At 68.3% G+C, this 115,343-nt stretch carries 86 protein-coding genes and 13 pseudogenes (1 of these 99 running past the window's edge); 45 read left to right on the forward strand and 54 right to left on the reverse strand.

What is annotated here, in order from left to right:
• Positions 1-143 precede the first annotated feature (143 nt).
• From ACSHXC_RS40565 to ACSHXC_RS40590, 6 genes are all read right to left on the reverse strand, one after another.
• The gene (locus ACSHXC_RS40565) at positions 144-575 is read right to left on the reverse strand and encodes a hypothetical protein (RefSeq protein WP_438296357.1); all 432 of its coding nucleotides are present in this window, start codon (positions 573-575) and stop codon (positions 144-146) included.
• Between the two features lie 237 nt (positions 576-812).
• Entirely contained in the window at positions 813-1,499 is a 687-nt protein-coding gene (locus tag ACSHXC_RS40570) for a helix-turn-helix domain-containing protein (protein WP_438289506.1), read from the reverse strand.
• Position 1,500: 1 nt separating this feature from the next.
• A complete protein-coding gene (locus tag ACSHXC_RS40575) occupies positions 1,501-1,839 on the reverse strand; it encodes a hypothetical protein (RefSeq protein WP_438289507.1) in 339 nt (112 codons plus the stop codon).
• Between the two features lie 981 nt (positions 1,840-2,820).
• A complete protein-coding gene (locus ACSHXC_RS40580) occupies positions 2,821-3,840 on the reverse strand; it encodes a hypothetical protein (protein ID WP_438289508.1) in 1,020 nt (339 codons plus the stop codon).
• Positions 3,837-4,622, reverse strand: coding sequence for an AAA family ATPase (locus ACSHXC_RS40585; RefSeq protein ID WP_438289509.1), 786 nt, complete (start codon positions 4,620-4,622; stop codon positions 3,837-3,839). The genes ACSHXC_RS40580 and ACSHXC_RS40585 overlap by 4 nt, the downstream gene beginning before the upstream one ends.
• Positions 4,619-6,367: a transposase gene (locus tag ACSHXC_RS40590; protein WP_438289510.1), complete on the reverse strand. Its 1,749-nt coding sequence runs from the start codon at positions 6,365-6,367 to the stop codon at positions 4,619-4,621. Before ACSHXC_RS40590 ends, ACSHXC_RS40585 begins: the two co-directional genes overlap by 4 nt.
• Before the next feature lie 323 nt (positions 6,368-6,690).
• Between ACSHXC_RS40590 and ACSHXC_RS40595 the strand changes: the two genes are divergently transcribed.
• On the forward strand, positions 6,691-7,809 hold the full coding sequence (locus ACSHXC_RS40595; protein WP_438289511.1) for a pentapeptide repeat-containing protein: 1,119 nt from the start codon (positions 6,691-6,693) through the stop codon (positions 7,807-7,809).
• Positions 7,810-7,964: 155 nt separating this feature from the next.
• Here ACSHXC_RS40595 and ACSHXC_RS40600 read toward each other — a convergent pair whose 3' ends face one another.
• Genes ACSHXC_RS40600 through ACSHXC_RS40610 form a run of 3 tightly spaced genes read right to left on the reverse strand, consistent with a single transcriptional unit; the run spans position 7,965 to position 11,355 of the window.
• The gene (locus tag ACSHXC_RS40600) at positions 7,965-9,017 is read right to left on the reverse strand and encodes an SGNH/GDSL hydrolase family protein (RefSeq protein ID WP_438297136.1); all 1,053 of its coding nucleotides are present in this window, start codon (positions 9,015-9,017) and stop codon (positions 7,965-7,967) included.
• Positions 9,018-9,046: 29 nt separating this feature from the next.
• Positions 9,047-9,733, reverse strand: coding sequence for a response regulator transcription factor (locus ACSHXC_RS40605; protein WP_438297137.1), 687 nt, complete (start codon positions 9,731-9,733; stop codon positions 9,047-9,049).
• The gene (locus ACSHXC_RS40610) at positions 9,724-11,355 is read right to left on the reverse strand and encodes a sensor histidine kinase (protein ID WP_438297138.1); all 1,632 of its coding nucleotides are present in this window, start codon (positions 11,353-11,355) and stop codon (positions 9,724-9,726) included. Before ACSHXC_RS40610 ends, ACSHXC_RS40605 begins: the two co-directional genes overlap by 10 nt.
• A 118-nt stretch (positions 11,356-11,473) precedes the next feature.
• Here ACSHXC_RS40610 and ACSHXC_RS40615 point away from each other — a divergent pair.
• Positions 11,474-11,869 (forward strand): annotated as a pseudogene (locus ACSHXC_RS40615) (DUF4277 domain-containing protein); the annotation flags it as partial.
• Between the two features lie 136 nt (positions 11,870-12,005).
• Positions 12,006-12,296: a hypothetical protein gene (locus ACSHXC_RS40620; RefSeq protein ID WP_438297660.1), complete on the forward strand. Its 291-nt coding sequence runs from the start codon at positions 12,006-12,008 to the stop codon at positions 12,294-12,296.
• A 377-nt stretch (positions 12,297-12,673) separates the two neighbouring features.
• Here the strand turns inward: ACSHXC_RS40620 and ACSHXC_RS40625 are convergent, their stop codons facing one another.
• The 5 genes from ACSHXC_RS40625 to ACSHXC_RS40645 all read right to left on the reverse strand — a co-directional run bounded on the left by ACSHXC_RS40625 (position 12,674) and on the right by ACSHXC_RS40645 (position 17,836).
• Positions 12,674-13,489 (reverse strand): ExeA family protein, encoded by an 816-nt coding sequence (locus tag ACSHXC_RS40625; RefSeq protein WP_438297139.1) that lies wholly within the window; start codon positions 13,487-13,489, stop codon positions 12,674-12,676.
• Entirely contained in the window at positions 13,486-13,764 is a 279-nt protein-coding gene (locus ACSHXC_RS40630) for a hypothetical protein (protein ID WP_438297140.1), read from the reverse strand. The genes ACSHXC_RS40625 and ACSHXC_RS40630 overlap by 4 nt, the downstream gene beginning before the upstream one ends.
• Positions 13,761-15,116 carry a DDE-type integrase/transposase/recombinase gene (locus ACSHXC_RS40635; RefSeq protein WP_438297141.1) on the reverse strand — a complete coding sequence of 452 codons (1,356 nt, stop codon included), beginning with the start codon at positions 15,114-15,116 and terminating at the stop codon, positions 13,761-13,763. Before ACSHXC_RS40635 ends, ACSHXC_RS40630 begins: the two co-directional genes overlap by 4 nt.
• A 105-nt stretch (positions 15,117-15,221) precedes the next feature.
• Entirely contained in the window at positions 15,222-15,806 is a 585-nt protein-coding gene (locus ACSHXC_RS40640) for a DUF6431 domain-containing protein (protein WP_438297143.1), read from the reverse strand.
• A 281-nt stretch (positions 15,807-16,087) separates the two neighbouring features.
• Positions 16,088-17,836 (reverse strand): DUF2637 domain-containing protein, encoded by a 1,749-nt coding sequence (locus ACSHXC_RS40645; RefSeq protein ID WP_438297145.1) that lies wholly within the window; start codon positions 17,834-17,836, stop codon positions 16,088-16,090.
• 331 nt (positions 17,837-18,167) lie between these two features.
• On the opposite strand from ACSHXC_RS40645, the gene ACSHXC_RS40650 reads away from it, so the two are divergent.
• From ACSHXC_RS40650 to ACSHXC_RS40660, 3 genes are read left to right on the forward strand one after another with little or no spacing between them, the layout of a single operon-like run.
• Positions 18,168-18,623 carry a hypothetical protein gene (locus ACSHXC_RS40650; RefSeq protein WP_438297146.1) on the forward strand — a complete coding sequence of 152 codons (456 nt, stop codon included), beginning with the start codon at positions 18,168-18,170 and terminating at the stop codon, positions 18,621-18,623.
• 30 nt (positions 18,624-18,653) lie between these two features.
• Complete coding sequence (locus tag ACSHXC_RS40655) at positions 18,654-19,868, forward strand: hypothetical protein (protein ID WP_438297147.1); 1,215 nt, start codon at positions 18,654-18,656, stop codon at positions 19,866-19,868.
• Positions 19,865-20,074 (forward strand): hypothetical protein, encoded by a 210-nt coding sequence (locus tag ACSHXC_RS40660; protein WP_438297148.1) that lies wholly within the window; start codon positions 19,865-19,867, stop codon positions 20,072-20,074. The genes ACSHXC_RS40655 and ACSHXC_RS40660 overlap by 4 nt, the downstream gene beginning before the upstream one ends.
• Before the next feature lie 21 nt (positions 20,075-20,095).
• Here the strand turns inward: ACSHXC_RS40660 and ACSHXC_RS40665 are convergent, their stop codons facing one another.
• A complete protein-coding gene (locus ACSHXC_RS40665) occupies positions 20,096-20,941 on the reverse strand; it encodes an IS5 family transposase (RefSeq protein ID WP_438290635.1) in 846 nt (281 codons plus the stop codon).
• 65 nt (positions 20,942-21,006) lie between these two features.
• A complete protein-coding gene (locus ACSHXC_RS40670) occupies positions 21,007-22,251 on the reverse strand; it encodes an MFS transporter (RefSeq protein WP_438297150.1) in 1,245 nt (414 codons plus the stop codon).
• A 26-nt stretch (positions 22,252-22,277) separates the two neighbouring features.
• On the opposite strand from ACSHXC_RS40670, the gene ACSHXC_RS40675 reads away from it, so the two are divergent.
• Complete coding sequence (locus ACSHXC_RS40675; RefSeq protein ID WP_438297151.1) at positions 22,278-22,802, forward strand: CGNR zinc finger domain-containing protein; 525 nt, start codon at positions 22,278-22,280, stop codon at positions 22,800-22,802.
• Positions 22,803-23,164: 362 nt separating this feature from the next.
• Here the strand turns inward: ACSHXC_RS40675 and ACSHXC_RS40680 are convergent.
• Positions 23,165-23,473: pseudogene (locus ACSHXC_RS40680) on the reverse strand (MMPL family transporter); the annotation flags it as partial.
• A 204-nt stretch (positions 23,474-23,677) separates the two neighbouring features.
• Here ACSHXC_RS40680 and ACSHXC_RS40685 point away from each other — a divergent pair.
• Both ACSHXC_RS40685 and ACSHXC_RS40690 read left to right on the forward strand, forming a co-directional pair.
• The gene (locus ACSHXC_RS40685) at positions 23,678-24,220 is read left to right on the forward strand and encodes a TetR/AcrR family transcriptional regulator (protein ID WP_438297153.1); all 543 of its coding nucleotides are present in this window, start codon (positions 23,678-23,680) and stop codon (positions 24,218-24,220) included.
• A 167-nt stretch (positions 24,221-24,387) separates the two neighbouring features.
• Positions 24,388-24,711: pseudogene (locus tag ACSHXC_RS40690) on the forward strand (DUF6463 family protein); the annotation flags it as partial.
• Here the strand turns inward: ACSHXC_RS40690 and ACSHXC_RS40695 are convergent.
• Both ACSHXC_RS40695 and ACSHXC_RS40700 read right to left on the reverse strand, forming a co-directional pair.
• A pseudogene (locus ACSHXC_RS40695) lies at positions 24,677-24,970 on the reverse strand (hypothetical protein); the annotation flags it as partial. The pseudogenes ACSHXC_RS40690 and ACSHXC_RS40695 overlap by 35 nt on opposite strands.
• Before the next feature lie 605 nt (positions 24,971-25,575).
• Positions 25,576-26,355 (reverse strand): PxKF domain-containing protein, encoded by a 780-nt coding sequence (locus ACSHXC_RS40700; protein ID WP_438297155.1) that lies wholly within the window; start codon positions 26,353-26,355, stop codon positions 25,576-25,578.
• A 423-nt stretch (positions 26,356-26,778) separates the two neighbouring features.
• Here ACSHXC_RS40700 and ACSHXC_RS40705 point away from each other — a divergent pair, with 423 nt between their 5' ends.
• Together ACSHXC_RS40705 and ACSHXC_RS40710 are read left to right on the forward strand one after the other, a co-directional pair.
• Positions 26,779-28,224, forward strand: coding sequence for an IS701 family transposase (locus ACSHXC_RS40705; protein ID WP_438297156.1), 1,446 nt, complete (start codon positions 26,779-26,781; stop codon positions 28,222-28,224).
• Between the two features lie 647 nt (positions 28,225-28,871).
• On the forward strand, positions 28,872-29,405 hold the full coding sequence (locus tag ACSHXC_RS40710) for a hypothetical protein (RefSeq protein ID WP_438297158.1): 534 nt from the start codon (positions 28,872-28,874) through the stop codon (positions 29,403-29,405).
• Between the two features lie 605 nt (positions 29,406-30,010).
• Here ACSHXC_RS40710 and ACSHXC_RS40715 read toward each other — a convergent pair.
• The 4 genes from ACSHXC_RS40715 to ACSHXC_RS40730 form a co-directional block, all read right to left on the reverse strand.
• Positions 30,011-31,105, reverse strand: a complete 1,095-nt coding sequence (locus ACSHXC_RS40715; RefSeq protein WP_438297160.1) for a phage tail sheath family protein — start codon at positions 31,103-31,105, stop codon at positions 30,011-30,013.
• 352 nt (positions 31,106-31,457) lie between these two features.
• Positions 31,458-32,720, reverse strand: coding sequence for a hypothetical protein (locus ACSHXC_RS40720; RefSeq protein ID WP_438297161.1), 1,263 nt, complete (start codon positions 32,718-32,720; stop codon positions 31,458-31,460).
• A gap of 250 nt (positions 32,721-32,970) precedes the next feature.
• Positions 32,971-33,969, reverse strand: a complete 999-nt coding sequence (locus tag ACSHXC_RS40725; RefSeq protein WP_438297163.1) for a glycerophosphodiester phosphodiesterase family protein — start codon at positions 33,967-33,969, stop codon at positions 32,971-32,973.
• 884 nt (positions 33,970-34,853) lie between these two features.
• Positions 34,854-35,501 (reverse strand): hypothetical protein, encoded by a 648-nt coding sequence (locus ACSHXC_RS40730; RefSeq protein WP_438297164.1) that lies wholly within the window; start codon positions 35,499-35,501, stop codon positions 34,854-34,856.
• A gap of 1,005 nt (positions 35,502-36,506) precedes the next feature.
• On the opposite strand from ACSHXC_RS40730, the gene ACSHXC_RS40735 reads away from it, so the two are divergent.
• Positions 36,507-38,813 carry an NHL repeat-containing protein gene (locus ACSHXC_RS40735; RefSeq protein ID WP_438297165.1) on the forward strand — a complete coding sequence of 769 codons (2,307 nt, stop codon included), beginning with the start codon at positions 36,507-36,509 and terminating at the stop codon, positions 38,811-38,813.
• 545 nt (positions 38,814-39,358) lie between these two features.
• Here the strand turns inward: ACSHXC_RS40735 and ACSHXC_RS40740 are convergent.
• The 6 genes from ACSHXC_RS40740 to ACSHXC_RS40765 all read right to left on the reverse strand — a co-directional run bounded on the left by ACSHXC_RS40740 (position 39,359) and on the right by ACSHXC_RS40765 (position 46,586).
• Positions 39,359-40,453 (reverse strand): glycosyltransferase family 4 protein, encoded by a 1,095-nt coding sequence (locus tag ACSHXC_RS40740; protein ID WP_438297166.1) that lies wholly within the window; start codon positions 40,451-40,453, stop codon positions 39,359-39,361.
• Positions 40,454-40,676: 223 nt separating this feature from the next.
• Positions 40,677-42,008 carry a hypothetical protein gene (locus ACSHXC_RS40745; protein WP_438297167.1) on the reverse strand — a complete coding sequence of 444 codons (1,332 nt, stop codon included), beginning with the start codon at positions 42,006-42,008 and terminating at the stop codon, positions 40,677-40,679.
• Between the two features lie 166 nt (positions 42,009-42,174).
• Positions 42,175-44,085, reverse strand: coding sequence for an NHL repeat-containing protein (locus ACSHXC_RS40750; RefSeq protein WP_438297169.1), 1,911 nt, complete (start codon positions 44,083-44,085; stop codon positions 42,175-42,177).
• Between the two features lie 594 nt (positions 44,086-44,679).
• Positions 44,680-45,102: an MMPL family transporter gene (locus tag ACSHXC_RS40755; RefSeq protein ID WP_438297171.1), complete on the reverse strand. Its 423-nt coding sequence runs from the start codon at positions 45,100-45,102 to the stop codon at positions 44,680-44,682.
• Between the two features lie 741 nt (positions 45,103-45,843).
• Positions 45,844-46,317, reverse strand: a complete 474-nt coding sequence (locus ACSHXC_RS40760; RefSeq protein WP_438297173.1) for an SCO4402 family protein — start codon at positions 46,315-46,317, stop codon at positions 45,844-45,846.
• Positions 46,314-46,586, reverse strand: a complete 273-nt coding sequence (locus ACSHXC_RS40765; protein ID WP_438297175.1) for a hypothetical protein — start codon at positions 46,584-46,586, stop codon at positions 46,314-46,316. Before ACSHXC_RS40765 ends, ACSHXC_RS40760 begins: the two co-directional genes overlap by 4 nt.
• Before the next feature lie 73 nt (positions 46,587-46,659).
• On the opposite strand from ACSHXC_RS40765, the gene ACSHXC_RS40770 reads away from it, so the two are divergent.
• Together ACSHXC_RS40770 and ACSHXC_RS40775 are read left to right on the forward strand one after the other, a co-directional pair.
• Positions 46,660-47,304 carry a hypothetical protein gene (locus ACSHXC_RS40770; protein ID WP_438296152.1) on the forward strand — a complete coding sequence of 215 codons (645 nt, stop codon included), beginning with the start codon at positions 46,660-46,662 and terminating at the stop codon, positions 47,302-47,304.
• A 43-nt stretch (positions 47,305-47,347) separates the two neighbouring features.
• Positions 47,348-48,883: an ISKra4 family transposase gene (locus tag ACSHXC_RS40775; RefSeq protein ID WP_438296153.1), complete on the forward strand. Its 1,536-nt coding sequence runs from the start codon at positions 47,348-47,350 to the stop codon at positions 48,881-48,883.
• Between the two features lie 29 nt (positions 48,884-48,912).
• Here the strand turns inward: ACSHXC_RS40775 and ACSHXC_RS40780 are convergent.
• The 4 genes and pseudogenes from ACSHXC_RS40780 to ACSHXC_RS40795 form a co-directional block, all read right to left on the reverse strand.
• A pseudogene (locus ACSHXC_RS40780) lies at positions 48,913-49,986 on the reverse strand (IS701 family transposase); the annotation flags it as partial.
• 164 nt (positions 49,987-50,150) lie between these two features.
• Positions 50,151-50,468: a hypothetical protein gene (locus ACSHXC_RS40785; RefSeq protein ID WP_438297176.1), complete on the reverse strand. Its 318-nt coding sequence runs from the start codon at positions 50,466-50,468 to the stop codon at positions 50,151-50,153.
• Between the two features lie 92 nt (positions 50,469-50,560).
• A complete protein-coding gene (locus ACSHXC_RS40790; RefSeq protein WP_438297178.1) occupies positions 50,561-51,634 on the reverse strand; it encodes a hypothetical protein in 1,074 nt (357 codons plus the stop codon).
• A 168-nt stretch (positions 51,635-51,802) separates the two neighbouring features.
• Entirely contained in the window at positions 51,803-56,140 is a 4,338-nt protein-coding gene (locus tag ACSHXC_RS40795; RefSeq protein WP_438297180.1) for a ricin-type beta-trefoil lectin domain protein, read from the reverse strand.
• Positions 56,141-56,924: 784 nt separating this feature from the next.
• Here ACSHXC_RS40795 and ACSHXC_RS40800 point away from each other — a divergent pair.
• The 5 genes from ACSHXC_RS40800 to ACSHXC_RS40820 all read left to right on the forward strand — a co-directional run bounded on the left by ACSHXC_RS40800 (position 56,925) and on the right by ACSHXC_RS40820 (position 60,405).
• Positions 56,925-57,062 (forward strand): hypothetical protein, encoded by a 138-nt coding sequence (locus ACSHXC_RS40800; protein WP_438297181.1) that lies wholly within the window; start codon positions 56,925-56,927, stop codon positions 57,060-57,062.
• Entirely contained in the window at positions 57,059-58,081 is a 1,023-nt protein-coding gene (locus ACSHXC_RS40805; RefSeq protein WP_438297183.1) for an FAD-dependent oxidoreductase, read from the forward strand. Before ACSHXC_RS40800 ends, ACSHXC_RS40805 begins: the two co-directional genes overlap by 4 nt.
• 9 nt (positions 58,082-58,090) lie before the next feature.
• Positions 58,091-58,351 carry a hypothetical protein gene (locus ACSHXC_RS40810; RefSeq protein ID WP_438297185.1) on the forward strand — a complete coding sequence of 87 codons (261 nt, stop codon included), beginning with the start codon at positions 58,091-58,093 and terminating at the stop codon, positions 58,349-58,351.
• A gap of 162 nt (positions 58,352-58,513) precedes the next feature.
• The gene (locus ACSHXC_RS40815; protein WP_438297187.1) at positions 58,514-59,149 is read left to right on the forward strand and encodes a GNAT family N-acetyltransferase; all 636 of its coding nucleotides are present in this window, start codon (positions 58,514-58,516) and stop codon (positions 59,147-59,149) included.
• Positions 59,150-59,238: 89 nt separating this feature from the next.
• On the forward strand, positions 59,239-60,405 hold the full coding sequence (locus tag ACSHXC_RS40820; protein ID WP_438297189.1) for an IS630 family transposase: 1,167 nt from the start codon (positions 59,239-59,241) through the stop codon (positions 60,403-60,405).
• 120 nt (positions 60,406-60,525) lie between these two features.
• Here the strand turns inward: ACSHXC_RS40820 and ACSHXC_RS40825 are convergent, their stop codons facing one another.
• Positions 60,526-61,389: a hypothetical protein gene (locus ACSHXC_RS40825; protein WP_438297191.1), complete on the reverse strand. Its 864-nt coding sequence runs from the start codon at positions 61,387-61,389 to the stop codon at positions 60,526-60,528.
• Positions 61,390-61,690: 301 nt separating this feature from the next.
• Between ACSHXC_RS40825 and ACSHXC_RS40830 the strand changes: the two are divergent.
• Positions 61,691-62,289: pseudogene (locus ACSHXC_RS40830) on the forward strand (IS5 family transposase); the annotation flags it as partial.
• A gap of 20 nt (positions 62,290-62,309) precedes the next feature.
• On the opposite strand, the pseudogene ACSHXC_RS40835 reads toward ACSHXC_RS40830, so the two are convergent.
• A pseudogene (locus ACSHXC_RS40835) lies at positions 62,310-63,574 on the reverse strand (IS110 family transposase).
• Positions 63,575-64,029: 455 nt separating this feature from the next.
• On the opposite strand from ACSHXC_RS40835, the pseudogene ACSHXC_RS40840 reads away from it, so the two are divergent.
• Positions 64,030-64,311 (forward strand): annotated as a pseudogene (locus ACSHXC_RS40840) (IS5/IS1182 family transposase); the annotation flags it as partial.
• 14 nt (positions 64,312-64,325) lie between these two features.
• On the opposite strand, the gene ACSHXC_RS40845 reads toward ACSHXC_RS40840, so the two are convergent.
• On the reverse strand, positions 64,326-64,841 hold the full coding sequence (locus ACSHXC_RS40845) for a DinB family protein (protein ID WP_438297193.1): 516 nt from the start codon (positions 64,839-64,841) through the stop codon (positions 64,326-64,328).
• 92 nt (positions 64,842-64,933) lie between these two features.
• A complete protein-coding gene (locus ACSHXC_RS40850) occupies positions 64,934-65,359 on the reverse strand; it encodes a hypothetical protein (RefSeq protein WP_438297195.1) in 426 nt (141 codons plus the stop codon).
• Positions 65,360-65,523: 164 nt separating this feature from the next.
• Here ACSHXC_RS40850 and ACSHXC_RS40855 point away from each other — a divergent pair, with 164 nt between their 5' ends.
• The 3 genes from ACSHXC_RS40855 (at position 65,524) to ACSHXC_RS40865 (ending at position 66,704) form a co-directional block, all read left to right on the forward strand.
• Entirely contained in the window at positions 65,524-65,643 is a 120-nt protein-coding gene (locus tag ACSHXC_RS40855; protein WP_438297197.1) for a helicase associated domain-containing protein, read from the forward strand.
• Between the two features lie 564 nt (positions 65,644-66,207).
• Positions 66,208-66,456: a hypothetical protein gene (locus ACSHXC_RS40860; RefSeq protein WP_438297198.1), complete on the forward strand. Its 249-nt coding sequence runs from the start codon at positions 66,208-66,210 to the stop codon at positions 66,454-66,456.
• A 32-nt stretch (positions 66,457-66,488) separates the two neighbouring features.
• The gene (locus tag ACSHXC_RS40865) at positions 66,489-66,704 is read left to right on the forward strand and encodes a hypothetical protein (RefSeq protein ID WP_438297200.1); all 216 of its coding nucleotides are present in this window, start codon (positions 66,489-66,491) and stop codon (positions 66,702-66,704) included.
• A 3-nt stretch (positions 66,705-66,707) separates the two neighbouring features.
• Here ACSHXC_RS40865 and ACSHXC_RS40870 read toward each other — a convergent pair whose 3' ends face one another.
• The gene (locus ACSHXC_RS40870; RefSeq protein ID WP_438297201.1) at positions 66,708-67,184 is read right to left on the reverse strand and encodes a DUF5990 family protein; all 477 of its coding nucleotides are present in this window, start codon (positions 67,182-67,184) and stop codon (positions 66,708-66,710) included.
• A gap of 62 nt (positions 67,185-67,246) precedes the next feature.
• Entirely contained in the window at positions 67,247-68,215 is a 969-nt protein-coding gene (gene merB / locus ACSHXC_RS40875) for an organomercurial lyase (RefSeq protein ID WP_438297203.1), read from the reverse strand.
• An 82-nt stretch (positions 68,216-68,297) separates the two neighbouring features.
• Here merB and ACSHXC_RS40880 point away from each other — a divergent pair, with 82 nt between their 5' ends.
• On the forward strand, positions 68,298-68,711 hold the full coding sequence (locus ACSHXC_RS40880; protein WP_438297205.1) for a heavy metal-responsive transcriptional regulator: 414 nt from the start codon (positions 68,298-68,300) through the stop codon (positions 68,709-68,711).
• 191 nt (positions 68,712-68,902) lie between these two features.
• On the opposite strand, the gene ACSHXC_RS40885 is transcribed toward ACSHXC_RS40880, so the two are convergent.
• The 3 genes and pseudogenes from ACSHXC_RS40885 to ACSHXC_RS40895 all read right to left on the reverse strand — a co-directional run bounded on the left by ACSHXC_RS40885 (position 68,903) and on the right by ACSHXC_RS40895 (position 72,075).
• Positions 68,903-69,445 (reverse strand): DinB family protein, encoded by a 543-nt coding sequence (locus tag ACSHXC_RS40885; protein WP_438297207.1) that lies wholly within the window; start codon positions 69,443-69,445, stop codon positions 68,903-68,905.
• 102 nt (positions 69,446-69,547) lie between these two features.
• Positions 69,548-69,661, reverse strand: a pseudogene (locus ACSHXC_RS40890) (ArsR family transcriptional regulator); the annotation flags it as partial.
• Between the two features lie 221 nt (positions 69,662-69,882).
• A complete protein-coding gene (locus ACSHXC_RS40895; protein WP_438297209.1) occupies positions 69,883-72,075 on the reverse strand; it encodes an MMPL family transporter in 2,193 nt (730 codons plus the stop codon).
• 257 nt (positions 72,076-72,332) lie between these two features.
• On the opposite strand from ACSHXC_RS40895, the gene ACSHXC_RS40900 reads away from it, so the two are divergent.
• The 6 genes and pseudogenes from ACSHXC_RS40900 (at position 72,333) to ACSHXC_RS40925 (ending at position 86,116) form a co-directional block, all read left to right on the forward strand.
• Positions 72,333-79,730 (forward strand): SDR family NAD(P)-dependent oxidoreductase, encoded by a 7,398-nt coding sequence (locus tag ACSHXC_RS40900; RefSeq protein ID WP_438297638.1) that lies wholly within the window; start codon positions 72,333-72,335, stop codon positions 79,728-79,730.
• Positions 79,727-81,133 (forward strand): hypothetical protein, encoded by a 1,407-nt coding sequence (locus ACSHXC_RS40905; protein WP_438297210.1) that lies wholly within the window; start codon positions 79,727-79,729, stop codon positions 81,131-81,133. The genes ACSHXC_RS40900 and ACSHXC_RS40905 overlap by 4 nt, the downstream gene beginning before the upstream one ends.
• Before the next feature lie 2 nt (positions 81,134-81,135).
• On the forward strand, positions 81,136-81,972 hold the full coding sequence (locus tag ACSHXC_RS40910) for an SDR family NAD(P)-dependent oxidoreductase (RefSeq protein WP_438297211.1): 837 nt from the start codon (positions 81,136-81,138) through the stop codon (positions 81,970-81,972).
• Between the two features lie 113 nt (positions 81,973-82,085).
• A complete protein-coding gene (locus tag ACSHXC_RS40915) occupies positions 82,086-83,030 on the forward strand; it encodes a helicase associated domain-containing protein (RefSeq protein ID WP_438297213.1) in 945 nt (314 codons plus the stop codon).
• A 331-nt stretch (positions 83,031-83,361) separates the two neighbouring features.
• A pseudogene (locus tag ACSHXC_RS40920) lies at positions 83,362-84,109 on the forward strand (transposase).
• A 1,377-nt stretch (positions 84,110-85,486) separates the two neighbouring features.
• Positions 85,487-86,116, forward strand: a complete 630-nt coding sequence (locus ACSHXC_RS40925) for a hypothetical protein (protein ID WP_438297214.1) — start codon at positions 85,487-85,489, stop codon at positions 86,114-86,116.
• A gap of 878 nt (positions 86,117-86,994) precedes the next feature.
• Here the strand turns inward: ACSHXC_RS40925 and ACSHXC_RS40930 are convergent.
• Entirely contained in the window at positions 86,995-87,153 is a 159-nt protein-coding gene (locus ACSHXC_RS40930) for a hypothetical protein (RefSeq protein ID WP_438297216.1), read from the reverse strand.
• Between the two features lie 76 nt (positions 87,154-87,229).
• Between ACSHXC_RS40930 and ACSHXC_RS40935 the strand changes: the two genes are divergently transcribed.
• Positions 87,230-87,883, forward strand: coding sequence for an MBL fold metallo-hydrolase (locus tag ACSHXC_RS40935; RefSeq protein ID WP_438297640.1), 654 nt, complete (start codon positions 87,230-87,232; stop codon positions 87,881-87,883).
• Positions 87,884-87,930: 47 nt separating this feature from the next.
• On the opposite strand, the gene ACSHXC_RS40940 is transcribed toward ACSHXC_RS40935, so the two are convergent.
• Positions 87,931-88,140, reverse strand: coding sequence for a hypothetical protein (locus tag ACSHXC_RS40940; protein ID WP_438297218.1), 210 nt, complete (start codon positions 88,138-88,140; stop codon positions 87,931-87,933).
• 640 nt (positions 88,141-88,780) lie between these two features.
• Here ACSHXC_RS40940 and ACSHXC_RS40945 point away from each other — a divergent pair.
• Entirely contained in the window at positions 88,781-89,626 is an 846-nt protein-coding gene (locus tag ACSHXC_RS40945) for a methyltransferase domain-containing protein (RefSeq protein WP_438297642.1), read from the forward strand.
• A 475-nt stretch (positions 89,627-90,101) separates the two neighbouring features.
• Here the strand turns inward: ACSHXC_RS40945 and ACSHXC_RS40950 are convergent, their stop codons facing one another.
• The gene (locus tag ACSHXC_RS40950; RefSeq protein ID WP_438297219.1) at positions 90,102-90,380 is read right to left on the reverse strand and encodes a hypothetical protein; all 279 of its coding nucleotides are present in this window, start codon (positions 90,378-90,380) and stop codon (positions 90,102-90,104) included.
• Between the two features lie 454 nt (positions 90,381-90,834).
• Between ACSHXC_RS40950 and ACSHXC_RS40955 the strand changes: the two genes are divergently transcribed.
• On the forward strand, positions 90,835-90,966 hold the full coding sequence (locus tag ACSHXC_RS40955) for a hypothetical protein (RefSeq protein ID WP_438297221.1): 132 nt from the start codon (positions 90,835-90,837) through the stop codon (positions 90,964-90,966).
• A 200-nt stretch (positions 90,967-91,166) separates the two neighbouring features.
• On the opposite strand, the gene ACSHXC_RS40960 is transcribed toward ACSHXC_RS40955, so the two are convergent.
• A complete protein-coding gene (locus tag ACSHXC_RS40960) occupies positions 91,167-92,699 on the reverse strand; it encodes a trypsin-like serine protease (protein ID WP_438297223.1) in 1,533 nt (510 codons plus the stop codon).
• Between the two features lie 86 nt (positions 92,700-92,785).
• Positions 92,786-93,256 carry a hypothetical protein gene (locus tag ACSHXC_RS40965; RefSeq protein WP_438297224.1) on the reverse strand — a complete coding sequence of 157 codons (471 nt, stop codon included), beginning with the start codon at positions 93,254-93,256 and terminating at the stop codon, positions 92,786-92,788.
• 432 nt (positions 93,257-93,688) lie between these two features.
• Here ACSHXC_RS40965 and ACSHXC_RS40970 point away from each other — a divergent pair, with 432 nt between their 5' ends.
• Complete coding sequence (locus ACSHXC_RS40970) at positions 93,689-97,003, forward strand: ALF repeat-containing protein (RefSeq protein WP_438297226.1); 3,315 nt, start codon at positions 93,689-93,691, stop codon at positions 97,001-97,003.
• 692 nt (positions 97,004-97,695) lie between these two features.
• Positions 97,696-97,947 carry a hypothetical protein gene (locus tag ACSHXC_RS40975; RefSeq protein ID WP_438297228.1) on the forward strand — a complete coding sequence of 84 codons (252 nt, stop codon included), beginning with the start codon at positions 97,696-97,698 and terminating at the stop codon, positions 97,945-97,947.
• A gap of 119 nt (positions 97,948-98,066) precedes the next feature.
• On the opposite strand, the gene ACSHXC_RS40980 is transcribed toward ACSHXC_RS40975, so the two are convergent.
• The 6 genes and pseudogenes from ACSHXC_RS40980 to ACSHXC_RS41005 all read right to left on the reverse strand — a co-directional run.
• Complete coding sequence (locus ACSHXC_RS40980; RefSeq protein ID WP_438297230.1) at positions 98,067-99,188, reverse strand: ISAs1 family transposase; 1,122 nt, start codon at positions 99,186-99,188, stop codon at positions 98,067-98,069.
• A 247-nt stretch (positions 99,189-99,435) separates the two neighbouring features.
• On the reverse strand, positions 99,436-100,062 hold the full coding sequence (locus tag ACSHXC_RS40985) for a hypothetical protein (protein ID WP_438297231.1): 627 nt from the start codon (positions 100,060-100,062) through the stop codon (positions 99,436-99,438).
• 48 nt (positions 100,063-100,110) lie between these two features.
• A complete protein-coding gene (locus tag ACSHXC_RS40990) occupies positions 100,111-101,355 on the reverse strand; it encodes an eCIS core domain-containing protein (RefSeq protein WP_438297233.1) in 1,245 nt (414 codons plus the stop codon).
• A gap of 390 nt (positions 101,356-101,745) precedes the next feature.
• Positions 101,746-102,843: an integrase core domain-containing protein gene (locus ACSHXC_RS40995; protein WP_438297234.1), complete on the reverse strand. Its 1,098-nt coding sequence runs from the start codon at positions 102,841-102,843 to the stop codon at positions 101,746-101,748.
• 326 nt (positions 102,844-103,169) lie between these two features.
• A complete protein-coding gene (locus tag ACSHXC_RS41000; RefSeq protein WP_438297236.1) occupies positions 103,170-103,316 on the reverse strand; it encodes a hypothetical protein in 147 nt (48 codons plus the stop codon).
• A 96-nt stretch (positions 103,317-103,412) separates the two neighbouring features.
• A pseudogene (locus ACSHXC_RS41005) lies at positions 103,413-103,983 on the reverse strand (IS6 family transposase); the annotation flags it as partial.
• Positions 103,984-104,963: 980 nt separating this feature from the next.
• Here ACSHXC_RS41005 and ACSHXC_RS41010 point away from each other — a divergent pair.
• From ACSHXC_RS41010 to ACSHXC_RS41050, 9 genes and pseudogenes are all read left to right on the forward strand, one after another.
• Positions 104,964-109,361, forward strand: coding sequence for an amino acid adenylation domain-containing protein (locus ACSHXC_RS41010; RefSeq protein ID WP_438297237.1), 4,398 nt, complete (start codon positions 104,964-104,966; stop codon positions 109,359-109,361).
• A gap of 5 nt (positions 109,362-109,366) precedes the next feature.
• Positions 109,367-109,645 (forward strand): acyl carrier protein, encoded by a 279-nt coding sequence (locus tag ACSHXC_RS41015; RefSeq protein ID WP_438297238.1) that lies wholly within the window; start codon positions 109,367-109,369, stop codon positions 109,643-109,645.
• Between the two features lie 5 nt (positions 109,646-109,650).
• Complete coding sequence (locus ACSHXC_RS41020) at positions 109,651-110,406, forward strand: thioesterase II family protein (RefSeq protein ID WP_438297239.1); 756 nt, start codon at positions 109,651-109,653, stop codon at positions 110,404-110,406.
• The gene (locus ACSHXC_RS41025; protein ID WP_438297240.1) at positions 110,400-111,032 is read left to right on the forward strand and encodes a LysE family translocator; all 633 of its coding nucleotides are present in this window, start codon (positions 110,400-110,402) and stop codon (positions 111,030-111,032) included. The genes ACSHXC_RS41020 and ACSHXC_RS41025 overlap by 7 nt, the downstream gene beginning before the upstream one ends.
• Positions 111,033-111,404: 372 nt before the next feature.
• Positions 111,405-111,506 (forward strand): annotated as a pseudogene (locus ACSHXC_RS41030) (IS6 family transposase); the annotation flags it as partial.
• Between the two features lie 85 nt (positions 111,507-111,591).
• Positions 111,592-111,867 (forward strand): hypothetical protein, encoded by a 276-nt coding sequence (locus ACSHXC_RS41035; RefSeq protein WP_438297242.1) that lies wholly within the window; start codon positions 111,592-111,594, stop codon positions 111,865-111,867.
• Between the two features lie 360 nt (positions 111,868-112,227).
• A complete protein-coding gene (locus ACSHXC_RS41040) occupies positions 112,228-113,289 on the forward strand; it encodes a protein kinase family protein (protein WP_438297644.1) in 1,062 nt (353 codons plus the stop codon).
• Positions 113,290-113,488: 199 nt separating this feature from the next.
• Positions 113,489-113,701: pseudogene (locus tag ACSHXC_RS41045) on the forward strand (hypothetical protein); the annotation flags it as partial.
• Between the two features lie 110 nt (positions 113,702-113,811).
• Positions 113,812-114,714: a DUF3626 domain-containing protein gene (locus ACSHXC_RS41050; protein ID WP_438297244.1), complete on the forward strand. Its 903-nt coding sequence runs from the start codon at positions 113,812-113,814 to the stop codon at positions 114,712-114,714.
• Positions 114,715-114,927: 213 nt separating this feature from the next.
• Here ACSHXC_RS41050 and ACSHXC_RS41055 read toward each other — a convergent pair whose 3' ends face one another.
• Positions 114,928-115,343 carry the 3' portion of a hypothetical protein gene (locus ACSHXC_RS41055; RefSeq protein ID WP_438297245.1) on the reverse strand. 151 nt of this gene lie beyond the right edge of the window, so 416 of the gene's 567 nt are visible here — the last part of the coding sequence; its start codon lies off the right edge, out of view; it ends in the stop codon at positions 114,928-114,930.

Here is a 115,343-nt window from a genome sequence, read left to right on the forward strand (position 1 = left end):
AGTCCTGCGCTTCGCTTAGGACTTGGCCTCGCTCTGCTCGGCCTGGCGGACTCGCTGCGCTCCCCCGCTGGCTTTCCGGCTCCGCCTCCAAGCCCAAGGCCCGCTCCGCGGGCCCAGCTGGCTACAAAGAGAGGGGCTCGGGGTCAGGCTTGTTCTCGTTTGCCTGGCGGAGCCCACGGCTTCACAAGAGGCGGCGGGCCCTCCAAGGCACCACGAACCTTGTCCTTCAGGTTTTTCGGTGGTGCCTCCTTCTCTGCCTGCGCATGCATGAGCCGGGCCGTGGTCACCCGGAAGTGGCACTCACGATGACGCTGCCTCACCAGCACCACCCACGTACCGTCCTGAGCAAGGAACACATGCCGGCCCGGCTCATCCCCCGGCCGCGCATGCCGGGCCAGAACACGTGGCGTGTAATGCAGCGCCGCGTCCTCAGCCGCCACAACCGCCTCCGCCTCATCCCGACCGATCCGGTGAGCACCCACCAGCATCCACCGATGCAACTTCAGATCCACACCGTCAGGACGCTCAGATATCCGGGTGTCCTCCTCAATGAGGACATACCACTCGTCAGTCATGGCCGACATCCACCTTCTTCCCGGAACTCACGCGCCCACTCTTCCTGTATCAGCATGCAGGCAACAGACACGGCCCCCTAATTCGAACCTTACACCGCAGAAGATGCAGCATGTATAGTCACGAAAAACAGGCAAGGTAGAGAAACACATTCAACTGTCCCCTGTCGCAGATCGGTGCTTTCTGAGACTTGTGGCCCTGAGCCTCTGGGATTCAGGGCCACAAAATCCTCTGGCTGACTACGCAACAGATTTCAGCTCTGACGGTTGGGTTGAGATTCGAGTCCAATACTCGGCTTCAATCCGCCACTCGTAACTCTTGGGGTCGTTATCACGAGTGAGGGCTTCGGCTCCAGCTTTGACCCATAGCTCCAGGTCGTCGTCCGCGACTTCGCAGGCCTTGAGGAACGCGATGGCTTGGCGGGGAGTGACCGGCAGGGTGCGGCCGTTGATGATGCGGCGGGCCGTGTTCTTCGGCAGCTCACCAGGTCCTGCCTCGCGCTCCATCTCTCCCGGCGTGGGGCAGCCGGCCCACACGTGCTGATCGCGGAGGGTCTGAAGAAGATGTCCCTTCCCGCCGATCAGAGTGGGATCGGGCGCCTTGTGCAGGTAGTAGGGGGCTCGTACCGCGCGGCGCGCGAGGATCAGCAGTTTCCGGCTGTGGCGCAGAGCGGTGTCGAGCGTGTCTGTGAAGTCTTCGTTCGTGGCGATGGTGACGAAGGCCTCGACGGTGCTCCAGGAGGGGAGAATCGTGCCGGAGGCCGCGCGTTCGAAGGTGGCCTTCGAGAACTTGCTTTCCTCGGAGTCGGCCATCTGCTGGTAGGTCAGTCCGGCTTCGGTCTTGCGGGCGCGCAGGAAGCTCGCGAGCTTCGCGCGTGCGGGGACGGTTTGATCGACGGGCTTTTCGGGCCTCCCTGCGGCGGACACGTCAGTTCTCCGCACTGGCGCGGTAGGCCTGCGCGAGGCGGTCGAGGCGACGGCGGGCGCGGCCTCCGCCGGTGACCACCAGGAGCACGATCATGGCGCCGATGCCTCCCGCCCCCGCGAGGAGCTCCAGGGCGTTCGCGACGTTCATTCCCACCTGGGTGAGGACGGCCGCGGTGACGATGCACGCGATGATGACCAGGGCGTGTGGCATCCCGAAGCGGGCGTGCGCAGGCATGTCGGGCGTGGAGGGCGCCTCAGCGGCGCTCCTGGTGATGGCGTTGATGCTGGACGCGGGTGTGGTGGCCACAGCGATTGCTGCGGCAGCGGGCATGTCGCCCATGTAGCGCTCCCTCTTCACCGTCCGGCGATCTTGAGATCGCCGGACGGTACTACTCGGCTCCAACCTTCGGTCCACCCGTTGTGTTCAAGGGAGTTGGCGCTCCACGCAAAGAGGGGACCCTGTTCCGAACAGAGTGGCAGCCCGTAAGCCATAGACGACACTCCAGCAAACCGTTGGCTCAGGACCGCCCCAACTCGTTCTCTCCGAACACCGGGTACACGTCGTCGTCGAGGGCTAAGACCGTCTGTCCCGATGTTGACCAACAAAGACGCAGGTCAGGGCCTCGTAGGAGGCTCTACCACGCGCCACTGACAGCGGCTCAGCACTGGAAAACCGCAGGTCAAGGCATCTTTTTGGGCTTCCAGGGGATGGTTGACGTAGTGATATTGCACCGACACTTACGTTCCGTAACCGCCGTCGCGCATGACTCCGACCTGCATTGATTCAGTATTGTGCCGGTTACCGAGAAATGATCTTGGAGATGGTGGTCCACCATAGTCATCACGGCACGCGGCCTGTAGCTCCCGCGGTAGCCGCCCTGATTGCTACTGGCTCCAACCGGCGCGCAGGGAAACCGAGCCAGGCGTTGGCGCGCCTGCTCAAGTGAAGCCGATCCCCGGCCCTTATGGCCAGGCATCGGCTTCGCTGCATCCTCGGTCAGGTTCGGGCCGTTCAGCGCGACGCCCTGGGCCGCCGCGCCACTCGAACCCCCGCCCCCTGTCCGCCCCGCAGACCACGCCCCCACCCTTCTTGATCATTGGGCGCAGAGAGTCGGGTAGAAGGGGATGCCTGACCTCCCCACCATGCCTCTCGATGGGATGGGGTCTCACCCAGTGCGCGCGGACAGGATCTTGAAACCGAGGTGTTCCTCCGGCGGTCAGGGCGTGGGGCTCTGGAGGCGGACGGCGAGCTCCGCGGGGAAGCCGGCCCCGCGCATGGGGGCGGTAGCCCTGATCACGCCGGTCAGGTCCTTGTGCGCACTCACGGCTGGATGAACCAGGGGTGAGGCGGGCGGAGTCGGCACTGTTCGGCGAACTCGGTCAGGGGTGTGGTGGCGAACGCCGGCGGGTGGAAGAGCCGCAGTCTCCCCGCGCCCGCGCGGGGCGCAGCGGCCAGGGCGAGGTGTGCTGTGGCGGTGATGAGGGGGCGGGCCCAGGGTGGAACGGTGTGGGTTGCGCAACGCCTTTGGTGGGTGACCCGGTTGGGGTCGTGGAGGGTGAGTTCGGAGCGGTCGGGGTCGTAGTCGTGGAGGCGGACGGTGGCGAGTTGGGACTCGGCGGCTGCGGTGAAGACGGCAGTGGCCAGTGCTCCGGCCAGGTAGGGGTGCGCGGTACGAGTTGCCAGCCGGTGGCTGATTTCCCTCAGTACGGCGGGAGTCAACGGTTTCAGGCGGGCGACGTGGGAGATCACGGCCGGCGGTGGATGACGGCAGGTGCAGTCGGGGAAGTAGCCGCCGTGGGGAAGGCGGTCCAGGGCCGGGAGAGTGATCCACCGGCCGGGCGTGCGGTAGCGGATCGGTGGGACGGGCGGAGCCGGCGGGTGGAGCAGACGTACCGTTTCCAGGTCGTCGATGAGGGCGTGCGGTACGTCGTCGAAGACTCGGGGAGCGGCGTATGGCTGTGGGCCGTGGAAGACGACCGTCAGCGGCACGGCGGTGGCCTCGCGCAGCCGGAGCAGGTACTTCCATGCCGGGAGCGGCAGGAGGTGGGCACGCAGGACGGTCAGGCGGGTGACGGGCAGTCCTGCGATCCAGGCGGCCGACACGGCCCAGGGCGGGGCTGCGCCCCAACGCTGTCTGTTCAGGGGGACGACAGGCTTGCCGAGGGCCTCGAGGATTTCGTAGGCCAGGTCGGTGGGGCTGGGCCTGGGGGGTGGCGGATGCACGGTGATGCGGCCCTGGGCGAGGTGGTGGGAGGCGAGCAGGGCTGCGGTGAAGGCCTGGTCGTCGCGGCGGTCCACGATCACGGTGACCGGTTCCGGGGTGCGGTCGAGGAGGATCACGGGGCGCGCCTGTGCTTGAGTTTGCTGTAGGCCCAGCGCAGGAGCTGTTCGTCGACCACCTTGTTGTCGGTGTCGCGCAGGCCCTGGAGCATGATGTGGGTGATCTTTGCCCAGGCCCGGAAGTTGCCGTGCGCCGCCTCGGTGTCCGCCATGGCGATCAGCTCGGCCGGAGCCGTGGCCCATAAGGGGTGGAACGCGGGGATCACCGACCGGACTTCCGCCAGGGACATCCGCGGGATTTCCTGCCAGACGTAAATCCTGGATTCCAGCATCGGCTCGCTCTGCAGGACCTCGAAACAGCCGTTTCCGCCGGTGAAGACAATGGCCATATCGGTGTCCACGTCATCCCAGAGGTAGCGCAGGTATTCGAAACAGTGCTTGGAAAGCCACTGGGCTTCGTCGCACACGACCACCCGGAACTCCTCTGCCAGCGCCCCGCGCAGCGTCCGGTCGAACTCGATCGGGCGCTGCGGCGGCCGGCCGGGCAGGCGCAGTGCGTAGAAGAGTTCATGGCGCAGGTCGCGGGTGGTGGGGCGGGCGCGGAACTGGATCCGGTAGGTCTGTTCGGGAGCGAGGTCGCGCAGGGAGGCGTTGACTGCCAGCGACTTGCCATGCCCGGTGTTGCCGTGGACACACATCATCGCTCTCGCCGTGATCGCGGCCCGGACGTTCTCCCGCACGGCGAGCAGTGCCTTGGTCGCTACGACCTGGGCGTCGGGCAGCCGCATGTAGTGGTCGTCGCGCACCGACGGCAGCAGGCCCCGGCGCACAGCCGCGCTCACCGCTCCCCCTGCGGGAGGTCAGGAGGAGGAGCGGGCGCTGCAACGGGTCCCCTGCCTTCGCCAGGCTCGGCAGGACCAGCGGAGTCGGCAGCCGTGGCCGTTGGTCGGCTGTGGGAGGGCCGGTTCACAGGGCGGGCCCAGGTATCAGGCGGCGCGCTCGGCGGAATCAGGTCCGGCAACGTCTTGGCAGTCAGGTCTGTCTCTGCCGCACGCGACAGCCGCTCGTGTGCCTCGGCCTCGGTCAGCGCGCCCAGCTGCTTCGGTACGACCGGCTCGGTGACCGCCTCGTAGCGCCGGTAACGCATGTGGTCCGCCGCCGCCAGCGCCTTCACCAGACGGCGCCGCTCCGCGTCCTTGGCCCGGCGCAGCGCCAGGCGCTGCTCATGGGTCGCGGCATCCGCCAGGAACGCCGGCCCCAGATGCGTGCCCGTAGCGGCGTCGAACACCTCGATCTCGTGGTCGTGGTGCGGAACGAACCGCACCCGCACCCGCAGGCGGCCCAGCCCGTGCATCCACTCCCCCACGTAATACCGGTTACGCCAGCGCACCCCGCTCGCGGTGAGCGTGCGCACCCGGCCGTCATCCTCCAGCGTGAACGCCCACAACAACCCCGCATCCACGTCCTCGACGGGCGTCGGATCGTCCTGCCACGCCTGAAGCGGCGTACGGCCGCCCAACGGCTGGGATATGTGAGCGGTGTTCCACTGATGCACCCAGTCCAGGAGCAACTCGACGAACACCGTGAACGGCAGCGCCTCACCCCCATCACGGTCCGCCCGCCGCGGCCTGGGCGTCGCACTCGGAGCGTGCCGGTAACGCGGCAGCGCAGCACAGAACATCCGCACCACACACCGGTTCAGGTTCTCCACCGTGCCCTTCAACTCCGGCCGGTACGGCGGGAGCCGCTGCACCGGCACGGCGAACGCGCCCAGGGCCGACCCGACCGTGTCCGACAGGAAATCCGCGCCCTGGTCGATCCTCACCAGTCCCGGCAGTCCCCCGATCGGCCCGTACGCCCCGCCCCGCGACAACGCGATCCGCAAGGCAGCCAGGATCGCGTCCCGCGACGGCTGATGCGGCGTCACCGCAGCCCCCGTGACCGCGTTCGTCGCGCAGTCGATGAACCACGTCACCCACGGACACACCAACACCCCGTCCAGGACCACCTCGACCGGCAGATGCTTGTGATCAGCCTCCCAACACGTATTCCGCCACTCCCGCGGCCGCCGCAGATGCACATCGTGCAGACGCCGCGCCCGCTCCCCGCCCACAAGAGCCGCACGCTGCCCCACACTCAGATCCCGCACCACCGCCCGCTGCAACGTCGCCAACGACGGCACCGGTACACACGGCGCGGAGCACGGTCCCACCCCCTTGCCCAGGCCTGCCTCTCCCCCATCACCGCCGTACGCGGCGCCATCTGGCGAGACCGCCCGGGACTCGGCCAGCAACTCCCGGTGGACCGCAGCCGCGTTCCCACCCCACAACGCCAACCGGGCATGCAACTCAGGCGTGATCGTGAAACGACCACGCCGTTTCCGCGCCACCCGGCCCTCGACACGCGCCACCTGCAGCCACCGCCACACCGTCCGCAGCGACACCCCCACACTCGTCGCGGCCAGACGGACATGCGCCGTCGTCAGCTCCCCACGCCCGTCCAGCGCCAGCAGACGCCCGACAGCCTGCTCACGCCCCAACGCAGGCGGCACCACACCACCACCCACCATGTCCGGCACCTGGGCCATGGACTATCACCACCTCGGGTCCACCCGCCCGGCAGCACCTCACCGTCAGAACCGGCAGGCCGACACCATCCATGACACCGCCAACCGCGCAAACCTCACACCGCAAACCGCATACAGCTGCCACCGATCTACGGGAGTGGTACAAGCCCAACTGGTGCGGCTGCGAGCCGATTCCGGCCTTCAACCTCTGCTCTCGCTCAGGTAGCCATGTTTCTCTGTCGGCTGTCGGCGGACAGCAAGCAACGTCAACACCAGAATCACGCCCCAGAACGCACGGCGGCGGCTAGGGTCATCGCTCTCGGCCCGACCTCCCCGGAGCTCTCATGCCCGATCCAGACCAGATTCCTTCGCTCCCAGACCACCAGCATTCATGGCGTCAATGGACCGTCATCGCCGTGACGATCGTGGTCGCCTTCGGCTTGGTCCTCACCGTGATGTGGCGCGCGCCGTGGTTCCTTGACCGGGTGGAACTCGGGCGGCTCCATGACCCAGGCCCGAAAGCCACCGTGGTATCCGGCTTCCGCACCGGCCTTGCCGCCCTCGCTGTCGCCTCAGCCGGAGCGATCGGCCTGATCTTCCAGCAGCGGAACCTAAAGATCACCCAGCAGACGCTGGAGCACAACCGACAGAAAGACCGACGGCAGTTGGAGCTCACGCTCGAAGCCCAGTTGACGGACTACTACATCAAGGCTGTCAGTCTCCTCGCTCACACAGACCGCACCGAGCGCCTGGGCGGAATCTACGCCCTGGAACGCATCATGCGGGACTCAGCCAAAGACCACGACACCGTAGTCCAGCTCCTCGCCGCTTACATACGCGAATACGCGAAAAGAGACCGCTCCCGTGCTCAGGTCATCGGCAGCAAACCAAACCCGCCCTCCGACGACATACGGGCCGCGCTGACTGTCCTCGGACGGCGCCCTGAACGTGCCGCAGAATCAGAAATCGACCTGAGCAACACCGACCTCCCCTGCGTCAATCTCCACCACGCCCGTCTGCCACGGACACTCTTCGTCGGATGCAACCTGGACGGCGCCGAGCTCACCGGTGCCAACCTCGCAGGCAGCAGCTTCTACAGAGCCTCGCTGCGCCACATCCAAGCCAACAACGTCAACCTGCGCGGAACTCAGCTCTCCGAAGCAGACATGCGGGACGCGGACGCACTGGGCGCCGACCTGCGCGACGCGCTGATGCACAAGGCAGACCTCCGAGGCGCACACCTGACGGCCGGGAACCTACACGGCGCCAGCCTCCACGAGGCACAGCTCGTCGACACCTCCACCGGAGGGAAAATCACCGTCGTCGACGTCGAACAACTCCTCACCGCCTCGGTCACCGACGACACCAAGCTCAGCAATGCCCACCGCCAGGCTGAAGGAATGGAAGCCCACATCAACAAGTGCACCAGGGCACGCATCATGGGCGAGTCGGGCCCAAACTGACCCACCCCTACCAGCTATCAACGCTCAGGAAACCGCATCCCGCTGTCACGGGAAACAACACGACACGTCACCACCAGAGCCACGCCGAACAGACACTCACTAGATCAACAAACCGAAACGAGCTGCTCAACCCCGGTGACAGAAAAACGCCCCCATCACCCCACCGCGACACCCACCAACAACTTCACAAGTGCGGCAAGTTGCAGCGCGTCAGCAAAAGCTTGCTGCCCCTGCTTGTTGGGGTGGAACGACTCTGGGGCGGAATCAAATCCCTTGATGTGCAGGCCGTTGAACCACACGCCGTGAGTGCTGCAGACTCCATGACCCTGACCGCCGGTGGTACTTGGGTTATCGAACAAGGGGCGTGGATCAACCGCTTCGATGTTCACGCCAGTCTGTCGGACTGCCGCGACCTCATCCTCGATCTTCTTGTCGGCCGTGTCGACCGTCTGGTTCAGCCAGTTGATGTTCGTCTGGCTGATGAAGGCGTGCATCTTCGCCGTGCCGTAGAGGTCGCAGCGGGCTTTGCCCGGGGTGAGGTTGAAGAGGTGGGGGTACAGCAGGACGTAGATCCTGGCGTGGGGGGCGCGGTCGTGGATGGCTTGGTAGAGGGTGTGCAGGCTGGGGCCACGGGGGGAATCCTCGGCAAGACCGTCGATGAGGGTCTGCTCTCGGTCGTGCAGGGTGATCCGGGCTCCGCCTGCTGGGTTCGCGACCAGGTTTTGCGGACAGTTGGCGCTGCCTCCGGGCACGATCGGTCCGTAGACGCATTGCCTGAGCGTGTTGGCGAAGTCGGCGTTGTTCCCTCCAGCGGTGAGTGTCACGATTGTTGTGGCCGCGTTCAGTCGGTCGAACTGTGATCCCTCGTGGTTGCCGGGGCTTCCGGAGAATATAGCGGTGGTATCGGCGCCACTGCATGCGTCGAAGGATTCTGTTCCCAAGGGCCAGCGGGGAGAATTGAGCAGGTGGGGATACGCTCGCGGCGATCGGTGGCACTTGTCGCCCCGCCTGTCGGTACCCGCGTCGTAGGGCGGGTTTCCCTCCCCGGAAGAGAACGAATCACCAAGGGCCACGTAGGTACCGCTATCGTCGGCCACCGCAGCGGTGGAGCCGGCTGGGGCGGTGAGCAGCGGGGAGAGGATGGCCAGGCCGATTGCGAGGGCGAGTCGTGGCTTCCTTGTGGTCGTTTTGTTGGGCTGGTTGTGCATGCTGGTGTGTTCCTTCTGTGGGTGTGGTGTCAGGGTTGGTCGGGTGGGAGGGAGCCGCAGCTGCGCCACCATGCCAGGACGGCTGTTACGCGTTTGTGGATGTCGGGTGATTCGGCGATGCCGAGTCTTTTGAAGACGGCGTTGAGGGTTGCCTCGACGGTGGGGACGGCCACGCCCATCTCGCGGGCGATCGACTGGTTGCTGTGGCCTTGCGCGAGGAGTTCCAGTGCTTGTCGCTGGCGTGTGCTGAGCGACCGCACGGGAGATCGCACTCTTCGGGTGTTGAGCATTTCCCGGGTGAGTGCCGGGTCGTAGTAGGCCTCCCCCGCGGTGACTCTGGTCAGTGCTTCGACCACGGTTCCTAGGTCGCTGATGCGGTCCTTGCCCATGTAGCCGATGTATTTGCCGTTGCCGATCGCGCTGACGCGTTCCAGGTAGGCGGGTGTCATGTAGACGGAGAAGATCACGATTCCCAGGTGGGGGTAGTGAGTGCGGAGGTCTTCGGCGGCTTGGAGGCCGGCTTCGTCCTGGCCGTGACCGCGGAAGCCTCCGAAGCTGATGTCGAGGAGGACGGCGTCGGGGTGGTGGCGGCGTACTTGCACGGGGATCTCGTCCGCTGTGGCGGCTTCGGCCACTACCTCTACGTCCAGGGCGCTCAGGCCGGCTCGGTAGGTGTCGCGTAGCAGGGGCGCGTCGTCGGCGATGATCACACGCATGGAATCCTCGCAGTGAGTTGTGTGCCGTGGCCTGTGGGGCTGTCCACGTTTAGGTGTCCGCCGTGGGCTTCGATGCGGTCGCGTAGGCGTGCCAGGCCCGGCCCGTGCTGGTTGGCGCCGCCGATGCCGTCGTCGTGGACGACGACGGTGATGCAGTCGCTGTTGCGGCTGACTGTGACTTCGATTTGTTCTGCGTGGGCGTATTTGCTGGTGTTGGTGAGGGCTTCGCAGATGAAGAAGTAGGCGCATTTCTCCACGGCTGTGGGCAGGCGTTCGGAGGGGATGCGGGTGCGTACGAGCATGTCGAGCTGGTCGGAGGCTTCTTGGACGGCTGGGGCGAGTCCGGCGTGGTTGAGGGTCTGGGGATAGACCCCGTGAGCCAGGTCGCGAAGGCTTTTTACGGCGTCGGCGGCGCGTGAGCCGGCTTCTTCGAGGAGTTCTTCGAACCGGGGGCCGTCGGCTTGGCGTAACTGGGACAGCGTCGCGAGGAGTCCGCACAGTTCTTTCTGTGCGCCGTCGTGGAGATTGGAGACGATGTTCTGGCGGGCTTCGTAGTCGGCGACGAGAAGTCTCCGCGAGAGCTGGAACTTCTCCAGGGTCAGCCGGATCATGACGACCGCGGCTTCGGTCAGGCCCTGGTCGTCAGTCGTCGAGGCGGAAGTCGACAGCAGCGCCAGTGGCCTTCCGTTCTGCCCCGTCACGACTTTCACGGTCCGGTCGTCCCGCGGTCCTGGGGGTGCTTCGGCCGCGCTTCCGTGGACGTTCAGGTAGCGCCGGTCGGGCTCCGACCAGATCAGCAGGTCGAGGTCCTCGTCTCGCAGGGTCAGTCGAAGAACGTCGCGCAGCAAGTAGGCGGTGGATGCTGTGCCGTCGAATCCGGATACCAGGCCGGACAAGTGCAGTAGCCGTTGCTGGCCGAGGGACACCAGGAAAGCGACGGGGATGCTGAGGTCCGCCATCCCTTCCAGGGCGAGCACTTCGTCGCTGTCGCCGAACACCGCTGTGCAGGTCACCACCGTCACTGATGCCAGCGCGGCGATGATGCCGGACGCGACGACCGGCAGGCGGACCGCTCGCTCGCGCCGGCTCCCGCCGGCGAGCCTGCGTACGAGGAGCAGCAGGCCTGCTGCCGCAAGGACGCCACACCCCACGGTGAAGGAGAGGAACAGATCATCGAACACGCGGCGGTTGGGCCACCCTGGTGGCCACCACCCGGAGGCAACCGTGCCATGGAGCAGCCACTGTGGCTTCGAGAAGAAGGCCATCAGCAGCGGCACGAGTGTCAGCCAGCAGGTGAGCGTCACCATGTACTGTCGGCGCCAGCCGGTCAGGCGCTGTTCCGGATAACGCAGCAGCGCCCACGCGGCGAAGATGTTGGTTGCGTAGCCGAACACTGCCGAGTACAGCGGCCACGGGCCGTATGGCCACTGATTGGAATATCCCAGCGGAAGTGTGAGCCCGGACAAAACGAGCAGCCTGCCCGTGCCCCGCTGATCACGTAATTCCGAGACCAGGAACCCGGCGCCGATCATGCCTGTCGTGAACAACAGGTTCACCACAGTCAGCAGCGGATGGCGCTCCCACAGCGAGTTCTCCGCGACAGCCCCCACAACAACTGTCACGACAAACAAGACCACCCGCACCGGAGACCGCATCGGAGAGCCAGGAGCCACAAACGGTGCCGGGCTCCTGTCCGCAGGCCGCCAGTGAGCCGCTGCCCACACGGATACTCCAACAGCCATGGCTCCCCCTTGCCTTGGTACACGCCGTGCGGCAGTGCGCTGTTCCCATGACAGCGCCATCAAGACAAACCCGATACCAAGCAAGCTTGGTAAACCCCGAAGAGCCCAACGGCGCCCAACAGACCCCGGCCCCAGCCGACTCAACACTTGCAGGCCGACCGCACCTAGTACCTGCGCCGGTGGACCTCAACAGGGCAGGCTTTGCGCACCGGTGGTGCAGAAGCGTCTGCTCGCTCTGCCTGCCTCTGCCGATTTTCTGCGTCAGCTGGACGTGGCCCAGATCATCGACGAGTTGTGCCCGGTGCGCGACGTCGCACACCTGACGCACGGGCAGGTCGTCGAGGTCCTGATCACCAACCGGCTGTCCGCGCCCGCCCCGCTGGTACGGGTCGACGACTGGGCCCGCGGCCGGATGGCTCACTCTGACTTGGCACTACAACCAAGAGGCCCTGGCCGCCGAGGCCCTCATCCGCTACAAGGGCCAGCCGGCGGTCGAGCGCCGCTACAGCGGCTTCAAGGGCCCGCCCGTCGTGGACCCGATCCTCTTGCACCACAACCGGCACATCGCCGCCCTGATCACCGTGATTTGCCTGGCCCTGCTGATGGTCTGCCTCATCGAACGCCAGGTCCGCCAGGCCATGGGCAGCGACCAGACCATACGAGGGCTCTACCCCAACGACCGGTCACTCCGCCCGACCGGACGCATGTTCCTCTACCACCTCGTCCACTTCAGGATCCGGGCCGGCACAGCCACCGACCCACCGACCATCATCGTGATCACACGCGCCACTCCTCGGCATCGACGGAACCCGCCCCACTGACTCGACACCTCAAACCCCATATGCGAAACGTGGGTCTAGAGCGTCAGGAGCACGGCGTTCGGGGTGTGTTCGAGACCTTTCGGCCTATGGCGGGGTCTAAACAGAGGGCGCCAGGCTGGTCGCTAGTCGACTGGCGACAGTGGAACAACAGTGGAGGAGGGCGTCATGGATCCGGTCACGCTGGCGGCCGCGACCGCTCTGGTGGGGGCGATCGCCACCGATAGTTGGCAGCAGACACGGGCCTCGCTCGTCGGATGGTGAGCGACGCTGAAGATGTGCATGAAGGCGACGTGCTGGTTGTTGACGGAGTGGTGTGAAGCGACCCCGGCGGCCGTCAGGCTGCCGGGGTCTTCGTGGTCACGGTGTCGCTTTCGTGGTCACTCTGTCGCGTGTGTCTCCGTGATGGCGAGGCGGGTGGAGGACTCGTCGACGATGCTCTTCTCGTCGGCGAACGCGGCGATGAGGGACTGCAGGGCGATGTTGTTGACCGAGCGGGGCAGGCCACGGCTGGTGAGGTGGATCAGGTCGACGGCGTCGTCGGAGAACAGCGGGTCCGACCGGCCGGCGATCGTCAGATGGTGCTTGATGTAGCTGGCGGTCTCCTCCTTCGTCATGGTGGGCATCTGGTAGCTGATCGAGATCCGCTGGTCCAGGGCGGCGAGGACGCCGTGTTTCATCCGTTTGCGCAGGGTGGGCTGGCCGATCAGCAACACCGCGAACGGCGTCGTGGAGTCCATGTCGTAGTTGGTGAGCATGCGGATCGCGTCGAGCTCCTGGTGGTCCAGCAGGTGCGACTCGTCGATCACGACCGCGGGGGTGCGGCCCCGCTCGTCGACCTCGGCGGCCAGCGCGGCGGACGCCTGAGCTGCGAGAGCGGCGGACTGGTATTTCGGGGTGCCGCCCAGGCTGGTGACGATGCGGTCATAGAGGCCGCGCATGCCGACCTCCGGGTTGGGCTGGTAGATCACGGTGAAGCGGGCCGGATCGAGCGAGGCGACGGCGCCCTTGAGGGCGACGGTCTTGCCCGCGCCGACCTCGCCGGTGACCACGCCGATCGCCTTGTTGTTGATGCACCAGGCGATGCGGGCCGCAGCCTCGCGGTGGGAGTTGTGCTGGTGGAGCATCGAGGGGGCCAGGTCCCTGCCGAAGGGAACACGGGTGAATCCGTAGTAGCCCTGGACGCGGTCGATCAAGGAATCCTCCTGGGGCAGGGGCAGAACTGGGCCTGAACGGCGGCGAGTTCGGCCGATTCGTCGGCTGAGGCCCGTGCCGCGAGCCGGACGGCGAGACGGACCGCGCGGAACGCGGTGCGGACGGCAGGGGCGTCGAGGGGGCCGGCGTCCTGTTCGGCCCGGCGGCAGCAGGCCTCCGCCAGGTGAAGGGCCCGGTTGGCCAGTTCGCGGGGCGTGAGCATGAACAGGTCGGGCTCGGGGTCGAAGTACAACTCCTCGGCCCGCGTCGGCTTCACTGCCGGCCCCGCGAATCGTCCATCAGGGAGGAGTAGTTGATGCCCTTCGCGGTGTTCGCGGTGTGGGCCTCGTCGAGGATCTTGAGGTAGTCGATCCCGGTCGGCGGCGCCGGCTCGGCCGGGGTCTCCGGGCTCGCCTTGGGGTGGGCATGGCGGCCGACGTGGTGCGGGAGGGCCTTGTCCACCGTCTTGCCGGAGGCCCTCACCTCGATGTCGGTCAGGTCGAACGGGTCGAAGACGAGCTCGATCCTCATCCCGGCCAGCGACGGGTCGACTCCGTAGGAGTTGCCGTGCAGGCTGACCGTCGCGGTCTTCGTCACCGTCCGCAGCTCCGACCACAAGAACGCCTCCCGCAGGTCCGCCGTGGACGGCAGCGGCAGCGGTTTGGGAATCGAAGAAAGCCAGCGTTCGATCGGCGGCTGTCCGGTCTCCGAGTGCACCGCGCGGTGATAGACCGTCTCCACCCAGGCGGTGAACAGCCTGTTCAGCTCGGTGAGATGCTCGATCTGGCCGACACGTTCCTCGTCGAGTTCGACGAGGAACTGATCCCTCACGGTCCGAAAGAAGCGTTCGATTTTGCCCCGGCCCTGCGGCCGTCCCGGGCGGGAATGGGTCAGCCGGATCGCCAACGACGCGCAGGCCCGCAGCAACCACGTGTCCACGAACGCGGACCCGTTGTCGACATAGATCGACTCCGGGACCCCGCGGGCCGACAGCGCCGGCCGCAGCGCGGCGGCGAGGCGGACGGTGTCCTCGGCGAACCCGAACCGGTGCCCCACGATGGCCCGGGAATGGTCGTCGATGAACGCGAACAAGTACGTCTTGCGGCCGCCGATCCTCGGCCCGTGCAGGGCATCCCCCGTCCACAACTCGTTGCCGCGGGTTGCCTCGAACCGGCCGAACATGCCCGTCCCGCCGCCGGTGCCGGTCAGCCCGGCGTTGACGAAGTGCCGCTGGAGCGTGCGCTCGGTCGGCGACCAGCCCTGCGTGGTCCGCAGGATCCGCTGGATCTGCGCGGCCGTCCGGCCAGGGTTCTCCCGCTTCAGCGCGGCCGCCAGCTCCAGCACCTCCGGCGGCGTCCTCGGGACCGCCTTGCGCGGCTCGGGCACCAGCGCGGCGAACCCGCCGCCGCGGTAGTCCCGCGTCCACCGGTCGATCGTGCCCCGCGACACCTTCACCTGCCGGCCGAACGGATCGGTGTGTTCCTTCTCCGCCATTTCCCGTGCCAGACGGCCGCGTTCACGGGTCGTCAGGTTCGCGTCCAGCAGGTCCTGGATCAGGGAATAGCGGAACAGACCGACCTGCCGGGCCTTCTCCGCCCGGCGGCGGTCCTCGTCCTCGCTCGATGCCATGCGCGGACTCTCCTCGCATCTCGATCATCGTCCGCCCCGGTCGCGGACGGACACCATCAAGACTCCCGGCGCCTCCGATCGCCGCCCAGGGGCGGCCCGTGTTGATCAACTAGCGGGAAGAGAGCAGGTCAGGACACGTCCTGTTATTGCGCGGCCCGCGAACTCCCACCGCGACACGGTGTTCATGTGGGACCACTTCGTCGTGGCCGCCCGATGGGCGGCCACGACCGCCGAGACGGCGTCCGCCAGCGCGGTGCCGGCCGGATCCGGCATCACAGGGTCGTCGGCGAGCGCGACCAGGGCGACGGTGAAGTACCGGCGGACGTCCTCGGACCGGCTCCTGAAGCGTCGGATCCAGCCGCGGACCGTGCCCTCGGCCAGGCCCAGACGGGCGGCGATCTGGCGGTGCCCCATGCCCAGGGCCGCTATCTCCAGCCCGGCCCCGATCACCTCGGCCGCATCCGCGCGGCGCGGCCAGACCACCTCCGGCAGCAGCACGTGCGTGACCTGGCAGCCCGAACACCTGGACCGGCGTGGCCGTACGAAGAAACGGGCGCCGAGTTCACCGCGTACTTCCCGTGGCCGGCCGTGCCCCCACGGCGCGAGGACCGCCCCGCACGACGGACAGGCCAACTCACCCGACCGCAGCTGGCGTTCCACGCGTACGACATCGGTGTCGACGATGAGCACTCGCTACCTCCACCTCGTGCACACCGTGTCGTCGTGCACGAAGCAAGATCAGACTGCCCACCAAGATCAGCACTCATGTCCACCACGAGTGTCGCCAACCCCCGCCTACGTGCTCATACAGAGAGTCGTCCAACAATACACCAGCCCTTTTGACCTGTGACTTCAGGTTGGCGGAGGCCCAGTACCCGGGTGCGCAGTTCGCCGATCACGCTGCGCGCTGCAGTGCGCAGCCGCACCGTCGCGTGATGCGCACCGGTGTGCGCAGTGACCCGATCGCCGGGTCAGGGGGTGGAGTTGCTCATGTCGAGCGAGAACACCTGGTAGCGGCGGTGGAAGTTGGCGACGAACTCCTCCACCGTCGCCGCTTCCAGGGGCCGGTTGTACTGGCCGGTGATTCCGCGCCGTGCGAGTTCCTCCAGCACCACGGGGACGGCGGGGTCAGCTTGGGTCTCGCGCTGTTCGGCCCACACGTTGTAGATCCGGAACTCCAGCAGGTAGCGGCGCAGCGTGGCCGGCGCAACGGGTGACCCGTTCCGGTTCAAGATGCCCAGTGCGGCGAGATGCTGGGAAAGCTGCGGCCCGGTGGGCTCCTGCCCGTGCTCCGCGATGTAGCCCTCCCAGGCAAGGAAGTACCGGTCCACGACGGTCAACGTTTGGTCCACAGCCTTGCGGTGCTGTCCGCCGCTCCCCTGCTCCGGTCCTATATCGCCCGCGGGCTCTTCCTCCGGGCTGGCCGACGGTCCGCTGGGAGCGGTCTCGTTGCCGGTCTCCTGCACCCCTCCCGGGTCGGAGTCCGATCCGGCCGAGGGACGCGGAGCAGGCACCATCCCGGACGGCGCGGCCGGTTCGACAGGCGGAACCTGGTCGACCGGGCCCGGCGTGTGCAGCGGTGTGCCGAAGAACGGATGCGTGCCAGCCGCCGGGGCTCCTTCCTCAGCAGCGGGTGCTGCGGGCCCCTCCGCCACCGGGGCCTGCTCCAGCGCCGGCAGGAAGGGAGTCAGCAAGGCGGCGGGAAGCGGGCCGCCAGTGGCAGGGTCCGTGATGCCGTAGACCTCGGCGAGGAACCAGCCGAGCTGACCCGGATCCGGCACATAGCCGAACCGCGCCGTGAAATCACGGACGGCTCCGGCGTAGTCCACCTGCTGCTCCGGCCCCTCCCACTCCCCCACCGGTGCCGTCTCGACAGGACTCACACCATCCGGCTGGACCATGCGCTCAGGTCCGGAAGCGGGTGCTTCGCCGGCCTCCAGGTGCAGGCCGGACTCGCCCTCCAACTCCGATGGAGCCGCAGGCACATCCGTACGTTCAAGGGTGACGGCTGGCGGGGGCGGCAGGAGGACGGGGTCCATGCCGGCGGCGGCGAGGCCAGCCGGGGCGGTCTCGGCGAGCGGGACGCCGAACTTGGCCAGGCGCAGTGGCATGAGGGATTCGACGGGGGCCTTGCGGCGCCAGGCGCGGCCGTAGACGGACTGGAGGCGGGCGCGGTAGACGAGGCGGTCCTGTTCGAGCTTGATGACCTGCTCGTAGCTGCGCAGCTCCCACAGCTTCATGCGGCGCCACAGCAGGAAGGTGGGGACGGGGGAGAGCAGCCAGCGGGTGAGGCGGACGCCTTCCATGTGCTTGTCGGCGGTGATGTCGGCGATCCGGCCGACCGCGTGCCGGGCCGCTTCCACGGCGACGACGAACAGGACCGGGATGACCGCGTGCATGCCCACGCCCAGCGGGTCCGGCCAGGCGGCGGCGCCGTTGAAGGCGATGGTGGCGGCGGTGAGCAGCCAGGCGGTCTGGCGCAGCAGCGGGAACGGGATGCGCATCCAGGTCAGGAGCAGGTCGAGGGCGAGCAGCACACAGATGCCCGCGTCGATGCCGACCGGGAAGACGTAGGCGAAGTTCCCGAAGCCCTTCTTGAGCGCGAGCTCGCGGACCGCCGCGTACGAACCCGCGAAACCGATCCCGGCGATCACCACGGCACCCGCGACCACCAACCCGATCAGAATGCGGTGCGTCCGAGTCAGCTGAATCGCGGCCACCCGCGCCCCCTCCCCTTTTATCTTGTCGCTTTTGCTTGTCCCTGGAGCCGGTCGGCGGCGAAGATCCGTCCACCTTGTCACGGCGGGGGCGCCTCTTCAGGCAGTTGGAACAGGGCACTGTGCCGCGAGGCTGAAGGACTGACAAGCGCCACCGCACACTGCGGCGTTGCTACCCATGGCTTCGAACGACGATCTGTCTCGCCGTCGAGGGTCAATCCGCGTGGCCAGGGGCGAGCGGGGAGGCAGTACCCCTTCCCTGGTCAGGCAGGGTCGCTTGGTAGTGTCGCCGCGTCGTTTCATTGGTCGTCCGCTACGGGGAGGTGCGCGGTTCATGGCAGGAACTGAGCCAGCAGCAACGGACAGCACGCCGACAGGCCGTCCCGTCGGTGTGGAGCTCAACCAGATGCCGGCCGACGCTGGCGGGGCGACATTTCCATCAGGCTCGGCCGGTGGCCGAAAGGACTTTGCGTCGAGTCCGGCTCAGAAGGCGGCGGCAGCCCGGGCAATCGAGCAGCACATCGAGCCGGACACCCGTGAATCAGGTGCCTGGGCCGACGAACAGACCTCGACAGTTGTCAGGGAGTTCGGCGCGAAGAACGGCCACAGCTGGCTGGCTTCAGCCGCCCTCGCCAAGGCGCACGAGGCCTGGGACGGACAGGTCAAAAACCTGATGAACAGGCTCGGTTCAGAAAAGGGCGCCCTGCGCAGCACCAACTCCCTGTGGCAGAGGACCGATGCAGGCGTGGGCAGGCAGGTCCGGGGACCGTCGCCGATCGACACGTACTGAACTCCGCTCCGCACTGCCCCAGGGGACCGTATGCCGACGTACCACGACATCATGACCACGGATCTAGCCACGCTCGCCGGTGCTGCCGAGCGCTGGGACGGTATGGCCAAGGAGTTCGAGAAGCGCGAGAAGGCCTACAAGCAGGATGTGCATGGCATCTCCATGGGCACCTCCTGGCAGGGCCTGACCGCCGATGCCGCCAGCCGGCGCTTCGACGTCACCCTTCGGGAGTTCCAGTACGCACAGACCGAGGCCAAAGCGGTCGCGTCGATCTTGCGGGAGGCGCACACGACCTTCGCCGGCCTCAAGAGCAAGCTGGTCGCCGCACGGCGAGAGGCCATCGAGGCGAAGATGAAGGTCTCGGACCAGGGAGTGGTCACCTACGACTACGCCCAGCTGTCGCCGGGCGAGAAGACCGCACTGGACCATGACCGGGACTATCAGGAGAGTCTGCGCAAGGCAGTGGCCTCCTGGCAGGATCACGTCGATCACCTCGTCGCGGCCATGGGGGACGCCGACCAAGACCTCGCCACCGCCCTTGGCGCGGTCGTCATCGACGCGAACCCGCTGGACGGGACGCTCCACGGCTTCAACGGGCAGGCAGTCGGCGACATCACGACCTACGAGAAAGCGGCCAAAAAAGCAGAGGCGGAACGCAAAGCCGACGCCGACCGCAAGGCGAAGGCCGACGCCCACAAGGCCGGGCTTCTGAGGACTCTCGTCCGTGGCGTCAACGGCGCGTCCCGCGGGTTTTCCCAGCCCGGCAATCTCGGCAGCAAGGTGATAAGCGCCACCGTTGAGGGACTGGCCGAGGCCACCGGGTTCAACAACACGCAAGGGATCAGCCTGAGCGGCTCCATCGGCCTCGGTGTCGGCATCGGCGGGGAGATCGCCCTCGTCAACACCCGTACCCCTGACGGCCGTTCCCAGATCAACTTCATGTACGCCCCGTCCGTCACCACAGCGGGGTGGGACCTCGGGGCGGCCGGAAACATCGGTATCGTCAAGAGCAACGCCGACGACATCAGCCAGCTCAAAGGCACGGGCTGGGACAAGAGCGGCTCCATCCACCCAGGTATCGGCCTCTGGGGCAGCCACCAGAACGCCATCGGAACCACCAACTCGAAGGGCGACGACGTCGCAACCTTCGAAGGCGGCCTGGGCCTCGGCCTGGGAGCCGAGATCTCCACAGGCTTCAGCCAGGCCGACGGATGGACCCTGTGGGAACAGAAAAAGGAGAAATGATGTTCTGCGCCGCCATTGGTGCCATCTTCCTCATCGTCGGCCTGCTCTTCGTGACCAACATCGCGAATGCCGCCGAACGCGCCTTCCACCTGTTCGCGCAGTTCACTCCACGCGTCGGAACCGCAACTCCCACAACACTCCGTATCGTCGGCGCCTTCTGGGTCCCCCTCGGCGCCTTCTTCCTCGCCGTCGGCATCCTCCGCTAGTGGGTGTCTGAGAAGTCCCGTTCAGGGCAGGGCTCTGGCGGCCCGGTGCAGCAGGAGCATGACGGTGGCCAGGTAGACCGCGTTCTCCTGACTGGCGGCCAGGTATTCGTAGTCCTTGGACAGGCGTCGGTAGCGTCCCAACCAGGCGAAACTCCTCTCGATCACCCAGCGCCGCGGAACTACCGCGAAGATCGGCACCTCGCGTGGAGGGGCGTCGGTCTTGGCCCAGGTGCCACGGAATCCGCCGTCCTTACGCTGGACGACCTGAATGGTGACTCCGGTCTCCTCACGGACCCAGTCCAGGAACTCACCGCCGCGATAGCCCTGGTCCGCCCACAGATGCCGCAGCCGCGGGAACTTGTGGGCGGAGCGGGCCAATAACACGGCAGCGCCGTCCCGGTCACTCACGTTGGCCGGGCTGACGCAGACCGCAAGGACGAGGCCGAGGGTGTCCACCAGGAGATGGCGCTTGATGCCCAGCACCTTCTTGCCGCCGTCGTAGCCGTGCCAGCCACCGCGCTCGGTGGCCTTGACGCTCTGGCTGTCGATCACACCGGCACTCGGAGTCGGTTCACGCCCCTGGCCTGTGCGTTCCCGCGCCCGCAGGGCCGCCAGGATCTCTTCCCAGCAGCCTTCGACGCCCCACTGGCGCCAGTAGTGGTAGACAGTCTGATACGGCGGGAAGTCGTGCGGGAGCAGGCGCCAGGCGCAGCCGGCCCGCACCCAGTACGCCAGAGCATTGATGATCTCCCGACGCTCATGCTTCGGCGGCCGCCCGCCCGGTCTCGGCGGCGGTACGAGCGGCGCCAATACCGCCCACTCTCCGTCAGACAGATCCGTTGGATACGCGCGTCGCCACTTGACCATCCCGGCCTCCACCAGCGCAGGAACCACCAACTCACCTGCCCTGAACGGGACTTCTCAGACACCCACTAGCGGGTGCGGAGTTCTGTCTTGGCCGTGACCGCCAGGGCGACGATGGTCAGCAGGGAAAGCAGTGCCCAGGCCGGGGTGAAGCTGCTGGTGAGGTCGACCAACAGGCCGAGCACGGGCGGCACGGTGACGATGGCGAGCTGATTGACGGACATGGCCAGACCCAGGGCAAAGCCGGTCTTGCCCGGTGGAGCCGCTTCGGTGACGTATGCGACCCACGGGCCGTACCAGCCGAATCCGAAGAAGCCGAGCCAGACGAAGACGCCGGAAGCGACGACCGGTGCCCGCCCGGCCGGTGTCATCAGCACGACCAGCCCGGCGATCACAGCGACCATGCAGACCAGCACGATGGCATATCGCCCGGAACCGCTCCGGTCGCTCCAGGCCGCCAGACATATCCGGCCCGCAACGCCCGCGCCCTGGGAGGCCACCAGGACCAGAGCAGCCGGTCCGGCGCCGACCGATGACGCCTGGTGGAGGTGGAGCACCGCCAGGACGGCCACGCCGCACTGCACCGAGATCAGACTGGTCCCCGACAACATGATCTTCACCGTGGACGGTTCACGGAGCATGCGCAGCCAGGCGCGGAGTTGCGATGCGAGCGGGTCCGACGGTCCCTTGTCCTGCTGGGCAGGCGCGGCGGGCGGCCGACGGTAGCAGCCCATGAAGAGGCCGGCTCCGAGGAGCGCGACGAAGCCGCCGGTCAACAGCGTCGCCCGCCAGCCGAACTCCTCGGCGACGAGCGGCAGTACCGCCGAGGCGAGCGCCGCTCCCAGCGGCAGCCCGGCCTGCCGGATGCCCATCGCTAAGCCGCGCTGTGACGCGTCGAACCAGGAGGCCACCGACTTGCTCCCGCCCGGCTGGACGGTGCTGTATCCCGCACCGACCACCAGGAGTGCGATCAACAGGGCTTTGTACCCCGGAGCCAGGCTCCCCGCGGTCAGGGCCAGCGCGACCACGCCGGCCCCTGTCCCGACCACCCAGCGCTCGCTGTAGCGGTCAAGGAGCTCACCGACCAGCAACAACCCGGCCAGCGGCACCAGTTGGGCTGCCGAAACGAGTAGACCCAGCTGCGCCGTACTCAGGTTCAGGGCGCTCTGCAGGTGGACGCCGAGCGCTCCGAGGCCACCCACGAAGAAGCCGGACGCGGCCTGGGTGAAGGTGGCAATGCCCAGGACGATCCAGCGATAGCGCCACGGGTTGCGGGCCTGGGATCCGGCGAGTCGGGCGGTTTGTTGTGTCATGCCGACAACGCTGATGTAATGACCTTATGCAGCTCAACCCTTACGGCGAGGATGCGGTGAACCTGGCGGCGGACCTGGCCAACCGCCGGCCTGAGAGCGCAAGTGAGCTGGCAGACCGCTGCCGCGCCGCCGGGCTCACGATCGAGGCGCGGGTGACAGTGGACGATCTGAGTCGCTCCCAGGCTGCACTGAACGCCTGGGAGAGGATCGTCGATGCCACTGGAGAGCAGGAGCGCGCCGATCTGCTGAACCGAATGCTGGCCGAGGCCGCCGCCTACCCGCGACTGACCTCCCACTCTGGTACCGGCTGGCACCTGCACTACCGGGACGCAGGACAGCCGCTCGGCTCCGTGCTGTTCACACTGTTCGCAGTGGGTACCGCACTGCATCTGGCGGGCCGGGGCCTGCACCGGCTGCAGCGCTGCGAGGTGATCGAGTGCGGCAGGGCCTTCGCCGACACCTCGCGGACCGGACGACAGCGCTACTGCTCACATCGCTGCGCCAATCGCGACGCCGTGCGCAGACACCGGGCACGAGCCGCCGCCACCTGACCAGTCGCCGAAGTCGTCTCATAGGTGGTCGCGTACGCACCGCCTCGCTCCTCCACGCGTGTCCGGGACGAGCCACGTTTCATGGGACCCACGATGGCGTCCACCGCCTGGTGGACCAGGTGCGCGACGAGGCTATCGACGACGCGGCGGCGCTGCGGGACCGAGTCCTCCGTCGAGCCGCCATACCCACGCTCTCTCGCGTTCTTACCCAAGCGCCGGCGGACCTGTCGACGAACGAGGAATGGCAGCCGATGCAGTCGAGGGTGGCCGCCTTCACCTCCGCCTCGGCGTTCTCCTGCGGCGTCTGGCAGTCGGCCCGGCGGCAGGTAGCCGCCGGGCCGCGAGGACGAACTGAGGAACTGTCAGCCGACGTATTCGTGCTCGCGTCGTGCTGTGGACGCCACGGGAGCCGGTGCCAGGTACTTGCCCAGCTTCTCCCCCTCGACGTCGACGTTGGGCAGGACGGCGCCGAGCCAGCGCGGCAGCCACCATGCCGACCTGCCGAGCAGGGCGAACAGGGCCGGGACGATGGCCATCCGGACCACGAACGCGTCGAAGAGGACGGCGGTCGCCAGGGCGAAGCCGATCATCTTGACGAGAGAGTTGTCATCCAGGATGAAGCCCGAGAAGACGCTGGCCATTCGGTCCTCGGCGAAGCCGAGGACCGCTCCACTTGAAGCGCCTTCAGCGGGTGTCAACCGAGTGACATCAAAACCCGCCAGCACCCGGACCTAGTCCGGGCTCAGCCGACATCCGAACCCGTCGACAAATGACATCCGTTGGTTCTCACCTACGAAGCCACCCTCTCCCTTTGCTTCGGACGCGCCTGTTGCTAGGTTCCATACCAAACATTATGGTATGGAGAAGGGGGCAGGGTGAGCACGGAGAGATCGGCATGGCTGGGCCAAGGCTTGACGCTGCTGGCGGAGCAGGGCGCCCCGGCGGTCACGCTGGAGCGGCTGTGCGAGCGCATGGGCATGTCGAAGGGCGCCTTCTACCACCACTTCGGATCGATGCCGAAGTATCGGACCCAGTTGCTCGACCACTTCGAGACCAGCTGCACCACGGAGATCATCAACGGGGTGGAAGCGTCCGACGCGCTGCCGGCCAGGGAGCGTCTGGACAGGGTCCTGGCGGAAGCGACCAAGAGCGCCAGTCCGTCGCTGGAGGTCGCGATGCGGGCCTGGGCGCAACAGGATCCGGAAGCGGCGCGGATACAGGAGCGTGTCGACGCGACCCGCATCGGATATTTGCGGCATCTCTGCGAACAAGCCGGTCGCGACAGACCGGACCAAATGGCCAAGCTGCTCTATCTGATGTTGATCGGGGCAGAGCACCTCATGCCCCCGCTCCCGACATCAGAGCTGCATGACATGTACGAGCTGCTGATGCCGCTCCTGGGTCGGCCGGCCTCCTGACTTCGCAGGCGACCGAGATGCGTCCCTCATCCGGAAGGAACACAGCGTCATGAATGCCTACGCACGCCCGGAATCCCCTAAGCCCAACGCCGGAGGCCTCCGCCTCTGGGTGCCCCGCCTGATGCTCGCTGCCGCTGTGGTGCACATGACGGGGGGGCGTCGTCGCGGCGTTCTCGCACTGGAGCGGCATCGTCTCCGGCGGGCTGTGGAACACGGTCCGCAACGACGATGACGCCCGCATGATGGCCCTGTGGTTCATGATCAGCGGAATTGCCTTCTTCGGTCTTGGGCTCCTTGCCAGAAGGTCCGTGATCGCCACGGGCATCGTGCCCGCGGAGACCGGATGGATCCTGCTGGCACTTGGAATCCCGGTGTCAGTGCTGGAACCGGTCTCGGGCGGATGGTCGTTGATAGTCATTGGCGTGCTGGCCGTTGTGACGTCGCGGCGTGACCGCTTCACGACGGGCTTCGACGGGTCGGCTGCTCAGTGAGCGGGACAGGCAGTCGCATCGGGACCGGACTGTAGCGCTGAGGGTCGCACCGAACTCCTTTCTCGCTCCGGACAAGGGTCCGTTCGCGGCGCTGGGCAGCCAGGACGCCGGGACGCCGTCCGTTCTAGTTGCGCCAGGGCAGGTAGCGATGCAACTCCCGCGTCTGGACGATGTGGTTGGGGTGGTTCGAGTTGGCCATGGTCAACTGCCGAAGCGGCCCGAAGTGCGCCTCGATCGGGTTCGCCCAGGACGCGTTCGTCTTCTACGACATGGACTCGCACTACGAGATCTGGCAGGGGGACCGTGAGACCGGCCGGCCGCTGACCCCTGGCCTTGGCGATCACCGGCTCGTCCTCGGGCCGGCCACCGGCGGCCTGGACCACCGTGCCCGGTGCTCCAGCCGCACCATCCACCCCGCCGGACAGGTCACCGCTCATCGTCATCCCCTCCGAACTCCCAAGACTGCGCGTACAGAGACCAGCCTTCCCACCGCCGGCCGTGCATGCGCGGGGAAGGCCCGACGGGCCACAGGTTCACCCCTGTAGGTGACATGGAGGCCGAACCTGCCGGGAAGCGGAAGGCTGCCGCTGAACCGGCGCGGTGGAGGCGGCCAGTTCGAGGAGGCCCTCGTGGCACACTCCCTCGCCGTCCTGGCAGAGCGGTGGCGGGTCGAGCGAGCCATGCGCACGACCCGACTGGAGGATCCATGCCGTCATGCCCCGGGTGGGCACGGGGATGCGGCCGGCCGGGGACGCAGTGCCCCGGGCCGGCCGCCGGTGTGCTCTGGGCCGCCCGGTTGGGTCATCTGTCCTTCAGGCGGGGCCTGTTGGCGGTGGAGGCCGGGCCAGGCGGTTTTCCGGTGGGTCAGCTGAACTTGAAGTTGGCGGTGTGGTCGGTGCTGTCGCTCAGCTTCAGGTCGAAGGTGCGGCAGGTGTTCTGCCAGGCGCTGTCGGTCTTCCACACGTAGGTGTAGGTGTCGCTGGCCGCGTCGTAGGAGAGGCTGGACTGGCCGGCGCCGGTGGTCTCTTCGACGGGGTCGAGAGGGGCACCGGTGGTGCAGGTGACGTTCTGCGAGACGGGGTAGCCGGACGCGAAGATGTTCAGGCCCTGGTTCCCGTGGAGGCTGAACTTGACCGGCACGGCCCGTCCGGCCTTCATCGTGTTGACGGTCGGCGGGTTGTCGACCGGCTGGAAGAACCCGGAGAAGGCGAACGTCGCGCCGGTGATGGTGGTGGTCGTGCTGTCGGAGCCGGTGATGTCTCCGGACACGGCGGTACTGGCGATGACCGTTCCAGCGGCGGTGGGCAGCACGTTCAGGGTGATGGCGGCCGTGGGGTAGTGGGGGACGGGGCTGCTGCAGGACGCATGGGCACCGGACAGCGTGCAGAAGACGAGGGGGTTGTCGACGGAGTAGCCGGTGAAGGTCGCCGCCGCCCCGGTGAGGTCGACGGTGACGAAGTAGGGCTGGTCGTTCGGGCCCGTATTGGGGATCGTGACGACGTAGTTGTAGGAGGTGTTGACCGGGACGGGGTCAGCCGAGTCGGTGATCTGGACGACGGCGTCCGCATGCGCCGGACCGGCCGCCGCCAGCAGTCCGGCCGCGCTCAGCACGGCCGCCGAGAACAGGACGGCCAGTCTCCGCAACAGCCGCACGCGAGGCCGGCGGGCAGAAAGGTTCGAAGACACGGGGCACTCCGATTCCGCCGGCCGATGGCGCGGCAGGGCCCGGCAGGGCCGGGATGCCGTCGTGGCACGGGCCGGCATTGCTGCGATGTACGGGGACTGGGGGCATACCGCCCGGGGACCAGGACCGGCGCATGCCACCAAGCCGTGCGATCACCTGAGATGACCGTCTGGGTGTTCCGCGTCGTGCCCGCCCACCATCCCGCCCCCTGTCCGGGTAGGCCAGGGACAAACGGACCAGTCCGCGTACCAATAGACCCTCACTGCGGATTGGCCCAATCGATCCGCAACACCTGTTCGTTCCTAGCGGTGGTTTGTTGACGGCGGGTCGTGGCGGTAGTACGCCGGAAGTGAGAGCCTCAACTCGCCTCAATGGAGCTTGAGATGACGAAGCGGCTGCCGTGCCCGCCCGCACCCGGTCCATTGGAAGGCTATGCCGCCTGCTTCGATGGGCTCTTCGGGACGCTGGCCCAGCGGCGTGGGTTCCGTGAGTATCTGGCCGGCCTGCTGCTGCCGCGGGACCGGAACAAGACCCTGACCTGCCTGGCCGGGGCCGAACCGGTGGTGGGTGCCCAGCATGCGGCGGTGCAGCGGCTGCAGTTCTTCCTCTCGGAGTCGACCTGGGACCACGAGCAGGTCAACGCGCGCCGTCTGGAGCTGCTGCTGACGGATCCGGCGACCGCGCCGCATGGGATGGGGGTGCTGGTGGTCGACGATTCCGGGGACCGCAAGGACGGGTCGGCGACCGCGCATGTGGGCAAGCAGTACCTGGGCTCGGTCGGGAAGATCGACCGCGGGGTGGTCACGGTGACCACCTGCTGGGCCGACGAGCGCGTCTACTACCCACTGCACGCGGTGCCCTATACCCCCGCGCACCACTTCCCCGGCGGGAGGAACGACCCGGGTTTCCGCACGAAGCTGCAGATCGGGGCCGCACTGGCCTGTCATGCCGCGGAGGTGGGGGTGTCCTTCCGGGCGGTTGTCGCCGACTGTGCCTACGGCGATCACACCTGCTTCCGCGCTGAACTGTGGGACGCTCACCTGCCGTTCGTGATGGCCCTCAAGCGCGGCCACGGCACCTGGCAGTACAAGGACGCCTTCCGGCCCGTGGACGCCGCCCGTGAACTGGCCTGGCACGGCCCCGAAGAGCCGGGCGACTGGCAGCCGGTCACCCGCACCTTCCGCGGCGGACGCTCCGCCACCTGGTGGGCCGCCGATGCCAGGCTCGGCTGGTGGGGACCCGACGGCATGGTCCGGCTGGTGGTGGCCACCACCGACCCCGCAACCCTGCCCGAGACGTCCACCTGGTACCTGGCCACCAACCTGCCCCGGCCCAGCTCACCACGCGAACAGCTCAGCCGGCATGCGACCGCCGACCTGACCGAAGTAGTCAGACTCTACGGACTGCGGCACTGGGTCGAGCAGAGCTACAAACAGGTCAAGGACGAACTCGGATGGGCCGACTTCCAGGTCCGCTCCGACACCGCCATCCGCCGCCACCAGACCCTCGTGAACTGCGCGTTCAGCTTCTGCTGGAACACCTGGTTCGCCCCACTCACACCTACACCCGCCGCCCCGGCACCCGGGCCTGACACACCATCAGGAGCGGCAGAGAGGGGGCGGACCCGAGTCCCAGCAGCCCCAGCCGGCCTGCTGGCCCCGAGCCGTCCGGGCCGTCCGTGGCTGGCTGACGCCCTGGGCCACGCTGCAACGCTACTGGCGGGCATGGTCGACGAAGCCCCCGCCCGCCGAACTCCAAGCCCTCCTCAACACCGTCGCCACCGGCAGACCTCTCGGCCTCTACCGCCCCGTCTAACAAACCACCGCTAGCCGGTAAGTGGCGATGCGAGGCCGGTCCGGGCCGCCACGTACCGCGAGTCTCCAGGCCCACCGCCAAAGCCCGTAGAGCCTGCCGGTCACAGCCCGCACCGCTCAAGCATCCAGGGCCACTCCTCCCCGATCACCGTGTCACCCCGACACGAAATCCTCAGTTGCGCAGTACGTCCACCGTGAGCAGCGGACCGTCATTCCGCGTCAGCACACCGAACGGATCGCCGTCCACGGCCACGAGCACGACGTGCGGCTCGGAGTATGGGTGTCCAACCAGAAGAACCGCCGCGACTCAACGAACAGCAACTCGCCCAGCTCGCCGACCTCGGCATCGACTGGATGCAAGCCGTCACGGTGACCGCAGCCGCAGCCCGTCGTTGAACCTGGCGGTCAAAGAAGTGGAACTGCACAGGAGTCCCGGGGAACGGCATGGCCCCGGGACCCCGTGCTCCCGGGCACCGGCACCGCCGGCCCGCTGCTGACAAACACCCAACCGAGCACCACCTCGGACACATATCCGGAAACCCTCAGACTCCGCGACTATGCGCCACTCGCCTGTCCTGTTTTCGTTCTTCGTGTGTGCGCACTTTGGGTGGCTGGGCAGCATGCGGGCGGTAACGCTGTCTCCCGAGAACAGGACGCAACGCGTGCAGCTCAACGACATTCAGGGCGTGTGCCAGGACGCCGAGGGCACCTGGAAGGTGACCTTCTCCCTTGACGCCAGCGAGCCCTCCCAGTACTACGCCCCGGCCCGGATGGTCGGCGAGCCCTACCTCAACTGCACCCGCAACCCGATGACACACCAACGGCCCCTGGAACTCCCCTCTACCAGTTCTGCGGAGTTCACCGCGGCGGGCAAGCCGTCCACGGCCCGGCAGCCCACCTCCCTGAAGTGGACGCCCCCGACGCTCCGCAGGTCGATCAGCGAGCCGGTCCAGCCCGGGGAGTCATCCTGGATCGAGTTCCAAGAATCCCGCGCGAAGGGGACCGGCACCTTCACCATCACCGACGAGGCGGGCAGCAAGCTCGTCATCACCGGCACCTTCGACTGCCCCGACTCCACCAAGCCCGACCGCACCTACCAGCGCACCGGCCCGCTGACCGCAACGGAGATCAAGCGCTGCCAGGAGGAGCGGAAGAACGCCGCCAGCGCGCCGACATCACCGGCAGAGCGGGACTGATCCACGCCCAGGAAACAGGGCGGGCCGGGACACCGACCCGCCCTTAGGCCGACGGGCTGTCCGCCTGCCCCTCTCGGCAACCCGTCACTACGCTGGCACCCGTCCGGGGTGGATGGCTGGCAACCCTGCCCGTGACGGAACGTCCGTCCCGGACACCCCCACCCCCGGGCACCCCACACCGCCCCCGCCAGAGACGTACCGCAGCAGCAGTCGCCGCCCGGAACCGGTCGGCCAGGAACTCGTTGAACCACTCGCCTCACACCCCCCAGTGAGGTGCACAGGCTCAGGGCCCCGCAGCCGTAGCGGGGCCTGAGTCGTATCCGGCCCCCGCCAAGGGCCGCAAGGCGGCCCGGCACCGCGCTGACACCCCGTGACCGCGCGACCCCAACTCCCCACGGGGTCGCATATAGGTTCCAATTCGGAATACCCTATTCCGAATTGATGGCCTGGCCGTTTCGGGGCTGTCTCCTTCGGGGCCAGGGGTGCTTCGTCTCACGATCGTGTCCCGTGAGCCTCGTCGCGGGGCTTTCTCCATGCCCGGTCGGCGGCGGCTCACGGGCGCGGGGCGAGAGCAGTCCTGGTCCTGGCCTGTTGGCCCCGAGGTCTCAGCCCTGGCCTACCTCCTGGGTGAACTGCAGGATGATGAACTCGGCGGGGCGCAGTGCGGCGAGGCCGATTTTGACGATGAGGCGGCCCGCCGCGATGTCGTCCCGGTTCATCGTGATGCCCTCGCCGATCTGGACGAAGTACCCCTGTTCTGGACTGTTGCCCTGGAGGCCGCCCTGATGCCAGATGTTGTGCAGGTAGGTCTCGATGGCTGACCCTGCCCGCTCCCAGGTCGCTTGGGTGTTGGGTTCGAAGATGGTGAACCTGAGCGCCGCCGTCACGTCGCGCTCCACGCTGTTGAGCAGGCGCCGGACGGGGATGTACCGCGAGTCGCGGTCGTCCTCGGCAGCCATGGTGCGAGCACCCCACGCCACCGTGCCCGCGCCCCTGAACTCGCGGATGAAGTTCACCGGCTGGCCCTCTTCATGCTGGGTGTCGGAGACACTCTGCAAGGGGGTGTAGCCGCGCAGGGTGATGTTGGCCGGCGCCTTCCACACTCCCCGTTCGGCGTCCGAACGGCACCAGGTGGCCGCCGCCACGGGGGAGGGAGGCGCCGCTTCGGTGGATCCCCCACCCGCGGGCAGCAGCCACGGGTGGTAGACCGCTGCGTAGCGCCCGTCGAGGTTCCAGGCTTCAGCGACGGCCTTGGCCTGCTCGGGGGTGTGGTCGCGGCCGACGTGCAGGATGGCCATGGCCTGGTGTCCGGCCGCGTACTCGGTCAGCGCCTGCGCCCACCGCCCGGCCGTCTCCGCGCCCTGGTCCCACAGGCCAGGGGCAACCAGCATGGTGACGTCCGGAAACTTCTCCACGTCCGCCAGCGCCGCCTCCAGGGTGCGGCCACTGGTGGAGACCAGGTAGCAACGCCCCCCGCCGTTTTGGAAGTAGCCGCGCAGCGCGCTCGCCAGCAAGCCCGTGGCGTCGTCCTTGGCGGCGGGGAACCTGTCCAGGTAGTCGAGCCAGCTCGACACGACAGCCGCTCCGTCGGGGACGTCGGCGAAGTCGCCGATGAAGGCCGGGACGGCGGTCAGGCCCGTCGGAACCGTGAGACCGAGGCCGAGGACCTCTTCGACATAGACACCGGGTGCGGGTGACACAGGGGCGCTCCAGAGGACAAGGAACGGGAGCAGGCACCGGCACCCTGCACAGCCTCAACGACCACCAGACCCCGGCACCCCACTTCACCGCTCCGGCGAGACGGCCGCACAGCGACCACGATGTAACCGAACGTATCCCCACCGGAGCACTCCGGAATCATCCCGGCCGGATCCCGCCACGCCAGCCCCCCAACATGGCCGGAAGCACACCAGCCAGTCGTGCAGACCCGTAGGACGCCGGGGATCGGCGGCGCGAAGACCGGGGCGGTGCGCGGGGTGCGTCACCCGGCCAGCATGGCAGTGCGCTCCCCCGGCGCCGGTGCGGAGGCGTCCCGCTCGATGGGGCCTGTTGTCAGGTGAGGGTGATGGTGCCGGTGGCCTGGGTGTTCTTGTAGGCGGGGGTGCCCCGGTAGGTCGCGGTGTACGGGCCGGTCAGGGCGCTGGTGTCGATGCTTCCCGTGGCAGGGTCCAGGGGCAGGAGCAGGCTGGCGGTGTGAGTGGCGTGACCGGTGGCGTCGGTGGTGGCGGTGCCCAGGTCCAGTCCTCCGGCGGAGACGAACCGTACGGGTGCGCCGCTGACGGGGGTTGCGGTGTCGGTGACGAGGTGGGCGGTGAGGCCGGGCACGGTGACGGGGACCAGGACACGGCCGTTGGTCACGCTCAGCCGGGTCGCGGGTGCTCCGACCGGGGCGCCGGTGGTGACCGCGACCGCTGTCCCGGGCAGCGTCACCACGCGCGGGTCATCGTCCTCGTTGGCGGTGGCGGGGATGAGCCGGGCTTCGGTGTCGCCTACGGTGCACAGGAGTTCGCCGTCCGGGGACAGGATCCCGCGGTGCCCGCCGGCGAAGAAGACGCCCATCTCCTGCAGCGTGGCCGCGTCCCGGACCGAGACGTGGTCCTTCTCTATCGCCAGGAGCCGTTTCCCGTCCGGCAGAACCGCCACATCCCGCAGATCAGACACATCACGACACCTTGCGGTCACCTGGAGGGTGTCGGTGTCCAGTGCGTGCAGCTCGGGCCATGAGCCGTGCTGCTGCGGGACGTCGTCGTTGCATGAGTACAGACGGCTTCCGTCGGGGGACAGCGCCAGACGGCCCCCCTCCTTCGCCAGGTCACTGACGTGATGCTCGCCGGTGGCAAGGTCGACCGCGAAGACGCTGTAGCAGTCCGTCGCATACAGGCGGGTGCCGTCCGGCGAGGCACACAGGTACTCGATCTCCTCGCCCGCCAGGAGGGTACGGACCGGCGTGCGGGTAGTGGTGTCGATCTCGACGATGCCCTTGCTGTACCCGGCGTACAGGCGGCTCCCGTCCCGGGAGACGGCCAGCGAGGTGATCCTCCTGCTCCCGCGCCGGGTGAACCAGGTCTCCTCGGCGTCCATGTTGACGGCCGCGACCACCGCCAGCGACGCCACGTCGATGACACGGATCTCCACCTCGTCGTCCACCAGCGCATACAGCAGCGCCGAGCCGGGGACGGCGACCAGGTCACGGACCCCGGGCGCACCGAGCGACACCGTGGCGTGGATCTGCCCGCTGGCAGGGTCAACGGCCGAGACGCCGTTGGCGTTCACCCCGGTGCCGTGATGGGCGACGTAGAAGAAGTACTCACTCATGCCGAACCAGACCCTCCCTCGCGCGGCACCGCAGGCCCGCTGCCTGCCGCGCCGCAGCCACTCCCCCGAAAGCTAAACGATCTTGCCTGGGGCGGACAGGGCAAAATGCGCCAGCGCCCGGGAAGGACAGCCCCCCTCCCCTCAGGGCTGCCGGTCGCCCCCGTGACCGTGGCACACAACCGGCGTCTCGATGAGCCGGCGGACGCGGTCCGCCGCCGACGGCGCCCGCGGGCCGAGGGATGTGTCTCAGTCAGTCGGCCAGGGGCGGGAGGGTGTTCTTGATTTTCATCATGTCCTTGGGAGAGTCGGCGAGGACGGCGTTCGCGCCGAGTTTCATCGCGGTCTGGTAATCGTCCTTGGTGTTGATGCCGATGAGGGTGATGTCGACGGCGGGGTGGGTGCGAAAGCAGGCGACGGCCGGCTTGTCCCACATCAGGGCCTGCCTGACCGGGCTGCGGCCGGTGCCGAGAGTGAACTTCTCCTCCACGGTGACATCACGGCGCAGTTCGAACGCCGCCCAGGTGCCCCGGGCCGGGGGTGCCTGGCACTCCCCTGTCAGGCGGGAGACCGCAAGCCGGGTACGGGTGGTGTCCCGGTCCTCGAAGATCCTGGCGTCGGGGCGGTCGGCGAGGGCGTCGAGGTTCTTCTTCTCGGTCGAGTAGAACCGGATCCGCTGCCAGGTGGTGACACCCTCGCCGGCGAGGGTATCGAGGGTCTTCCTCAGGGCGGGCACCACCAGCTCGGTGTTGTCCGACTTCACGTCCAGCAGCACGGGCATGTCCTGCGGCAGGGCCCGCAGGGCCTGCTCCAGAGTGGGCAGCGGGGTGGCACGGGCCGGGTCGCGGTAGGGGTACCGGTCGCCCTGCTTGAACTGGTAGCCGGCGTTCAGCCGGGCCAGCTCCTGGGCTGTCTTGTCCGCCACCGCGCCGGAGCCGTTGGTGAGGGCGCTCAGATCCCCGGGCCGGTACAGCACCGGAACCCCGTCCTTGCTGACCTGGACGCTGAGCCACATCATGTCGACCTTCTGCTCCAGCGCCCCCCGGATCGCCCTGACGGTGTTCTCCGGGAAATCGGCCGTCCCCGCCCGGTGGGCAATCACCAGCGGACGCTGTCCCCTCCCCCGGCCGTTCCCGCTGTCCGCCGCCGACGCACCGCCGGTGGCCGGCTGGCGGGCCTCGGCCGAGGTCACGACCGCCCCACCGCCCGCCAGCACGACCGCAGCTGCCACCACGACAAGCGGCTTCTTCACGCCGGACACCATCAGCACAGGCCAACCCCCAGATCAGAAACACGCGTTGAGTCAAAGATCATCACACAGGGAGCACCCGCCGCACAGTGACCAACGATCCGGCCGACCGAATCACCAACCCTCGCCGCGCAGCCCCCACTCCCCCGCTCAGCCGGTCCCCTGCCCCCAAACACCCGTGGCCGCGGCGGTGCCACGTCCAGCAACACCGGGGCCGTGCCGGCGGCACCCGTCAGACAGCGTCACGGCGGCCGAGAGCGGAGTGCGCCCGATGTCAGGGAAGTTGCCGGGGTGACACCCAGGCCAGCGTCCCGGGCGGAGCCCAGCTCTGCCCACGGGCCTCTCACGGCCTACCCGATCACAGGAGCGTGGCCCCCAGTTCGGCAAGCATCCGTGGCGTGGAGCAAGCAGTGCCACGAACGGCTGCGTGCAGGACCTGGACCACGCGGGTGGGGGCGCCCCAGGATCTGGCCCCCACCCGCCGGTAGAGGCGAGTCCCCACGCAGCACCGGGCCGACACGGCCCGTCGAGCGCCGGGGGACGGGAGCCGCGGCGTGATGCGGCAGCAGCAAGGAGCACCCCGCCGCGGGCGGGGCACCATCAAGCGCCGCCCCTGTCACCGGCCCGGGGGCTCGCTCAGCGCCAGGCACAGCCCGCTGTGTGCGCTGACGATCCGGAACGTTTCATCGCCTCCCAGATCGGTGGTGGGCTGGATCTTGAGCGGAAGCCGCCAGGAGCCTGGTCGGCTGAGCACCTCCCTGCCAGGAGGCACTGCCCTCGCCCGTTGCGCGGCAACGGGACCCTGGGTGTGAGTGCCGACCCGCCGAACGAGGAGCCACGCAGGCCAGCGTGGCTCCTTTCCACTATCGAGTTGCGCTGTGAACTGTTCAGCTGTCAGTGACTTCTCGCTGCCACTCCTGCGTCGTTTCGTTCCAGGAGATCGTCGTGGTCGCTCCGTCGCCGACGGGTGCTGCCAGGGCTTCGAGGTCGGTGGCGGCGAGAGCAGCCAGTGCCGCGTCGGGAAGGTCCGGCGGCACAATGAAGCGCAGGCCAGCTGCTGTCTCCTCGACGACCACCTTCTTGCGGCGGTGGATGGCGGGTGCCTCAGCCGCGTGCCGGTTGATGACACGGCGGGCCGTCGCCCGTGCCGCTTCGAAAGCCTGCTGCCCGGCCTGCGAAGCGAGCGACTGCAGGAAGGGCAGAACCGCGGCGGAAACCGTCACCCCTGCGACAGCCCACACCGCGTCCGGAACAGGGTAGGCAGCGGGAGGGGCGGCGGGGGCGGATGGCTCCGGCTTGAATGCCGGGTGGGAGGCACCGAGCTCATACAAGTCAGGGTCCGTCTGACGGCTGCTCAGCAGGTGACTGTGCAGCTCCCTCAGGAGCCTGGCATTCTCCTCCGTACGGTGTCCGTCGGCAGCCACCACACGATCCAGCCAGGCACGAGCCTCGAATGAGAAGATCGCATCCGCCATGATCCTTTTGTACAGCATCAGGACAACTGCCTGCTGCGGGTCGTCCTTCTGAGCGCTCACCATGTTCCCCCGGGTCCGGCCCCCGCGAGGTGATGAACGGTGGCCTTGTTTCCTTGGTCAAGGACGTACGCCCACTAGTACCAAAGCCCGGACCAAAGCCACCAGACCGCCTTACGCCATAGGCCGAGCTGAGACACGCGCCCCGAGAGACGAGGGCCGACCTATTCGCTATTCAGCCCGAACAACCCGGCGGCGTCCCACTCGTCGACCAGCACCACGTACCACCCGTGTACGCATGGCGTGGACGAGGCCGTCTCGAACCGATCTTCTATGCCGGTCGGTCCACCCGTGTACGCGTGGCGCGGACACTTCGTGGCCTGCGGTTCTTTACGCGCTTTGCGCTCTGTTGACTTGTGAGCCGATCAGCTGTTTGGCTGGCCGGCAAGTTGGTGCACGCGTTGTTCGGGTGGCCGGAGGATTACCCCTCCGGGGTGGCCCGGCAACTGTGGCCGGGTCTTCCCACTTCGAGGGGTGCTGCCCTTGGCGCTCGCGAGCGTTGGGACCTCTGCTCCCTCCATGGGCGTGTTTACCGTCTCCCCTCTACCAGGGGCGACGTGTGCGTGCCGTGCGATGTTGCGCGCGGCGTTGAGGTCGCGGTCCATGGTGTCAGACCGCAGTTGGTGCAGGTGAATACCCGGTCTCCTTGGACAGGCCAGTGGCGGATGTTGTTCGCACGCATTGCGTCAACCTGTCCGAGCTCCATCGCCTCTCGTGTCACAGGTCTGCCCAGCCGTGCCGGTGAGACGCCGTTTACCGGCCCCTGGGATAGCGGGACGGCTCACCGTGCACGTGCGGCACACGGTATGGCCTGTATGCCCGCTCCCTCCAAGGATTTACATCGATAGCCTTGTTGTAGTGGTTTCGCTCTAAACCTTCTCGGCCCGTGCCGCGCCCGATGCCAGACCGGGCGCACGCGACGACAGACAGGCGGCCATCGGCCGCCTCGCGCTCGTGCTGTTCCTCACCCGGTGGAGCTTTCTCCGCCCAGAGACAGGAGCACCGACCATGACCTCAGCAACCAGTACCGGAGCCGGCCCGCAGCCCGCGGGGCTTGCCGACGGCGCCATCGCCACGGTGGCGGGCAACGGTATCGCCGGGTATGTCTCCGACGGCGGCCCCGGCCCGCTGACCCGGCTCAACGCCCCTTACGGCGTCGCGGCGGACAAGAACGGCAACCTGTACATCGCCGACTACGCCAATCACCGTATCCGCAAGGTCACCCCGAACGGCACCATCACCACCGTCGCGGGCACCGGCACCGCGGGGTACATCTCCGACGGCGGTCCCGCCGTCGCCACCCCGCTCAGCCATCCCTTCGGTGTGGCGGTCGACGACGCGGGCAACGTCTACATCGCCGACACCAACAACCACCGCGTCCGCAAGGTCACCCCGAATGGCCGCATCACCACCGTCGCCGGGAACGGCACCGCGGGGTACGTCTCCGACGGCGGACCCGCCATCGCCACCCCGCTCTACCACCCCTGGGGGGTGGCGGTGGACCGGGCCGGGAACCTGTACATCGGCGACCGGTACAACCACCGGGTCCGCAAGGTCACCCCGAACGGTCTCATCACCACCGTCGCCGGGAACGGCACCGCCGGGTACGTCTCCGACGGCGGACCCGCCATCGCCACCCGCCTGTACTACCCCGCCGGCCTGGCCGTGGACGGCGAAGGAAGCCTGTACATCGCCGACGGGCACAACCACCGCATCCGCAAAGTCACCCCGAACGGTCTCATCACCACCGTCGCCGGGAACGGCACAGGCGGGTATGTTTCGGACGGCGGGCCCGCGCTTGCCACCCGTCTGTACTACCCCTACGACGTGACCGTCGACGAAGGCGGCAGCCTGTACATCGCCGACTCGGCCAATCACCGGGTCCGCAAGGTCACTTCGGACGGCACCATCACCACGGTCGCGGGCACCGGCACCGCCGGATACGTGGACGACGGCGGACCTGCCATGACCACTCGGCTCTACAACCCGAGCGGGGTCACGCTGGACCGGGCCGGGAACCTGTACATCGCCGACGTCAGCAACCAGCGGGTGCGCGGGGTGACGGCGGTGGCCGAGATGACGCCCCCGCCGCCGCCCTCGGCCGACCTGTACGGCGAGGTCGTCAACCCCTACGCCGTCCCGCGCGACCGGGAGTTCGACCTCGGCGCCCGGATCCGCAGCCGCGGCCCCAACCCGGCCGACGGCCAGTACGTGACCGTCGTACTCACCCTGGCCGAGGGCCTGACCGGCGGCCCGGGCACCACCGGCCGGCGCCTCAGCCGCACCTTCACCGGGCAGCAGCTGCTGGCCCACAACGGCTCCCTGGACGGCGTCTTCCGCGTCATCGCCCCCGCCACCACCCCGCCCGGCGTGTACTCCTCCACCCTGGAGATCCAGTACGGCGGAGACCTGAACCTCAAGGACAACGTCCACACCCTGCCCGTCACGGTCATCACGCCCGCCCCCGAGGCGGACGAGACCGCGCTGACGATCTACCAGAACACCATCCCGGACGTCGCGCCCGGCCAGCGGACCGTCTTCACCATGCGCTACCTCGCCGCCACCGGCCAGCCGGTCAACCCCGGCACCATCGTCCAGCGCTACACCGCGCCGTCGGGCTTCGTCTTCTCCGGCCAGCCCACCTACGCCTACTACGAAACAATCCACGGCGTGGTCTCCGGCACACTCACCCACCACATCGAGGACACCGGACGGTCCCTGGTCATCACGGCCAACCCGCATGTCAACACCACGACCAGCGACACCGGTTCGGTGATCTACTCGATCCCCATCCAGGCCCGGACCGACGCCCTGCCCGGCCGGTACGACAACGGCACCGCCAGCGTCGGCCGCCACACACCGGTACAGATCTCCGGAAGGATCAGCGGCACCGCCCAGGACGAAGGCGCCCTGCGCGCCACCCAGGAATCAACCTCCACCATGGCACCGGGCGAGAACACCACGTTCAACCTGGAGATCCGCTCGGTCAACGACCAGCCCGTCAACCCCGGCACCCTCGAACAGCACTTCATCGTCCCCACCGGCTTCGCCTTCACCGGCACCGCCACCTACGGCTACTACCAGGCCCAGCCCGCCGTCACCGGCACCATGGACACCCGCATCCAGGACAACGGCAAGATCCTGGTCGTCACGTCCAACCCGCACCTCAACACCGGCGCCACCGACCGCGTCTCGCTGATCTACACCATCGGCATCCGCGCCCTGCCCGACACCCAGCCGGGCACCCAATCCGGCGACGGAAGGGCCATCATCGGCCGCCGGCCCCCGATACCGCTCACCGCACGCGTCGCATAACCGCCGCGGGTTCCGAGTGCTCGCTCGGCTGAAGCTGAATTGAGTAGCCGGGGTACTGCGACCGGGCTCTTCTGCGGTACGCGGTGCATCGCTGATCTCGGCGCTTCAGGGCGAAGGGGCAGCAGGATCTGAGTGGGAAGTCGGGGCCCCTGCGGGTGGTGTCCCGCAGGGGCCCCGACGTGGGCCGCGATGCCGGTGAGGACGTGCCGGACGTGTGCCCTGTCCTGTCCTGATGTGGGTCGACGACACTCCACCGGCGCAGTGCACTGATCAGGCGAAGGAGGTCCTGCGCCGTAGGCGCGGCTCCCCTGACCCCTTGCGCCGACCCGTAACGCCACGCCATGCCATGCCCCTTGGGCGGGGCATGGCTTTTCGCCTAGCAGCAGACGCATCGGTTCTGCGTCCGTGCTGGTTCCTCACGGCCACGACGCCACGAATGCCCCGTGTTGTCACGCCGATTGGCCGGGACGATGACGCGGGCGCCCGCGAAGGGGCCCCGTCAGCCGAGCGCGCGCACGGGTGCGGGCGCTCACGTCGCGGCGGGGTCAGGGGAGGGTCCGTGCGCCGTCCACGGGGCCGTGGCTCGCTTCGGTGTTCAGCCGGGTGTCGATGAGTGTGCCGAGTCGGCGGGTACGGAAGGGGGTGCGGCGCCCCGCGTCGTACAGCGACTCGACGGCCTCGCACCAGAGGTCGAGGTCGGGGGCCGCGCTCAGTTCGTCGGAGCGTGCCCGTGCGCGGCGGGAGGCCCGTTCCCAGTTGGTGGGGTCCCGGAGTGACATCAGGGCGTGGGTCCAGGCGTTGAGGTCGTCGCGGTAGGCGAAGATGCCGGCTTCGCCGAGGGATTCGACGAGGCCGGGGGTGGGGTGGGCGATGACCGGGATGCCGGATGCGTACGCCTCCACCGCGACGCGTCCCCAGGATTCGTACAGGCTGGGCATGAGGATGACCCGGGAGCGGCTGTAGACGTGGGCGCTCATCTCCTTGCCGGGTACGCCGTCGACGACTTCGCAGTTGGGCAGTCGGGGCGGCGGCATGATCTGCTGGCCGTAGGCGCCGCGGACGCCCAGGAACGTCCATTCCGGCGTCCATGCGGCGATCTGCCAGAAGAGGTCGCCGCCCTTGTCGGCGTTGAGGTTCACCAGGGTCGCGCACTCCCCCGGTCGGGTGCGGTACTCCTCGGCGAGCACGGGAGGGCGCACGACGATCGTGCGCTGGGGCAGGAATTCCGTGGGGTAGCGGGCATAGAAGATTTCGCCTTCCCGCCGGATCCATTCGCTGTTGTAGACGACGAGGTCGGCGCCGGCCGCGTTGTGGAAGCTCGTGGCGAAGTCGTCGTGGCAGATGACGACCACGGGGATCCGGCGGGCCCGGGCGAGACCGGATACGAGGGGCACGTTCTCGAAGTGGGACAGCAGCACATCGGCGCTCTGCGCGTGGGCGGCGAAGTCCGCTCCTTCTTGGTACGGCACGACTCGGACCCCGTCGATCTCATAGCTCTTCTCGATGCTGCCGGGGTGGGAGAGCCAGACCGTCACCCGGTGGCCGCGGTCGGCCAGCGGGCGAAGCATGGAGTGGAGCATCCATTCGGAGCCCGCGTTGTGGGCCGGTGGATATCCGTACACCCGGGCCGCGATGGACATGCTGCGTGACTTCCTGGGGGGCGCGGTCGACCGGTGTGGGCGGGATGCCACCGTGTCCACGTGGGCGTACTTCCTTTCCGATGAGGGGTGTTGCGAAGACCTGGCAGGGACGAGCCCAGGGCTGTCCGCTCGGGAATCCGCAGGGCCTGGCCTCAGTGCGGCCAGGCCCTGCGGGCGGTGGTGCTCTTCGCGGCCTGCCGCCGGGAACGCTTCGACTGCCGGCCTAGCGGCTGATGACGCGGATGGGCGAGGACGCCGAGGTCTGGTCGCCCACCTGGAAGGTCAGGCTCGTGTCGCCCAGCGGAGCATCGGCGGAGGCGGTCACCTCGACCAGTACACCGGACTTCGAACCGGTCCCGGACAGCGACAGATTGACCTTGTCGAAGGTCAGGGTCTGCCCGTCCTGGGACCACGTCCCCGTGTAGGAGCCCGTTTGCTGCCAGTTGGAGCCCTGCATGGTGCCCACGATCAACTGGCCGGACAACCGCAGCCCCTTCCCCTGGGGGACGGTCACGCGGACCGTCTGCGCGGGGATGGTTCCGTCGTCGCCGGCCCGCAGTTCCACTCCGGCGTAGCCGATTTGGCCGGCGCGCCTGAGCTGGACCGGTCCTCCGGGCGACACCGAGAACTGGCCGCCGGCACGGGTTGCCGCGTAGCGGTAGTAGACGCTGCCGAGCTGGAAGGCGTCCTCGGCCTTGGCGGGGTCCCAGCTCAGGTTGCTGGTCGTGCCGTCGGGGTTGGCGGCCTGCGGCCAGACCAGGAACCGGTAGTAGCCCGGCTTGTCGCCCAGCTGCCGCAGGTCGATGGCGGGCAGCACCACCTTGCGGCCCGTGCCGCTGTCCCGATGGCCCTCCGCCTTCTGCAGCTGCGGAGTCGGGGTGTAGCGGGACGGGGTGCCGTCCTCGTGGACCAGCTGGTAGTACACGTGGTCGCTGTTGTTGCCCGCCACTCCCTGTTCGTCCTGACGCAGGTTGACCAGGTCGATGATGAATTTGTCGCCGGGGATGCGGCCGTTGTCCGAGACGTGGCCGAAGCCGGCCTGGCTGTTGGGCGTGCCGCCCCAGTTGTAGTCGTAGGGCAGCCGGACGAACGGCCTGCCCACCATCTCCGGATCGCTGCGCTGCCAGGCTCCGGCGAGCACGTCGATCTCCGGGTTCGCCGTGCGGACGTCCCCGTTGTCGAGGGTGACGTCGACGCGGATCTGATACTTGCGGCTGTAGGCCGGGCGCGGGTCGGCATCGACGTTCAGGTCCCCGCGGAGGGTGAAGGTGATGAGGTCGCTGTCCGCGAGGAAGGTGAGGTCGATGACCTCGTACTGCTGGTCGATGCCGCTACGCCCGCGCGGAAGCTCGGCGGCGTTCATGTCCGCCTGGCCGTTGCCGGTGTACGAATAGCGGACCTGACTGATCTTCACGCCCATCGGGACGCGAATCCGGCCGTCGTAGCGGAACTCGCTGTCCCACACGGCGAAGCGGTTCGCGTGGCCGAGGGTGTGGATGCCGGTCCATTCAGGGTCCTTGTTGCGGTCGTCCTGGGGCGTCGCGGAAGTGGTCATGTTCGGCTCCTTGCCGGTTGATGGCAACGGCTGGGAATCGGGAGGGCTGCGGCCCGGGAAAGGGGCGGGCGCCGGCCGGAATGCCGCCCGCCGGCGGCCTCCCGAGGTGTGCGGGACGTCCCGCGTCGTCCGCCCTTCCGGCCGGAAGGGCGGACGACAACGCGGCCTACTGGTCCACGACGTGGACAGGTGTGGACGGCGAGGTCTGGTCGCCCACGCGGAAGGTCAGGGCGTCAACTCCGAGCGGGGCGTCGGACGTCGCCCTGACGGCGACCCACGCCCTCGACGTCGAGCCCTTCCCGGACAGAGCCGGGTCGACGCTGTCGAAGGTGAGGCTCTGCCCGTCCGGGTACAGCGTCCCGACGTAGGACACCGATTCCTCGTGACCGGCGGCCTGCACCGTCAGCCGGTACAAGGAATTGCCCTCGGCGACGAACTGCAGGCCCCGTGCCCGGGGGAGGGTCACACGGACGCTCTGCTCGGCGACGGTGCCGTCTTCCTCGGAGTACAGCTCCACGCCCGGGTAGCGGACCTCGCCGGAGCGCGTCAGCGTCACATCCGGCGGCCCGCCCGGCCCGACCGAGAACGTGACCCGGCCCTCGACATGGATCGGCGTGGAAGGCGAAGTGCGATCACCCACACGGAAGTTGAGGGCTGTGTCGCCCAGCGGGGCGTCGGGGAGTGCCTTCACGGCGACCCAGGCCAAGGCCGGCCCCTGTGTTGACAGGGGCAGTTCTACGTCCTCGAAGGTGAGGGTCTGCCCGTCCGGGGACAGCGTGCCGATGAAGTGCACCGGCTCACGGCCGATGCCCTGCACGGTCAGCTGGAATCCGGGGTTGCCCTCGGCGACGAACTGCAGACCCCTGCCGGGAAGGTCCACGCGGACGTTCTGCGTGACCGTGCCGTCCTGGCCGCCGAGCAGGCGCACGCCCGGATAGCGGATCTCGCCACCGTGCGTCAGCGTCACATCCGGTGGCCCGCCCGGTGAGACCGAGAACTGAACCGGGTCTGGAATACCGTTCACCCGCCGGATCCGCTGGTTCGAGGTGTCGGCGATGTAGACGTTGCCGTTGCCGTCCACCGCCACGGCTGCGGGGTCGTGGAGCGTGGCACTGGTGGCCGGCCCGTCGTCACCGGTGAAGCCCTCGGTGCCATTTCCCGCGACCGTCGAGATGACCTGGGTCTTCGCGTCCACCCGCCGGATCCGCTCCTGCACGTCGTCGGCGATGTAGAGGTTGCCATCGGCATCCACCGCCACACCGGTCGGACGACCGAGTGACGCCTTGACGGCCGGGCCGCCATCGCCGTCCGAACCGTAGTGGCCGTTGCCCGCGACGGTGGTGATGATCTGGGTCTTCGCGTCGACCCTCCGGACTCGATTGTTGTTGCGGTCGGCGATGTAGAGGTTGCCGTCACCGTCCACCGCGACATCGTCCGGATAGTCGAAGACGGCACTGGTGGCGGGCCCTCCGTCGCCGTAGAAGCCGTAGGTGTACCCGCCCGCGACGGTGGTGATGGTCTGGGTCTTCGCGTCCACCTTCCGGATCCGCTGGTTCGAGTTGTCAGCGACGTAGAGGTTGCCGTCACCGTCCACCGCCACACCATGGGGACCGGCGAGAGAGGCTTTGACGGCAGGCCCTCCGTCACCGGAGAACGCCATGACGCCGCCGGTTCCCGCGACGGTGGTCACGACCTGGGATTTGGCGTCCACCCTGCGCACGGCGTTGTTGTAGTAGTCCGCGATGTAGAGGTTGCCGTCGGCATCCACCGCCAGGCCCCTGGGGGAGCTGAAGGTGGCATCGACGGCCGGCCCGCCATCGCCGGTGAAGTCCCGAGTGCCGTTGCCCGCGACGGTGGTGATGGTCTGGGTCTTCGCGTCCACCTTCCGGATCCGCTGGTTCGAGGTATCGGCGATGTAGACGTTGCCGTCCGAATCCAGAGCCACACCCTGGGGCCCGTGGAGAGCCGCCTTGACAGCGGGCCCGTCGTCACCGGAGAAATCAGCGGCGCCGTCACCCGCCACCGTGTAGATGGACGGAGCGGGGGCCGGGGCCAGTGCGACATCGATGTCACTCATCACCGTTCCCTCCGCGCTCGCGGCATCGGCATCCATCACAGGAGTCGTCCTTTCGCTCCAGACAGCACGAACCTCACGGGCACACCTCGACGGCACGCGACACGCCTACGGCAGGATGGTTTGCGCGGAACGGGGAGAGGCGAACGCCGAGAACCAACCCCGGCTCCCATCGCGCACCGGATGACCGGCCACGTCTTCCCGAACTCACTCACTCCCGTGCCGCGACCTGCCCGGCCTTGGTTGTGCCGGACCAAGACTCATCCCATGGCCGGGCCGCGCGATAGGGCGTCCGGTAAGCCAACCACGGTTCCCTGCCACACTGTTGGCCCACCCGGATCCGCCTCACCTGACGCACTCGCCACACACGCACCGCACGAGCGTCCCGTCACCATCCCCCACGCCCCACGAAACTGATCCGCTCCCATCCATAGCTCTGGCACCCCACGCAGAATCCGTTCACAATGACCGGGACCTATCCGGACGAAACAGGCCAGGTCTCGCATGCCTTGGAGCCGATACCCGACAGCCTGGCCAGGCAGACGCCCGCCCCGGGCACAGGCCAGCACGAGCCCTACGCTGCCAAGTGCCGGTTCCTCACACCCATCGAGTGGAGCGAGCGGACGCGTCAGCCTCTCCGTCCTCGCGGCGCTCAACACCCGTACCGGGCGGAGGCGGGCGATGCATCGCCGTGGCGTGTCCGGACTTCTCCAGAACGCGCCGCACGGATTGCGGTGCCCACCAGTTGGCGTTGCCGAGCAGTGTCATCGTGGCGGGTACCAGGAGACAGCGCACGAGGGTGGCGTCGATGACGACGACGATGATCAGAGCGAGGGCGAGCTGTTTGACCGCGATGAGTTCCCCGGTGGCGAACCCGGCAAAGACGAGGCACATCAGCGCCGCCGAGGAGGTGATGATACGGGCCGAGCGCTGCACGCCGAGCTCGACCGCGCGGTCGTTGTCACCACTCTGGGCAAATGCCTCCTGGACCCGGGCCAGCAGGAGCACTTCGTAGTCCATTCGGCCTCCGCCCGGCGGGCCCGGGACAGGCCGCGCGCCAACTGGACACTGACCAGGGCCGCGCGCCCGTCGGCGGAGACCGTCGCGCCCCGCGCGGGTGCGGTGGTCGGGGCGATGACGGCGACCACCCCGGCCACCGTGGACAGGTCACGCCGGGCCGAGGCGAGCTCCGCGCGGAACGCGGCATCGTCCACCGGCACTCCGGCGGCGACCGCGTCGATCTGCTCGTCATGGCTCCGGGCGGCCCCCAGGACCCGGTAGCCCCGGCCCGACTCGTGCTCGGCAACGCCCAAAGGGCGTTGATCGAGACGCCCGAAGACGGGACCCGCCGCAGCCAGTCCCGCGACGAGGAGCGCCAGCCACACCAACAGCACCAGTCGCCGGTGTCGTCCACAGCCCACCGCCAGAGCCAACATCACCGCTGCCCGGTGAGACCCGCGCGGTCCCAGACCGGCGTGCACCTCCGCCCAAGAGACGGCCGATCAGGCGGTGCGCCAGGGACGACCCGCCCGGGAGCCGGGCCAACTCCCTTACCGGGGACGGCCAATGCGAGAAGTAATGCCTGGTGAGCCACCGTTGCACGGTATGTGCAGCGCGCACCCCTCCGACCGGCCCGGACCGGATCTCACCCGATGAGGGGACACGATCATCCCAGCGGATCCCGGCGGACTTCCGCCTGTACCTGCCCACGACCCCGCGCATCCTCGGCAGGGCGTGGATCTGCGGCGATTGCGTGCGAGGTCAGACTGGTGAAGCTCTCAGCAGCCGGCGACGGCAGCTCCCCGGGAAAGCCGCGCGGACCGCCTGCGCGTGTCGGGCAGACCGAGCGAACTCGCTCCACTCAGTCAGTGTGGCCAGTGCATCCCGAGCGGACGCTACGACCCCGGGCCAGGACCCAGAGGCCATGAACTCGGCATCCGACGCAGCGCGGCCAACCGACTCCAGCGCCGAGTCCAGAGCGTCGGCCAGCATCCTCATCGCCCTCACCTCGGCCTCCGACGCCAGCGTGTACCCGAGGGCGGCTTCAGGGTCCGCAAGCACGGTGGTGTCGTCGTAGAGGGTGTTCACGTTGAGCGTGAAGTCGTCGTAGAAGTTCGGCTTCGGATAGATCCGGTCGATCCATACCCGCTGCTGATAATCCGGGTCCGACAGCGCCCGGAGAGCCGAGATGCCCTCCGCCCTCATCTCCGGCAACTTCACCTGAGCAGACTTCACGGCTTGTTGCATTCCTTCCACTTGAGCCAGTCCGTGAGCGGGATGTGCGACGCGGGATTCTCCTTGATGGAACCCTCGATCGGCTTTCCGTCCCGGCCAATAGCCCTCCCGCCAGAGTTGATCACCACATGGTTGACCTGCTGATACTCCTGGGAGTTGTTGAGGTTCCCCTCGTCAATCCATATTGCGTGAACCACACCCGCACCGCAGCCGTCGTCCTCGCCGGCGCAGGGCTGCTCCTCACCGCATGCTCCATGCAGAGCACCCAAAGCCGAAGGGTGTGGCTCTTCTCCAGTGAGGTGTCTTGACCTGCGTGGTTGCTGACCGGGGTGTAGTTGCTCGATGGTCGTGGTGTCGGGTGACCGGATTCCGGGGGTGGCGGCGATGGTGTCGTGGCTGGAGGAGATCGAGCGGCGGGAGGCTGCCGCGCGGGAGCGGATCGACGAACTGCAGGCTCGGATCGCGGAGTTGTCCGAGAGTCTGACCGAGCAGGAGGCGGTGCTTTCACGGCTGGAGATCACCCGGGAGACGATGTCGGAGATCTTGTCGGGTGGGGAGGCGGTCGGGGAGCCGGAGGTGGTCCCGGTGCCGGGTGGGCCGGAGGAACCGCCGGAAGCAGGAGCGGAGGAGCGTTTCTCGGTGGGCTCGCCGGTCGGGGTGAAGCTGGTGCCGCAGTGGTCGCCCGAGCTGGAGGCCGGGGTGCTGCCGGATGCGTACCAGGACATCGTCGAGGTGCTCCGGGACGCGGTGCATCCGATGCGCGCACACCAACTCTGCGCGGTGCTGGGGCTGTCGACGGACAAGAGCAAGGTGGAGGGGTTCCGGTCGAAGCTGAAACGGCTGGTGGAGCGGGACTGGCTTCAGGAACCGGGTCCGGGACTGTTCGCTGCGCGGGGCGGCAATCCGGCGGGTTCGGGTGCGCCGGAGCGGGATGGACCGGCTGCCGGACGCCGCCGCGCCGGTGTGGCATCGGGCCCTCGCCCCTAGCGTCGAAGGTGCCACCCAGTCGACACCCGAAGGTGAGAGCCCGATGAACGGAGCGTATGAGGCCGCCACGGCGGCTGACCCCTTTGCCCGAACCGTTTCTTTCCTCACTTTCCTCATCTCCTCCCTCTCCAGCCCCGAGGTCCTGCAGTTGCCACATGACCAGGTCGAGGAGAGCGCCGAGACGGGAGCCCGGGAGCTGGGCCGCCTCCTCCTGCAGGCCCATCTCGATCTTCGCGCCCGCGTTGAGGAAGCGGCCCTCAGCGGCCTCAGCTCTTCGTCCCGGGCCGCGTTGGCCGACGGCCGCAGCCGGTTGGAGAAGAACCACCGGCGGCAACTGGCCACGATGGTCGGAACGGTGACCGTGGCTCGGTGCGCGTTGCGCGCACCGGGCCGGACCAACGTCTGCCCGGCCGACCGGGAACTGAACCTGCCGCGTGGCCGGCACAGCCTGGGCCTGCAACGACTCGCCGTACTGGAAGCCTGCCGCGGTTCCTACGACACCGCCCTTGAGGCGATCGACCGCCGTTGCGGAGCACGTCTGGTCAGCAAACGGCAGGCCCAGGAGCTGGTGCGGGCCGCCGCGGTGGACATCGACGCCTTCTACACCTGCCGCACCCCCGTGCCCGCCGGCCACGAGACGCTGCTGGTCCTCAGCTTCGATGGCAAAGGCATCGTGATGAGGCCGGGGCATCTGCGTGAGGCGACCCAGAGGGCCGCCGAGCGGGCAACGCGGACGTTCCGCACCCGCCTTTCGGCCGGGGAGAAGTCGGGCCGCAAAAGGATGGCCACGCTCGCCGTCGTCCACGACGCGGAGCCCGCCGTTCGTCGTCCGCACGACATCATCGCCCCGCCCGGCGGCCGCACCGGCCACCGCACCCCACGTCCGGGGCCGAAAGCCCGAGCGAAATGGCTCACCGCCTCCGTCGAGCACACCCCCGACCACGTCATCAGGACGGCCTTCGACCAGGCCGAGGCCCGTGACCCGCAACACCAAAGGTGCTGGGTGGTCCTGGTGGACGGCGCCACCCACCAACTCGGCCTCGTCCGCGCAGAAGCCGCCCACCGTGGCGTCACCATCCACATCGTGCTCGACATCGTCCACGTGATCGAGAAGCTCTGGGCGGCCGCACGCTGCTTCCACAGCGCCACCGACCCTAAGGCCGAGACCTGGGTGGGGACGAAAGCGGCCCGGATCCTGGCCGGTGACGCCGCTGGAGCCGTCTTCGACATCCGCTCCGAAGCCGACCACCGCCGTCTCACCGACGAGCAACGCGCGGCCGCGGACACTGCCTGCCGCTACCTGGCCAACAACGCCGACCACGTCCACTACGGCCGGGCGTTGGCAGCCGGCTGGCCGATCGCCAGCGGAATCGTCGAGGGAGCAGCACGGCACTTGATCGCCGACAGACTCGATATCACCGGCAGCCGGTGGAGCCTCGGCGGCGCCGAGGCGGTCCTCACCCTTCGCGCGCTCATCAGCAACAACGACTTCTCCGAGTACTGGATCTTCCACACCAGGAGGGAGTACGAACGCCACTATCCCCAGCCTGGCCAGCACAAGTACGGCCTCACGGCCTGATCGGTGATCTCACTCCGAAAGAGCCGCACCCATCCGAGTTCGTCCTTGACCTGTTTGTAGCTCTGCTCGACCCAGTGCCGCAGTCCGTAGAGTCTGACTACTTCGGTCAGGTCGGCGGTCGCATGCCGGCTGAGCTGTTCGCGTGGTGAGCTGGGCCGGGGCAGGTTGGTGGCCAGGTACCAGGTGGACGTCTCGGGCAGGGTTGCGGGGTCGGTGGTGGCCACCACCAGCCGGACCATGCCGTCGGGTCCCCACCAGCCGAGCCTGGCATCGGCGGCCCACCAGGTGGCGGAGCGTCCGCCGCGGAAGGTGCGGGTGACCGGCTGCCAGTCGCCCGGCTCTTCGGGGCCGTGCCAGGCCAGTTCACGGGCGGCGTCCACGGGCCGGAAGGCGTCCTTGTACTGCCAGGTGCCGTGGCCGCGCTTGAGGGCCATCACGAACGGCAGGTGAGCGTCCCACAGTTCAGCGCGGAAGCAGGTGTGATCGCCGTAGGCACAGTCGGCGACAACCGCCCGGAAGGACACCCCCACCTCCGCGGCATGACAGGCCAGTGCGGCCCCGATCTGCAGCTTCGTGCGGAAACCCGGGTCGTTCCTCCCGCCGGGGAAGTGGTGCGCGGGGGTATAGGGCACCGCGTGCAGTGGGTAGTAGACGCGCTCGTCGGCCCAGCAGGTGGTCACCGTGACCACCCCGCGGTCGATCTTCCCGACCGAGCCCAGGTACTGCTTGCCCACATGCGCGGTCGCCGACCCGTCCTTGCGGTCCCCGGAATCGTCGACCACCAGCACCCCCATCCCATGCGGCGCGGTCGCCGGATCCGTCAGCAGCAGCTCCAGACGGCGCGCGTTGACCTGCTCGTGGTCCCAGGTCGACTCCGAGAGGAAGAACTGCAGCCGCTGCACCGCCGCATGCTGGGCACCCACCACCGGTTCGGCCCCGGCCAGGCAGGTCAGGGTCTTGTTCCGGTCCCGCGGCAGCAGCAGGCCGGCCAGATACTCACGGAACCCACGCCGCTGGGCCAGCGTCCCGAAGAGCCCATCGAAGCAGGCGGCATAGCCTTCCAATGGACCGGGTGCGGGCGGGCACGGCAGCCGCTTCGTCATCTCAAGCTCCATTGAGGCGAGTTGAGGCTCTCACTCCCGGCGTACTACCGCCACGACCCGCCGTCAACAAACCACCGCTAGCACGCCTGGTTGGCCGATCTCCACCGGACTACGTTGGGCCCTGCCGAAGCCAAAGTCTCGGCGGGGCCCAACAAGCGGTGGGGTCACGCAGCGCGGCCCGGCCAGATCAACAGGACGAGCGGATCCTGGTCGTCCCGTTCCACGATGAAGCCGGCGGCCATCAAAATCCCGAGCACCGCCGTCTGCACGTGACCTGCCGCCTGTACGAAGTACTGGAAGGCAAGCCCCTGGCCCGGACGGCTCATGTCGAACGCGGCATGAAGGGACGGATCGCAGTTCCAGTAGCCCCAGACGCCCGGACCGTCCTCAAAGTCATCGACGTCAATCCTTGCCCCGGGTGACCGGTCATCGATCGTGGCCCGGCAGGCTGGCAGACCGGCCTTCCGCAGCTCATCGTGCACCTGATCAGCCAGCCTGGACCGTGCCTCAGCCACCTCGGCAGTGACGTACTTGACTCCGAGGTCCTCGGGTGTCAGGTCATCGAAGTTGGCCGTCAGGCGCGCCTCTCAACCAAGCCGATGGCTTTCGGGAACGTGGCAGCGAACGCCCTGTATGCGGGGTCGGTCTCTTGGCGGGCAGCCTCCTGGAAGAGACGGATCAACTCCTGTCGGTCCTCAGCCGGTGCCTGGTCCAGCCGCCTCAGCAGGGTACCCGTCCATGCTTCGGTGATCCTGATGGCGTCTCCGTCGCCTACAGTGTCCTCGTCGGCCAGGTCGAGGCTGCCGAGCAGCGTCAGGTAAGCGGCTGCGAGAACCTGCGTCGGGGCGGGCGAAGGGCTGACCTCGATCGTCGGTTCCTGTGTGGGCAGGCAGAGTTCGTCGGCGAGTTCCATCAGCGACCGGTCCGCTTTCCAGAAGCCCCTGCGAGCCATGTCCTGACTGTGCATCGCTCCGGCGACCCTGCGGACTACGCGAGTAAGTTCCTGCCGGTCATCGCCCGCCAGACCGTGCAGACCATCCTGCACGATCCGGATAGCGCGTCCGGTGAGCCGAGCCTTGCCTTCCGCGCTGATGCCGACGAGTGCACTCGGGTCGTCATCGCATGGGTCGCAGGCGCGGATGGACGCGATGAGACCGAGCACGCCCTCCGTGAGGATGGATGCGACGTACCACTGTCTCGGCTGCCGACCTGCGACATGGATCCCCGAGGCCAGGTCGTTGAGTTCGGTAGCGTCACGCGTGCGGAAACCGGCGAGTGTGAGTGCGCTGCTGATCGCCTCATCCATCAGTGAACCGACCCGGACAGAGTGTTCGATCAGCGGCTCCAGGAGATCGAACCGATCTGGCTCCATGAAACTCTGGGCAGTTTCGGCCAGCGATTTGCTGGGATTCCAGGTTACGTAGACACCGCCGGCAGGACTGTCCATCGTGTTGACACAAACGCACGCGCCGACTCGCCGTTCGGCTGGAAGATTGGAAAATTCCACGTAAGAGGGGAGTCCCACATGCTGCAGCTCCTGGGATACCGCCTCTGCCAGTCCATGCCATGCAGCGATAATTTCTTCCGAAGCATGCGGGATGCCGCTTTTTTCTGCATTCGCTCTAATTTTTGGGTCGATGTATTTCAAGAGGATTCCCGAGTTTCTTGTCCGCAGTGTTAACGTTCGGCCCGCTGATTCTCCCCGTCAGGTCAGGCCCGCTGCCACTATGACCGAGATTCCGGGGCCCCGCCGGAAGGGAAGATCCCGGCGGGGCCCTGGCAGCTGCCACATCAACGACTCTGACGTGCCAAGCTTCTACTCCTCAGCGTCTTGCTCGCGAGCCGCGGAACGCGCCAACCGTCCCCCGTTCGCCCGCGCGATGTATTGCGCCAGAAGTTCCTTCGAGGCCTTCGCGAACTCAGGCGCGTAGGGGACGGAATAGGTGACCGTGACATCGGGCCCGAGGGCCTTCGAAAGCGCATCGTCACAGGACTTGCACGGCTGCCGCTCGGTGTACAGGGCAGTGATCTTCTTGGGGTCGACGTCCTTCGCCTTCAGGATATCCAGGATCTCGGTCTCGGAGTGGCCGCTCCACCCGCTGCTGGCAACCACGAGGTCACCGGTCTTGGGATCGTTCCAACCTGGCACCCTCGCCACGGCCACGTTGTGGTCTGCCCCGTAGAACCCATTCTCCACCCGGTACTGGAACGCGAGGTGACTCATCTCCTCACTGTTGTATCCGATCAGCTCCAGCGGGCAGGATCCCTTGGCCGCTGGCATACGGGCGGACAGCTTGGGGAGCGCACCCTTGGCGCACTGCTTGGTGAAGTTGTTGAAGAGCTTTGCGCCAATGCCCGCGATGGCGGCCTCGCTGAGGCCAGCAGCGCGCAGCCCCTTCCACGCGTCCCCGACCCCGATGCCGAATCTCAAGGCAGCATCGACGGCCTTGACGCCGTCCGATATCGCCTTGATCGCGACGTTGCCGAAGACGAGGGCTCCGATGTCGAAGGCCGCCCAGCCGCAGTTGCCCCAGTTCCCTCCGCTTCCAGTGATTCTGTCCCAGCAGCCGGTGAAGTCCTCGGTGAGGGCCTTGACGAAGCCCTTCCCGATGGCGTCGTTGAACTGTTGCTGCGTGATGGTGTAGGTGACCTCTTGGGTCTGGGGCTTCAGTTCCAGGGTGTCGAGGAAGAGTGTCTCGGCAGCGGGGCACCCGTACTGCGCGTCAGGGATGTTCTCTGCGGTGCACAGGTAGAGCTCGACGAAGACCTTGTTGGTGACCTTCGCGGTGATGATGCAGTCACCGGTGTGGATGATGACGTTGCAGTTGTCCTTCTTGAGGATGTCCGGTTCCCCGGCCAGCTCAACCCTGGTTTTGTAGAAGACACCGCCGACCCCGCCAGCTCCGGCGGTGATCTGGTCGTTGTTTGCCTTCGTCTGGGTCTTGTCGGCTGCCTCCTGAGCCTCCTTGGCGTACTTATCGGCGTCCTTGGCGGCCTGTTCGGCTTCGGTTGCCGCGGTGGCGGCGCGGTCGGCCGCGGCGCGTGCGTCCTTGGCGGCCTGGGTGGCCCGGTCTGCCGCCGCATGGGCGGCGGTCGCATCGAGTGCTGCCTGGTCAGCCGCAGTACGGGCCTCCTTGGCGTAGCCCTCTGCCTTGCCGGCGGCCGTGTTGGCGGCTGCAGCGTCCTCGGCGGCCTGTCGGCCGTACTCGACGGCGCGGGCCAGCGACTCGGCGGCCTTGACCGCCACGGCGGCGGCGTCGGCCGCATAGCCGAGGGCCTCCTTGGAGTACCCGCGGGCGTCGGCTGCGTACCCGGCGGCGTTCGCTGCGTGCTGGTAGGCCTCCTTCACATCTCCCTGCGCCTGGGCGGCGATGTCCTTGGCGGCCTCCGCCTCCGCCTTCGCGTTGTCGGCGTGGGCCTGAGCAACGGCCTGCTGCTGCTCGGCGATCGTCTTCGACGCCTGGCCAGTCAGCACGACCAGACCGGCCGCCGAGTCCGTGGTGATGTACGGGGAGCCGAGCTGAATGGCATCGTTGGCCGGCTTGGCGACCTGCACGGCAGCCTTGCCCGCGTCTTCGGCGGCTTGGGCGGTGACGTGGGCGTAGCCGGCGGCCTTTGCCGATGCCTCGACGGCCTTGCCCGCTTCCTTGTTCGCCTCGTCTGCCTGGGTCTTGGCGTTCTTTGCCTTCTCTTCTGCCTCGTCGGCAAGCTTGACGGCCAAGTTCGCCTCGGAGGCTGCGTGTTGGGACGCAGCGATCGCGTCGGCTTCGGCGCTGGTCGCGGTCTTCACCGCGGCATCGGCCTTCACCTTCGCGGCCTGGGCGCCATCCGCATCGGAGCGGGCTCGCTTGGCGGCCGCCTCGGCACGCGTAGCCGCGGCATCCGCCTCTACAGCCGCCGCCGAGGCCGCGTCGGCCTCGGAACGTGCCCGGCCGGCGGCTGCTTCCGCATCGTCCGCGTGCTTGGCTGCCTCATTGGCGGCAGCACGGGCGGCATCAGCCGCCGCCCCGGCTTCCAGGGAGTCGGCATAGGCAGCCTTCGCGTCGGCCTTGGCACGGGCGGCGTCGGCCTTCTGCTGGGCGTCCCACGCGTCGTCCCGCTTGGCCTTGGCACCATCGCGGGCCTTGACGGCGGCGTTCTTCTTCTCGACCGCGGTGGCCTCGGATGCCTCGGCCTTGTCCTTGGCGCTCTTCGCCTTGTCCGCTTCCGTCTCGGCGTTCTGCCTGTGCTGCGCAGCCTCGGACTGCTTGGCGACAGCGGTTTCCTTCTCCGCCTTGGCAGTGGCCTGTTCGGCCTCGGCGGCCAGCCGCTTGGCGTGCGCGTCGGCGGCAGCCGCCTTCGCGTCACCCTCGGCCTTGAGCACCACGGCGAGTTTGGCCTCGGCAGTCTCCTTGTCCTTCTTCGCGTTGTCCCGGTGCAGCTTCGCCGCGTCGGCCGCCGCCTTGGCCTGCCACTCCGCCATCTCGGCGGCCTTATTGCGGAACTCAGCCTGCACCTGAGCGGCCTGCGCCACGGCCCGCTGGGCGATGGTGTCGCTGTCGGCAGCCGAGGCGCGGGTGGCGGCCAGGGCGGTCTCGCCGGCCTTCACCATCGCTTCCAGGGCCGCGACAGCGCCCTGGGTGACCTGGGCCTTCTGCTGCCCGACAAGCAGCCCCCGGCCCCGGGGAGCCCCGTTCTGATCCGCGATCGCGTAGGCGGCCTGCTGCGCCGTGGCAGAGGTGGCAGCGACCTTCTTCGCCGCCTCCAACTGGGCCTTGAGGATGTCGAGCTGCTTCGGGCCCTCGGCCTGAGCACGCGCGATGTTCCCCGTGGCTAGGTCCACGTCGGCCTTGGCCGGCGCGGGGCCGGTGTGCCCCTTCGGGGAGACCCTGAACTTCTGCGCGTCCGAGCCGTTGCACGTGTAGAGAAGTGCGTCCTGGCCGTTGGCCAGCGTGGACAAGTCCAGGCACTTGCCGGTACCCGTGTTCTTCAGGCTCGTGACGGCGCGGATGTTGGCTTCCCACATCTGGGCCGGAACCGCGACGCACGACCAGATCTGGATCTTCGTCCCGTTCGCACTGTTGGCGTTGTCAACGTCAATGCACTTACCGGAGTTGACATTGCGCAGGCGCAGACCGGAGTCGTCCTGTACTAGCTGCCAGTCCTGCGCCGTGGTGTTGTTGCACGTGTAGATCTGAACGGGAGTGCCGTTGTCCTTCCGGCCGCCTTTGACGTCCAGACACTTGCCGGCAGCAGCCTCGACCTTGATCACGTTGGAGGCGTCGCCGACCCAGCCGATCCCGCCCTCGGTGTTGTAGTCCAGCCACAGGGTGGACCAGTGGGCGATCTGCGACTGGCCCAGGAGATTGCCCAGGGCGTAGGTGCCGTCCTGCAGCGCCTTCGTGGCGGTGGAGCTGGCCGTGAGGATCTGCTGCCGCTGTGCGGCCTGCGAGAGGATCTCCTGCTGCCACTCGGTGGACGCCTGCGCGACCTCCTTGCCGAGGACCCTGTTCGGGTCGATCGGGTCGTGCCAGGCACACGTGGCGAAGCGGGCCTTCAGGTCCTCGACCGCGATACGGAACTCCGGGGTGTCCAGGCCCGGGGCCGTTGTGGGGAAGCCGCCCGAGGCCAGGAAGATGCGGGCGTCATCGGAGAAGACCCGGGGAATGAACCACTGGTTCTCCTCGACCTTCCCGGAGTTCTTCTTCCACAGCTCCCACGCCTTCCGTTCCTCCGGCGTCCCGCCCGTGCTGTACAGCCGGTCGCCGATCGTGAGCGCGGCGGCCTTCGTCTTGTCATCAGCGGTGGGAGACGGATCGGAGAGCGGGTTGAGCACGTCGCCCGAATTGGAGTACGACCGGTACAGCCACGGGAGCAGCCCGGTCTTCTCAAAGACGGGTCCCATCCCACGCCGCGGGCCGGGGGGCGGGTCCAGATTACCCATCGCTGCCGAGAAGGAATGTTCCTGGTCAGTGACCTTCTTGACCCACTGGTCCGTACTGGAGTTGTCGCTCCTGTACGCGTCGTGCAGCGGCGTCTTGTCGCTCATCAGGTCCTTGTAGACCTTCTGGTGCAGCTGGTCGGGCGGCAGACCAATGGCGTCCTGGCCGAGGGCGTACAAGTTGGGTCCGCCCAGGCGCAGTGCATCGCCGGCGACGCACTGATCCGCGCGCAACTGCTCGGCTGCTTTGACGTCATAGCCGTCGTAGGAATCCGCAACGGGGCGGGCATCACCGACGCCCGGCCTCCCTGGGAGTTCGGATCCGGCTGTAAGGCCGGCCACCATCGCGGCGGCGGTCAGCAGGAGGATGAACCGGGCAACCGGCCCGGAGCGTCCTGGTCTCGGCAGGACGGATCTTCGTGAACTGGAGCGCAAAACAGGTGCCTTTCCTCGCACTTCACAGCGACGCAGGGCACACCTGTCCCCATCTGTGACGGGCCCCCCGGCCGCAACTGGATGTGCGCGCGGACGAAGGGTCGTGATCGTCCACGCGACCAGGCAACCGTAGGCACAGGGCACAGGAATCGCACAGGCATTTGATTGCGAGTGTCGTCGGATTGGCCGAAACCCTGCTCACCAATCAGCCATAGCGCGATGCACACCCTCCACCCGGCCCAGGAACTACGGGACTTCCGCGAAGCGGATGCCACAACTCCGAAGAACTCCAGGACATCAACCTGTCCGATTGCTATCCGTCATGAAATGCAAGCGGATACGCCTTATAGGCGCGATATCCGGTATGCCGACGACACCTCGCCGCTGACGCTGCCTCTGATCGCGTCGGGTCAAGGCGCAGGAGGCGGTCCGGCTGCTGATGCACTTCGCCGAGGCCGGCGACGGGGACAGCGACGAGGAGTTGGACGCCTACCAGCTGGCCACGCACATTGCCGGACGCCTGCCGTCAGAGTAACCGCCGGCGCCATTGCTCCCCGTTCCAGGCGCGCCGTACATCCCGCCGGTGGGCAGCGGAAGGTACCACGAGGCCGCGCTGCTGCTCGTCGAACGCAACCTCAGCGAAGCCCAGTTGCTGACCGTCGAGAACGTCCTCACCGCCCTGTCCGGACCGGCTCGGCCCGCCGAAGGGGCCTGCGTATGAACCACGGCCTGTTCGATGCGGGTCTGCTGGTGGTCGGGGCGGGCCCGGCCGGGGTGCCGGCCGCGGTGATGGCGTCGAGTCTGCGGATGACGACGATCGTCGTCGAGGCGGTGGCGGTGGGCTCGAAGGTGGCGGCGATCGGTGCGCTGGAGAACGTGCCGGGCAGATGGACGACCGGTGCGGCGCTGGCCGACGCACTCGCCTCCGATCTTGCCCGGCATCAGGCGGCGGGGCGGGTCACCGTGCTTACGGGGCGGGCCGTGCAGGTGGCCGGACACGACGGCCGGGCCGAGGCAGCCCTGGACGATGGGCAGGTGCTGACCGCGGGCGCAGTGGTGGTGGCGACCGGGGCGGCAACGTTGAGCGTCGAGGACGCCGCGTGGATCGAGGCGCCGGTGGACCTGATGACGCCGCCGCTGTGGCGTACCGCCCCCGAGCAGCTGGCCGACCGCCATGTTGTGGTGCTGGGCTCGGACCGGCCTCTGGGCACCTGGCTGTGGGCCCACCCGGACACGGCGACACACCTGGATGTGCTGTACCCGGCGGGCGACGCGTACAAGACGGACGAGGTCAGCGACGAGGCACGGGGCCGACTTGACCTGGTGGAGCGCGTCGCAGTCGCGGCGATCCCGGGAGACCGGTTCCGGATCACCGCGTACCACCCGGCGGGCGGCAGTCACACCTTCACCACCGACCAGGTGCTGAGCAACATGGGCAGCAAACCGGCTGCGCTGGACGGACTGGTCGTCGCTGCGGACGGGTACTGCCCGCCGGAGCTGCAGCACCCGCGGGTGCTGGTGGCCGGTGATCTGAAGGGGGCGCGGCTGATTGCGGTCACGATGGGCGACGGAAGCCGCTCCGGTCTGCTCCCCTACTTCGAGGCCCAGACGCTACCGACGGGACAAGCCGGGCGCCCTGTGGGGTCTCAAATTGCACGGCACAATCTCACGATCTCGGATCTTGCCCTGACCGTGAGGGCGGTGCCGATTTGCCCCATTCGTCACGAGGCGACGGGCTAATGTCAGCGCGTGCAGAACACTGAGATCACCATCAAACTCACCCCTGATGAGGCGCTGGTCCTCTCGGACTGGCTGGAACGAGTTCAAATGACGGACCTGAGCCGCATGGTTGACGATCCGGCTGCATGGGCCCCGATCCACAAGCTCGCGGGGACGTTGGACAAGGCACTTCCCGGGATCTTCGCTGCTGACTACGGGGAGCGCCTGGATGCAGCCCGACGACGCCTGAGAGAGACCATGCGCACCTTGACGGAAGAGCAAGACGGCTGAGCTAAGTGGTCGGCTCCGCAAGTCCTTCGGGGGTTGACTCCTGCCTTCAGCAGCTGCACCCCGGCAAAACAGATGCCTCAGGCTGCACGGCAACGTAATGTGTGATCCCGACTGCTGTCTATTACCTGGCCGTTGGTGCGGCCGCAGCTTCGGGAGGGCTTGATGGTTGCGGACATAGTCGGGACTTGGGTGGCGGGCTGGGCCGTGTCCCGGCGGACGCCTCCGCCTGTCGAGAAGCCGTGGGGGTTCTATATCGAAGTGGCCGGCAACGCCGACGAAGTGGGGCGTCATGTCCTGCCCGAGGCCGAGGAGCCGTTGGTCCGCAGCGCCGCGGCCTCGGTGTCCGTGCCGCGGACTTGGATGAAGATGCCCGCGGAGCCGGAGGAGATCGAGTCCTGGCTGTCCCCGGGGTGGGTGGTGGCCTGGGAGGAGACCGGCCATCTGATGGCCGTTGACCTGATGGCCACGGACCCGGTCGCGCCTGAGGGGTACACCGTGACCGTGGAGGCCATTGGGGCCGTCACCTACGCTCGGGTGCTGGATGCGGCGGGCGAGAAGGCGGCCCAGGGGCAGATGGCATCCCTCGGGGAAGCCGTGGTCGTGGACCGGGTGATGACCGAGAAGGCTCATCGGCGGCGCGGGCTGGGCAACTTCGTGATGCGTACGCTTGCCGACCACGCCCTGGAGACAGGCGCGGTCCTCGGCGTTCTCGGCGCGACCGACGCCGGGCGCGCGCTGTACGAGACGCTGGGCTGGAAGAAGCACACGACGCTGGCGGAGTGCATCTACCGGCCCTGAAACAGGACAGGAGTATCGGCCGTCCCCGCGGCGGGCGGGGCAGGCTGTGGCTTGCCAGTGATCCACTTCAGCCGATCGGTTCGCCCGCCATGCCCACCCGCACTGCCTGTCCGATAGCCCTGAGCGCCGCCGAACGCGTTCGGTCGAAGAAGATGGCCTACGGCCACAAGACCGAGCACCGGCTGCGGGTGCGTGCGCAAGTCGTCCTGCACGCCGCGCGCGGACGCTCCAACGCGCGCATCGCCCGGGAGACGGGGCTGCACCTGGACACCGTGCGCCGCTGGCGTGGCCGGTTTGCTCAGGCGGGCCTGCCCGGGCTCAAAGACCGTCAACGCTGCGGCCGCCCCGCCTCGTTCACACCGCTGCAGGCCACCGAGGTCAAGGCGCTGGCCTGCCGACTGCCCGCCGAGACCGGAATGCCGCTCTCACCCTGGTCGTGCCCGGAACTGGCCCGCGAGGCCATCACCCGCCAGATCGTCACCGCAGTGTCGCCCTCCACCGTGCGACGCTGGCTGGCCGAGGACGCGCTCAAGCCCTGGCAGCACCGCTCCTGGATCTTCATCACCGACTCCGGCTTCCGCACCAAGGCCGCCCGGGTGCTGGACCTGTACGCCCGCACCTGGCAGGGCCAGCCCCTCGGCGAGCACGAGTACGTCATCAGCGCCGACGAGAAGACCTCCATCCAGGCCCGCTGCCGCTGCCACCCCACCCTCGCTCCCGGCAAGGCCCGCGCCCTGCGGGTCAACCACACCTACGGACGCGGTGGCGCCTTGGCCTACCTGGTCGCCTACGACGTCCACCAGGCCAAGGTATTCGGCCGCACCGAGGCTCGGACCGGTATCGACCCGTCCATGGCCCTGGCCGCCCAGGCCATGAGCCAGGAACCGTACGCCAGCGCCAAGCGCGTCTTCTGGCCTGTCGACAACGGCTCCTCCCACCGCGGGAAGAAGGCCGCAGACCGGCTGACCGCCTCATTCCCGAACGCGGTCATGGTCCACACCCCAGTGCACTCCTCCTGGTTGAACCAGGTGGAGATCTTCTTCTCCGTCGTCCAGCGCAAGGTCGTCTCGCCCAACGACTTCACCGACCCCACCGAGGCCGGTGACCGGCTCCGAACCTTCGAAGACCGCTACAACGCCACGGCACAGCCGTTCCAGTGGAAGTTCACCACCTCCGACCTGGACGATCTGCTGGCCAGACTCGACCGGCACACCACCGGTCACCAGGAAGAATCCTCCGTCGCGCTGGCAGCGTGATCAACCCCCGAAGGATTTACGGATCCGACCACTAAGCCGGCACGACAACGGAGTCGAAGGTGTCCGGGTGGCGGAAGCGCCATGCTGAGGGCCGGCTCCATGTCCGTCAGGAAAGTGAAGTCAGCCAAGTAGTCCGATTGCCGTGGCGAAGGCGAGGAGCGGGGCGATGAACAGGAGGGTGACGGTCAGGCCGATGGCCATGAGGAGCGCTTGCAGGACGAGGGGCTCGATGAGTCGGCCGGGCTGCATGAGGGAGGGCTGTTGTGGGTCGTAGGTCACCTCGAGGGCTCCGGTCTTGCGCTGGAGGTAGATGTTGATCCTGCCCCGTTGCCTGTGGCGGCGGCCCTCCAGCGTGACGTACTCATACACATGACGCTCTTCGCTCTCGCCGTCGCGGTGCACCCACTCCGTGCGGAGGAACTGCCCCGGCACGGTGATGCCGCACCTGCGCAGATTCAGCAGGTCACGGTACCGGCCCCGCCATACGCGCAGTACGGCGCTGGCTGCCAGCGGAGGCAGGACGAGCCCGTACACAACGGCGCCTCCCCATGCGTCGTCGGCGTGCGCAATGGCCACCAGGGCGAAGACGAGATAGGCCGCCACGGCGAGGAAGCGGCGGGCCTTGGGGTGGTGGAGGGGCAACGGCGGCAGCCGTAGTGCCCGTTGCTCGCACACCACCAGGTCCGGTCCATACGCCACAGTCCGTACATCCGACATGGCCCCCTGCGCGCTGCGTACGAACGCGTCGGCCGCGGTGCCGTTGCGTGTCGTCACGGTCGCCCAGGCCGCATCGGACCCGCCGGACAGTTCCAGGCGGACCTGACTCGTGCCCGGTCTTCCGCTCACGCTGGCTATACGACCGATCGCGGCCAGAGGCACCGTCCACGTGGTCCTCCCCCGCTGGACCACGATCTCCAGCTCGTGGAGCCAGAAGGTGGTGCCGTCCCCGCGCAGCGTCATGACAGGTCGTGATATCTGGGCCATGCCCGAAACATTAAATGATCTTGCTCTGTGGTGCTTGCGTCCCGGCACGACGGTGCCGTCACGGCGGTCGCGCAGCCAGTCCAGGCAGACACCTGCCTGGTGGGGCAACCGGTACGGCTGCACCCCTTGCGGGTCGCGAAGGGGCCCGTGCCGCCGTGGGCTCTTTGGGGCGGTGTCGCTGTCTCCGCTCCAGGGCGGCACGAAGGATTCAACGGCATGTCAGACCCAGCCGACTCCCAGTGAACTAGGGCCTGTCCGGCGGATCTTGTGACCACGGTGGTCTCGTCTCGTTGGCATGGTCATGGGGCGGGGAGATCTCACCAAGGACGAGTGGGCCCGGCTGAAGCCACATCTGCCGAAGTCGGGGCAGCGTGGCGGACGCTGGGCCAGCCATCGCCGGATCATCAACGGGATCCTGTACCGACAGCGCACCGGGGTGCCATGGCGGGATCTGCCTGCGCGTTTCGGGAAGTGGAAGACCGTGTACGAGCGGCACAGGCGCTGGTCGGCGGACGGAACATGGGACAGCCTCTTCGCGGCCGTCCTGGTCGACGCCGACGCGGACAGCCGCATCGACTGGTCGATGGTGAGCGTCGATTCGACCTCCTGCCGGGCCCACCAGCATGCCGCCGGGGCTCGCAGGAGCCCGCCACGAGTGCCAGGAAAAGACGCACGCCCCAGCGGCACCGCCCCGACGAAGGACTCGGACGCTCCCGGGGCGGCCTGACCTGCAAGATCCATCTCGCTGGTGAGGGCGGACGGCGCCCCTTGGCCCTACTGCTCACACCCGGGCAATGGGGTGACGCCCCGCAGTTCATCCCAGTCATGGACCGCATCCGAATCGGTCGGCCAGGCGGCGGGCACCCACGCACGCGGCCGGATCACGTCGGCGGTGATAAGACATCCCACGCGGATAAGAGTCAAGCCGCAGCGGCGGAACATTCGTCCTGCGGCTGGATCGGGAATGCCTTGAGCTCGTCGTAGAGCTGGCCGTGCTGGAGGCAGTAGAAGAGCATGCCCATGAAGCGGTTGAAGAGATTGCGTTGTGCCGCGACGTGCCGGTCGCCGACTTCCCTGCGGTGGTCGTAATGGGCCCTGGCGCCTGCTGACTTGGTGAGCGAGACGAAGGCCCACACGTAGCCAGCGGCCGCCAGCCTCTGATTCTTTATCCTCCGGCTCATGACCGTGCGGCTCTTACCACTTGCCCGAGTGACTGGGGCACTTCCGGCGTATGCCTTGAGCGAGTCGGCGCTCGCAAATCGGGCTCGGTCATCGCCTATCTCCGCCAGGACGCGGGCACCGGTTAAGGATCCGAGACCTGGAAAGCTACGGATGACCGGTGCATCAGGGTGTTCTTCAATGCGGCAGCCGTAGATTTCTCAAGCTGATCCGCGTTGAGACAAGCGGTGTTGAGCTGTCTCAGCAGAGCAGACGTCTGCTGACCAAAAGCTGCTTCCACCTGCGGAAGCTGGTGGAGATAGTCACGCTGGAACACTTTATGGAGCCTGTCGGCTTCAGCCTCGATGCCGCGTACTCGGCCGGCCTTCTTGAGTAATGACTGCAACCGACGCCGCGTGAGTGTTGCGGCGATGGTCGGTGTCGGGGCTGCGGCAAGGATACTCCGGGCTTCCCGTGCGCATAGGCCGTGCTTGTGTGTGGCGAACGCGTTCAGGATGGCCGGGTAGAACTCGTGCAGCTGGGAGCGGAGCTTGTTGCTGGCCTGACCGCGAGCCCAGACGGCATCCTGTTGTGCTCGGGCAAGCACCGCGATGGCCTGCACGAGCTCGGAGTCCGCAGGCAACGGCCGATGAGCAGCCATGTCGGTCCGCAGGATGTTCGCCAACACCGCGGCGTCGATGGCGTCGGACTTCCTCCGGGCCACAGAGTGACGATCCCGGTAGCGGGCAACCGCCAGCGGGTTGATCGCGTAAACGGGGCGACCGGTGGCCCGCAGGCACGCGACGAGAAGTCCACGGGACGTCTCGATCGCAACGGGTATCGGGGTGTCAGCGCGGTCGCCGTGCTCGCCCAGCCGAGCAATCAACTGAGCAAATCCCTCTGCATCATCATTGATCCGCAGCTTGGCGAGTTGTTTCCCACCGGCATCGACCAGCGCGATGTCGTGGTGATCTTCGGCCCAGTCCACCCCGCAGAAGACGGGCGCCGGTAACGTAGTGACCTCCATGTACCTCTCCTCTGCCGTGGCTCTTTTCTAGTCTCAAGCCTGTGCAGGGTGCGCGTGCTCCCTAATGGAAGTGCTCAAGGCACGTCATCCCACCAGCCGTTCGCAACCCCAGCAAGCCGTGCGGCCCTCGGTCTGCTTCAGAGCTAAGGCTCCGGCAATGGTGAGAGGTGATCCACGAGGCCAGCTCGGACTGCGAATAGTCAATCGCGTTGCAGACGGGCCAGGAGCACAGTGACGGAACGTGCTCTCAACCGTCACCAGCGGTACCACTCGGGCACGCTTGCCGATACTCCTCTGCCTCACCTTGAACGAACACTGCTGGGCGCGGAAGCGACCTCGTCTTGTCAATAGGACTCGAAGGTCCGGGCATACTCAAAGGCTCGCCCCGCGCCCCGAAGGACGGCGAGACCATCACCCAAGAACTGGGCTCAGTACCGACCTTCGGGTCCCATTAGGCGTATTCCTCCCGCCGAAACCGCCGCTACCTGCGCAGACGCCAGATCAAGCACACCATTCCCGAACCGAAGAACCAGCGGGCCAACCGCCAGGCCCGCGGCAGCAAAGGCGGCCGACCCGCAGGCTTCGACAAGACGATCTACAAGCGGAGAAACGAAGTTGAGCGCACGATCAACGCCCTCAAGAGCTTCCGGGCCGTGGCAACGCGGTTCGACAAGCGCGCCTACGTCTTCCACGGCACTGTCACCGTCGTCTCCATCCGGCTTTGGCTCCGGTCGTAGTCCGCCGGGGCGATCTAGTAGTACCCCTTCACCTCGTCGAGCAGCTCCCGCACGATGTCCGCGTGTCCCGCATGCCGCCCAGTCTCCTCGACGAGGTGGATGAGTATCCAACGGAGGTTGGCGCTGCCAGCGCGGAAGGCGGGGTTGCGGCCAACGTCGTCCAGGGAGGCCGCGGCCACGATCTCGTTGCTGCGTGCACACTGGGCCTCGTACTGCACGAGCAGCTGCTTCAGCGGAACGCCATCGGCCCGCCAGTCGGCGCCCTCGTCCGTCTCGTCAAAGGACGGGTTCTGTGTCTTGTCGCCGCCGAGGAAAACCACCTCAAACCAGGTGTGCTCGACCCACCGCATGTGGCTGATCAGCCCGGCCATCGTCATCGCCGGCGAGGTCGGGATTACGGAACGGTGCGCGTCGGCCTCGCTCAGACCATCGCACTTCCATCGCAGGATCTGCCGCTGTAGGTCCAGCCAGCCGATGAGCGCGGTGCGCTCATCGGCCTGCAAGGGGGGACGCTCAAGTGAAGGTGCCATGCCTGCACGTTACGCGGTCACAAGATCCGCCGGACAGGCCCTAGTGGTCGCTCAACGTGGCGAACGCCGGTCCTGCCGGGGGGCAGGAGTTCTTACTGCGTCGCGCGCTGCCGGGGAAGGTAGATCATCACTCCACCGGCCATTGAGACGCACCGTGTGTCGGCAGACAGGTTCTCGATCAGGGTGAGGCCCACGGCCTGGCCAGTGAGAACAATGCGCTGGATGTGGTCGCGGCCGTACAGGACAGTTCCGGGCCGCTCCATGGTGCCGGTAAGGCAGAGAACAGGGTCGGGCACGAACTGCCCCCCGTCCGCCGTGCCGACGTTCCGTCCGGCGGCGTTGATCTCGGCTTCAGCCGATTCGGCCGAGGTCTGGCACGGCGGGCAGAGCACAAGGGCCAGGCGGCCGTTCTCCCACTTGCCGTTCCAGTTCTCTGCGGCTTTGGAGGTCAGGTCTGGGGCGGGCCGCTTGCAGCGACCGCACCTCAACCGGACTCGAACTCGGTTCTTCCGTCCCATGCCATGTCAACGGGCGGTGCTGCACAGGGGGCACGGCCGCCGGCCTGAGGAGTTCATGACGACGGGCTTTCGTGGTTCGCCACGTTGAGCGAACCAATCGCCACCTTCACTGAGACCGGACACGACCCGACCGGCAGACCCAACTCGCCTACTGCGGAACGGGATTGAAAGCAGCTTCTGAGGTACGGCTCGGGGTGTGGGTGTCCAACCAGAAGAGCCACCGCGACAAGCTCAACGGCGAGCAGCTCGCCCAGCTCGCCGCACTCGGCATGGACTGGGCGTAGGCCGTCAGGGTGACCACGGCCCCGGCCGGTCGTTGAACCAGCCGGTCAAGGGAAGTGGAAGAGTGCGCCAGGGTCCCGGGGAATGGACGTCCCCGGGACCCTGGTACTGCCGCCACACGGGTGTGTGGCTGCACTGCTCAACGACCCGGACCGCACAGAGGTGCGGCAGGCCGCGCCTACTGCCGGGACAGCCGTCCGGTGCGCGCCGAGTAGGCGGCTCGCTCGACCGCGTGAAGGTCAGTGCACCCACTCGCCGACGATTGTCCATTCCTTCATCAGGTCATTCGCCCGATGCTTCCGGATCTCTGCTCTCATCTCCTCAACCGTGGCTGCCCTGCTGATGAAAGGGCAGCCACCGCGTGCATGGCTCATGGGGAGAACGCACTCGGCAGGCGAACACACACAGACTTTGGGACGGCTGCTCGGCATGCCTCCACCCTCCCACAGCACTGCAGTAGGGATATCGCACAGCTGCTGAAATGCCGAGTGCCTGTTTTCTGAACCCGAGCCCTGGTGGGGGTACTACCGTCGACGGAGCAGTCGTCCATTCCCATGGGAGAGCCCGTGCACCGGATTGAGGCCCACCAGATCTACTCAACCTGTCGGGGCGGGGCGACCTCCCACTACCCCGAGCACGTGATCGTCAGCTCCTACGAGCCCGGGGCCCGAACCGTCGAGGTGACCGGCCACCGCGGGCCGAGCGGCGGACTCCGGTTCACGATCCCGGCGAGCTACTTCCATGCCACGTCCAGCACGGCAGCCGGCAGGCGCCGGATCACCGGCTACTACCTGACAGGCACCCTGGATCGCTAGCAGAATGCGCGTTCCATAGTGCGTTTCAGCGGGTGTCACAGGACAGTGCCGTACACGGCCCGGCGGTCGCCCGACAGAGCGTAGCGGCGAGCCGCGAGGCCCTGTTCGAGGGATTCGCCGATCTGCTCGCAGAGCAGCACGAGACGCGTCGCCGCCTGATCGTCGCCCAGGTAGGCGGGCAGGCTGAACTCGACGCTGCCCGAGCCGCCAACCGCGACCTGACCTGCGCTCTCAACCAGCGGGGCTGAGATTCATATGACGTCGCATACGGCGGCACTCCAGGTGATGGTCGGAGGGAGGACGCGTGCGCACAAAGGTGCGCCGCATGCGTCGGTCAGACCGAGGCTGCCCACCAGCAGGCCGCTGCGTTCGGCGGCGTCGAGTGCTTCGGCCGGTACGGCGTCGAGCATGAGTTTGGCACGGCGGAACATGGTGAAAGCGCCTGTTTCGTCGACCGTGCCCCACGACAGGTAGATGAACCGGCCTCCCGGACCGCCCTGTACGTACGGCCCCTTCACATCGATGCCCGTCAGTGAGGCGGTCGTGCTGCATTCCAGGGTCCAGGTCGCGGAGGCGCCGTTGCCGGGCTGCGGATCGAGGAGCTCGGTGGGGCGGTTGCGGCGTTGCACGGCGACGTGGATGTTGCGGTATGCCGCCCGGTCGTCGGCCGGTGCATTGGGCGGGCAGGTCAGGCCGGGCAGATCGACTGCGTCAATACGGATGCGCATGCTGGTCAGTGTCCTTGTCGGTCCTGGTGTGCTGTTGCCTGTATGGGTGCGTCGCCGGGTACTCAGGCCGGCTCTGGTGCTGTCAGCAGGGAGCCGAAGATGGAGCGTCCCAGGGTTTCGGCCTGGGCATGGTCGACGGGCGCGCCGGTGTAGTCGGGGTTCTGTTCGGCCCAGGTGCGGGCGGTGTGGCGGCTGGTGAAGAAGTTCAGGGCGCCGCAGGCGATGTCGGCTGCCGGTCCAGTACAGGAGCGTTGGCCGACGTAGACCACGGCGGTGGACGGCTGCCAGGTCATGACTCCGCTGGTCGAGGTGATGGTGACCTTCTCGCCGGTGACCGGGTCGGTGGAGGTGATCACGGCGTCGGAGCGGAGCATGTCCGGGATGCCCAGCGCGTCGACCGCGCACATCGCCCATACCTCCATGCCGTTGGCGAGGAGGACCCGGTGGTCGGCGGGCACGGCGGAGAACGGGTAGGCGGCCCGAATGCGGCCGTCGTCGTCGAGGGCGAGGAAGTCCTCGGCCGCAAGGTCGGCCAGGACCTCGGCGGCGGCCCGGCCGTGTACGGCGGCCGCGGCTTGCAGTTCGCCTGCCGAGAGTGCGCCTCCGGTGGTCGCGAAGTGGCGGAGTACGGCTTGCTGGACGGCGCGCTGCCCGCCGGCGATGGGCGCCAGACGGCCGCGGCCGCCGCGGCCGGCCGCATCCGTCGGCGGACACTCGCAGCCTCCGGTGATGTTCGCCGCTTCCAGCGCGCGCCGCAGTTCAGTGACGCTCGGCGCGCCCTCGACCCGGCCGTCCGGCCCGCGATACAGACGGCACGACAGGGACGCGGGTGCGCCGGGAACGGCGAACGGGTCCACACCGTCGATCAGGACGGTGGGCGAGCCGGTCATTCCGAGCCGGACTGCTTGTTCCTGATCAGTCACTTCGACCAATGCCACCTCCGCACTGAGGTCGGCGGCCGCTAGGGCGATCCGTTCCTCGATCACCGGGGCGTTGGGGCAGTCCGGCACGGTCAGCACGGTGATCCGCATGAGTGTCCTCCCAGCTCCGAACCTTATGGGGCGACCGTAGACCTTCCAGCGCGCTGGAAGGTCAAGGCGTAGCCTTGGAGGCATGCGCATCGGTGACCTCGCGACGGCCAGCGGACTGACCACGAAGACCATCCGCTTCTACGAGCAGGCCGGTCTGCTGCCCGCCCCGCCGCGCACCACCGGCGGCTACCGCGACTACCCGCCGCAGGCCCCTGCCCGGCTCGCCTTCATCCGCGACGCCCAGGGCGCCGGCCTCACTCTCGCCGAGATCCGCTCCGTCCTCGCCCTGCGCGACGGCGGCGAAGCCCCCTGCGGCCACGTCGCCGACCTGATCGACCAGCACCTGGCGGACATCAACCGCCGCCTTGCCGAACTCCGCAAGACCCGTACCGCCCTGCGCGACCTCGCCCGGCACGCCGCCGACACCGACCCGTCCACCTGCAGCGAGGGCGACATCTGCCGCATCTTCGCTCGGCCCGCGACGGCTGGGCCCTAGACAGCGGGCCGGGCCCGGGTTGCCAACTCGGCCAGCAGTGCCCGTACGTACATCGCGAGGCTCTCCCGGATCCCGCGCAAGCCGGGTTGGCCGCGGGAACGCTCGATGCCGCGCAGGAAGGGAAGTTCACTTCCCGCTCACTTTCCTGGCAGCGTGCCCGTGCGCGATCCGCAGGCGCCGGTGCGGCGGCGTCAGCGAGGGCGGCCGGGCAGGGTGAGCTGGCGGCGGTGGAAGTCGAAGTGCTGGGCCGGATAGCGGTAGAGCTCCGCGACGGTCATGACGTCACGGAAGAACGGGTCCCAGCGGGCCGGGTAGTGCATACCCCGCGCGAAGGCGGCCTCCGGCTCGGCGTCCAGGCGGCGGTGCAGATGGGCGATGACGCGATCGAACTTCGCGCCCATCCGCCGCCGGCCGTAGATCCGGGCGCCGGCGACCGGCCCCAGGTAGTTGACGACGTCGAACGGCCTGGTTCCGGCGTTCAGCAGGCGGGCGAAGCCCCGGCCGGCCCCCTGGGGCAGCCGCCCGAAGACCCGCATCAAAGCCAGTAGCGGTGGCATGAGGAGGTAGCCGAACAGCATGTGGAACAGCAGCTGCTCGTTGGTCCAGCGGGTGCCGTCACTGGACCGGACCAGGTCCTGCGGTGTGGCGGCGTCGAGCAGCTCATGGAACTCGGCGCGGACCCGCTCCAGCTCGGCGTGCACGCCCTGGCGGTCCACCGCCAGCCTGTCCGTCATACGGCTCACCGCCTCCCGGGCCACCGCTGCCCAGACCCTGCCCTTCGATGATGGCTCCCGGGAGGCATCGGTGGCGAGATGCCGTCCAGGCGCCGAGGGCCATCAGCCGGACGTTGCCAGCAGCTGCCCCATCGCGGCCACCACGCTCGGCTCGACCCGGTAGTACACCCACGTCCCGCGCCGCTCGGAGCTGAGCAGCCCCGCATCCTTCAGCTCCCCGAACGCCGCCGTGAGTGGGGTTCGGGGACTGCGCGGTGGTTTAATGCCCCGTTTCCGGCCTCCGGCCCTCCTCACTTCTTTGCGCCTGCGTCGAAGCGGACCCGGATGGGAGGGCAGCCGGTCAACACCTCACAGACAGCTCCGACTTCCGCCCGCAGAGGCACGCTGCCAAATTCATCAGGGGAGGGTTTCCTCCCCCCTCAGCCTCCTCTGTCTGCTCAGTCCTGGTGCGTCGGCGGAGCCGGACAGCTCGCTGCGCTGGAGTCGGTGCGGTTCAGAGGGGACCACCAGTTCCAGTGGCCGGCAAGGGTCATGGCGGCGGGTACGAGCAGACAGCGGACGATGGTGGCGTCTACGACGATGCTGATGATCAGTACGGTGCCGACGAGCTGCATGACCGTCAGGGTGGACGTGGCGAGCGGTGCGGCGGCGGCGATGAGGGCGAGGCAGGAGGCGGTGATCAGGTGGCCGGTGCGGTGTAGGCCGGTGGTGACGGCGGTGCGGTTGTCGCCGGTGCGCAGATACTCTTCGCGGATGCGGGCGGCCATGAAGACCTCGTAGTCCATGCTGATGCCGAAGGTGATGCAGAACATCAGCGGTGGCAGCAGGGGGTCGGTGAAGGCGGTGGCGGTTCCGCCCAGCCACTGGGCCAGGTGGCCCTCCTGGAAGAGGAAGACCATGGCCCCGAAACCGGCTGTCATGCTGAGCAAGTTGGTGGCGAGTGCCTTGGCCGGGATGAAGACGCTGCGCAGGTACACGAACAGCATGAGTCCGGTCACTGCGGCGATCGCTCCCGCGGCGCGGAGGGTCACCTCGCCCAGCAGGTGCTCGGTGTCCAGGAGCAGGGCGGTTTCACCCGCCACCATGGCCCCACCGGGTACCTGTCGGTCGCGCAGGTCGCGGACGAGGTCCTTGGCTTGCCTGCTGGCCGGGTCGGCCAGCAGGGTGGTGATCTCGAACCAGGTGCCGTCCGGCCGGGATTCGGCCTTGCGGGCCTGTGTGCCGGAGCTGCCGGAGGCGGGGCTGGGCAGGCGCCGACCGTTGGTGAAGGCTCCTGAGGGGCCGGAGACGGACACGATCCGGGGGTCTTTCGAGACTTCTATCGCGAAGCGGACCGCGGTGGCGGATCCGGTCGGTGTCCGATCCAGCAGTACGAGGGGCACGGCGCCTGCCGCGAGAGGGAACTCCGCCCGGACGCGCTCTGCCGCTGTCCGCTGTGGGCTTCCTGAGGGCAGCCAGCGCTCGTCGATGAAGCCCCAATCGGCCCGGGCGAAGGGGAGGGCCAGCAGCACCAGGATGCCGGTGGCGGCCGCCAGCGCCAGTGCGGGGTGGCGTGGTACCCACCGGGTGAATGCCGCCCAGGGGCCCGTCCGTTGCGCGTGTTCCTGCCCGGTGTGGCGCTTCAGCCCGGGAATCGGCCCGCGTTCCAGATGTTCGCCCGCAGCGGTGAGCAGGAGGGGTACGAGAACGAGGGCGGAGATGGCGGCCAGTACCGCGACGGAGACGGTGGCCGCGCCCAGCGATCGCAGGAAGGGGATCGGGAAGAGGAGCAGGACGGATAGTGACAGGCTCACCACGGCGGCGGAGCACAGCACGGTCCGGCCCGCCGTACGCAGTGTGGTTCTGACGGCCGGCCGTACGCCGAGCCCGGCCGCGCGTTCCTCGCGGAACCGGCTGACCAGGAGCATGCCGTAGTCGACCGAGAGCCCAAGGGCCATGGCGACCGCGAGGTTGGGGGCGAAGACGGACACCTCCATGACCTTGGTGAGGCCGTACAGCACGATCTGCGCACCGGCGGTGCACACGACCCCGACGGCCAGCGGAACGGCTGCGGCGACGAGCGTGCGGAAGGCGAACAGCAGTACCAGGGCGACCAGTGGCACGCTGATCAGCTCGGCGTGGAGGAGTTCCTGTCGGCTGCGTTCGGCCAGGTCACGGTTGACCAGTCCCCGGCCTGTGACCGTGATATCGAAGGGGGCGTGCCGGCCGCCGAACCGCTCGGCCAGCCGGGCTGCGGTGGCCTCCGTCCGCGCGTTGTCGCCGGTCAGCCGGGCCAGCAGGAGCACGGCGCGTCCGCCGGCGGAACGCAGCCGTTCGTCTTTGACGGTCCACCAGGACAGGGCGCTGACCACCCCTGGGGAGTGTGCGACCTGGTCCGTCAGCCTTCGGCCTGCGGCCGCCGCGCGGACGCTGTCGGCCGGGACGGACGTCCGCAGCTCCATCTGCACCTGCGGGGAGCCCCAGTTGAAGCGTTCCTCCATGGACCGGTCTGCCCGGTACGACTCGCTGCTCTCGGCCACATAGCCCGCGCTGCTCGTCCGCGCGGCAGTGGCTGCCGTCAGCGGCAGGCAGGCGAACGCCGCCAGGAGGACAACGGCCAGAGCCGCCCCCTGCGTGATGCGCTGCTTCATGCAGCGTTCCATGGGCTCCCTCACACCGGCTGACAGCGCTTGGCGTAGTCGAGTCGGCAGTCAAGGCGATTGCGAGCCGGCCTGGTTGGTTATCCCCCGCACGTGCCATACGCCATGCTGGACGTACTCCATATGAGTGAATCGTGCATGTTCATTCGAATACTGGCCAATACCCTCTTTGCGGCCTGTAGGGGAAATCCTTCTGGACGTCCCGCGGCCCTGTGCAGGTGGTTCAACGCAGGGAGCTTCGCGTGCAGATGGACCAGAGCCCTCCCTCTGATTCGCGGATCGCCGTTGTGGGCGTGGCATGCCGGCTGCCGGGGGGTGTCCAGTCGCTCGATGACCTGGCGTCGCTCCTGCTCTTCGGTGGGGATGCCGTCACCAATGTGCCGCCCGAGCGTTTTGACGCCGCGTCGTTCCTGGACGGCGGGCGGCGGCGCTCCGGACGGACGTACACCGCGGCGGGCGGGTTCCTGGAGGACATCTCGGGGTTCGACTGCGGGTACTTTTCGTGGATCTCGCCGCGGGAGGCGTCTCGCATGGACCCGCAGCAGCGGCTGCTGCTGGAGCTGGCGGTCGAGGCCCTGGACGACGGCGGCATGGATGCCCGGCAACTCGCCGGCACTGACGGCGCCGTGTTCATCGGGTGTTCCAGCAAGGACTACGGGACGCTTCAGGCAGCACGGCCCGAAAGCGGGAACGCCTACACCGTCTCGGGCATGGCCGGCGGCAACACCGCGAACCGGATCTCGCACCTGCTGGACTGGCACGGCCAGAGCGTCATGGTCGACACGGCCTGTTCCTCGGCACTGACCGCAGTCCACCAGGCGTGCGAACACCTGCGCGCCCGGCGGTCGGCGACGGCTCTGGTCGGCGGCATCAACATTCTGATCGACCCATATGTCTACAGCGGTTTCTCCGGCGCTTCCATGCTGTCGCCGTCTGGACGCTGCCGGGCGTTCTCCGCCGACGCCGACGGCTATGTACGGGCTGAGGGCGGCGGGCTGCTGCTGCTCAAGCCGCTGTCGGCGGCGCTGGCCGACGGCGACCGGGTCCACGCGGTGATCGTAGCCAGCGGCACGAACAACGACGGCCGCACGGCGGGCCTCGCCCTGCCCAACGGCGAGGCCCAGAGTGCCCTGTTGCGGGACGTGTACGGCGACGCCGGGATCGCGGTGGACCGGCTCGTCTATCTGGAGGCGCACGGGACCGGGACGCCGGTGGGCGATCCCATCGAGTGCGCCGCGATCGGTGCGGCCCTGGCACGGCGTCGGACGGCCGGCCCGCTGCCGATCGGTTCGGTGAAGTCCAACATCGGCCACATGGAGGCCGGTTCAGGCGTTGCGGGCCTGCTCAAGGCGGTCGTGACCCTGCGCGAGAGGATCGTGCCGGCCACCTTGCACGCCCAACCGTTGAACCCCGGGATCGACTTCGACGGTCTCGGGCTCCGCCCCGTGACCGGCGCCGAATCCGTGGAGGTGCGGCCGAAGTCCGTGGTCGGGGTGAACTCCTTCGGGTTCGGCGGGGCCAACGCGCACGTGGTCGTCGGCCCTGCCCCGGAGCAGGACCAGGGGCACCGGGCCCCGGCCGGCGGCCCGCTGCCGGTCGTGGTGTCCGCTCGGTCCCCGGAGGCGCTCGGGGAGGCGTGCGGGCGCATGGCCGCGCGGCTCGAGGCGTGCGGCGAGGGGGAGTTCTACGATCTTGCCTTCACCTCTGCGCGGCGCCGCACTCTGCATGAGCACCGCACCGTGGTCCTCGCCTCCGCCGCCGGCGAGGCGGCGCGGGCGCTGGGTGGCGCGGCCCGCGGCGAGCGTCCGGCGCCTGGTCTGGCATCGGCGTCGGCGGTCGAGGACGGCATCGTGGCCTTTGCGTTCGCCGGCAACGGCTCGCAGTGGGCGGGCATGGGGGCAGACCTGCTTGCCGTCGAACCAGTGTTCCGTGAGGCGGTCGAGGAGGTGGACGCGGCACTCGGCCGTCACCTGGGCTGGTCGGTCGTCCAGGAGATGTGTGCGCAGGCGGAGAGCTCCCGGATCCGCGCCACCGAGGTGGCTCAGCCACTGCTGTTCGCCTTCCAGGTCGGGCTGGTGGAACTGCTCGCGGCCCGCGGTATCCGCCCGGCCGCGGTCACCGGGCACAGCGTCGGGGAGATCGCCGCCGCGTACACCGCCGGGGCACTCGACCTGGACTCGGCCGCGCTGGTCGTCGCCTGCCGCAGCCGGGCTCAGGCACTCACCGCGGGCCAGGGAGGCATGGCGGCGGTCGGGCTGTCCGAGCAGGACATCCTCAAAGCGCTGACCCCGTACGGAAACCGGCTGGAACTCGCGGGGATCAACAGTGCCACGGACACCACCGTCGCCGGGGACACCGCGGCACTGGCCGCGCTGGGCGAGGAACTCACCGCCCGCGGTGTCTTCTTCCACCCGCTCGGTCTCGATCACGCCTTTCACAGCAGCGCCATGGACACGGTCGAGGAGCCGCTGCGCGCATCCCTGGCCCAACTGCGCTCCCGGCGACCGGCCCTGCCGTTCGTCTCCACGGTCACCGGCACCCCGCTGGCAGCCGACCAGCGGCTCGACGCGACGTACTGGTGGCACAACGTGCGCCGCCCCGTGCTGTTCGGCGCTGCGGTGGACGCCCTGCTTCAGCTGGGAGCCGACGTGCTGGTCGACGTGGGACCACACGCGGTCCTCAGCCCCTACCTCCAGCGCCTCGCGCTGCGGCGGCGCGACCGCACTGTGGCTGTGATCCGCACCTGCACCCGGCGTGGCGACGGCCCGGGTGCCGTCCGTTCTGCCGTGGCACACGCCGCGGCCGCGGGTGCACGGTACGACGCCCACACTCTCTTCCCGCGCCCGGGGCGCGTCGTGGCATTGCCCGCCTATCCGTGGCAGCGTGAACGGCACTGGAACGGAGCACCGAACTGGTGGGGCAGGGTCACCAGCGACGGGACGGTGGACCGGCCGCTGCTCGGGCAGCGGGCTGCGGTGGCCGCCCCGGTCTGGCACGGCCCCTTGTCGTCGGCGCGTGCACCGTGGCTGGACGACCACCATGTGGGCACCGTCCGTGTGCTGCCGGGCACTGCCTATCTGGAGGCCGCGTTCGAGGCGGGCCGTGAGGCCCTCGACACGGACACGCTGGAAGTGACGGACCTGTCGATCACGACGGCCTGCGTCCTGCCCGGGGAGGACAGCACCGACGAGGTGCTGCTGCAGACCTCCCTGGAACCGCAGACGGGAATGGTCGGCGTCGCCAGCCGCAGCGGCGGGACGGGCGCCTGGCAGCAGCACGCCCGGGGGCGGGTGCGGCGGCTGCACCGGGCCGCGCCGGACCGGGTCGACCTGGTCGCGCTCACGGCCCGGCTGGTGCCGGATTCCGTGGCCGACCACTACGCGGCGCTGTCCCGGGCCGGGGTGCGATACGGTCCCGCCTTCCACGTGCTGACCGATCTGCGTGCCGGGGACGGCGAGGTCCTGTCCGCCTATCAGCTCCAGGCGGACACCACCGGCTACCTCGCCCATCCCGCCCTGGTGGACGGGGCCCTGCAGACCGGTTGTCGGCTGCTCGCCGGGCCCGGTGACGTGCGGCTGTTCCTGCCCGTGGGTATCGAAGGAGCCCGTCTGTGGCGCAAGCCCGCCGCCAGCGGCTACGTCCACGCCAGAACCGTGGCGGTCGGCGAGCGGGAGGCGGTGTGGGACCTGCAGGTGCTGGACCCGGACGGCCGGGTGAGCCTGGAGCTGACCGGATGCAGGCTACGCCGCTTCGACCACGAGGGCACCAGGCCCCCCGCCCTCCATGAGGTCGCCCTGCGCGCTCTGCCCGTGCCGGGCGGGCCCGGGCCATGTCCTGCGCTGCCCGCCCCCGCGCAGCTGCTGGCGGCCACCCGCGAGGAACGCCGCCGGCTCACCGCGGCCACGGACGACCGCTACCCGAGGTTCGCGGAACTGAACTGGCGTGTGCTGGGCCACTATGCCGGGCTTGCCTTCCGTGAACTCCTCCCCGATGCACCGGAGTTCGCCATCGGCGACCTCGAAGCCGCCGGGGTGCGCCCGCAGTACGGTCCGCTGGCGCAGCTGCTGGCCCGGTCCGCCTGTGACAGCGGCCTGCTCGCCCCGCGCGCGACAACCGGTGCCGGCCCCGCCGGCTGGCGATTCACCGAGACCCGGCCCGACCCGGAACCACAGGTCCGCGCCCAACTGCGGGAGCTGCCGGAGTGGGTGGCCGTGAGCGCGGTGTTCAACCGGTGCCGCCGGTACCTGGCCGGCATCCTGCGCGGTGCGGCCGACCCGCGCGCGATGCTCTTCGCCGACGCCGACCGGCACCTGATGTCCCAGCTGTACAGCGACGCGCCGCACTGGAGGCTCCACAACCTGTACGCGCGCGGCCTGGTCCGCGAGATCGTCCGTCACTGGCCCGCGGGCCGGCCGTTGCGGGTGCTCGAAATCGGCGCCGGCACGGGCGCTCTGACCGCCGCCGTTCTGCCGGAGCTGCCCGCCGACCGCACGCGTTACACCTTCACCGATGTCAGCGCCGCGTTCTTCGCCCGCGCCCAGAGCCGCTTCCGTGACCACGATGTCATCGAGTACCGCACCCTCGACCTCGACCGGGATCTGGCGGACCAGGGCTTCGTCGGCGCCGGCTTCGATCTGGTCCTCGCCGCCAACGCACTGCACCTCGCTGCCGACGTGCACCGTGCCGCCGGCCGGGTCGCCGGTCTGCTCGCCGAGGGCGGGCTGCTCCTCGGCCTGGAAAGCCTGGAGGCCGATCCGGTCAGTTCGTTGTTCGGGCTACTCGATGAGTACTGGCACTGCGCGGACAACCGGCGCGGCGGGCCGCCCCTGCTGTCGCGCGCGGCATGGACGCGGTGCCTGAGCGACGCCGGCTTCGACGATGTGCAGCACACAGGCGTCGCACCCGATGTCCCCCGCCAGGACACCACCGTGTTCCTGGCCCGCCTAGCCGCCAGAGCGGCTCTGCCGGCGCTCGCCCCGCCGCCCCAGGTCGCGGGGTGCTGGGCGGTCGTCGCCGAACCCGCCGCGCGGGATCTCGCCGAGGGGGTGGCCGCGCGGCTGGCTGCTGCGCTGACCGGCCTGGGAGACGCCGTCGCGCTCCCTGCGCCTGCTGCGGCCGGCCCCGATGCCCCGCCGGGCGTGGTGGTGATCCTGAACGCGGGCGATGCGACCGCAGCCGACCGCATCGAGGAGCTGACCACCTGCCGTGCCGGCGCGCTGAGGGACCTGGCCGAGCAACTGGCTCCCGTTCGCGGGCAATTGTGTCTCGTCACTCCGCCCACCGGCCTCTTTCCCGCTCCGGAGGTTCCGCTCAGCCCGGCGGACGCGCCGATGTGGGGGCTGGGCCGGGTCCTGGCCACCGAGTATCCGGCGGTACGCGTTCGCTGCGTCTCGCTGGAGTCCGCCGGTAACCTAGGGCGTGATACCGAGCGTCTGGTCGGCGACCTGCTCGCTCCGGACGACGCCCCGGAGACCGTCCTGACCCCGGACGGTCGTTTCCGGCCTCGTCTGGTCTCCCGCGCCCCACTGTCCCGGCGTCCGGCCCCGGGCGACCGCTTCCGGCTGCGCCTTAGCAACCCCGGCCTCCGGCACCAGCTCGGATGGATCCCCGAGCCGGTGCGGGAGCCGGGGCCCGGAGAGCTCCTGATCGAGGTGAAGGCCGCCGCCCTCAACTACCGGGACGTCATGGTCGCCACCGCACTGGTGCCGGACGAGAACGCGCCCGCCGAGGGCGGCCCCCGCCTCGGCCTGGAGTGCGCCGGCATCGTGTCGGCGGCCGGGCCCGGCGTCACCGCCTTCGCTCCCGGCGACCGGGTCTACGCCTCCGGCTACGGCTGTCTGGCCTCCCACGTGGTGGTGCGGGCCGACCAGAGCGGACGCATGCCCGACGGCATGCGCTTCAGCGAGGCGGCCACCGTGCCCGCCGTGTTCCTCACGGTGCAGTACGCGCTGGAGGAGTCGGCCCGCCTGCGCCCCGGGGAATCCGTGCTCGTCCACGGCGGCGCGGGCGGCATCGGCCTGGCCGCCGTCCAGTACGCCCGCGCCCGGGGCGCCGACGTCATCGCCACCGCCGGCACCCCGGCCAAGCGGGAACTGCTGCGCGCTCTGGGGGTTCACCACGTCTTCGACTCCCGCGGCCTCTCCTTCGCGGAGGACGTGCGCACCGCCACTGCGGGCCGCGGCGTGGACGTCGTCCTCAACTCCCTGGCGGGGGAGGCCATTTCCCGGGGTCTGGAGTGCCTGCGCCCCGGCGGCCGCTTCGTCGAACTCGGCAAACGTGACCTGTACGCCAACACTCCCCTGCTGCTCGGCCCGTTCCGCCACAACATCGCCTACTTCGGCGTGGACGTCGCCGGCCTGGCGGTACAGGCGCCCGAGACGGCCCGCGCGCAGTTCGCCGAGCTGACCCGGCGTGTCACTGGCCGGCGCTACCGGCCGCTGCCGCACCAGGTCTATGCGGCCGACCGGATCTCGGAGGCGTTCCAGAGCCTGCTGCACTCCCAGCACATCGGAAAGGTCGTCATCGATCTCGCCCAGGCCCCGCTCGTGGAACACCCCGCCGACGGCCTGCGCCTGGATCCCGACGCCAGTTATCTGGTCACGGGCGGCCTGTCGGGGCTGGGTGCTGCCTTCGCGGCGTATCTGGCCGAGGAGGGCGCCCGTCACCTGGTCCTCGTGGGCCGCCGCGGTGCCAACACTCCCGATGCAGGCGCCCTGCTGGAGCGGCTTGAGGCACAGGGAGTTGACGTGCGCGTCCACGCGGCCGACATCGCCGATCCCGACGCCGTCGCCCGCATCCTGGCCGACGCGGCGGACGGCGGCCACCGAGTGAAGGGCGTCATCCACGCGGCCATGCACCTCGACGATGCCCCGCTCAGCGAACTCACGCCCGAGCGCTTCACCGCGGTCCTGCATCCGAAGGTGGCCGGCACCCTCGTCCTGGACCGTGCCACCCGCACCCAGGGCGTGGATTTCTTCGTAGTCTGCTCCTCCGTCAGCGCCACGATCGGCAACCGCCACCAGGGCCCGTACGGCGCCGCCAACGCCTTCGGTGAGGCTCTGGTGCGCCAGCGGCGCCGGGCCGGGCTCCCGGCACTGGCCGTGGAGTGGGGCGCCATCCGCGGCACGGGCTACGCGCAGCGGGCCGGCCTGATCGACACCCTCGCACGCAGCGGCCTGGAAGGACTCGAACCGCACGAGGCGTGGTCCGCCCTGCGGGAACTCACCGGCAGCGAGGCGGAGACGGCCCTCGTCGGGCGCTTCGACTGGCACCGCCTCAGCCAGCTCTTCCCGGCCCTCAACACCCGGCTGCTCCACGGCGTTGACGACATGGGCCCCCAGAGCGGCGCCGAGAGCCCGCAGGACGTACGGGCACGGCTGGAGGCGCTGGCGCCCGAGGACGCCACCGAGACGGTCGCCGAGATCCTGGCCGAGCTGACCGCAACAGTCCTGCAGACCTCCGTCGAGCGCGTCGACCGCACCTGCCGACTGGACCGCCTGGGCATGGACTCCCTCATGGTCGTCGAGTTGGTCGCGCTGGTCCGCAAGCGGCTCGGCTGCGACATCTCCGTCCTCGAACTCACCTCGTGGCGTTGTCTCGACGACCTCGCCTGCCGCGTTCTACCGCTGATCCGGAGAGAGAAGTGACCGACACCAGCCTCAGCCCCGCGGCCTCGGCGCCACTGCACGATCTGTCCGCCCTGCCCTGGTGGCGGCCCCTCCTCGTCCAGGCCGTGGGCCTGGACGAAGAGGCCGGCCCCACCCTGGCCGCCTTCGGCCGACAGCTCCTCACGGCCTTCGAGGAGCAGGGACACACCGTCATGCAGCACTCGCACGGCGACGTCGACCTCCTCCTGGTCGCCGCCCGCATCCCCGACGGCCCGGCGCCCCTGCGCGACCGACTGCCCGAACGGATGCCGCCCCTGGCCGTCGCGGCCTGCCGGGAACACGGCCTGCGGGTGGGCTCCCGCCAGGTCGTGATCCTCGCCGAGATCCCCGAACGACTGAGCCCGCTGCCGCACGCGCAGGTGGTGGAGACCGCCCGCACCGCCATGGCCCGCACCGCCGCACCCAAGATCCTCTTCGTCAGCCGAGGCGACCGCCCCGGCCAGATCACGGAAGTCACCTTCTGCACCATGGAAGGCGGACACCCCACCGAGACGGCGCCACAGGCCGCGGACCGCATGCGCGACCGCCTGGTAGCCGCCGCCTGCGCCCGCGACATCTGCGACGCCTACCAGATCGTGCCCGACGCCGTACCGGCACGCACATGGGACGCCAGCCCCGCCCCCGCCCAGCTGGCACGCGCCGGCCGCACGATGGGCGAGCTGGGACTGCTGCCACCCCCCACCGCCATCGGCCGCTACGTGTCAGCCGAACTGGCCCGCCTGTACGAGCAGTACATGGGCTGGAAACGCATGAGCGAGGGCATGCTCTTCCTCATCGACCCCGACCTCGACGCCCTGGTGGTCAGCGCCTCCGGCAGCTGGGACGTCGACAAGCGCAGCCTCGGCCCCGACGACGTCACCATCGTCGCGCTCGACCCGCCGGACAGCCCCCTGCGCGTCCTCGCGCCGGAAGGCCGCCACCCGCTCGGACCGTCCGTGGAAGCCTGGGAAGTACGCGCCTTCCTCCACGCCGCCCCCAAGGTCCGTGTCACCCGCACCCCGTCCGGCGTCTGGGCGCCGCACCCGGACGGTGAGCGCGAAGTCCCGCTCATCCGGGCCGGAATCCATGCCCACGTGGGCGTGGAACGGGCCGACGACGCGCACATCGAGACCGTGGCGCCCAACCGGGACCTCTTTCCCTACGGCTTCGGCTGCGGCAGCGACCTGACCGCCCAGGTCGCCGCCGACACCGTGCGGCGCTCGCATGCCGTCCACCACCCCGACGACCCGAGGCGCTACGTGCGCTGGCCGATGCTCTACCACGGCGAGATGGCCGTGGAACTGTGGAAACCCGGCCTGCCCGCCGAACCACTGAGCGGACTGCTCGACGTCTTCGCCACGTCCGTCGCCTTCCGTACCGATCACATCGAACAGCCGGTGTGACCATGCCCACCGCACTGATCACCGGCGCGACCTCCGGCATCGGCCGGGCCTTCGCGGAACAACTGGCCCAGCGCGGCTACGACCTCGTCGCCGTCGCCCGCACCCACAGCGCCCTGACCGACCTCGCCCACAGCCTTCACACCTCGGCGGGTGTGCACGTCGAGACCATCCCCGCCGACCTCGCCACCACCGACGGCTGCACCACCGTGGAACGCCGGATCTCCACCGGAAAACCCGTCGACTTCCTCGTCAACAACGCCGGGACCGTACTGAGCCGCCCCTTCCACGCCAACGACGTATCCGCCGAAGCCGCTCTGCTCGACCTCAACATCCGCGCCGTCATGCGTCTGACCCACACCGCTCTGCCCCGCATGATCGAACGCCGGTTGGGCCACGTGGTAAATGTCTCCTCCTTCACCGCCCTGGGCATCGGCGGCCTGGCCACCACCTACCCCGCCAGCAAGGCATGGGTACTCGCCTTCACCCAGGCCATCGCCCGCTCCCAGGAAGTCACCGCCAGCGGCGTCCGCATGATGGCACTCCTCCCCGGCTTCACCACCACCGACTTCTTCGACCGCAACCAGCTCGCCACCCCCAACCTTCCCTCCTGGGCCTGGCTGAGCCCCGCACACGTGGTCACCACCGCCCTGCGCGACCTCGCCCGCGGCCGATACGTCAGCATCCCCAGCCGCCGCTACCAATGCGCCGGCTGGGCTCTGCACCACCTGCCACACCCCCTCATCCGGCCATTCACCTGGGACTTCACCAACCCGAGCACACTCTGGACCACTCAACCCCGACACCACCGACACGACAGACACCCCCACGACCACCCCTGACACGCAGACCCCTGGAGTTGGCGGGCACCACGACCTCGCGCAGGACAGAGAAACCCTCCGACGGCGAACAGGAACACCGACTGCTGCTCCGATTCGCAGCCCCTCGAGACCCGGTGACGGCCGCGAAACGGATCACGTACCGGGTCATCAACACCGAACGCCAGGACTGGCTGCGCGGCTACGACGCCGCCTCCCGCTACCGGGAACGGACAGGTGATCTGGAGGTGCCCTACGAACACCTCGAAGGCGCCTACCCCTTGGGACGGTGGCTCTCCGACCAGCGGCGGACCTGGCGGGCCGGACAGATGCCCAGCAAGCGGGCCGACGACCTCGACGCGCTCGGCATCGTCTGGGACACCGCCGACGCCCAGTTCGCCGAGAACCTCGCAGCCGCGCGCACGAACTTCGCTGAGGCCGGCACCCTGGCCGCGCCCCGGCACGCCACCGCACTCGACAAGCCGGTCGGGCAGTGGCTCACCAACATCCGCCGCCCCGGCGGACTGGGCAAGGACCCGAAACGGGCGAAGCAGCGGGCCGAGGAGCTCGCAGCGGTCGACCCAGACTGGAACCCCGCGTCGTTGGGGTGGACAGTCGACTGGCAGCGTCACTACGTCGGCCTGGCAGCCCTGTTGAAGGACGGGGCGCTGCTGACGGGCATCGTGCCCGGGGTGACCTGGCGCGGGGACGACATCGGACGCTGGCTCACCCGCCAACGGCGCGACTACGGCCAGCTCAACACCGAGCAGCAGAAGCGACTCGCCACACTGGGCGTGCAACCGGCCGTACAGGCCCGCAAGGCCCCGCCGGTTGGCGGGGCGAAGGCTGGGTCGGTGCGGGGGGCGGAGGCATTCACGCGGGGACTTGCGGCGCTTGCGCAGTACGTCGAGCGTGAACAGCGGACCGTCATTCCGCGGCAGCACACCGAACGGATCACCGTCGACGGCCACGAACATGAGGCACGGCTCGGGGTGTGGGTGTCGAACCACAAGAGCCGCCGCGACAAGCTCAACGAACAGCAGCTCGCCCAACTCGCCGCACTCGGCATCGACTGGGCGTAGGCCGCCAGAGTGACCACGGCCGCAGCCCGTCGTCGAACCGGCAGGTCAAGGAAGTGGAACTGCACAGGAGTCCCGGGGAACGGCATGGCTCCGGGACCCTGATGCTGCCGGGCACCGGCACCGCCGGCCCGCTGCTGACAAACACCCAACCGAGCACCACCTCGGACACATATCCGGAAACCCTCAGACTCCGCGACTATGCGCCACTCGCCTGTCCTGTTTTCGTTCTTCGTGTGTGCGCACTTTGGGTGGCTGGGCAGCAGGGCGCTACCCCTTGATCGTGGACACCCTGATCATTGGATCGTGAAGATCCATAGGACAGGAGTTCCCGTTGGGGACGTCGAAGTACTCGCCTGAGTTCAAGGCCGATGCCGTCGCGCTGTACCACGCCAGCCCGGGTGGGACGTACGCCTCGGTGGCCAAGGACGTGGGCATCAACCACGAGACACTGCGCACGTGGGTGCGGGACGCCGAACAGGCCGCCCGGCCCCGGGCGGTGGAGGCCACCGCGATGGAGAAGGAGAACCGGCAACTGCGGGCGCGGGTGAAGGAACTCGAGCTCGAGCGGGAGATCCTGCGGAGGGCCGCGAAGTATTTCGCGGCCGAGACCAGCTGGTGAGCAGCCGCTTCCAGTTCGTCGCCGACAACCGGGACGCCTTCGGCGTCAAGCGGCTGTGCCGGATGCTGCAGGTCTCGCGCTCCGGCTTCTACCGGCACCTGGCCGGCGAGGACGCGCGGGCTACGCTCGCTGCAACAGCCCGATGTTGCAACGACTGGTTGAACTCGCCCAATACGGCTCGAAGGAGTTCGCCCAGGTCTGCTCGGAGCTCGGCGTGATCAGATCGCGCGGCGCGGTGGGCACGAGCGCGGACAACGCCGCCGCGGAATCGCTGAACGCGACCATGAAACGCGAGACGCTCCAGGGGCGGAAACGGTGGAACGGGGCGCGTGAGGCACGGCTCTCGGTCTTCCGGTGGGCGACCCGCTACAACACCAGAAGAAGGCACTCCGGCCTCGGCCAGATCAGCCCGAACACTTACGAACAGCGATCAACTACGGTGATGGCCACCGCTGCATGACAACCGGTGTCCACGGTCAAGGGTGAAGCCTCCCCCCCCCGGACAGAACCCGATACCCGGTACCCGACCACGACCCGCCGAACCAACGCGGTCACGGCACTAGTTCAGAGAAGAGCTGGGCGCTGTAGGGATCACAGTTACGGAGCTTCCGGAACTCGCTGACGCGGCCCGCGCGGTCAACGGGCACCTGCCGCATCTCCGCTACGGTCCCCGGCCCTGGCCGACGGTCTACACCATGCCCTACCCGTGGCCGCCGACCGGCGACCGTGACTGACCACTCTTCCTCAACGCGCCGCCCCCTGCCGCCCCCTGACATAGGCGACAGCGGCACGAGCGACGGCTTGCTGCGTGTCCACGGCTCTGCGCCTGAGCGTTCTTGTTGACCGCGCGCGTTGCTGCGACCACAGCGGATCGGGCGTCGTCGGCCCCACCGTGGAGCCTGCCCCCGTGCCGGCCACCGCACCCGAGTCCCGTATTCCGATTTGCGTCGTCTGGGATACTTGATTCCATGCCTGGTGCCCGACAACACGATGCCCCGCCGTCCTGCTCCATGCGGCTCGCCGCCTGGATCTTTCCCGTGGGCCTTGACGGTCATCAACGACAGTCCTGGTCCGAGTGGACGAACTGGCGGATGTTCCTGCTGCTCCTCTTGGGGCCTTTCATGCTGATCGGGGCGTTCACTGCCCAAGGCTCTGGGGTGACGTGGTGGGAACGAGGCGGCCTCGCTGTGGCCGGTGCCGCCATATCGGCCGTCTTGGTTCGGGTAGTGATCGGGTACCGGCAGCTCACGGCGTCAACCCGGCACAGCGCGAAGGCTCAAGACGTAGGCGCAGACCGGTGACTCGGCCTCGCGGATGTGGCGGTGGACGGTTGCGATCCCGATGCCGAACCCGGAGGCAAGTTGGACCCCGTAGGTGGGCCAGGATGAGCAGGGCCTGGCGTCCGGCCGTGACCGCTGCCATCGGGTGCCGATCGCCCGGCGCCGGACGACGGGTTGACCGGCGAGGTACCGCAGGGTGCGGCTGGATAGTTCTATGGATGACAGGGAGACCAGTACGGAAGATCCTGGCACTGCGGGTGACTCAGGTCGAGAACCCGTCTGCCAGGAGCTTCCTCGTTGTGCAGAGGCACCCACTTGCGGTTTCCTGGCCCCCGACGGCGCTGGCTCCCCAAGCACGCACGAGGGAGCCCCTGACTCCCGCCCGGCTTTGAGCCGTGCCATGGGGCTTGCCCGGGGGCAGGAGTCGGGGTGAGCGACTCCGGTGGGGGACAGGGCATGACGGTGTATGCGGGTGATCGCCGCCGGTGTGTGTGCGGGGTGAATACGCGTAGCATCCGGCAGGAATCCCATGCGCACACTCCCTGAGGAGTTTCACCGTGCCGGACAGCTCCACACTCCAGTCGCAGTACGCGGTCCAGGTCCAGAAGGACCTGGAGAGCAATGCTGCGGAACGCGAACGCATCGCCGCCGAACTCGACGTTCTCCAAGGCAAGCTGAAGGAGTTGGAGGACAACCATGCGCTGCTGACCGCGATGCAGCAGACCATCGGCTCCGCCACTGTCCCGGCTGCTAAAACGCGCAAGAAGACCAGTGAGACGGCGCGTGCCAGGCGGGTTCCGCGAGCGCGTACTTCGGCAGAGACGACCCCCGCGACGGGGCCGAAGGAGCGGCAGACGAAGCCGATGGTGGGGAAGCCCACTGGTGGACGCGGGAGCGGCCCCACGCTGCGCGACCTGGTGGCAGAACATCTCGCCGGGTCCGGCCAGCCGGCCTCGGCCGCGGAGATCACCACCGCGTTGGTTGCCGCCCATCCCGGGCGGAACATCGCCGCCACCGTGGTCCGTAACACCCTGGAGAACCTGGTGGCCAAGGGGGCGGCACAGCGCACCCGCCAGCGCCGCTCGGTCTTCTACAGCCGCCCTGACACCACGGGCGCGAATGCGTCGGCGGAATCCGATGACACCGTGACCGGGAACGAGGAAGCCGCTACGCCGGCAGCAGTCTGACAGCGGAGACCTCCCTCAGGCCGACACCCCCTGGCGCAGCTCGCCCACCGGGGCGATCCTCCACGCGGGCAGCCCATTCGGGGCAGACGGCGCAGGGCAGGGCGGCTCCGCGTACGTGCGAACGGGCCGCGGAGCCGCCGGGTGAGCGCCGTTGAGCGCTCACCCGGCGCGGTACGGCCAGCAGCACCGGCAGCTGCGCAGGGACACACATGCGCCCTGCACTCAGGTGCCGTGGCGTCCTGGGCGTCCTGGCGCTGAGAGACCGCGCCACGTCACGGGTTCCGAGGTCGAAGTCGTAGCGACCGTCTCACGGCCAGCCCGGACACCCAGAACGGACCGACTCCGAAGACCGCCGCGCCGAGCACGTTCACTGGGTCCCCCGCCTACGCCTCACTGCCGAGCGCTGGTCCTATGGTGAACGCGGGTGGATCGGCACGGGAGTTGCGGGGTGTCCGCCTCGCCGGGGGTGCGGTCTCGGCCAGCTGAAGCGGAGGGGCCTGCGAGGACCTTCGGTGCAGCTCAGCGAGAAGGGCCAGCGGAAGCTGCGGCGCAGGAGAGGCTGGTGATGTCGAGGACGACGTACTGGAGCGGCACGTTGGCCTGGACAGGGCTTCCGGGTTCGGAGGCGTCGTGTTCAGGGCTGACGGACAGGCGCAGGTCCCCCTTGGCGAATTGCGTGTCCGCGGGTGCGTTGGGGACAGGAGTCCAGCCGTCCTTGACCAGGTTTGCGAGGGAGCGGGAAACCTTGGACTGGTGGTCCTGGGTATAGGTCGCACTCAGCTTGAGAGTGCACTGTCCTGGCGCCCAGGAGTCAGCACCAGAGGGGCTCAGCCCTTCGGAGAAGAAAGCCTGCTTGATGTTCCACTCGGTATCCCCCCTCAGGCCTTGCGCGAGCGCTCGTAGGCGAGGTTCCCGCCGTTGGGCGATGCCGTCTTGGGCGTGGCGGGAGGCGGTGTCGACGGTCCCTCGAACCCGCCGCATCCACTGACCACCACCGTCATCGCTGCGATGAACAGTGCCACCTTGACCGATCTCACAAGCCCTTGGGTGGGACGATCATCAACTGGTCAGGGACACACGGGAATCCGGTCCCGAAGGAAGGCGCGAGCCATGATGAGTTACAGCGGTGATGTCCAGGCAGGCGGTCCCGGGGACACACGGCAGACGACCGACCTGGTGATCACGAAGATGTCGGTCGGTGAGATCGACAACAACGTCTATCTGCTCCGCTGCCGCAGGACCGGAGAACAGCTCTTGATCGACGCGGCCGCCGAGCCGCGGACCCTGCTCGACCTCATCGGTGACGGCGGCCTGACCGGGGTGTTCACCACGCACCAGCACTGGGACCACCACCGGGCGCTGGCCGACGTGGTCGCCGCGACCGGCGCCCGCTCCCTGGTCGGACGCGACGACGCCCCCGGCATCCCGGTCGCGGACGTCCTGGTGAACGACGGCGACACGGTGCGGGTGGGGGCCGTGTCCCTCACCGCGATCCATTTGGTGGGGCACTCGCCGGGCTCCACCGCGCTGCTCTACCGCGACCCGCAGGAGCATCCGCACCTGTTCACCGGAGACAGCCTCATCCCCGGCGGCATCGGCAACACGGAGAAGGACCCGGCGCGTTTCGCCTCCCTCCTCCACGACATCGAGACGAAGATCTTCGCCGAACTCCCCGACGAGACCTGGGTCTACCCGGGCCACGGCAAGGACACCACGCTGGGAGCGGAGCGCCCGTCGCTGCCGCAGTGGCGGGAACGTGGCTGGTAACGCATCAACGACCCCTCTCCGAATGCCCCGGTCAGACGCCGGTCTGATTACGCCACGTCTCCGGTGACCGTGCCGGTGTGCTGCGACCAGGATTTGACGACCTCATACCGGCCGTCGGCAGTCTCTTCGGCCAGGCGGATCACCGTTTCGCCGGAGCCGTAGATACCGACCTGGCCGAGGAACTTGTCCTCGGCCACCTCCCGGTCACTCCAATAGCCCTCAGAGAGCGGGCCGTCGGGTCGGAACTGGGTGGTCACGCGAAATCTGCCGGGGTTCATGGGCCGAGAGCCTGCCATGCGAGGGGAAGGCTTCCGGGCCACCGCTTCTTGAAGGAGCGGCGGCACCGCCATGGCGATGGGGACGGCCGGGCGCGGTTTGTGTGGCCATTTGAGGTCGAGACCATGCCGCCGAGTGGCGTGACCGGGCGGCAGGTGCGATGCGCCGGTGTGGTGTCAGTGGGGTGGTGTCGGTGATGGCTCGTCAGGCTGATGGGTCTGTGCTGGTGGTGTATGGGTGGCCTGGGTATCACTGACGTGGAGGTGGCCTGGGGGTGGGTTGTCACTGTCATGGGCTGGTACACCACCCGTTGCCTGACTGTCATGGGAACGGTGCTTCTTACCCAACACAGGACGCGTTGCCGCCAAGCCCCCCGAACTGCCACGCCATGGAGACCGCCCCTACCCGACTCCCTGCGCCTGGTGACCAAGCAAAAGGAGGTGGGGGCTCGGGCGTGGCTGTGGGGGGCGAATGCATGTACTCCCTCCGGCGTTGCGGGGTTCGCTGGCTGTGTGAGCTATCCCTCTCCCGTCGTCGTGGCGCTGGTGGCCTGGGAAGGTTGACCATGTAGGCATGACCTCCTCGCCCCGCCCGCCGCACGTCGGTGGCCGACCGGATCCGATGGGCGGGACTATCGCGCTCGGTGGAGAGTCCGCTCCCGCCCGCGGGTACCTGCTGGACAACGCGCGCGCCGAGGCGGGCGAGCGATTCGTTTGGCTGGCCGAGCTGTTCGACGGTGTGACGCGCGGGCACTTCGATCGACTGGGGGTCAAGGCCGGCTCGCGCTGCTGGGAAGTGGGGGCCGGTGGCCCCGGTATCCCGGAGGCGCTCGCGGCGGCCGTCGGTCCGACCGGGCACGTGCTGGCCACGGACATCGCCCCGTCGTGGCTGAAGGCAGGCGACGGGTACGAGGTGCGCCGGCACGACGTCGCCGCTGATCCGCCCCCGGAGCCGGGGACGTTCGATCTGGTGCACGCCCGGCTCGTACTGGTCCATGTACCCGACCGGGCTCGCGCGTTGGCCACGATGGCGGCAGCGCTACGGCCCGGCGGCTGGCTGCTGATCGAGGACGCCGATACCGCTCTGCAGCCACTGGCATGCCTGGACGACAGCGGCCCTGCGCAGCGGCGGGCCAACCGGCTGCGCGACGCGGTCCGGGAGCTGCTGGCGCGCCGCGGCGCGGACCTGCGCTACGGCCGGACACTGCCGCGGGCATTGCGTGAGGCCGGCTTGGTAGATGTTGCCGCGGCGGGCTCTTTCCCGGTCGGCGGGCCGGCCTGCGACCGGCTGGAGGCGGCGACCATCCGGCACGTGCGCGGCGAGCTGCTCACGGCCGGCCTGGCCGACGACGCCGAGATCGACGCGCACCTGGCCGCCATCCACGCGGGCAAACTCGACCTGACACTCGCGCCGCTGATCTCGGCCTGGGGACGCCGTCCAGCCGAGCACCCTCCGGCACTCGGTTAGGTGCGGATCCAGATGTTGTCCGACCTGCCCACAGCGCTGTTCGTCGGGGGAGGCCAGGCAGCTCGCGCAGGTGCGCGCCGCGCGTCACCAGAGCTGGGGCCAGCCCGCGCACGGGCTTCGAAGATCATGGAGTTCTCGACGCCCCGTGATCCGCGTGGAAGACCGTGAGCCCTTTCCAACCTGACGGCGTGGCCTGGCGGTTGGTGGGCTGTATGAAGGTATGAAGCTCCTGGTAGACGGGTTCACGACCAAGATCACCCGTGTCGACCAGGAGCTTCGTGTGCTTGCCTATCCATCGGCGAGCGATCTGTCCAGTGCCCACCTGCGCCACCTTGCTGGGCATCTCACAGTTCGCCGTCGCGAGATCGGCACCCGGTGGCGCCGCGTCACGCCGGGCCGTCAGGCCCTCTGCGTGGTCCTGGAGACGCGGTGCGCCCTCACGGGGAGCCGGCTGCGCCCGGCTGGCGGTGTCCGGTCAGGTGAGGGCGACGGCTTCCTCGTCGTGTTCGACGGCGTCCAGGACGCGCTCGTGGAAGTCTTCCGGCCTGCCGTCGGGAACAGGCACGGGGCTGCCGGTCAGGGTGTACCGCTCGTCTGCGCCGGTGTACTGGGTCTGGGTGTCGATCAGGTGGTTGGCCCGGCGGGTGGTGCGGTGGGTGAGGTCGCCGGTGATGACGCCGGCGTCGTCGGTCATGGCGCCGCCCGGGCCGACGGTGACCTGGTCGTCGAACACCGCCGGCTCCGGGGTGGGCATCAGCTGTCGCAGGTGTCGAGCATGTCGCCTAGCGCCGCCTTCTCCGCCTCGGTGACGTTCAGCTCGTAGACGTGCTTCACATCGATCCATGCCCGGGAGTAGGTGCACCAGTACGACCTGAGCGGGGGCTTCCACAGGTCCGGTCACGTCCATGGACGTGGTGTACCGATCTTGGGCGCCTAACCTCCGACACGCGGGCCGACGTGCGCGGGGCCGGGCTGCCTGCTCAGCGCCGTACACCACTTGCGTGGACGCGGCCTTGGAGACCAAGAAGGCCCCACTCTCCCCGGCCGCACGTCACCCGGGATGGTGTGGACGCTGTCCGCGCGCCTCAGCAGGCAGTACGGACGGCATCACACTCGTCTCGGAGTCTCCGCCACAACGATCACGAACAGGCTCCTCCCGCATCCCACCAGCGTCACCACAGCCACGCCGCCCACACCAGGGGCAACTCGTGCTGCTGGCTCTCCATGCGGTCGATCATCCAGTCCGGACCGGTATCCACCTCACCCAAACCAAGACCAGCGACACGACGTCGACGACGAACAGCACAACCGCCAAGGGCAGCCAGGGCAAGGCAGGTTGATGTGCACGATGTCGTCGCACACGAACCTCAACACGGACGCACTCCGGCCGTGGCCACGGCGAACGCCGCCAACCCCCGAGTACGTACTCAAGCTGAGCGTCGCCCAACAGCCCGGGACGGGATGACCGACCCAGCCGTGCACACTCCCTCTACTGAGGCCGAAAGCCTGGTTGTCATGAGCGGGCGGGAGTCAGCCCGGGTCAGCTGATGGCGCGGATGGTGCTCCAGCCTCCTCCGCCGATGACGGTCGCGGTGCCGTGGCTGGGGGTACCGTCGGCATTCTTTCCGCCCGCGTAGTACAGGAGCTTGCCGTCCTGGGTGGTGGCCCACAGGCTGGGGCTGCCGGTAGCGGCGGCGTCGGCTGTGCCGGTGACCAGGGGCCGCCAGGAGGTGCCCCAGCCGCCGGCGCCGAAGACGCTGCGGTCACCGAGGCGCCCGTCGGCGTGGCCGGGGTAGAAGAGCAGTTGCTGGGTGCTGGTGTTGCGGGCGAGCAGGTCGGGGATGCCATCGCCGTTGACGTCCCCGAGCGAGGAGAGTGTGTAGGGGGACCAGCCGCCGCCGAGCAGTACGGGGTCCTTCACGAAGGGCCGATGGTCGGGGTCGCCTGCGTAGAAGTAAAGCTGGTCGCCCTGGCGGATCATGAGGTCTGGGATCCGGTCGCCGGTCATGTCGCCCGTGGCCACCACCTGCGCGTCGGTGGGCAGGCCGGTACGGATGGTGATCGGGGAGCCGAGGGTGCCGTCACCCTGGTTCGGGTAGACGCGCAAGGTGGTGCCGACGCGGGCGACGACGTCCTCGTGCCCGTTGCCGGTGAAGTCGCCGCGGTGCGCGATGGATGCACCGCTCCAGCCGCCGGTGCCGATGACCTTCATGTCTCCGAGCTGGCCGTTGCCGAGCCCGGGGTATAGCCGCAGCTGCCCCTTATCGTCGATGGCCAGCATGTCGGGGTGGCCGCTGCCTGTGAGGTCGCCCGGTACGCCGATCCCTTGCCGGGTCCAGTCGGCGATGTCGTCGACACGGGTGTTGCTGGCGCTGGTGCGGGTCTCCGTCGGGTCAGTGCCCAGGCATCCACCCTGCCAGGAGCGGGAGTTGACGGAGACAACCTCGTAGCCGCCGTTCTTGGTGCGCAGGGCCGGGCCTCCGGCGTCTCCCTGGCACAGGGTGGCCTTGGTGGATCCGTTGAGCTGCATGCTGGTTGCGTCGACGGCGCTGAGGGTGAACGTGGCCTGGTGGAGCTTGTCGGGGACCCAGCTGTCGGCGGTCCGTCCGAATCCGAGCGCACTGATCTGCTCGCCTGTCTTCGGAGCGCTGGTGGCAAGAGGCAGGGGGGTGACGCCCTGGACGCGGCGGGCGAGTTTGACCAACACCACGTCCCGGTCCTGGCGCGGCACGAGCCAGGTCGCCGCCAGGGTGGCGCCCCCCTTCTGCGCCAGGTCGGAACCTCCCACGGTGACGGTGGTCTTCCGCTTCGGCGCCCCGGCCGTGAGCTTGGCCTCACCGGTCCCGTCGGTGAAGCAGCTCTGCGCGGTCAGCACCCACTGCGCCCCGACCAGCACTCCGGAGCAGGCCCGCTGAGTGTCGCCGATCTTCAGCTGGGCCATCGCCGCGTACGCGGCATCTGTGGCCTTCTCACCGACGACAGCACCGGCCGGAGCCGCGGTGACCAGACTGGCGGCGAGCGCCGCGGTTATGAGCCCGGCGGCGCCGACGGTGCGGGCAGGAGTGAAGGGCATATCAAGGCTCCTTGGGCGAGAGTGAAAGTAGCGGCATAAGGGAACAAGGGCACAGCCGCTGGTCTGTAGAACCGTGCGGGGCTGGGCTACTTGGCGGTGCGGATTTCGACGAGGGTGTGGTTGCGGCCCTCGGGGTCGGTGGTCTCGCCGATGCCCCGGAAGTCGTTCTTGCCTATGTCGTAAGACTTGGTCTTGTCGTCGACCGTCATGTTGATGTGCGCCGTATGGTCGGTGGTCTGCACACCGGCGACGGCCGGGACTTCCAGGCTGAGGTAGCCGTTGTCGCCGATGGTTCGGAAGCAGAAGTCGTCTTGATCACGGCCGATGAACTGCATGAGGTTCGGGGCGCTTCCGCATTCAGCCAGCACGATGTGCCCGTCCCCGCGCTTGAGTTTGAGGTTCTTCTCCTTGAGGATCTTCGCTGCATCCGGGTAGTCGAAGGTTTCCACCGTCGAGGGCATCGCCGTATCGGCAGTCTTGCCGGAACTGGCGGACCCGTTGGTGCCGGGGTCTGCCGCGACGGCTATCCCCGCGACCAGCAGGCTGCCGCTCGCCACGGCCGGAATCATCCACCGCCATCGCGCACGCATCACAAAAAGACCCTCTCTGGATTTATTGGGAGTTCAGGAAAACGCCGCCAACCGGGCAAGGAGACGTCAGGCTCCGAGCCCAGGCCGAGGCGGCGTAACACTCCAGAAGTAGCACGAGAATTTAGAGTCCAACCGGTGAACTCGCTGTGATCAACATCAACCCGTACCCGGTTACCGGCAGTTCAGCCGCGCCTTGCGGGACCAAAGGCCCTGCATCAAAGATGCAGGTCAAAGCGGATCCAGCCTGTCACCTCCCACCCTGGAGCGGGTGCCACACGGGCCTTTGGTCCTTTATTTACCTGTGACTTAGACGTGATGGTGTCTTCGAGGTTGACGCTCAGGCAGTCCTGACTGAACTCCCTTTCCATACCGTCTCGTTTAGGATGGTGACACCCCATCATGAAATGGTCCAAGCGGCCTCGCTACGCCGTGTCTGGCATACGAGGTAAGCGCGCGCCACTGGTCGCGCTCGGCATGTCGGCAGTCGTGTTCTCCACCACGGCGGCACAGGCCGCACCGGCGGAGCCGGGCTATACCCCGCCTGCGGGCAGTCGTGCGCAAGCGGTGGATGAGTGGCTGGCGGGCGGGAAGGGGGTGAAACGCGAAGCAGCCAAAGCCCTGTTGGGCAGTGACGAAGAGTTGCGGAAGTTCTTCGCCACAGGCCTTCGCCGCGCTTCGGTGGAGGATGCGCGGGTGACCGTCTTGAAGATGATGCCCACAGCCGGGAAAGGGGTGTCCGAGGCTGCACGGAAAGCTCTGTCGGGTTCCCCTCAGGACGTACTGGACTTCGTGAAGTCCGGCTTTGAGAAGCCTCTGCAGGACGACCGCAGGATCGCGGTCTTGAGGGCGATGAGCGAGGGTGGCCGGGGGGTCAACCGCGAAGGCAAGAAGGCGCTGAACGACGGCAGTCCGGAGGCATTGGACGCGTTCTTGCAAAGCGGCTGGTCTGAGGCCGCCTTCGAGGACAACCGAATCAGAGTCCTGCAGTTGATGGAAACGGGAGGCCCCGCACAGCGGGAAGCTGGGAAGCGCGCCATGAACGGCACGCCTCAGGACCTTGTCGCTTTCCTGGAGAACGGTCAGTATCTGGCACAGGCGCGTGACCAGGAGCTGATGACCGTAACACAGCTGGCCAAGGCCGCGACGGAGGCTGGTAAGGAGGCCAAGGCCGCGACCGAGCAGGCCAAGGAGGCCGCGTCCCGGGCTGATGTGGCCGCCGACCTGGCGAAGAAGGCAGCGGAGAAAGCAGCCAAGGAGACCGCTGAGGCCGAGGGGGATGCAGACAAGGCCGGTGAGGCGGCGAGCCGAGCGGCACAGGCCGCCGAAGGAGCAGCGGGAGCGGCACGGGCCGCGGTAGACGCATCCAACACCGCGGTTGCCGCAGCCCGGACCGCGGCGAGGGCCGCCTCGAACGCGGCGAACGCGGCTGCAGCGGCGGGCCAAGCAGCGGCCCGGGCCTACAACGCGGCGAACGCGGCGATCGGAGACCGGAACAAGGCCGCAGATGCCCGCAAAGCAGCCCAGCTAGCGCGGGAGGCAGCCGCCGGGGCCAAGGATGCCGCCGCAGCCGCGAGCCACGCGGCGGACGCGAGTGCTGCTGCCGGGGATTCGGCCGCAGCAGCCGCACGGGCGGGGCAGAACGCCGCCGCGGCTGCCGACGCGTCCGCCAGCGCCAGTGAGCAGTCCGGGGTTGCTGCGAGCGAGGCCAAGCGCGCTCGTGAAGCAGCCGCGACCGCTCGTACCGCAGCGGGCCAGGCCACCCGGGCCGCGGGTCGTGCGCAAAACCTGGCCGCCCAGGCCGCCAGCGCCGCGCGCGCAGCCCATCAATACGCCAACTCCTCGGCCGGCCACGCCCAGCAGGCAGCCGAGGCCGCCGACGAGGCGGCCGACCATGCGGGCGAGGCCGACGCGGAGGCCAAGAAGGCCACCGCCCACGCGGAGGCGGCGCTGAAGGCCGCCGAGGCCGCCGCCAAGGCCACCACCGAAGCCACAACCGTCAGCAAGGTCGCCCGAGAGGCCGAGCAGTACCGGCTCGAACAGGACGAAGCCGCCGCCACCGCAGACGCCAAACAGCTCACGGCCCTCGGCCAGGAAATCGGCCAGGCCAAGGACCGCGCGCAGACCCAGGGTGCCCGGATGAGCGAGGAGACGAAGAAGCTCCTGGCCGACGCGACAGAGAAGGCGGCGAGCGACAAGACAGCAGGGGTGGCTCTGGCGCGCCGGGCCGCGCTCAACCTGCTCGGCAGCGACGGGCCCTGGACCCAGAAAGCCGCGGGCAACGCCTTGTCCGGTACGAACACGGACATGCTCGCCTGGCTCAGCTCCGGGCGCCTTGCGGCAGAGCAGGAGGACAACCGCGAAACCGTCGTCCACCTCGCCACCATCGGCGCCGCCAAGACCGCGGCCGCGGCCGAGAAGGCCCTCTCGGACGGCCCCCGGGCGGTCGAGGAGTTCCTGACCACTGGCATGTTCGAAGGCCAGCGAGACGAATACCGCATCCAGGTTCTACGCGTCATGGAAGGCGCCGGCAAGGGTGTGCGGGAAGCAGGGAAGAAGGCACTCAACGACGGCTCGGCCAAGGCCCTGCACACCTTTCTCACCACCGAGTACCCGCGCGTCCTGGCCGACGACAACAAGGTGGAAACCCTCCGCATCCTGGAAAAGGGCGGACCGTATGTGAAGGCCGCCGCCCGCATCGCCATGGCTGGACCGGACTGGATGAGGAACGTCTTCGTCACCCGGATCCAGTACAAGGCCGCCCAGGCCGACCAGGACACCTACACCCACGAAGCCGCCATCAGCACCCAGATCAGCATCGCGGCCCGCATCACTGCCGAGGCATACGAGAACGCCAACACTGCAGCCGAGGCAGCGGCCTTTGCCCGCGGCCGGGCCGAGGACGCCAAACGGTACGAGGCCGCCGCCAAGAAGTCCGCCGCGGACGCCCAGGACCACGCTCTGCGGGCCAAGGAAAGCGCGCAGGCTGCCGACAGGTCGGCAGCCGAAGCAGCCGCCTCCGCGAAACTCGCCAAGGACGCCGCGGCAACCGCGCAGAAAGCCAGCAGGGCAGCCAACTACTCGGCAGCCCAGGCCACCAACTCCGCAGCCCAGGCCAGCAACTACGCCGACTCCGCCGCAGCCTCAGCGGCCACGGCACGCCAGGCCGCCCTGGATGCAGGCAAGGATGCGGCCGAAGCCAGCCGTGCCGCTCAGCAGGCACTTGCCTCCGCCACCGAGAAGCGCAACCAGGAACAGCGCACCGCGGCCGAAGCCGCCCGGAAGAAGGCGGAAGAGAACGCCAAGATTAACTACAAGCCACAGGACGACCCCAAGAACGACCACTCCTCGCAATTCCCCTCACACAGTGACGCAGGAATACCCAGTGGCGTACGCAACGTCGTCGGGTTCTTCAGCTATCGAGGAGCACTTGACGCTGCGGCCCTCTCGTTGATCGGGCGGACCGACGAAGCGAAGGAGTCCTTCAAGGGCTTCATCGGCCCATACATCACAGGCAAGGGTTTCGGGTACGCGATCAGCGGCGGCCAGAAAGTAGGACTCGTCGTAGGACCGGGCGGAGCTATGGCAGCCAGGGTCTTCGGCTCGCCCGTCGCGTTCGGTTGCACTATCGTCGACTATCTGCTCCCCGCCGGCGGGCCTGTACGCTACCTCGAACCCGGTCCGCTCGACCAGCGGCCCAAGCCCCCCATCATCTGAAACCCAACGCCATGAAACCCATGAACCCCTGGCTCAACTCAACCAAATCTGGAAGGGCCACCAAAAGAGCCATAAACGCGGTCAGTCCAATCCTCTTTGACTGGCGGTCACTGTTCCTCGCCTGTATTGGGGTACTGGGAGGGTTCGGAACTTCCGTAAGCCCAATATCCGGTCTCGGAATCGGCGGGCGACTGGTGGCGGCAGGGATAGGTGTAGCCTCTCTCGCGCTGGCCATCGCGTCCTACAAATACATGAAGAACTCGAACAAGTGGAACTGGTAGACACAAGGGACTAGTTAAAGCCTCGCAGCTTTCTCCCTATTGGTTCAGGTCATCCCTTCGGGGCGGCCAGAACCAATAGGCTTCCACGAGCAACTCCCTTCAGCCAGTCGTTGAAACAGCCCCGGCATCAAAGACGACGACGGTCGCGAGGACGGCGTCGGCGCCCTCGGTCCGGGGGCGGGCGTGCTGTGATTCCGGCCGAAAGAGATGTGTTGTGTCCGAGAACATGATCATCCCCGCGAAGCGCGCGGTCGAGATCCGGGCGTATATCCCCGCGTTGTATCAGCAGACCGTGAAGTTGTCCTTTTACGCCTCGGGGTCGTCCACGCCGTTCCAGACGTGGGACCTGTCCGGAACCGGTGAGGGCAACACGGCCACGACCGGCTCGGGCTTCGTCACGGCGTCCGGTGGGTGCCTGAGCGGGCCGAGGAGTACACCGTCAAGGTCGATGCGTGGTACCGCAAGGACGGCGGGACTCATGAGTACGCGACCGTGCCGGCCAACGCCACGCTCGGGCTGTTCAACAGCAGCACCGTGCTGTGCGAGGACGACCAGGACAAGGACTGGAACGACACCGTCATCCAGCTCACGTGGTGGAGCCCCCCCGCGTGGGTAGCGCGACTCCGACTTACCGACGAAAGCTCGTCGCCCGCCTGCCGATGATGGTGGACGTCGAGGGGGACTGACGCGTGTCCGGGACGGGAGTTCCGTCACCGGCAACGCTGCCGGCCACCCGCCCCCAGGGTCGTTCCAAAGTCCTTTGAGGCTCGTGTAGTTGCTGGTCACGGGGCGATGCCGAGGAGGTCGAGGGGGCGCGTGAAGGGCTCGTAGGACATCTCGCGGAGGCCAGCGGCGATGTTGGTGTGGCCGTGCTCGCGGAGCTTGTTGATCGCGAGGTTGCGCAGGATGGCCATGTTCTCCGGCCCGTGCCCGGCCCGGATCCTGGAGGCGTCCTCGGCGAAGGTCGTGTCCCTCACGTGATGGACGGCCTCGATGCCCCACTGCGACCTGGCGAGACGGCCGATGGCCTGCGGTGATGCCTCATGCGCGGTCATATCCGTGATCGCGTATACGGTCTGGTGGGTGACCCTGCCGGTCTTCAGGTCGGTGCGGTGCCGAAGGGTCTTCGCCGCCTGGACCACGTGCGGGAAGTCCAGGTCGAGGTCGGTGACGGTGAGCGTGCGCGCCGAGCGGGTCTCGCGCCGTCCGTGCCCCCGCTCGCGCTCGTAGCGGCGGGCGGTGGCTTCCTTCCAGGGCAGGGCCTTGAGGGCCGCGTGCAGGTTCGGCTGGTTGCCCTTGACGACCAGCAGGTAGTGCGCCTTCTTCACCTCTACCAGCCATTTCGCGTGTTCGCGCTGGGTGTGCAGGGCGTCGGCCGTCACCACGGTGCCGGCCAGGTCGAACGGGGTCAGCAGGGCGGTGAACGCGGAGATTTCGTTGGTCTTGTCCGGCACCCGCAGCTGGCTGATGACACGGCCGGCCGCCGTGACGGCGGACAGCAGGTGGGCGGCGGGCGTGGCATCGGTACGCGAGCCGCGGGCGCTCTTGCCGTCCACCGCCACCGACTCCGCCCCCACCGGAGCCTCGCCCATCAGGTCGGCCAGCCCACCCGGGCAGGCGGTGGAGACGATCCTGCGGATCGTCGACCTGCTCGGCGCGATCCGCGCGTTCAGCGAGGCCACGAGCCGTGCGCCGAGGCGGGCCAGGGTCTGCTGCGGGGCGCTGCGGGCCCACTGCCCGATCGCCGCATACGAGCGCGCGCCCGCCGCCACCGCGGACGCCGCGATCAGCAACACCACCACGAACGGATGACGCACACCCCGGCGATGGCGCGGGTCCGGCAGCCTGACCAGCCGCTCCGCCAACGGCAACCCCGAACACCCCACAAGCGACGGCGACTTCACGAGACAGAGAGTGCAAGGCTGACGGCACATCGAGGCTCCGGTTCTGGACGACGACTGGCAAGGTCATCCGTCCACAACGGGAGCCTCGATCTGTTCGTAGCGGCCTCACCGACATCGTCACCACGCCGTGACCAGCACCTTCATCACCCGCCAGGACTTTGGAACGGCCCTGCTCGCCGAGAGGGGCCTAACTAACCCTCAGCCTATTTCACTCCACGAATTAAATATCGGTACATAATGTAACGATTTATGCCGACCGGGGGCGGAATAGGTCGTCGTTATATTCCGGGAAGATCATAGGCATATTCTGGCGGAAGTCGGTTACTTCGGTACTGCTTTCATGACCGGCACACAGAGTCTTCTGCCAGTACCAGTAGCCGCGAGATTCGATCAGGAGATCAATGTATTCGCCGAAGGTGCAGTTGAGAGAGCTGAGTTCTTCGCCAAAGTAATGATAGCTGATTTCTTCTTTGAATGTTCCGTCCTCGCGGCGCTCGAATGCTGCGCATGCTTCGGGGGTGAACATGTCGAAGGGCACTACAGGGCGGTATGTTTCGTCTCCCCCGCGGAACCAGGTCACCCCGCTCCAGTCGCCGAGTACCTGATTGACGGGGAGAATGTTGATCAATCCGTAGTCGGACCTGTCTCCCTGCTGGATTTTTGAAACGGTATGCCGCCACTCAAGGCTGAACGACCCTACCTGCCGATAGAACTCTTCCGCTCCGGAAGGTAGGTGGCATCCGGCTTGTTCGCTGAGGTGCGAGATCTGCTCCGCAGAGAGGGGGGGCGTTGACGTGCAGTGCACCACCTCGACATGGGAGTTTCGCTGCAGGTCGGCGAGCAGGGCGTCCAGTCGGTCCGCTGCGGTGTTCATGAATAATTCTCCAATCCCGTGCCGGGAAAGTAGGCGGCCTGACGGTCGTTACTGATTATTGTTCCAGATGTCCCATGCGTCCCCGCCTACCTTCTTCTTGCCGGAGGGGTCCCATAGGGTGTATTCGGCGTGGATTTTCCCGGGGATTCCGAATCTGTAGATGTTGTCAAAGTCGAGGGCTTCCTGGGACCCTGCCGTCATGTTCATATCTGCCGCCGTGGGGTGGAAGCTGAAGTCTGCTGTGACATGGTACTCGGCGATCTCGCCGTTCTGGAGTACGGCAGCTTTGAGCCCCTTTTCGATCTTGGCGTGGTGCTGGGAATTTGCCTGCTTGACCAGCGGGGTCAAGTTCTCCAGATTCTTTCCGGAGCCTCCCAGGAGTTCGTTGAGGAGATGCCCCTGCACCATGTACGTTGCGAACCAGTTTCCGATCGCGGTGCCCATAGGGGGCCACCATGCGGGCTGGACTTTGGGGTTCTGTCCTTTTCCGAGGTTGTTTTGAGAGAGCCACGCCCTCATCTCCACCCCGACGTCGCCCGGCGTGCCGTTGACTGTCAGCGTCAGAGCCCCCTGCGGATAGTCAACATCTGTGCTGTACCCCGGAAGCGCATAACGCTGCAGGGCGGGCAGCGCTCGAGGCTGGACATTGACGGCAGGAGACACCGAACGCTGAGCCGTGAGGCCCTCGGACTGATCCGGTGCGGGCGAGCGCATGACTCGTGTCGCGTTGGTCTCCGCCTCCTGTTCGAAACGATCCGACGGGTCACTCACCCGCAGCCCCGACCCGTTGTCAGTGCCCGACACCGGCCCCTGCCGCTGCTGGATCACGTGAGTCAGCTCGTGCGCGAGGGTGTGCTTGTCGGAACCCCCCTGACCGATGACGACATGGGTCCCGGAGGTATAGGCGCGGGCCCCGACCTCAGCTGCAGAAGCCTTCGCCGCGCCGTCGTCATGAATCCGCACATCGGAGAAGTCCGCGCCCAAGCGGGATTCCATCTCGGTGCGGGTGACATCGTCCATTGGCCGCCCAGAGGAGCGGAGCACATCATGGACAGCGGACCGTTGCACTGCGGGCGCGGACTGCGTGTCCTGCTGGTGGCCGCACCCGGCCGTGTGCTGGTGCGTCTCCTGTGCCCAGGCGTGGCCGGCCTGGCGCAGCATCTGGACGACGGCGGCGTTCCCCGCCGTGCTCTGCAGCGCGAGGAGCCCCTGGGACGGCGTGCTGGTTGCTTCCGGTGTGCGGACGTTCTTGGTTCTGGTGGATGTGGATTCGGCACGTTCATGGTCACGCAAGGGAGTCTCTTCCGACGAATGGATGCGACTCCCCTTACCTACGTGAAAGGCAGTTGGGAAACCAGGTAGGCAAGGGCAGAGCCAGGCGGCCTAACGGGCAGAGTCGAGGCGCCAGGGAGGCGGGCGCACCGGTATCCCGCCCTTCCTTACCCTTTCCCATCGGGCACGCCTTGGGGGACTTGGGCGCCCTGTTAAAAGCATCCGTCCACCGTCCGGGACGCGGTGCTGCCGCACCTCGTCGTCGAGTTGCTGCGATGGCTGAAGGTGTCCTCGATACGCTCGCGGAGCAGGGCACCGCTCTCGAAGTTCTTGCGCATCGGGGCGAGCAGGCGGTCGGCCTGGAAAGCGTGGCCTTGACGCTGCCCTTGCCGAAATCCTCGTCCGCGCAGGTCACGCAGCATGCTTGTACTCGTGGAGGATGCCGCCGAGGCGTTCGCGTCTCCGGATGTCGAGGCTGGCCATCTGCTCCGGATCGGTGATCGGCGTGGGCAGCGGGTGCAGCGGGCGGGCGTTGGCGATGCCCTGGTGGGGGCGGTGCCCGTTGTAGAACTGCTCGAACTCGCGCAGAGCGTGAAGCAGATGGCGCTGGTTCCAGATCAAGGTGCGGTCCAGCAGCTCGCGTCGGCAGGTCTGTACCCACCGCTCCATGATCGAGTTCATTCTCGGCACCCGGATACCGCTGAGCACGATGTCGATCCCCGCATCGCGTAGAACGGCGTCGAACAGCTCGGAGAACTTCCCGTCCCGGTCCCGGATCAGGAACCGCGCCCGGCAGCTCGCATCCTCGAGGTCCATGACCAGATTCTTCGCAGCCTGCGCCACCCAGGACGCGGTCGGGTGCGCGGTCGCACCCAGGACCCGGATCCTGCGACTGCCGTGCTCGATTACCGCGAACACGTACAGCCGCACCCCGGACAAGGTGATCGTTTCCAGGAAGTCGCAGGCCAGCAGGGCCTCGGCCTGTGAGCGCAGGAAGTGTGCCCAGGTACTCGAGCTCCCTCCGGGCGCCGGGTCGATCCCAGCCTCCTTCAGGATCTCCCAGACGGTGGAGGCGGCCACTTTCACGCCGAGGACGAGCAGTTCGCCATGCAGTCGTCGGTACCCCCAGCAGGGGTTCTCCTTCACCAGGCGCAGCACCAGGGCACGGACGGAGCGCACGGTGCGCGGCCGGCCCGGCCGCTTCGGCCTGGACGCCTGTGCGTGCCGGTGTCTGACCAGGCAGCGGTGCCACCTCAGCACGGTGCCCGGGCGCACCAGCAGCCGCACTCTGCGCAGCACGTCCCGCGGCAGCCGGTGCAGCAGCGCCGCCAGGAACGCCCGGTCGCTCGGGCTGAACCACACTCTCTCCCTGCCGAGTTGGCGCTCCAGCACTGACAGTTGGTGGCCCAGGGCGAGGATTTCGACGTCCTTGTCCCCGTCACTCATCGGCAGCAGACGCAGCACGGCGAACGCATACGTCACACCGAGGTAGGCCAATCGCAGCAGCACGGTGGATCATCCTGCCGCGGCGATCGCCAGCCGCGCGAGAGCCCCGGCGCCACCAGCCACAGCCAACCTCCCCGAGGTTCCCCATACCTGCTCCCACCAGCACGGATGAGTTTTTCGGCAAGGGCAGGTTCACCGCCGATTCTGGCCCGGCCGACTGCCCGGCGTGCCGCTTTCACCAACCTTCGTGCGTCACAGGCACGCCCGGCACACATGTTGCCCGGTCCCCGGGCGTGCCGACCCTCCCGGCACCGCTGCGCGGCGCGATGGAGGATGCCATCCAGCACGCCAGGGCCAACAGGTTCACTCTCGCCGGGCACGGATGGGGGTCATGCGATCGCCCGCTCCAGCGCCGCGGCGGCCGCCCGGACGATCTCCGGACTGGCCAAGATCGCCGCGGTCATCAACTCCTTTCGGGATATGACGTTCTCGGGGTCCGCGGCCAGGATGTGCAGCAACTCAGTGCAAGGGTCCATATTGGGGCAGGACTTGATCAGGCATCATCAAATTGTCGTTGTGACTGGCCAGTTGGGGGGTGCGGGGGTGCGGCTGGCCTGGCGAGGCCATTCCGGTCAGCGGGTCGTGGCGATGCCGGTGACGGTCTTCCAGATGCGGAACCGTGCGGTCATCTCGGTGCGGTAGTCACTGGCTGTGAGCAAGTGGGCGTCGAGGCCGGAAGAGAGTGGAGATCCTGGAGAACGCGGCGAGGAATCTCTGGGCCGCCCCCGTCGAGCGGAGGTTCTTCATAGTTTTCTCCCGTTGCCGGGTGGGCTGACGGGAGTTTCCCGCGCGGTTGTTGAGGTACTTCGCGCTGCGGTGCTCGACCGACGGCATGGCCTCGCGGCGAGCGGCGCCATAGCTGCGGAGCTTGTCGGTGACGATCACCCGCGGCACATACTCGAAACCCTTGAGGAGCTTGCGAAAGAACCGCTTCGCGGCCCGGGCATCACGCTTGTTCCGCACCAGGATGTCCAAGACCTAGCCGTCCTGGCCGACCGCGCGCCACAAGCACCACATCTGCCCGTCGACCTTGATGAACACCTCGTCCATGTACCACTTGTCGCCGAGCCTGGGCTGCCGCCCGCGCAACTGTTTGGCGCAGGCGGGACCGAAGACGGCGCACCAGGCCTGGATCGCCTCATGCCCCCCGCAGACAACTTGACAGCGCCACCCGTTCGCCTTTCAAGCAACTGTCAGTAGCAAACGGCAAAGCATCTGGTGACGGCCATCACGTCCGAGAGGAAGGATTACGGCCAGGCTGTCTACTTCTCGATCGTGCGACTCGCGTGTAAGCGGACATAGCGTACGCCCTTCCGTTCGACTATCGGACCTCACTCTCCGTATGGCCCTCGATTTTCATTGACGCCTCTTCGGTGATCTTGATAGGAATGTTGCCTCATCCGTATTTCAGCCATGTGAATTGGAATATACTTCCGGTGCCGTCTGCGTCGAGTCGGAAGCCGCGGGGATTTTGCGAGCCAGGGGGATCTATGCATATCTATGGCGATTCACTCATTCCTGGTGCTCGGCCGCGAAGAAATCCATTCCGGTGAGGTAACCCTCCCACCTGCGAGAACCTCCCGCGGATGCAGCGTCTGCTCGTGACGCGGGAACTGCGCCGTATGCGAAATTTCTCGGCGAAACGAGCCGCACTGTTGCGTGGAACCATGAGCCGGGGGGAGCCCAGTGGGTATATCGACTACTGCTGAGCCGACCTTGCCGTCGGGAAGAAAACCGACCGCACTGCCCTGTCGGCGATTTTCGCGGTCGCTGATCCGGGGTATCGGTTTTCCGCCGACGCGCAATGCCATGACCACGGTCGACTCCGGGTCGCACGCGCTCGCCCGTCCACTGGTGGCCGCGGCGCCGCCCCGTGGACAGTAGTCCGAGCCATAGGCGGGTGCGACGGGTGACAGGGGCACGTGATCACGAGCCGACCTTCGTGATCACTGCAGGTCGCCTTCGGCGCGGACTCGCAACGAGCCGCGCCGTGCTGCACACCCGGTCCGGGCGTCATGCAGCCGCAGCAGCCCACGGTCCGTCTCGCACACCCCTCACCTCGCCCATCCACCGTGCCGGTGCCCGGCACGCCTCACCCGTGCCCGACGGAGAGAAGGAGCGTCATGAAGGTCCGAAACGCAACGAACGCCCCCGGGGCGGAACGGTTCGAACCGTTCCCGCTGACCGAGATCCAGTACGCGTACTGGGTCGGCCGGGGCCCCAACTTCGTGCTGGGGAACGTGGCCCCGCACGCGTACTTCGAGCTTGAGGGCCGCCGCCTCGACCCCGGCGTGCTGTCCAAGGCCTGGCGCCAGCTGGTGGAGCGACACGACATGCTGCGCGCGGTCGTCGGCCCCGACGGACGCCAACAGGTGCTCAAGACCGTCCCCGCCTTCGAGGTCCGATGTACCGACCTGCGCTCCGCCTCCGAGGAGGACAAGGAGCGCGCGCTGCTCGACGTGCGGGAGGAGATGTCGCACCGGGTCTACTCGGCGGCCGACTGGCCACTGTTCGACCTCCGCCTGAGCCGGCTGCCCGACCACGACCGCCTGCACGTCAGCGTCGACCTGCTGATGGTCGACCTGGCCAGCCTCACCCTCCTGTTCAGCGAGTGGAGCGCGCTGTGCCAGGACCCCAGCCTCGAACTGCCGCCGGTGGAGGTCACCTTCCGCGACTACGCCCTGGAACTGGAACGGGGCTCGCAGGCCCCCCGCTACCAGAAGGCGCTCGCCTACTGGACGTCGCGGGCCGCCACCCTCGCCCCGCCACCCGAACTGCCCCTGGCCAAGTCGCCGGTGAGCGTGCACCGGCCGCGCTTCACCCACCGTGAGTTCCACCTGCCCGAGGACAAGTGGAAGACGCTGCAGGCGCGGTGCGAGAACCGGGGGCTGACCCCCACCGCGGTGCTGGCGGCCCTGTTCTCCGAGGTCCTCGCCGTATGGGGCGGTTCCCGGCGCTTCACCCTCAACCTCACCCTCTTCAACCGACTGCCGCTGCTGCTCACCGACGCCGGGAGCGGCAAACGCACCGTCCACCCCCATCTGCGCCGGATGGTCGGCGACTTCACCTCCATCTGTCTCCTGGAGACGGACGCCTCGACGGGGCGTACGCTCACCGAGCGGGTCGAGGACACCCAGGTGCAACTCCAGCAGGACCTGCGGCACCGGCAGGTCAGCGCGCTGGAGGCACTGCGCGAACGCCGCCGCCTGGGTCTGCAGAGCGGCTTCGAGACGATGCCCGTGGTCTTCACCAGCGGCCTGGGCACCGCCGCCGACGTCTCCGGACCGCTGAGCTACTTCGGTGACATCACCTACCGGGTGAGCCAGACCCCGCAGGTGTTCTTCGACCACCAGGTCGTCGACATCACCGGCTCTCTCGACCTGACCTGGGACTGCGTGGAGGAACTCTTCCCCGAGGGCCTTCTCGACGACATGTTCGCCGCCTACACCTCCCTGGTCACCCGGCTCGCCGACGACGACGCGATGTGGGACGAGGAGATCACCGTCGAGCTGTCCCCCCACCAGCTCGCCGCCCGCGAACACGCCAACGACACCAGCGGCGAGCGCCCCTCGGGCCTGCTGCACGAGCCGTTCCTCGACCAGGCCGCCCGGCACCCGGAACGGACCGCTGTGCTGGCCCAGAACCGCGTCCTGACCTACGGAGAACTCGCCGCCCAGGCCCAGGCGGTGGCCCGCGAGGTCACCGCACTCGGCGCGGACGGCCTGCGCGACCGCCTGGTGGGCATCGGCCTGCACAAGGGCACCGACCAGATCGCCGCCGCGTACGGCGTGATGATGGCCGGCGGCGCCTACCTGCCCGTCAGCCCGGCGCTGCCCGAGCGGCGCCGGGCCGGGCTGCTGCGGGACGGCCGGGCGCTCGCGGTGCTCACCGGCGCCGAAACCGACGGCCTGTGCTGGCCCGAGGGCCTGCCGCGCGTCCTCGTCGACCAGGTGCGTGCACAGGACGCCGAGGCCGGGCGCCGGCCGGGCGGACCTGCCGCTCCCGGCGACCTGGCGTACGTGCTGTTCACCTCCGGCTCGACCGGTACCCCCAAGGGCGTGATGATCGAGCACCACGCGGCCCTCAACACCGTCGCCGACATCAACGAGCGGTTCGCCGTCGGACCCGAGGACCGGGTCTTCGGCCTCGCCGACCTCGGCTTCGACCTGTCGGTGTACGACGCCTTCGGCGCGCTCGCCGCCGGCGCCGCCCTGGTCCTGCCCGATCCGGAGCTGCGCTCGGAGCCGGCGCACTGGGCCAAGCTGATGAGCGAGCACGGCGTGACGGTGTGGAACTCCGTCCCGGCGCAGATGCAGATGCTCGTCGAGCACCTGGAGGCGGGCGGCGCCCTGCCCGAGCGGCTGCGACTGGTCATGCTCAGCGGCGACTGGATCCCCGTCGACCTGCCCGACCGGATCCGCGGCCTGTGGCCCGATGTGGAGATCATCTCCCTGGGCGGCGCCACCGAGGCGTCGATCTGGTCCATCCACCACGTCATCGACGAGGTGGAGCAGGGCGCGAAGAGCATTCCGTACGGCGTTCCGCTGCGCAACCAGACCTTCCACGTGCTCGACGCCCGTATGCACCCGTGCCCGGTGTGGACCCCGGGCGAGCTGTACATCGGCGGGGCGGGCCTGGCCCGCGGCTACTGGGCCGACGAGGAGCGCACCGCAGCGGCCTTCGTGACGCACCCGCGTACCGGCGAACGCCTGTACCGCACAGGCGACTTCGGGCGCTATCGGCCCGACGGCACGATCGAGTTCCTGGGCCGCAAGGACGGCCAGGTGAAGATCAACGGACACCGCGTGGAGCTCGGTGAGATCGAGGCGACGCTCTCCGCGCATCCGGGCGTCGACAGCGCGGTCGTGGTGAAGTCCGCCGACCAGGACGGCGCCGCCCACCTGCTGGGGTACGTCGTGCCGGCCCGTGGCGACGACACGCTGTTCCTGACCGAGCGAGCCGACGACACGCTGCGCACGGCGCAGTGGCAGGCGCTCGCAGGCACCGCCGGCAGGCCCGCCGAGGGCCCCCAGCCCGAGGAACTGCGCACCGTCTGGGACGCGCTCAACGAGGTATACAACACCGCCACCGCCAGCGCCTTCCGCGCCTTCGGCCTGCCCCACCTGCCGGGCGAGCCGTTCGACCCGGCGGCCCTGCGCGGTGTCGGGGTGGCCCCCCGCTACGGCCGCTGGCTGGCCCGCGCGACGGCCGCACTGGAGGAGTCTGGGTACCTGCGGCGCACCGACGGCGGCCTGGAGGTGGCCCGCGAACTGCCCGACGCGCTCCCCGAGTCGCTGTGCGAGCGCGCCCGCCACGCCCTCGGCGGGCTGCTCGGCGTCCCGGAGGACGTCACCGACTGGATGCTCGGCCTCGCCGGGAACCTGGCAGACGTGCTGACGCAGAGCGTCCACTCCGCCGAGCTGTACGCCTCCGACCGCACCCCGGGTGTCTACGCCCGCCTCTTCGGCCCGACGTACGCCGCCGCGACCGCTGCGGTCCGGGAGATGACCGAGAGCTGGCCCGCCGACCGGCCGCTGAACGTCCTGGAGGTCGGCGCCGGCTACGGCTCGCTCACCCGGCACCTGCTGCCCCTGCTGCCCGCCGACCGCACGGAGTACGTCTTCACGGACGTCTCCCGCTACTTCCTGGACCGCGCGGAGACCGAGTTCGCCACATACCCGTTCGTCCGCTGCGATCTGTTCGACCTCGACCGGCCGCCGGCCGCCCAGGGCTTCGACGGCCTGTCGGCGGACCTCGTCATCGCCGCGAGTGTGCTGCACGACATGCGGCAGCTACGGCGGACGCTGGCCGCCCTGCGCTCCGTGCTCGCCCCCGGCGGCGTTCTGCTGCTCGTCGAGCAGACCACTTTTCACCCGTGGTTCGACCTGGTCATGGGCCTCCAGCAGGGGTTCGACAACTTCGAGGACACCGACCTGCGCAGCACGCACTGCCTGCTGGACCGCGCCCAGTGGCAGCAGGAACTGACCGCGGCCGGGTTCACGGAATCGGCGCTCCTGACCACCTCGGGCGGGCCCGCGTCGGTCGGCTTCGACGTGCTCATCGCCCGCGGACCCGAGATGCGGCGCCGGTTCGCCCCGGAGGAGCTGCGTTCCTTCGCCGCCGAACGACTCGCGGGGCACATGGTGCCCGCCCAGCTGTTCGCGCTGGACGAGCTACCGCTCAGCGCCACCGGCAAGGTGGACCGCACCGCGCTCGCCCAGGCCGGCCGGCGCGGCAGCGTACGGGGCAGGCCGGCCCGGCCGCCGCGTACGGACCGGCAGCGCAAGCTCATCGACATCTGGAAGGAGGTGCTCGGCCTGAACCAGATCGACCTGGCCGACGACTTCCTGGACCTGGGCGGCGACTCACTTCTCGCCGCGCGCCTGGCCGCCCAGCTGCAGTCGGCGTTCGGGATACCCGTTCCCGTCCGCACGGTCCTGGAGTACACCACCGTCGAAGCGCTCGACGGACATCTCGAACAGCTCCTCGGCCCGTCCGAGCCCGTCACCGAGGAAAGGTGAGAACAGTGCCTAACACGTCCACCACGGCCATCGCGCACACCCCTGCCTCCGTCGTCGACTGGCTCACCGGCTTCCTCGCCGAACTGCTCGACGTGAACCCGGACCAGATCGACCCGGCCACCGGCCTCGACATGCTCGGCGTGGACTCGGCCACCACCCTGGTCATCTGCGCCAAGGCCCGCGACGAACTGAGCGTCCCGCTGCGGCCCAGGGAGGTCTTCGACAACTTCACGGTGGACGCCCTGGTCCGCCATCTGACCGCACGGCAGCCGGTGGGAGTGTGAGTCCCGTGCCCAACTGGCTGCTCAGCGCGGCACCCCGCGCCGCCGCCTGCGAGCTGTACTGCTTTCCGCACGGGGGCGGTACGGCCGCCGAGTACCTGCGCTGGGCCCGCGGCCTGCGCACGGCACGGGTGCACGCGGTGCAACTGCCGGGCCGTGTCCCGCGGCTGCACGAGGACGTGCCCGGCTCGATGCGGGAGCTGGTCGAGGCGTTCGTCACCGAAGTGCCGCTCGCCACGGGCCCGTTCGCCTTCTTCGGGCACAGCCTGGGCGCGCTGTTCGCCTACGAGGTCACGCGCGCCCTGGCGGCCGCCTCACGCCCGCTTCCGGACCGGCTCGTCGTGTCGGGCTTCCGGGCCCCGCACCTGCCGCATCCGGACATGCAGATCCACCGGCTGCCCGACGACGAGTTGCTCGACACGGTCGCCCGCCTGCACGACGGGCTGCCGGACGAGGTGCTCGCCTCGGCCGAACTGCGCGAGATGGCCGCGCGCGCCCTGCGCGCGGACTACCGGATCCTGGAGACGTACGTCTGGGACGCGGGGGATCCGCTGCCGGTGCCGCTCACCGTGTTCGGCGGCGAGGACGACCGGATCACGCCGGGCGAACTCGAGGCCTGGGCCGAGCACACCTCGGCCGGGGTAAGCGTCCGCCGTTTCCCCGGCGGGCACTTCTACCTGCGCGAACGGTCGGCGCCCGTCCAGCGGGCGCTGGCCGCGGCACTTGCCACGGTCCGCGCGGCGGAACGGAGCACGCCGTGCTGACCTTCGCCGCAGCCTGCCTGGTCCTCATCATGATCCCGGGCCCCGACCAAGCCCTGATGACCCGGAACGCGTTGGCCGGCGGACGCAGGGCCGGCCTGCTGACCATGCTCGGCGGAGTGCTCGGCCTGAGCATCCACGTTTCCGCGGCCGCGCTCGGCATCTCAGCCCTGCTGCTGGCCTCCACCACCGCCTTCACCGCACTGAAGGTGGTGGGAGCGGCCTACCTGGTCTGGATGGGCATCGCGACCCTGCGCGGCTCCCGTCACACCCTGCGCGAGGGCACGGGGGACGACGACGCCACGGACGGCAGGGCAGCCGGTGCGGGCACCGCCGGCCAGATGCTGCGCCAGGGGTTCCTGTCCAACGCGCTCAACCCGAAAGTGGCTCTGTTCTTCGTCACTTTCCTGCCGCAGTTCCTGCCGTCCCAGGGCAGCGTGCTGCCCCGGGCTCTGCTGCTGTCACTGGTGTTCGCGCTCCTGTACCTGCTGTGGTTCAGCCTGTACGTGTTCAGCGTGGACCGGCTCGGCAGAGTGCTGCGCCGGCCTCGGGTGCGGGCGCGCATCGAGCAGGTCACGGGGGTGCTGCTGATCGGGTTCGCGGCCCGGCTGGCCTTCGTGTCACCCTGATCCGACCGGGCGCCGGGCCTGCCCGTGCCTTCGATGGAGTGGCCATCGCCGTACTCGTCATCATGGCGGCGGCCATGGTGGGGGGCATGGAGGGCACGGATCCGAACCGGTGAGAGTGTGGTGTGCGCCCTCGTCATCGAGGGCGCACACCACATGGCCGGGCCACGGCGGCCGCGGCAGGAAAACGCCGAACGCGCCCGGTCAAGAACGTGCTCTGTCCCCGTCGCCGTCTTCGCGTAGGCGTGGCGTCGTGCCAGGCGGCCTTCGCCCCGCAGTCACCGATCCGAAAAGCGCTGTCAAGTTGTCTGCGGGGACATGAGGCGATCTTGGTGTAGGTCGTCCTGGGAGGAACTCGCGGTGGAGGCTGGGACGGTGCCGTCGTACGAGGGGTACCGATTCCCGGCCGAGGTGATCGGTCACGCGGTGTGGCTTTACCACCGGTTCCCGCTCTCGTGCCGGGAGGTCGAGGAGCTCGGGGGTCCGGTAGGAACGGACCAGAGAACCGGCGTTGCTGTCAGAAGTTTTCACAGCGTGTGATGGGGGCCGCCAGGGTGGGCGGGTGAGCGATGACCCGCGGATCGGTTTCCTGAAGGCGGACGTGGCCCGGTTCTGCGATGGCCTTGCCGAGTTGGCTCCCGCGATACGGCTCCGGCTGGTGGTTCAGCTGCGGGAGGCGCTGGGCGAGGTGACGGACGCGGCGTTGGACGAGGGGATGGCTGCGGCGAAGGTGGAGGGCTGGGGGCTGCGGCAGATCGGCAGCCAGACGGGGCTGTCGCACGAGAAGGTCCGCTACCGGCTCGCCCAGGCCGCGGGCGAGCCGGACGGAGTGGCTTAGTTGCCGGCTCCGGAAGTCCTTCGGGGGTTGGCCCCGCTGGGCCTGACGGGTGTGTTCACCGGCCGATGCCGAAGGACGGCGCGATGAAGCTTGACCACTGCGAGTCAGCCTAGTTCCGAGCAGCTGAGCAGTGGTGGTTTGCCGAGGCATCGCGTTCGCCCGATCGCGTTGTCGTCTTCACATACAGTGCAGCCGAAAGGGGGTTCGGATCTATGTTCGCAAAGCGGATCCTGGATGCCCGCTGCACGTGCCAAGAGCCGAACCGCAGGGCTGTGCGTCGCGCGCACGTGCCCGTCGGGGACACCCAGGTGTTTCAGAGAGGTTGTTGCCCACGTGGAGGCAGTCGTCGGGAGTGTTGACATGTCGCGCGGTGCGCGGCTGGCGGCTCACAGTGCCGTCTCCACGGCGCTGGCCCTGTGCAGCGATCTTGAACTGAGCGACCTTCTGGATGCGGCTGAGCCCATGGGATCCGGTATCGGCGGGACGTCGGCGCTGCTGGACATCGGCGGGATCCCGGTCTTCGTCAAGCGGGTGCCGCTGAGCGATCTGGAAAGGCAGCCGGAGAACGTCCGGTCCACGGCGAACCTCTTCGGGCTACCTACTTTCTCCCATTTCGGTGTCGGGGTCATCGGGGGGCCGGGCTTTGGGGCCTGGAGGGAGCTGGCCGTGCACACCATGACGACGAACTGGGTGCTCGCACAGGACTATGAGGGCTTTCCGTTGATGTACCACTGGCGGGTCCTGCCGCACCCCGGGCAGTCGCTTCCCGAGGAACTGGCCGACGTGGAGAAGGCTGTCGCCTACTGGGGAGGCGGATCGCAGGTGCGCCGCCGGATCGAGGCTCTGCGCGATTCATCGGCGAGCATCGCACTGTTCCTGGAGTACATCCCGCAGACCCTGCACGACTGGCTGGACGTCCAGGTCAAAGCCGGTGACGAGGCGGCCGAGAGGGCCTGCGCCATGGTCGAAAGGCAACTGCAGGCAGGGACCTCGTTCATGAACGCCCACGGTCTCCTGCACTTCGATGCCCACTTCCAGAACATCCTGACCGACGGTGAGCGTCTGTTCTTTGCGGACTACGGCCTCGCGATCTCCTCCCGGTTCGAGCTGTCCAAGGAAGAGGCCGACTTCTTCTCCGAACACCAGACCTATGACCGTTGCTACTCCGTCACACATCTGGTGATCTGGCTGGTCACCGCCCTGTACGGGTACAGGGGTGAGGAGCGCAGTGCGTTCGTGCGCGCATGCGCCCAAGGAGAGCACCCGAAGGGAATTCCGCCGCAGGTCGCGGCGATCCTCACCCAGTACGCCCCACTCGCCGCGGTGATGACGGACTTCTACCGCAAGTTCCAACTGGAGAGCATGCAGACCCCGTATCCGATGAAGGAGATCGGCGGGTTGGGCAGTTCGTCCATCGTCTGATGGACGGGCGGCCATCAGACGCCAGCGCCTGCGGCAGGCTGTGGCTGCCCTGAACTACTTCTGCCGATCGGCCTGCCTGCCTTGCCTGTTGCCACCGCGCGCCCGATAGCCCTGACCGCCGCCGAGCGGCATCGACTGAAGAAGGCCGCCTACGGTCACAGGACCGAGCACCGGGACCGGGTGCGGGTGCGGGCGCAGCCCCGAGCTGACCCCGATCGCAGCTGCCTCCCTCGCCGAGTGGCAGCGAGCCTACGACGCAGGCCGCCTCGACGAGTACGACAGCAGGTTCGGCATTACCGCCGAGCTGCCCGTCTCGGAATGGGAAGGCCACGACCCTGAGCAACTTACCTCCGCGGAGTTTGAGAAAGTCTGGGGCCCTGCCCGTCGGCAGATCGCAGCTCGGCTCCGCTGACCTCCCTGTCTGCGGGCGGGTTCTTGGCTATGTCCCGAGACAGCAGTGCGAACTCTCTGGCCAATTCAAACCCGGTGTGGTCACAGATGATGTTCGGGCACACTGCGCGGATGGGTACTGATGTCGCCTGGTCCCCGCAGGAGAGGGCTCTGCGTCACGTCGCGGCCCTGTCCTCGGGAGGGCCGCTCAACCGCGGACTGCGGCTGACGATGAACTTCCACCCCGACCGCATGTCGGGCGACCGCCCGATCTTGCTCAAGATGGCGGAGGACGGAATTTACCGGTCGCAGTTCGTGACCGGCTCCAGCAATGGCGGTCTGACCGCCCGCCCAGGCAGGGACAGGTGGCGTTGGGAAAGCCGTATCTTCGGAGGTGCCTACGACCACGCCGCCGCTGGCGAACGCCCCGTTTACGGAGCGCTGAACTACCGGCGAGATGCTGTCGGCGGGGCGCCTCGATTCGGCTCCTCGCACTTCAGGCTCACAATCAAGACTCTCGCGCGAGCCACGTTCTGTTACCCAGACAGCTCCACCGACCCCTCGGCGTTCGGAGTTGCAAACCGCTTCTCGCTCCTTGAGCTGGCCGAGGCCGACGGCCTCGATGCCTTGGACGGCCACATCGAAGCGCAGATTCATGGGCCGGTCAGGTTCGACTGCGACGTCGAAGCCCTGGTCCTAGATCCCAGCTATCGCGGCACAGCCGTGGAAGACATGGCCCGCCGACTCCCATGCGCCATCGAGTGGCATCCCGGCTTCCGACTCGCCGTGGATCACTTGCGACGCCACCCGGACTACCGCGGACAGGAGTACGTCGATCTAGGCGCCGAGATCGCGGTCGACGGCTGGCTTGCTCCCCAGATCATTGGAGATGCTGTCCACACAGGCCGCTACGACCCACAGGCGCTCAAGAAGGTCTGGCACTGCCTGGCGCGCTTCGGCTCGCCACTTCGCACGAACGCTGAAGCGCGGGACTCAGTTCCGGCCTGCTGTCCCCTGGAGCCGGCGAGCCGGTGACCCACCGTTCATTCGCATCCTGCGGTCTGCATGGGCCCACATGAGCCTTCGCATGGTCGACTGGGCCATCAGGCACTTCTCACCGACCGATGCGGAGCACTGGCTGGACCTGGCCACACAACGCGTGCACTGACGTTTGCCGGCCGAGGAAATGACACGGCGCTGAGACGAAGTCGGCTGGCCAAGCTGCGAGACAACCGGAGAAGACGCAGGTCACTGCACCGCGCCATGACACGAGCCGCGAGATCCTACATAGCGGGCGGCCAGCATCTGCTCGGAGCCGTCGTCGGGTTCCTGGGCGAGTTCCTTGACGACCTCGGCGGCGGCGTGGAACGGGGCGACGTCGATCGCGTCGAGGGCCGCGCGGATGTCGCCGTCCGGGTCGGCGGCGGTACCGGACACGGTGAGCCAGGCCGTGCGCAGCAGGATGGCGGCGGCGTCGAGGTCTTTGAGGGTCCGCAGTCGCTTCTTGGTCATCTTGGCGGCGGAGCTGCGGATGACGTCGCCCATCACCAGGTCGAAGACCTCGATCGCCTCGTCGGCGGCGACCTGCGGCATCACCGAGGCGAACGCGACCAGGGTGGCCAGGCGCCGGTTGCCGGCCAGGTCGGCGACGGCCTGGGCGCGGG

It is taken from the genome of Streptomyces sp. HUAS TT7 (assembly GCF_051550175.1).
In the GTDB taxonomy this organism is placed as follows: Bacteria; Actinomycetota; Actinomycetes; order Streptomycetales; family Streptomycetaceae; genus Streptomyces.

What these genes read in the sequence shown, in the direction of transcription:
- ACSHXC_RS40565 (WP_438296357.1), bottom strand. Translation starts at nt 575, where the DNA reads ATGACTGACGAGTGGTATGTCCTCATTGAGGAGGACACCCGGATATCT.
- ACSHXC_RS40575 (WP_438289507.1), bottom strand. Translation starts at nt 1,839, where the DNA reads ATGGGCGACATGCCCGCTGCCGCAGCAATCGCTGTGGCCACCACACCC.
- ACSHXC_RS40590 (WP_438289510.1), bottom strand. Translation starts at nt 6,367, where the DNA reads ATGGCCCAGGTGCCGGACATGGTGGGTGGTGGTGTGGTGCCGCCTGCG.
- ACSHXC_RS40595 (WP_438289511.1), top strand. Translation starts at nt 6,691, where the DNA reads ATGCCCGATCCAGACCAGATTCCTTCGCTCCCAGACCACCAGCATTCA.
- ACSHXC_RS40600 (WP_438297136.1), bottom strand. Translation starts at nt 9,017, where the DNA reads ATGCACAACCAGCCCAACAAAACGACCACAAGGAAGCCACGACTCGCC.
- ACSHXC_RS40605 (WP_438297137.1), bottom strand. Translation starts at nt 9,733, where the DNA reads ATGCGTGTGATCATCGCCGACGACGCGCCCCTGCTACGCGACACCTAC.
- ACSHXC_RS40635 (WP_438297141.1), bottom strand. Translation starts at nt 15,116, where the DNA reads ATGGCATCGAGCGAGGACGAGGACCGCCGCCGGGCGGAGAAGGCCCGG.
- ACSHXC_RS40650 (WP_438297146.1), top strand. Translation starts at nt 18,168, where the DNA reads ATGGCAGGAACTGAGCCAGCAGCAACGGACAGCACGCCGACAGGCCGT.
- ACSHXC_RS40655 (WP_438297147.1), top strand. Translation starts at nt 18,654, where the DNA reads ATGCCGACGTACCACGACATCATGACCACGGATCTAGCCACGCTCGCC.
- ACSHXC_RS40660 (WP_438297148.1), top strand. Translation starts at nt 19,865, where the DNA reads ATGATGTTCTGCGCCGCCATTGGTGCCATCTTCCTCATCGTCGGCCTG.
- ACSHXC_RS40665 (WP_438290635.1), bottom strand. Translation starts at nt 20,941, where the DNA reads ATGGTCAAGTGGCGACGCGCGTATCCAACGGATCTGTCTGACGGAGAG.
- ACSHXC_RS40670 (WP_438297150.1), bottom strand. Translation starts at nt 22,251, where the DNA reads ATGACACAACAAACCGCCCGACTCGCCGGATCCCAGGCCCGCAACCCG.
- ACSHXC_RS40675 (WP_438297151.1), top strand. Translation starts at nt 22,278, where the DNA reads ATGCAGCTCAACCCTTACGGCGAGGATGCGGTGAACCTGGCGGCGGAC.
- ACSHXC_RS40705 (WP_438297156.1), top strand. Translation starts at nt 26,779, where the DNA reads ATGACGAAGCGGCTGCCGTGCCCGCCCGCACCCGGTCCATTGGAAGGC.
- ACSHXC_RS40720 (WP_438297161.1), bottom strand. Translation starts at nt 32,720, where the DNA reads ATGAGTGAGTACTTCTTCTACGTCGCCCATCACGGCACCGGGGTGAAC.
- ACSHXC_RS40735 (WP_438297165.1), top strand. Translation starts at nt 36,507, where the DNA reads ATGACCTCAGCAACCAGTACCGGAGCCGGCCCGCAGCCCGCGGGGCTT.
- ACSHXC_RS40740 (WP_438297166.1), bottom strand. Translation starts at nt 40,453, where the DNA reads ATGTCCATCGCGGCCCGGGTGTACGGATATCCACCGGCCCACAACGCG.
- ACSHXC_RS40745 (WP_438297167.1), bottom strand. Translation starts at nt 42,008, where the DNA reads ATGACCACTTCCGCGACGCCCCAGGACGACCGCAACAAGGACCCTGAA.
- ACSHXC_RS40750 (WP_438297169.1), bottom strand. Translation starts at nt 44,085, where the DNA reads ATGAGTGACATCGATGTCGCACTGGCCCCGGCCCCCGCTCCGTCCATC.
- ACSHXC_RS40755 (WP_438297171.1), bottom strand. Translation starts at nt 45,102, where the DNA reads ATGGACTACGAAGTGCTCCTGCTGGCCCGGGTCCAGGAGGCATTTGCC.
- ACSHXC_RS40770 (WP_438296152.1), top strand. Translation starts at nt 46,660, where the DNA reads ATGGTCGTGGTGTCGGGTGACCGGATTCCGGGGGTGGCGGCGATGGTG.
- ACSHXC_RS40775 (WP_438296153.1), top strand. Translation starts at nt 47,348, where the DNA reads ATGAACGGAGCGTATGAGGCCGCCACGGCGGCTGACCCCTTTGCCCGA.
- ACSHXC_RS40805 (WP_438297183.1), top strand. Translation starts at nt 57,059, where the DNA reads ATGAACCACGGCCTGTTCGATGCGGGTCTGCTGGTGGTCGGGGCGGGC.
- ACSHXC_RS40815 (WP_438297187.1), top strand. Translation starts at nt 58,514, where the DNA reads ATGGTTGCGGACATAGTCGGGACTTGGGTGGCGGGCTGGGCCGTGTCC.
- ACSHXC_RS40820 (WP_438297189.1), top strand. Translation starts at nt 59,239, where the DNA reads ATGCCCACCCGCACTGCCTGTCCGATAGCCCTGAGCGCCGCCGAACGC.
- ACSHXC_RS40825 (WP_438297191.1), bottom strand. Translation starts at nt 61,389, where the DNA reads ATGGCCCAGATATCACGACCTGTCATGACGCTGCGCGGGGACGGCACC.
- ACSHXC_RS40845 (WP_438297193.1), bottom strand. Translation starts at nt 64,841, where the DNA reads ATGGCACCTTCACTTGAGCGTCCCCCCTTGCAGGCCGATGAGCGCACC.
- ACSHXC_RS40850 (WP_438297195.1), bottom strand. Translation starts at nt 65,359, where the DNA reads ATGGGACGGAAGAACCGAGTTCGAGTCCGGTTGAGGTGCGGTCGCTGC.
- ACSHXC_RS40870 (WP_438297201.1), bottom strand. Translation starts at nt 67,184, where the DNA reads ATGCGCATCCGTATTGACGCAGTCGATCTGCCCGGCCTGACCTGCCCG.
- merB (WP_438297203.1), bottom strand. Translation starts at nt 68,215, where the DNA reads ATGCGGATCACCGTGCTGACCGTGCCGGACTGCCCCAACGCCCCGGTG.
- ACSHXC_RS40880 (WP_438297205.1), top strand. Translation starts at nt 68,298, where the DNA reads ATGCGCATCGGTGACCTCGCGACGGCCAGCGGACTGACCACGAAGACC.
- ACSHXC_RS40885 (WP_438297207.1), bottom strand. Translation starts at nt 69,445, where the DNA reads ATGACGGACAGGCTGGCGGTGGACCGCCAGGGCGTGCACGCCGAGCTG.
- ACSHXC_RS40895 (WP_438297209.1), bottom strand. Translation starts at nt 72,075, where the DNA reads ATGAAGCAGCGCATCACGCAGGGGGCGGCTCTGGCCGTTGTCCTCCTG.
- ACSHXC_RS40900 (WP_438297638.1), top strand. Translation starts at nt 72,333, where the DNA reads ATGGACCAGAGCCCTCCCTCTGATTCGCGGATCGCCGTTGTGGGCGTG.
- ACSHXC_RS40910 (WP_438297211.1), top strand. Translation starts at nt 81,136, where the DNA reads ATGCCCACCGCACTGATCACCGGCGCGACCTCCGGCATCGGCCGGGCC.
- ACSHXC_RS40935 (WP_438297640.1), top strand. Translation starts at nt 87,230, where the DNA reads ATGAGTTACAGCGGTGATGTCCAGGCAGGCGGTCCCGGGGACACACGG.
- ACSHXC_RS40945 (WP_438297642.1), top strand. Translation starts at nt 88,781, where the DNA reads ATGGGCGGGACTATCGCGCTCGGTGGAGAGTCCGCTCCCGCCCGCGGG.
- ACSHXC_RS40950 (WP_438297219.1), bottom strand. Translation starts at nt 90,380, where the DNA reads ATGCCCACCCCGGAGCCGGCGGTGTTCGACGACCAGGTCACCGTCGGC.
- ACSHXC_RS40960 (WP_438297223.1), bottom strand. Translation starts at nt 92,699, where the DNA reads ATGCCCTTCACTCCTGCCCGCACCGTCGGCGCCGCCGGGCTCATAACC.
- ACSHXC_RS40970 (WP_438297226.1), top strand. Translation starts at nt 93,689, where the DNA reads ATGAAATGGTCCAAGCGGCCTCGCTACGCCGTGTCTGGCATACGAGGT.
- ACSHXC_RS40985 (WP_438297231.1), bottom strand. Translation starts at nt 100,062, where the DNA reads ATGAACACCGCAGCGGACCGACTGGACGCCCTGCTCGCCGACCTGCAG.
- ACSHXC_RS41000 (WP_438297236.1), bottom strand. Translation starts at nt 103,316, where the DNA reads ATGGACCCTTGCACTGAGTTGCTGCACATCCTGGCCGCGGACCCCGAG.
- ACSHXC_RS41010 (WP_438297237.1), top strand. Translation starts at nt 104,964, where the DNA reads ATGAAGGTCCGAAACGCAACGAACGCCCCCGGGGCGGAACGGTTCGAA.
- ACSHXC_RS41040 (WP_438297644.1), top strand. Translation starts at nt 112,228, where the DNA reads ATGTCGCGCGGTGCGCGGCTGGCGGCTCACAGTGCCGTCTCCACGGCG.
- ACSHXC_RS41050 (WP_438297244.1), top strand. Translation starts at nt 113,812, where the DNA reads ATGGGTACTGATGTCGCCTGGTCCCCGCAGGAGAGGGCTCTGCGTCAC.